This window comes from Nocardia sp. NPDC051900 (genome assembly GCF_044452545.1).
Lineage (GTDB): Bacteria > Actinomycetota > Actinomycetes > Mycobacteriales > Mycobacteriaceae > Nocardia > Nocardia sichangensis.
Map to the genome: position 1 here is coordinate 401,444 of NZ_JBITBU010000004.1, position 91,279 is coordinate 492,722.

At 68.7% G+C, this 91,279-nt stretch carries 49 protein-coding genes and 1 pseudogene (1 of these 50 only partly in view); 30 read left to right on the plus strand and 20 right to left on the minus strand.

What is annotated here, in order from left to right:
• The 3 genes and pseudogenes from ACIA5H_RS08950 to ACIA5H_RS08960 all read left to right on the plus strand — a co-directional run.
• Positions 1 to 730 carry the 3' portion of a hypothetical protein gene (locus ACIA5H_RS08950; protein ID WP_355075310.1) on the plus strand. 32 nt of this gene lie to the left of the window's left edge, so only the last 730 of its 762 coding nucleotides appear in the window; its start codon lies beyond the left edge, outside the window; it ends in the stop codon at positions 728 to 730.
• A gap of 72 nt (positions 731 to 802) precedes the next feature.
• Positions 803 to 2,419, plus strand: coding sequence for an FAD-dependent monooxygenase (locus tag ACIA5H_RS08955; protein ID WP_397074971.1), 1,617 nt, complete (start codon positions 803 to 805; stop codon positions 2,417 to 2,419).
• 86 nt (positions 2,420 to 2,505) lie between these two features.
• A pseudogene (locus ACIA5H_RS08960) lies at positions 2,506 to 3,177 on the plus strand (dienelactone hydrolase family protein); the annotation flags it as partial.
• On the opposite strand, the gene ACIA5H_RS08965 reads toward ACIA5H_RS08960, so the two are convergent.
• Both ACIA5H_RS08965 and ACIA5H_RS08970 read right to left on the minus strand, forming a co-directional pair.
• Positions 3,158 to 4,279: a CapA family protein gene (locus ACIA5H_RS08965; protein ID WP_379253763.1), complete on the minus strand. Its 1,122-nt coding sequence runs from the start codon at positions 4,277 to 4,279 to the stop codon at positions 3,158 to 3,160. The pseudogene ACIA5H_RS08960 and the gene ACIA5H_RS08965 sit on opposite strands and share 20 nt — an antisense overlap.
• A gap of 89 nt (positions 4,280 to 4,368) precedes the next feature.
• Positions 4,369 to 4,908 (minus strand): hypothetical protein, encoded by a 540-nt coding sequence (locus tag ACIA5H_RS08970; protein WP_355075316.1) that lies wholly within the window; start codon positions 4,906 to 4,908, stop codon positions 4,369 to 4,371.
• A 742-nt stretch (positions 4,909 to 5,650) separates the two neighbouring features.
• Here ACIA5H_RS08970 and ACIA5H_RS08975 point away from each other — a divergent pair.
• Positions 5,651 to 6,427, plus strand: a complete 777-nt coding sequence (locus ACIA5H_RS08975) for an MHYT domain-containing protein (RefSeq protein ID WP_379253762.1) — start codon at positions 5,651 to 5,653, stop codon at positions 6,425 to 6,427.
• A 166-nt stretch (positions 6,428 to 6,593) separates the two neighbouring features.
• Entirely contained in the window at positions 6,594 to 7,562 is a 969-nt protein-coding gene (locus tag ACIA5H_RS08980; RefSeq protein WP_379253761.1) for a TIGR03557 family F420-dependent LLM class oxidoreductase, read from the plus strand.
• Between the two features lie 177 nt (positions 7,563 to 7,739).
• Here the strand turns inward: ACIA5H_RS08980 and ACIA5H_RS08985 are convergent, their stop codons facing one another.
• The 3 genes from ACIA5H_RS08985 to ACIA5H_RS08995 form a co-directional block, all read right to left on the minus strand.
• Positions 7,740 to 8,351, minus strand: coding sequence for a TetR/AcrR family transcriptional regulator (locus ACIA5H_RS08985; RefSeq protein WP_355075322.1), 612 nt, complete (start codon positions 8,349 to 8,351; stop codon positions 7,740 to 7,742).
• Positions 8,348 to 9,979, minus strand: a complete 1,632-nt coding sequence (locus ACIA5H_RS08990) for an FAD-binding oxidoreductase (protein ID WP_397074976.1) — start codon at positions 9,977 to 9,979, stop codon at positions 8,348 to 8,350. The genes ACIA5H_RS08985 and ACIA5H_RS08990 overlap by 4 nt, the downstream gene beginning before the upstream one ends.
• 102 nt (positions 9,980 to 10,081) lie before the next feature.
• Positions 10,082 to 11,119, minus strand: a complete 1,038-nt coding sequence (locus ACIA5H_RS08995; RefSeq protein WP_355075326.1) for a cupin domain-containing protein — start codon at positions 11,117 to 11,119, stop codon at positions 10,082 to 10,084.
• A 363-nt stretch (positions 11,120 to 11,482) separates the two neighbouring features.
• Here ACIA5H_RS08995 and ACIA5H_RS09000 point away from each other — a divergent pair, with 363 nt between their 5' ends.
• Positions 11,483 to 20,590: an amino acid adenylation domain-containing protein gene (locus ACIA5H_RS09000; RefSeq protein WP_397074978.1), complete on the plus strand. Its 9,108-nt coding sequence runs from the start codon at positions 11,483 to 11,485 to the stop codon at positions 20,588 to 20,590.
• Here the strand turns inward: ACIA5H_RS09000 and ACIA5H_RS09005 are convergent.
• On the minus strand, positions 20,580 to 21,716 hold the full coding sequence (locus tag ACIA5H_RS09005; protein ID WP_397074980.1) for an NAD(P)/FAD-dependent oxidoreductase: 1,137 nt from the start codon (positions 21,714 to 21,716) through the stop codon (positions 20,580 to 20,582). The two genes, ACIA5H_RS09000 and ACIA5H_RS09005, sit on opposite strands and share 11 nt — an antisense overlap.
• Before the next feature lie 189 nt (positions 21,717 to 21,905).
• Between ACIA5H_RS09005 and ACIA5H_RS09010 the strand changes: the two genes are divergently transcribed.
• The 7 genes from ACIA5H_RS09010 (at position 21,906) to ACIA5H_RS09040 (ending at position 56,411) form a co-directional block, all read left to right on the plus strand.
• Positions 21,906 to 23,273 (plus strand): wax ester/triacylglycerol synthase family O-acyltransferase, encoded by a 1,368-nt coding sequence (locus ACIA5H_RS09010; protein ID WP_397074983.1) that lies wholly within the window; start codon positions 21,906 to 21,908, stop codon positions 23,271 to 23,273.
• A 187-nt stretch (positions 23,274 to 23,460) separates the two neighbouring features.
• Positions 23,461 to 23,913, plus strand: a complete 453-nt coding sequence (locus ACIA5H_RS09015) for a pyridoxamine 5'-phosphate oxidase family protein (RefSeq protein ID WP_397075057.1) — start codon at positions 23,461 to 23,463, stop codon at positions 23,911 to 23,913.
• A 314-nt stretch (positions 23,914 to 24,227) separates the two neighbouring features.
• Positions 24,228 to 25,868, plus strand: coding sequence for an MFS transporter (locus ACIA5H_RS09020; RefSeq protein ID WP_397074985.1), 1,641 nt, complete (start codon positions 24,228 to 24,230; stop codon positions 25,866 to 25,868).
• A gap of 156 nt (positions 25,869 to 26,024) precedes the next feature.
• On the plus strand, positions 26,025 to 26,927 hold the full coding sequence (locus ACIA5H_RS09025; protein WP_355075335.1) for a universal stress protein: 903 nt from the start codon (positions 26,025 to 26,027) through the stop codon (positions 26,925 to 26,927).
• Between the two features lie 213 nt (positions 26,928 to 27,140).
• The gene (locus tag ACIA5H_RS09030; RefSeq protein ID WP_397074988.1) at positions 27,141 to 29,957 is read left to right on the plus strand and encodes a cation-translocating P-type ATPase; all 2,817 of its coding nucleotides are present in this window, start codon (positions 27,141 to 27,143) and stop codon (positions 29,955 to 29,957) included.
• Between the two features lie 1,198 nt (positions 29,958 to 31,155).
• Positions 31,156 to 55,623, plus strand: coding sequence for a non-ribosomal peptide synthase/polyketide synthase (locus ACIA5H_RS09035; RefSeq protein WP_397074990.1), 24,468 nt, complete (start codon positions 31,156 to 31,158; stop codon positions 55,621 to 55,623).
• A complete protein-coding gene (locus tag ACIA5H_RS09040) occupies positions 55,617 to 56,411 on the plus strand; it encodes an FkbM family methyltransferase (protein ID WP_355075341.1) in 795 nt (264 codons plus the stop codon). The genes ACIA5H_RS09035 and ACIA5H_RS09040 overlap by 7 nt, the downstream gene beginning before the upstream one ends.
• 171 nt (positions 56,412 to 56,582) lie before the next feature.
• Here ACIA5H_RS09040 and ACIA5H_RS09045 read toward each other — a convergent pair whose 3' ends face one another.
• The 3 genes from ACIA5H_RS09045 to ACIA5H_RS09055 form a co-directional block, all read right to left on the minus strand.
• Positions 56,583 to 58,934, minus strand: a complete 2,352-nt coding sequence (locus ACIA5H_RS09045) for an arylsulfatase (RefSeq protein WP_397074993.1) — start codon at positions 58,932 to 58,934, stop codon at positions 56,583 to 56,585.
• Positions 58,935 to 59,246: 312 nt separating this feature from the next.
• Positions 59,247 to 61,082, minus strand: coding sequence for an acyl-CoA dehydrogenase (locus ACIA5H_RS09050; RefSeq protein WP_397074995.1), 1,836 nt, complete (start codon positions 61,080 to 61,082; stop codon positions 59,247 to 59,249).
• Positions 61,083 to 61,298: 216 nt separating this feature from the next.
• Positions 61,299 to 62,528, minus strand: coding sequence for a TetR/AcrR family transcriptional regulator (locus ACIA5H_RS09055; RefSeq protein WP_397074997.1), 1,230 nt, complete (start codon positions 62,526 to 62,528; stop codon positions 61,299 to 61,301).
• Positions 62,529 to 62,736: 208 nt separating this feature from the next.
• On the opposite strand from ACIA5H_RS09055, the gene ACIA5H_RS09060 reads away from it, so the two are divergent.
• On the plus strand, positions 62,737 to 63,249 hold the full coding sequence (locus tag ACIA5H_RS09060; protein ID WP_355075348.1) for a MarR family transcriptional regulator: 513 nt from the start codon (positions 62,737 to 62,739) through the stop codon (positions 63,247 to 63,249).
• Positions 63,250 to 63,448: 199 nt separating this feature from the next.
• On the opposite strand, the gene ACIA5H_RS09065 is transcribed toward ACIA5H_RS09060, so the two are convergent.
• Positions 63,449 to 63,667 (minus strand): TetR family transcriptional regulator, encoded by a 219-nt coding sequence (locus tag ACIA5H_RS09065; protein WP_397075059.1) that lies wholly within the window; start codon positions 63,665 to 63,667, stop codon positions 63,449 to 63,451.
• Positions 63,668 to 63,884: 217 nt separating this feature from the next.
• On the opposite strand from ACIA5H_RS09065, the gene gndA reads away from it, so the two are divergent.
• Positions 63,885 to 65,330 (plus strand): NADP-dependent phosphogluconate dehydrogenase, encoded by a 1,446-nt coding sequence (gndA, locus tag ACIA5H_RS09070; RefSeq protein WP_356965772.1) that lies wholly within the window; start codon positions 63,885 to 63,887, stop codon positions 65,328 to 65,330.
• A 55-nt stretch (positions 65,331 to 65,385) separates the two neighbouring features.
• Here gndA and ACIA5H_RS09075 read toward each other — a convergent pair whose 3' ends face one another.
• The gene (locus ACIA5H_RS09075) at positions 65,386 to 67,344 is read right to left on the minus strand and encodes a heavy metal translocating P-type ATPase (RefSeq protein ID WP_397075000.1); all 1,959 of its coding nucleotides are present in this window, start codon (positions 67,342 to 67,344) and stop codon (positions 65,386 to 65,388) included.
• 94 nt (positions 67,345 to 67,438) lie between these two features.
• Between ACIA5H_RS09075 and ACIA5H_RS09080 the strand changes: the two genes are divergently transcribed.
• Positions 67,439 to 67,801, plus strand: a complete 363-nt coding sequence (locus ACIA5H_RS09080) for a metalloregulator ArsR/SmtB family transcription factor (RefSeq protein ID WP_355075358.1) — start codon at positions 67,439 to 67,441, stop codon at positions 67,799 to 67,801.
• Between the two features lie 94 nt (positions 67,802 to 67,895).
• Positions 67,896 to 69,287, plus strand: coding sequence for a DUF1214 domain-containing protein (locus ACIA5H_RS09085; protein WP_397075003.1), 1,392 nt, complete (start codon positions 67,896 to 67,898; stop codon positions 69,285 to 69,287).
• 67 nt (positions 69,288 to 69,354) lie between these two features.
• On the opposite strand, the gene ACIA5H_RS09090 is transcribed toward ACIA5H_RS09085, so the two are convergent.
• Complete coding sequence (locus tag ACIA5H_RS09090) at positions 69,355 to 69,696, minus strand: ArsR/SmtB family transcription factor (RefSeq protein WP_379253747.1); 342 nt, start codon at positions 69,694 to 69,696, stop codon at positions 69,355 to 69,357.
• A gap of 61 nt (positions 69,697 to 69,757) precedes the next feature.
• Here ACIA5H_RS09090 and ACIA5H_RS09095 point away from each other — a divergent pair, with 61 nt between their 5' ends.
• Complete coding sequence (locus tag ACIA5H_RS09095) at positions 69,758 to 70,096, plus strand: putative quinol monooxygenase (RefSeq protein ID WP_397075006.1); 339 nt, start codon at positions 69,758 to 69,760, stop codon at positions 70,094 to 70,096.
• Positions 70,097 to 70,185: 89 nt separating this feature from the next.
• Positions 70,186 to 71,061, plus strand: a complete 876-nt coding sequence (locus ACIA5H_RS09100; protein ID WP_397075008.1) for an LLM class F420-dependent oxidoreductase — start codon at positions 70,186 to 70,188, stop codon at positions 71,059 to 71,061.
• 96 nt (positions 71,062 to 71,157) lie between these two features.
• Here the strand turns inward: ACIA5H_RS09100 and ACIA5H_RS09105 are convergent, their stop codons facing one another.
• The gene (locus ACIA5H_RS09105; protein WP_355075368.1) at positions 71,158 to 71,640 is read right to left on the minus strand and encodes an adenosine-specific kinase; all 483 of its coding nucleotides are present in this window, start codon (positions 71,638 to 71,640) and stop codon (positions 71,158 to 71,160) included.
• A 77-nt stretch (positions 71,641 to 71,717) separates the two neighbouring features.
• Positions 71,718 to 72,485 (minus strand): PP2C family protein-serine/threonine phosphatase, encoded by a 768-nt coding sequence (locus tag ACIA5H_RS09110; protein WP_397075011.1) that lies wholly within the window; start codon positions 72,483 to 72,485, stop codon positions 71,718 to 71,720.
• A gap of 647 nt (positions 72,486 to 73,132) precedes the next feature.
• Here ACIA5H_RS09110 and ACIA5H_RS09115 point away from each other — a divergent pair.
• A complete protein-coding gene (locus tag ACIA5H_RS09115; RefSeq protein WP_397075013.1) occupies positions 73,133 to 74,083 on the plus strand; it encodes an EamA family transporter in 951 nt (316 codons plus the stop codon).
• Between the two features lie 242 nt (positions 74,084 to 74,325).
• Positions 74,326 to 75,723 (plus strand): hypothetical protein, encoded by a 1,398-nt coding sequence (locus ACIA5H_RS09120; RefSeq protein WP_379253744.1) that lies wholly within the window; start codon positions 74,326 to 74,328, stop codon positions 75,721 to 75,723.
• Positions 75,724 to 75,742: 19 nt separating this feature from the next.
• Here ACIA5H_RS09120 and ACIA5H_RS09125 read toward each other — a convergent pair whose 3' ends face one another.
• Positions 75,743 to 76,081, minus strand: a complete 339-nt coding sequence (locus ACIA5H_RS09125) for an MmcQ/YjbR family DNA-binding protein (protein WP_379253743.1) — start codon at positions 76,079 to 76,081, stop codon at positions 75,743 to 75,745.
• Positions 76,082 to 76,296: 215 nt separating this feature from the next.
• Between ACIA5H_RS09125 and ACIA5H_RS09130 the strand changes: the two genes are divergently transcribed.
• The 5 genes from ACIA5H_RS09130 to ACIA5H_RS09150 all read left to right on the plus strand — a co-directional run bounded on the left by ACIA5H_RS09130 (position 76,297) and on the right by ACIA5H_RS09150 (position 81,818).
• Complete coding sequence (locus ACIA5H_RS09130; protein WP_355075377.1) at positions 76,297 to 77,847, plus strand: acyl-CoA carboxylase subunit beta; 1,551 nt, start codon at positions 76,297 to 76,299, stop codon at positions 77,845 to 77,847.
• Between the two features lie 75 nt (positions 77,848 to 77,922).
• Positions 77,923 to 79,380, plus strand: coding sequence for a lipase maturation factor family protein (locus tag ACIA5H_RS09135; RefSeq protein ID WP_397075016.1), 1,458 nt, complete (start codon positions 77,923 to 77,925; stop codon positions 79,378 to 79,380).
• Between the two features lie 159 nt (positions 79,381 to 79,539).
• The gene (locus ACIA5H_RS09140) at positions 79,540 to 79,686 is read left to right on the plus strand and encodes a hypothetical protein (RefSeq protein WP_355075381.1); all 147 of its coding nucleotides are present in this window, start codon (positions 79,540 to 79,542) and stop codon (positions 79,684 to 79,686) included.
• A 165-nt stretch (positions 79,687 to 79,851) separates the two neighbouring features.
• The gene (locus ACIA5H_RS09145) at positions 79,852 to 80,955 is read left to right on the plus strand and encodes a mechanosensitive ion channel family protein (RefSeq protein WP_397075019.1); all 1,104 of its coding nucleotides are present in this window, start codon (positions 79,852 to 79,854) and stop codon (positions 80,953 to 80,955) included.
• Between the two features lie 59 nt (positions 80,956 to 81,014).
• Positions 81,015 to 81,818 (plus strand): class I SAM-dependent methyltransferase, encoded by an 804-nt coding sequence (locus ACIA5H_RS09150; RefSeq protein WP_397075021.1) that lies wholly within the window; start codon positions 81,015 to 81,017, stop codon positions 81,816 to 81,818.
• A 52-nt stretch (positions 81,819 to 81,870) separates the two neighbouring features.
• On the opposite strand, the gene ACIA5H_RS09155 is transcribed toward ACIA5H_RS09150, so the two are convergent.
• A complete protein-coding gene (locus ACIA5H_RS09155) occupies positions 81,871 to 82,371 on the minus strand; it encodes a metallophosphoesterase family protein (RefSeq protein ID WP_397075023.1) in 501 nt (166 codons plus the stop codon).
• 208 nt (positions 82,372 to 82,579) lie between these two features.
• Here ACIA5H_RS09155 and ACIA5H_RS09160 point away from each other — a divergent pair, with 208 nt between their 5' ends.
• Positions 82,580 to 82,732, plus strand: coding sequence for a hypothetical protein (locus ACIA5H_RS09160; protein ID WP_355075386.1), 153 nt, complete (start codon positions 82,580 to 82,582; stop codon positions 82,730 to 82,732).
• Between the two features lie 38 nt (positions 82,733 to 82,770).
• On the opposite strand, the gene ACIA5H_RS09165 is transcribed toward ACIA5H_RS09160, so the two are convergent.
• The 4 genes from ACIA5H_RS09165 to ACIA5H_RS09180 all read right to left on the minus strand — a co-directional run bounded on the left by ACIA5H_RS09165 (position 82,771) and on the right by ACIA5H_RS09180 (position 86,265).
• On the minus strand, positions 82,771 to 83,127 hold the full coding sequence (locus ACIA5H_RS09165; protein WP_379253738.1) for a hypothetical protein: 357 nt from the start codon (positions 83,125 to 83,127) through the stop codon (positions 82,771 to 82,773).
• On the minus strand, positions 83,124 to 83,978 hold the full coding sequence (locus tag ACIA5H_RS09170; protein WP_397075061.1) for a DUF692 domain-containing protein: 855 nt from the start codon (positions 83,976 to 83,978) through the stop codon (positions 83,124 to 83,126). Before ACIA5H_RS09170 ends, ACIA5H_RS09165 begins: the two co-directional genes overlap by 4 nt.
• Positions 83,979 to 83,991: 13 nt before the next feature.
• Complete coding sequence (locus ACIA5H_RS09175; RefSeq protein ID WP_397075026.1) at positions 83,992 to 84,924, minus strand: TIGR04222 domain-containing membrane protein; 933 nt, start codon at positions 84,922 to 84,924, stop codon at positions 83,992 to 83,994.
• A gap of 114 nt (positions 84,925 to 85,038) precedes the next feature.
• Entirely contained in the window at positions 85,039 to 86,265 is a 1,227-nt protein-coding gene (locus tag ACIA5H_RS09180) for a PucR family transcriptional regulator (RefSeq protein ID WP_379253736.1), read from the minus strand.
• A gap of 170 nt (positions 86,266 to 86,435) precedes the next feature.
• On the opposite strand from ACIA5H_RS09180, the gene ACIA5H_RS09185 reads away from it, so the two are divergent.
• From ACIA5H_RS09185 to ACIA5H_RS09195, 3 genes are all read left to right on the plus strand, one after another.
• Complete coding sequence (locus tag ACIA5H_RS09185) at positions 86,436 to 87,905, plus strand: class I adenylate-forming enzyme family protein (RefSeq protein WP_397075029.1); 1,470 nt, start codon at positions 86,436 to 86,438, stop codon at positions 87,903 to 87,905.
• Positions 87,906 to 88,006: 101 nt separating this feature from the next.
• Positions 88,007 to 89,827, plus strand: coding sequence for a DUF3556 domain-containing protein (locus ACIA5H_RS09190; protein ID WP_397075031.1), 1,821 nt, complete (start codon positions 88,007 to 88,009; stop codon positions 89,825 to 89,827).
• Positions 89,828 to 89,855: 28 nt separating this feature from the next.
• Positions 89,856 to 91,142 (plus strand): phytoene desaturase family protein, encoded by a 1,287-nt coding sequence (locus ACIA5H_RS09195; RefSeq protein WP_397075033.1) that lies wholly within the window; start codon positions 89,856 to 89,858, stop codon positions 91,140 to 91,142.
• Positions 91,143 to 91,279: the final 137 nt, after the last annotated feature.

Sequence of the window (91,279 nt, forward strand, 5' to 3'; positions counted from 1 at the left end):
AACGCGAGACGACCGGTCCGCCCGGCAGGACCGGGCGGGAAGCGGCGCCGTCGTGCCGGCGAAGGCAATTCTGGCCGCGCTGCGCGGATATTGGGGCTATGTGTGGGCCGCGGTCGGAAGCCTGGTGACGCTCGTGCTGCTGTTCCAGCCATGGCTCACCGCCGCGGGCGCCGATGGCAAGGTCAGCACCAACGCGTTCGGCCGGATGGAGATCACCACGCGGTTCCTCAACGTCTGGTCGCGATCGGCGCCTCCCGGCGCCCGGATCACCGGCTTCTGGGCGTTGCTCGCCTGTGCCGCTATCGTCATCGCGCTTTTCGCGATCGTGGTGAACCTGCGCCTTCGTATCGAGGCGCTCAATCGGCTGGCGACGCTGGCCACGTTGGTCGCCGCATTGTTCGTGGTGTTCACGGTGCTCTACATCAACAGCAAGGGCCCCGAGCTGAAGGCGATGGTCGGACGCAAGACGGATCTGGGCGGGCAGATCGGATCGTTGATGAACTGGGCGTTCGGCAACGGCAAACTCGTCGTGCCCGGTATCGGGCAGGTCGCCTACACGTCCGCGACGCTCACGCCGTGGGCGCTGCTCGCGGGCGTGACTTCGCTGGGCTCGGCGGTCGCCGCCGTCACCCAGTGGGTCCGCAACCGATCGGGCAACCTGTTCCGCCTCCCGTTGCGGATCAACGTCGTCACGTCGAAGCCGTCCGCCGAATCCGAAGACGCGGACTGACCGTCAACCCCCGCGGGGCCGAGTAGACTCGCCCGAATCACTGTGTGAGTACGCAGTCCGAGGCGGTAACGCATGGTCGGCACAGAGGTACTCATTGCCGGTGCTGGGCCGGTCGGGTTGACCGCGGCAATCGAGTTGGCCCGGCGCGGTGTCGCCTGCCGAATCGTGGACGCGCTGCCCGAGCCGCCCCGATACGCGAAGGCCGTGGGCATCCAACCGCGAACGCTCGAGGTGTTCGAAGGGTTGGGTGTCCTGCGCCGGATGCTCGACGCATCCCTCCAGTTGCGTGGCCAGCTGGTGTACGTGAACGGCGCCGAGGTGGCCAGGACGGAACTCACGCTGCCCGCGGACGTCCCCTACGGGTTCATCGGGCTGCCGCAATACGTGACCGAGCGAATCCTGCGGGAGCGATTGGCCGAGACGGGCACCCGGATCGAACGCGCCACCTGGCTGACGACCTTCGAGCAGGACGACAGCGGCGTGCGCGCGGTGCTCGTCGACGCCGACGGCGAACACACCGTCGACGCGCAGTTCCTGATCGGCTGCGACGGAGCGCACAGCATCGTCCGCAAGCGGCTGGGCCTGTCCTTCGGGGGAGCGGCGTTCGCCGAGCAATACATGCTCGGCGATGTCGAACTCGACTGGTCGCTGCCCCGCGGCTACGTCATCCGCTCGACGCACCGCACCGAAGGCGTCACCGATGACGTGCTGGTGTGCATACCGTTGCCGGGACGCGGCCGGTACCGAGTGTCGATGCTGGTCCCCGACGAACTCACCACGGCGGAAACGCCCAACCCCGACCAACTCGTGCACGGATTCGAAGGCGGCCCCACGCCGCGGTTGCACCATATCCAAGCCGTCCTCGACCGCCTCGCTCCCGAGCCGGTCACCGCGTCGAAACTGCGATGGTCGTCGGTCTTCCGGATCAGTCACCGCATCGTCGATGCCTACGCGCGCGGACGGGTTTTCGTGGCAGGCGACGCAGCGCATATTCATCCGCCCACCGGCGCGCAGGGGATGAACACGGGCATTCAGGACGCGCACAATCTCGCGTGGAAGCTCGCGCTGGCGGTCAACGGCGACAGTGCACCGAAACTGCCTGTCAGCTACGACGCCGAGCGCAGGCCGGTCGGCGAAGAAGTGGTCGGACGCACCGTGCGCAGTGCGCGGGAGGGTATCGGGGCCGGGGAGTCGGACCTGGATTTCGTCATCCGGCGTGAGGCGCAACTGCTGATCGACTACCGCGACAGCCCGATCGTCGCGCGCGCGGCCCACCGCTGGCCGGGTCTGCGGGCGGGAGTGCGCGCTCCCGACGCCGCCGGGTTGGTCCGCGGCGCGGTCACCTTTCCGATCCGCCTGTTCGCGCTGTTCGGACGGACCGATCACACCCTCCTGCTCTACGCCGACGACAGCGCCGGGACCGAAATCGGGGCGCTGGCCGATCTTGCCGCAGCGGCGCGCCGCCGAGCGCACCGGCGCCTGGACGTGTACCTGCTCGCCGCACCCGGAGTGCGGGTCGGCGATACGCTGCTGCCGGTCGTCCGCGACCGTGACGCCGATTTCGCGAAGGCCTACGGCGCCACCGGCGCAGCCGCGTATGTCGTGCGTCCCGACGGATACCTCGGTTACGCGGGGTGGGCGTCCGCGATCGACGATCTGACCGAGTACCTCGGCGCGACGTTCCGCTGACGGCGCCACGCCCATTGTGCGGACGAAGGACCTTCCCCCCTTGCGTGCGACCGACTCGATCGGGTACCCCGGATAACAGGAGGTGTTCGATGCCGTCCGCACACCCGTCCCCGACGCGGACAGAAGAGGTCATCGTGCCGTCGGAGTCCACCCGACTGGCCGGGGTGCTGGCTGTGCCGCCGGAGCGCACCGCGCTGATCGCCTTCGCCCATGGCAGCGGCAGCGGCAGGCGCAGTCCGCGCAACCGGTTCGTCGCCGAGGTCCTCAACCAGGCGGGATTCGCGACGATGCTGGTGGATCTGCTGACCGTCGAGGAGGAAGGCGACCGCGCCCGCGTGTTCGACATCGAGTTGCTCGCTCACCGGCTGGTCGAGGTGACGCACTGGCTGCGGACGCGGCCGGAGCTCGGTGGCCTGCCGACCGGATATTTCGGGGCGAGCACCGGCGCGGGCGCGGCACTGTGGGCGGCGACCGAACCGGGCACCGAGATCGCGGCGGTCGTCTCCCGTGGCGGTCGTCCGGATCTGGCCGGTTCGCGGTTGGGCTCGGTCCGCGCACCGACACTGCTCATCGTGGGTGGCAACGATCGATGGGTGCTGGAGATGAATCGGGAGGCGCAGTTACGGATGCCGTGCCCGAGTGAGCTGGACATCGTTCCCGGCGCGACACACCTGTTCGAGGAACCCGGTGCGCTCGAACAAGTCGCCGACTCGGCGGTAGCGTGGTTCCTGCGCCATCTCACCGTCGTGCGCCACTGAACACCACGGGGAGGTCGTCGGTTCCGGGCGCGACGCGGGTGCCGAAACCGCGGCTGATGTCTTCGATTTTGGCGCAGAGCCAACGGGATTCGGTGCGCGGGGCCCATTCCAGGCGCATGTGCCGCACCTGCAGTGGAATCAGCCGGACCTCCGCCGAACCGTGGTCCACCGCCACGAGATACAGCGGATGCAGATCGGTGTGGTACCGCTCGTGGCCGCGGATGCCTTCGTAGTCGTCGATGACGTCGCCGCACCCGTAGAGGATCGGTTTGCCACGGTAGATCTCGATCGGACGCGGATGATGCGCGGAGTGCCCGTGCACCACGTCGACTCCGGCGTCGATCAATCGGTGTGCGAACTGTGTTTCGGTTCGCGTCACGTCGTAGCCCCAGTTCGGCCCCCAATGCACGGAAACGATGCCGATGTCGTTGTCCCGCTTGTGCGCCGCCACCTCGGCGGCGACATCATCGGCCGCCGTGGCGCCGGGGGAGTAGCCCACTCGCCACAGGCCCGGCCGGTCGCGCCGTGCCGACCAGGATTCCGGAACACCGCTGGATCCGGCGGCGACCGACACGATCACCACGCGGCGGCCGTCGGCGAGTTCCACCGTGGCGGGGGCACGCGCGCCCGCGAGGTCGGCCCCCGCGCCGGCGCGGTCGATATGCGCGGCGTCGAGCGCTTCGAGGGTGTCGGCGAGCCCGGGAATTCCGAAATCGAGCACGTGATTGTTGGCCAGCGCGCAGACCACCGGTGCGATCGCGGTCAACGCGGGCACGTTGTCCGGATGCATCCGGTAATGAATGCCCTTCGCGGGAGCGAACGCGCCGTCGGCGGTGATCGACGTCTCCAGGTTGAGCAACCGAACCTCGGGATCGAGCTGGGCGAGCAGCGGCAGCACATCACCCCACAAGTGCCGGTATCCGACCGGATGAGTGAACTCGCCGTGCGCGCGCTCGGCCAGCTCCACGTAGGTTCGTGCGTCGTTGACGTACCGTTCGCGCAGCCTCGGGTCGCCGGGATGCGGCAGGATCTGGTCGACACCCCGGCCCAGCATGACGTCGCCGCCGAGCAGCACCGTCGCCATGTCACCATTGTCGATCATCGCGGCCTCGATGTGAACGCGCCGCTAATCGCGTACCGCACCCGAGTACCGGGCGTGACCCGTACTCGCCGACCTCCTGGAGCGGTCGGCTACCGAGTCGCCTGCCGGGCCATCGAAAGCAGCTGCTGCGGGTCGTCGGCGTAGACGGTGGCGATGACGTTCGCTCGCGCGGCGAGATCACGGGCGAGATCGCGGATCTCCTCCGACGCGGCCGGGTCGGCGTCGATCCCGGTCAGCAGATCGCGGGTATGGATCGCGGTAGCCTGCGCGCAGCGTCGCAGGCGTGCTTTCGCAACGGTGTCGAGCGCGGCGGGACTGAGATAGCGCTGAATGTGCTCGCCGCGGTCGGTGACCTGGTTGACGATCGGTTCGGTCGCCGCGTCGGTGAGCCAGCGTTCGGCGTCGGCCGTGATCTCGAAGACGAGATCGTGGTCTCGGATGTCGGTCGGATTGGCGGAGGTGGTCAGCAGGGCCATGCTCGCCCGTCCGATCGCGAGGAACCCGCTCATCGCGTGGGCGAGCAGGATATGCGGGTTTGCTGTCGGCAACTGGTGTAGACGTTCCCCCACGACGGTGACCCAGCAGGCGAGGTGTTCGGCTCCGGTGTCGATCGACGTCGCTGTCGGCATAGCGCGACCATACGCTGTTACCCAGGTGAGATATACGGAGAAACGCTGAAAGTTCGCCAGAAGTCGCGATTGGGCGTGCTCGCCGACCGGCCTCGCTCCGTTGCGCCGCCGCGGCAGCGCCGGAATCGGCGTTCCCGATCGTCGTGTTCATGCTGGCCTCGCCACGACGATCCCAGGGGATACGAGGGCGTGGAAAGTCTCTGCCGGAGTGGGTCATCGGGGGACGGAGGCCGGCCGTCGCGTCCGGACTTGGGCGTTAACTGTGATTGTGCCCGTGCTCGGCTTCCGAAAGGTTCGGCCGCCGTGCCGAAATCGCATTCGCACGTGCATCCGACCAGGGGTCCGGTTGACCGATGCGGCACTTCGAAGTTCGGCTACCGCCCGGATGCCGGATGCCGGATGCCGGATGCCGGATGCCGGATGCCGGATGCCGGATGCCGGATGTCGGATGCCGGATGACCGGTACCGGCGGCCACGGGTCCGGTGAGTGGGATACGGGTCGTGCTGCCGTCACGTGGAAGCCAGATACTAGCTGTCGAGCGCCCTTACGCGCGGAGGTGGCGCTGTGGGCCGCAGCCCCTTCGCTTCGCTGGCCTACCAGCGCACTTCCCGCTATTTGGAACTCATCCTATGTTTATAAAGAGGATAGTAGTACTCTAAACTATCTACCTGCAGTTTCACTATGTGAGATCCGGGCTTCGCGTCGCCGATGGCTCGAATCTATCCAGCGAGGGAGTGTCGCGTGCTGGAAATCGACCACTTCAGTCACGGATGGCTTACGCCCATCGTCGCCTACGTCATGTCGTTCACCGGATCATTGCTGGGACTTCGATGCGTAGCCAGATCTCGTACCGGGTCCGCACGCGACGGCTGGCTGATCGCCGCGGCGGTCGCGATCGGCGGCACCGGCATCTGGGTCATGCACTTCATCGCGATGCTCGGCTTCGCCATCGAGGGGGCGACGATCCGGTACGACGTTCCGATCACCCTGCTCAGCGCCGTGATCGCCATGGCTGTGGTTTGGATAGGACTGCGCATCGCACACCAGCGAGCGCTGGGACCAGTGGGACTGCTGGCCGGCGGCGGGGTGACCGGTCTTGGCGTCGGCGCGATGCACTACGCGGGCATGTACGCCATGAAATCCGACGCGATGATCGGCTACGACGGACGGATCGTCGCGTTGTCCATGGTGATCGCCGTCGTCGCGGCGACCGCCGCGTTGTGGTTCACACTGCACACCCGCAGCACGCTCGTCACCGTCGGCGCGGCGGCGGTCATGGGTGTCGCGGTGTCCGGCATGCACTACACGGGCATGCTCGCGATGCACGTGCACGAAGCCGAGCACATGCACGCACCTTCCGGGGCCGGCGCGACGCAGTTGCTCACCCCGCTGATCGTGAGCATCAGCCTGGTGACGGTGCTGCTACTGCTGCACCTGGGTGTCACGGAAGTCGACGACGAGAACACCTATGTGCCGCAGGGCCGGCACGCTGCCAGCTACTGGCCGACTCGTGAGTGAACCGACCAGGTAGCGCTTTGTCGCCGGTCGGCCGAATGACGCGGTAGCCCGTTGCCCCGGCACCGCCCGGGGCGCGGCGACGTTTTCACCGCCGCGTGCCGGGTACGCGCGCCAAGAGCCGGTTCGCGCGGTGGCCGGACGCTCCCAGTCGAACCAGGAGGTGGCGATGCGCATCGGGTACAAACTGGCGGCCGAGGCATTCGGTCCGAACGAGCTTGTCCGGCAAGCCGTTCGGGCGGAAGAGGCGGGTTTCGACTTCGTCGAGATCAGTGACCACTTCCATCCTTGGCTGGACAACCAGGGGCACTCGCCGTTCGCCTGGACCGTGCTCGGAACCATCGCGGCGAAGACCGAGCGGATCGAGCTCGCGACCGGAGTGACCTGCCCCATTCTGCGATACCACCCCGCGATCGTCGCGCAGGCGGCAGCCACTCTGGCGATCTTGTCCGGCAACCGCTTCACCCTCGGTGTCGGTTCTGGTGAACGTCTCAACGAGCATGTCGTCGGCCGGGAATTCCCGCCCGTACGCATCCGGCATCGCATGCTGCGCGAGGCCATCGAGATCATCCGCTTGCTCTGGAGCGGCGGCTATCACTCCTACGACGGGGAATTCCTGAGCCTTTCCGACGCACGGGTCTTCGACCTGCCCGAGACCCTCCCGCCCATCGCCGTCGCCAGCGGTGGGCTGGAGGCGGCCGGCATCGCCGCGGAACTCGGCGACGGCCTGTTCGCGACCGAGCCCGAGTCCGAAATCGTCGAGCGCTACCGCGCGTCGGGCGGCGCGGGCCCCCGATACGCGGAAGTCGGCATGGCGTGGGCGCCCGATGAGGAAACGGCGGCGAAGGCGGTGCTCGATACGACCCGCTGGGCCCTGACGGGCTGGAAGGTGATGAGCGAGTTGCCGAACCCGGTCAATTTCGCCGCGGCGACCACCACCGTCCGGCTCGAAGACGTCCTCGACAACTTCGCCTGCGGTCCGGACCCGGCCCGCTATCTCGATGCCGCCCAGCAGTACACCGATGCGGGCTTCGACCATCTCGTGATGCAGAACGCCGGTCCCGACCCCGACGGCTTCCTGGACTTCTACCGCCGTGAACTCGACAAACCTCTCCGTGCACTGACCCCGAGCGTCTGAGCGCGAAACTTCCGTCACCGACGGGCGCGCGGTCGTCGTCGCTATCTTCCGTCGCGCCGTGCACGTCGCGGGTGGGCAGCCGCTCACGCCCGCCGGCGTGCGGCGCATGTCCGCTTGTTCCGCGCGTAACGCGTTGCCCGCGACGAGGTGTTGCATTGCAACGCAAGGCGACCGCGATCAGGTCCGTCGAGTGGTCGTTCCACGGACCGTGGTGAACAGGCGCAGGCAGCGCTGGGTCATGTCCTCGGGCGTGTGGTCGGGATGGTCGCTCCACCACGAGATGGTGGTGGACACGATGCTGAACCACAGCGCCAGCAGCAGCGAGTGATCGCCGGGATCGGAGATGCCGGCATCGGCCAGAATCTCCGATACCCCTGCCGAGCCCATGCCGTTCAAGGCATCCTGATAATGCCGGGCCACCGCGAAGGCCGCACCCGGACGTGGCAGTGTGGGGTCGTAGACGATCTTCCAGTTCTGGGTGCGTCCGTCCAGTGCGTGGAAGATCCCGGTCAGTGTCGCCAGCGCCCGGTCGTGCGCACCATGCGTGGACTGGGCCGCCGCGACCGCGTCGACCAGGCTCTTCCCGGCGCGGTGCACGCAAGCCGCGTGCAGTGCGTCGCGGGAGCCGAAGTAGGCGTACACGAGCGGCTTGGACACGCCTGCGGCCGAGGCGATTTCGGCGACCGAAGCCTTGGCGTAGCCGCGTTCGCCGAATTCGGTGGTGGCGATGTCGAGGATCTGCTCTTCCCGCCGCTCGCGGGGCACGCCCTTGGTGCCCGGCCTGCTCACCGGTCCTCCCCGGTGGCCCGGTGTACGACCGGGTCGATCAGCACACCGGGATTGAGGATGCCCGCGGGATCGAGTGCCGATTTGGCCGCGCGCAGCGCCGCGGCGAAAGGTTCGGGTCGCTGAAGGTCGTACCAGGGGCGGTGGTCGCGGCCGACGGCGTGATGGTGCGTGATGGTCGCGCCGTTGCGGTGCAGGGCCTCCGACACGGCCGTCTTGATCTCGTCCCATTGCTCGACGGTCCGTCCCCACCGGCCCGCGGCGTAGATGCCGAAGTACGGCGCGGGTCCGTCCGGATAGACATGGGTGAACCGGCAGGTCGAAACACCGGTCACGCCGGCGGATCGGAACGCGTCCGTGGTCGCTTCCTGCACCGCCGCTCGCAGGGCCTCGAAACGGTCCCAGGTGCAGGCTGTTTCGAAGGTCTCGACGATCATGGATTGGGCGGCGAGCGCGTCGCGCTGGTAGGGCATGCGGAGGAACGCCGAGCGCCACGCGTCGGCCGCGCCCGTGCGCGCCGAGTCTTCGGCGGAATCGGTGGTGCGGACCCCGTCCGGAATCGTGCCGCCGTGCTCGCGGCAGATCCGCACCGCACGACGCATCGGCTCGTCGACGGGATGGTCGGCGGACTCGAAGCCGAGGACGAGCACCCCGCCCGCCGCGCTGGTGCCCGCGTTGATGAACGCCTCCACCGGATCCAGCAGCCGGCAGTTCGCCGGATACAACGCGGACTGGGCGATGGCGCGCGTCGCGGCCACGGCCGCGCCGTAGTCGCCGAACACCACCGACGCCCCGGACCGCCAGCGCGGACGATCCTGCAAGCGCATCCACGCTTCGGTGATGACGCCGAGGATGCCCTCCGAGCCGAGGAACATCCGATCGGGTGACGGACCCGCGCCGGACCCGGGCAGCCTGCGGGATTCGCTGATCCCGGCCGGTGTGACCACCCGTAGCGATTCGACCATGTCGTCGATGTGGGTGTAGACGGTCGCGTAGTGCCCGCCCGCCCGGGTGGCCAGCCAGCCGCCGAGCGTGGAGAACTCGAACGACTGCGGAAAGTGCCGCAGCGTCAGACCATCCGGCCGCAATGCCGCTTCCAGCGCCGGGCCGAGTATGCCCGCTTGGATTCGTGCGGCTCGGCTGGTGCGGTCGAGTTCGACGATCCGACTCAGGCGGCCGGTGTCCAGCGACACCGACCCGGCGTAGGCGTCGGCGCCGCGGAGTTCGACACCACCCACCACCGACGTTCCGCCGCCGAACGGCACCACGGCGACGCCCGCGCTCGCGCACCAGTCCAGGATGTCGAGGACGTCCTGCTCGGTCCGCGGCCGCAACACCTGGTCGGGTACGTGGTCGACGCGGCCGAGCAGATTGCGCACCACATCGCGGAATGCCTGCCCATGGCCGTGTGCGACCCGGTCGCCGAGGTCTTCGGAGGCCAAGGGGGTCAACGCCTCCGGCACCCGGACGCGTGGCGGAGGCACGCTCAACGACGTCAGGTCCGGCGCCTCGTGCACGGTCAACTCGGCTTTCGGCAGCAGTGCCGCCACGCGTTCGGTCAGGACCTTCCGCTCGGTCCCGGTGACCGCGTCCTCCCGGTTGCCCCAACCCCACCACGATTTCGTCGCCATCGCTGCGCTCCGTCCGCTGAATTGACTCGATGGTAAATTACCTGACGATCAATTGGCGGGCGAATGCTCGATGTCGCGGGCGGGTCGACGCCGCGCCGCGACTTACCGGACGAGTGCGTTGTTCCGCGTGACGATCAACGGATCGCTCGGCGTGAAGGGCAGGTCGGGAAGTGCGTCCAGGGCGACGCCGAACGTCGCGGCCAGCACTTTCCTGGAATAGGCGCTCATCGAGGCGCGGTAGCCGATGTCCGCGGGCGTGGGTTGGTCGAAGAAGATCAGCAAGTGGATCTCGGGGGAGTCGACGACTTCGATGTGGTGCGGGTAGGCGCGCGGGACGAAGTACACCTCGCCTTCGCGCACGATGTAGGTGTCCAAGGTGCCGTCCGGATCCATGATCGTCATTCGCGCCGAGCCGCGATGGACGTAGCCCATTTCGGCGGTCACCGGATGCCAGTGCGGTTCACGCATGCCGTCTTCGCGCACCCGCAGCGAGTACATCGAGATGTCACGCAATGCGGGCCAGAACTGGGCGCGGGCGGTGCGCGCCGAACCGACCGGCGAGTCCACCGGGGCGGGCATCGCCTCGATCGCGAAGTGGTGCGGATCGCCGTAGCGGGCGGTGCACGGGATGTCGGGCTCGCCCTCGCGTCGCACGACGAGTTTCGCTGTGGTGTCGCGCCGGATCTTCGCGAAGTCCTCGGCGGGCAGGTCGTAGGTGTTGCCGAGCACCGAATCGGTCATCGCGCCGAGGCTCGCGCTGAATCCGAAGTCCTCCGGTCGTTCGTGGCGGAAGGCGAGGATGAACTCGGCCTCGGTATCGCCGACGTTCTCCACGTGATGCAGCGCGCCGGAGTCGATGTGGAACATCTCGCCCGCGCTCACCAGGAACGAGGAGAATCTGCTGCCGTCGTCCAAGACCGAGACCAGGGCCCGGCCCGCGGTGCAATAGGTGAGTTCGGTGGCGTTGGCGTGCCAGTGCGGTTCGCGGATCGCGCCGGGGGCGAGCGTCAGGCGTTTGATCGAGAGCCCGCTGAGGATCGGGAAGCTGTCGGCGGTGAGCCGGGTGAGCGAGCCGAGTTCGCTGCGGTGGATCTGCTCACCCTTCCGTAGGGAGGCCACATGGATCGATGGTGTCTGCACGGTTGCTCCTCGCTCGCGGTCGAAGGATCGGTGTTGCGCGCTCGCGCCGGTATCGGCGCATGGCAGCTCGGGGAGACCGCGCCCCATGCGTCATAGCCGAAAGCCTTGCATAGTGATTTGCGGCACAATGAATAGTGCTGATGGGTGGTGCCCAAACGAATGTTTTTCACATCACATCATGTCATAGCCCAATGCGGGTGCGGGTAATCCTAGGACCTTTACCAACCTCGGCGCGCCGATCCGATCGGTGTTCGCTAAGGTCCGTTCTGCACGCTCGGGTCATGGTTCACGCATTTGAGGCACCGCTTCTGGCTCCATAGCCGGAGCGGACGATGATCGACCAGAGAGTGAACTCGCCGCCGCATGACCCCGACACGCCGTTCCGCACGTCGCACCCAGCATTCACGAGCACGCAATCTTCTGTTCCCGCAACTGCTCACGGCCGCGGTCGACACGGCGTTCGACTCGGCGGCCCTCCGGTACAATCCGACCGGCGATCCCGCGGACCAGCGTGAGCTCAGCTACCGGGAATTGGACGAGATGTCGTCGCGATGGGCCCGCTACCTGATCGGGTTCGGCGTAGGGCCGGGAGACTTCGTCGCGGTGGCCGTCACCCGCTCGATCGAGTCGGTGCTCGCGGTGTGGGCGGTCGCGAAGACCGGCGCCACCTACGTGCCCGTCGATCCCTCCTATCCGGCGGATCGGATCGCGCACATGATCGCCGACTGCGGCGCCGTCGTCGGCCTCACCACCTCTGCGCATCGCGCGGCACTCGGCGCGCCCGGCATGACGTGGATCGAACTCGATTCCGAAGCGCACCGGCAGAAGGTCGCCGCCGCGCCCGGCCATTCGATCTGCTACCTGGACCGGCTTCGTCCCCTCACCGAACAGCACCTCGCCTACCTGATCTACACCTCCGGCTCGACGGGCAAGCCGAAAGGCGTCGCGGTCACCCATGCCGGTCTCGCGGGCCTGGTCGAGCACGAGATCGCCGCCCGGGCGGTGAGCCGGGCATCACGCGTCTCGCATCTGTGCACGCCGAGCTTCGACTTCTCGGTGATCGAGATGCTGCTCGCCTTCTCGGCGGGCGCGACGCTGGTCGTGGCGCCGCCCACGGTGTTCGGCGGCGCCGAACTGGCCGATCTGCTGCGGCGCGAGCGGGTCACGCATCTGTGCATCACCCCGGGAGCCCTGGAATCCATCGAGCCGGCCGGGCTCGACGACCTCAGGGCCATCCTGTGCGGCGGGGAGCGTGTGGGCCCCGAGCTGGCCGCACGGTGGGCGACCGGCGCCCGGTCCTTCTATATCGTCTACGGCCCCACCGAGACCACCATCTTCGCCACCGGCACCGAGGCGCTGTGTGCGGGCGGCGCGACCCATATCGGCACTCCGGTCCCGGGGCTGGGCGTCCACGTGCTGGACGCGCGGCTGCGGATGGTGCCCACCGGCGTGATCGGCGAGCTGTATCTGTCCGGACCGGCGCTGGCGCAGGGATACCTCGGACGCCCCGGGCTGACCGCGGACCGATTCGTCGCCAATCCGTTCGCTGCGGCACCCGGCTCCCGCATGTATCGCACCGGCGATCTGGTGCGGCGCGACTGGGCGGGACACCTCGAACACCACGGACGGGTGGACTTCCAGGTCAAGATCCGAGGGCTGCGGATCGAGCTCGGCGAGATCGACAACGCGCTGACCGCCCACCCCGACGTCGACTACGCCGCGACACTCGGCACGACACTGCCGTCCGGCGCCACCGCGCTGGTCTCCTACGTGCTGCCACGAGCGGCGACCGGCCCGGACGGCAGCGTCCGGGTGGCGCTCGACACCGTCGAATTGGCCGATCTCCTGGCGAAAACCCTTCCGGCATACATGATTCCGGCCGCGATCACAGTGCTCGACGAACTCCCGCTGACACCGGTCGGCAAGCTGGATCGCGCCGCGCTGCCGGAGCCGGTGCTCAACACCAGGCAGTTCCGTGCGCCCGCCACGCCGACCGAGCAGGTGGTCGCCGACGTCTTCGCCGCGCTGCTCCTCCCGCCGGGCGACTCCGAAACCGCCCGGGTCGGTGCCAACGACGACTTCTTCGAACTGGGCGGCAATTCGCTGATCGCGACGCAGGCCGCGGCGCGGCTCGGTACCACGCTGGGCGTCCGCGTTCCGGTCGCGCTGTTGTTCGAGGCCTCGGTGGTGGCGAAACTGGCCGAACGCCTGAACGAACTGGCTCGAGTCACCCACCCGGCGCCGCGACCGATGGCGCGACCGGACCGGGTGCCGCTGTCGTACGCACAGCGCCGGATGTGGTTCCTCAATCGGTTCGACCCGGCCGCGGCGAGCAACAACATCCCACTGGCGGTGCGGTTGAGCGGACAGCTGGACGTGGACGCGCTGCGGGCGGCGATCCGGGATCTGGTCGAGCGGCACGAGGTGCTGCGGACCAGCTATCCGGAGCGCGACGGGACGGGCAGCCAGCGGGTGCACGCGCTGTCGGAGCCGGGCGCGGTGCCCGAGCTGCCGGTGCTCGACGTCGCCGAAGCCGAGGTCCTCGAGCACACGGTGGCCGCGGTGGTCGAGGGCTTCGATGTCACGGCCGCGCCGCCGCTCCGGTTGCGTCTGCTGCGTTCGAGCGAGTCCGAGCACGTGCTGGTCGGCGTGATCCACCACATCGCCGCCGACGGCTCCTCGATGGGACCGCTGACCGCCGATCTGATGAGCGCGTACTCGGCCAGGACCGAGGGCCACGCTCCCGCTTGGCAGCCGTTGCCCTTGCAGTACGCGGACTACACGTTGTGGCAGCGCGAGATGCTCGGCGCCGAGAGCGATCCGGACTCGACGCTCGCCCGCCAGCTCGGTTTCTGGCGGCAGCGGCTGGCGGACCTGCCGGAACGGCTGGACCTACCCGCCGACCGGCCGCGCCCCGCGGTGTTCTCCGGTCGCGGCGCCACCCACGAATTCAAGATCGACGCGGCGGTGCACGCCGCACTGGACCGGCTGGCACACCGCCACGACGCGACGTTGTTCATGGTCGCGCACGCCGCGTACACGGTCTTGCTGGCCCGGCTGTCGAACACCCGCGACATCACCGTCGGCGCGCCGGTGGCCGGTCGTGGCGAGGCCACGGTGGACGGCCTGATCGGCATGTTCGTCAACACCCTCGCGCTGCGTACCGAGATCGACCCCGGCCACAGCTTCACCGAGCTGCTCGAGCAGGTGCGCAGGCGGGACATCGAGGCCTTCGGCCACGCCGACGTGCCGTTCGAACGCCTGGTGGAGGAGCTCGACCCGGTGCGGTCGAGCGCGCATCACCCGCTGTTCCAGACCATGCTGACCTTCCAGAACTTCGCGCCGACGACACTGGAACTGCCCGGGCTGCGGGTTTCCGCGGTGGACTTCGCGCTGCCGCTGGCGAAATTCGATCTTGAGCTGACCATGGTGCCGCACGAGGACGAGCGGACGCCGCTGGGCATCTCGGCCGCGTTCACCTATTCCACCGACCTGTTCGACGAGGCCACGGTGGCGGGATTCGCCCGGCGGCTGTGCGTGATCCTCGCGGCCGTCGCGGATTCGGCGGATCGGGCGGTCGGGGAGATCGACTTGCTCGATTCCGCGGAGCGCGCCGCGATCCTGGCCGGGTGGAACGACACCCGGCACCCGGTCGCGGCGGGGCTGGTGCTCGACGGGTACCGGCGTGCGGTAGCCCGGCACCCGGACGAGATAGCGGTGGTCCACGCGGATACGCAGTTGACCTACCGCGAGTTCGACGAGCGGGTCAACCGGCTCGCCCGGGTACTCGCCGATCACGGCGTCGGCGCGGAAACCCTTGTGGCGCTCGCGGTCCGGCGGTCGGTGGATCTCGTGGTCGGCATGTACGCGATCCTCACCGCCGGTGGCGCGTACGTACCGCTCGACCCCGATCACCCCGCCGAGCGGATCGCGCACGTGCTCGAGGTCGCGAAACCGGTCTGCGTGCTCACCACTTCCGCCGACGCGATCCCGGTACCCGATCATGTCGCCGTCCTGTCCCTGGACGCCCTCGGCGCGGACCAGCGCTCGGGAGCTGCGATTCGTTCCGACGAACTGAGGCGGGCGGTGCTGCCGCAGCACCCCGCCTATGTGATCTTCACGTCCGGTTCGACCGGGCGTCCGAAGGGTGTGGCGGTCTCGCACGCCGCGATCGACAACCAGATCGAGTGGATGCTCGCCCAGTACCCCATGGGCCCGCAGGACGTATACCTGCAGAAGACAGCGGCGACCTTCGACGTCTCTCTGTGGGGCTACCTGATGCCGTTGCGCGCGGGCGCGAAACTCGTGCTCGCCGACCACGACGGGCATCGTGACGCCGCCTACCTCGCCGCGGCCGTAGCCGCGCACCGTGTGACGGTCACCGATTTCGTGCCCTCCATGTTGACCGAGTTCGCCGCCCATGCGACGGCGGAAAGTCTCGCGACACTGCGGGATCTGTTCGTCATCGGGGAAGCTCTGCCGCCGGAGACCGTGCGCGTGGTCCGCGCGGTCTCCGGCGCACAGGTGCACAACCTGTACGGACCCACCGAGGCGGCGGTCTCGGTGACGTACCGGCCCGCCGGAACGGGCGACGGTGTGACGGTGCCGATCGGGCAGCCGCAGTGGAATACTCAGGTATACGTGCTGGATTCGCGCCTGCGACCCGTTCCGGCCGGGGTACCGGGCGAACTGTACCTGGCCGGCGAACAGCTGGCCCGTGGATACGTGCGGCAAGCGGCGCTGACCGCGGACCGTTTCGTCGCCAACCCGTTCGACCGCGGAACCAGGATGTACCGCACCGGCGACCTGGCGGTCTGGCGTGCGCCTCGCGCGGACGAGCCGCAACGCCTGGAATACCTCGGGCGCACCGACTTCCAGGTGAAATTCCGCGGCCAGCGCATCGAACTCGGTGAGATCGAGACGGCGCTGCTCGCGCAGCCGTCGGTGAGCCAAGCGGTCGCGGCGGTGGTGGCATCGCCGTCGGGAGATCGGCTGGCGGCCTATGTCGTCGCGCGTCCGGGGCAGGTCATCGATCGTGGCGAACTCGTTGCCGGGATGTCGGCGGTCCTTCCCGCGTACATGATCCCGTCCGCGCTGGTGGAGCTGGCGGCGTTGCCGCTGAACGCGAGCGGGAAACTCGATCGCAAAGCGCTGCCCGAGCCCGCCACCGAGACCACGGCGTTCCGAGCGCCGCGCAACCCCGCCGAACAGGCCGTCGCGCAGGTGTTCGCCGAACTGCTCGGCGTCGAGCGAGCGGGCATCGACGACGACTTCTTCGCGCTCGGCGGCAATTCGCTGCTCGCCACCCGGGCCGTCGCACGGGTTAACGAGGCGCTCGGATCGCGGGTCACCGTGCGGGATCTGTTCGAGGCGCCCGCGGTGTGGGCACTCGCCGCGCGGGTGGTCGCCGGTGGGACGGGCGTGGCTCGCGCGCCCTTGGCGCGAGTGCGACGACCGGATCGCATCCCGCTGTCGCCTGCGCAGCAGCGGATGTGGTTGCTCAACCGCATCGAGCCGGACTCGCCCGCCTACAACATGCCCTTCGCCGTCCGGCTGACCGGCACTCTCGATCTGCCCGCGCTGCGCCACGCGCTCGCCGACGTGATCGAACGGCACGAGGTGCTGCGCACCCGCTACCCGGTCGACGCCGACGGGCAGCCGTATCAGGAGATCCTTCCGACCGATGCGGTCCTTCCCGACGGCATCGTGATCGAGCACGGTGTCACGGATGCCGCGGCCATGGTGGACGCGCTGATGTCCGCGGGCTTCGACGTGACCGCGGACGCGCCCGTGCGCCTGCGGCTGTTCACCTCGGGCCCAGATCATCTGCTCGTCATCGTGACCCACCACATCTCGGCGGACGGTTCGTCGCTCGCGCCGCTGGCCCGCGACCTGGTGACCGCCTACGTGGCCAGGCTCGGCGGCGGCGCGCCGGACTGGTCGCCGCTGCCGGTGCAGTACGCCGATTACGCGATCTGGCAGCACGGCACGATCGGATCCGAGGACGACGAGTATTCCGTTGCGGCGCAACAGCTGTCGTATTGGCGCGGGCAGCTGTCCGGGCTCACCGGACCGCTGGAACTGCCAGCCGATCGCCCGCGCTCGTCGACAGCCTCGACGCGCGGTGCGTCGACCGGCTGCACGATCCCGGCGCGGGTACACGAGCGGCTGACCGGAATCGCGCGCGAGCACAACGCGACGCTGTTCATGGTGGTGCACGCGGCCCTCGCCACGCTGATCGGACGCCTCTGCGGCGCCACGGACGTCGTCATCGGGACCCCGGTGGCCGGGCGGGGCGAACATGCGCTGGACGACTTGGTCGGGATGTTCGTCAACACGCTGGCGTTGCGCGTCGACGTCGACCCCGACGTGCGGTTCCACGATCTCGTCGAGCGCTCTCGTGAAGTCGCCGTCTCGGCCTTCGCCAACGCGGACGTTCCTTTCGAGCGAGTGGTCGAGGAGACCGATCCCGCGCGCACCGGAGCGCGCACCTCGCTGTTCCCGGTGATGCTGTCGTTCCAGAACCTCGAGCAGCCCACCCTGGAGTTGCCGGATCTGACGGTCACCGCCGTCGACAACGGCGAGATCACGGCCAAATTCGATGTGCAAGTGGTCGTCGAGCCGCGGGCGTGCGGCGACGGCCGGACGGAATCGGCGGTGACCTTCACCTACGCCACGGACCTGTTCGACGAATCGACCGTCCGCGCCTTCGCGCGCCGGTTCGAGCGCATCGTGTCCGCGGTCGCCGAAGATCCCTCGGCGCGGGTGTGGGACATCGACATCCTCGACGAGAGCGAACACTGCCCGGCGGTCGCGCACGAGGCGCGGGCCGGGACCCAAACGGTGGCGACCCTGCCCGAGCTGATCGGCGAGCAAGCACGGCGCAGGCCGGAGGCGGAGGCCGTCCGGTTCGGTGCCGCCACACTGAGTTTCGGCGCGTTGTACAAGCGCGCGAATCGAATCGCCCGCGCGCTGATCGCCGCCGGAGCGGGCCCGGAAACCCTGGTCGCCGTGGCGGTCCCGCGCACCGAGGATCTACCGGTCGCGTTGCTCGGAGTGCTGGCCGCCGGTGCCGCGTACCTGCCGATCGACCTCGGCTATCCGGCGCAGCGGCTGGCGTTCGTGCTCGCCGACGCGGCACCGGTGTGCGTGCTGACCACCGCCGCCGAGCGCTCCGCCATCCCGGACACCGACCTGCCCACCGTGTTGCTGGAGCAGACGGCGGAGTTCGCCGACGATCCGATCACCGACGCCGACCGGGCGTCGCCGCTGCTGCCGGACAATCTCGCCTACGTCATCTACACGTCGGGTTCGACGGGCGTGCCGAAGGGTGTCGGCGTGACGCATCGCAATGCGGTGCGACTGTTCACCGAGGCGCGGCCGCTGTTCGAATTCGGCGAGCACGACGTCTGGACGTTGTTCCACTCCTTCGCGTTCGACTTCTCGGTGTGGGAGCTGTGGTGCGCGCTCGTGACCGGCGGCACCGTCGTCGTGGTCGACTACGCGACCTCGCGCTCACCGGAACTGTTCCGCGAGTTGCTGATTCGCGAGCAGGTGACGGTGCTGAACCAGACGCCGTCGGCATTCTGTCAACTGGTCGAAGCCGATCGGGACGCCTCGGCCGCGTCCGGCGAATTCGCGCTGCGGTATGTGATCTTCGGCGGTGAGGCCCTGGATCTGCGGCACCTGCGACGCTGGCGTGAGCGTCGTCCGGGGGAATCGCCGCGACTGGTCAACATGTACGGCATCACGGAGACCACCGTGCACGTCTCCTTCCTGGACGTCGGCGCGGAGCTGATGGAAAGCCCGGCCAGCCTGATCGGGCGAGCGTTGCCCGGGCTGGACACGCACGTGCTGGACATTCGTCTGCGACCGGCGCCGGTCGGTACGCCCGGTGAGATCTATGTCGCGGGCGGTCAGCTCTCCCGCGGCTACGTGGGGCGGCCCGGGCTCACCGCGACGCGGTTCGTCGCGAATCCCTTGGGGCCGCCGGGATCGCGGATGTACCGCTCGGGTGACCTCGCGCGCTGGAACCGGTTCGGCGGCGACGCCGGCCTCGCCTATTCCGGTCGCGGCGACCAGCAGGTGCAGTTGCGCGGGTTCCGGATCGAACTCGGGGAGATCGAATCGGCGCTGGTGCGGTGTTCCGGCGTGCGTCAGGCCGTCGCGCTGGTTCGGACCGATCCGACGCTCGGTGACCAGCTCGTGGGCTATGTCCTGCCCGAACCGGGGGCGCGGCCGGACCCGGCCGAGTTGCGCGAACAGGTGGCCGAACACCTGACCGGCTACATGGTGCCCGCCGCGATCGTGGTGATCGACGCCATCCCGTTGACCCCCAACGGCAAGCTCGACAAGCGGGCGTTGCCCGCGCCGGCGTTCCGCGCGCGCGAGTTCCGCGCTGCTGTCACTCCCGTGGAGGCGACCGTCGCGGCCGCCTTCGCCGCGGTGCTCGGCGCCGAGCGCTTCGGCATGGACGACAACTTCTTCGAGCACGGCGGCAACTCACTGCTCGCCGCGAAGCTGACTCTGCGGCTGTCGTCCGCGCTGGGCGCCCGGATTCCGGTGATGCGGGTGTTCACCGCGCCCACACCCGCGGAACTGGTCGCCGACCTGGCCCGCCGGGCGAGCGGCGAAGTCCGGACCGAGGCGGCCTTCGACATGCTGCTGCCGCTGCGTCCCGGCGGTTCGGCCGCGCCGCTGTTCTGTGTGCATCCCGTGTCGGGCATCTCCTGGTCGTATGCGGGCCTCGCCGCCTACCTCGACCCGGAACGGCCGCTCTACGGCCTGCAAACGCCCGTGCTGGCCGGCGATGAGGTGATGCCGGATTCGATCGAGGAATGGGCCCGCCGCTACCTCGAGCTGATCCGCACGAAACAACCGACCGGTCCTTACCATCTGCTCGGCTGGTCCTTCGGCGGCGTCATCGCGCACGAGATGGCGGTCCAGCTGCAACGCGAAGGCGAGCGAGTCGCGCTGCTCGCGGTGATGGACAGCTACATGGCGGATCCGCCCGGCACGCCGCCGGGTGACGCGGGCCAGGTCCCGGTGGCCGAGTTGATCGGCGGCCTGCTGGGTGAGCAGGCGGGCGACCTCGGCAACGTCGCGGAGGTGGACTGGGCCGCGCTGCCGCAGAAGATGACCGAACTTCCGGAGCCGTTCGCGTCGTTCGGCTCCGACCGCGTCACCCGGATCCTGGACGCGGCGGTGCACTCGGTCGCGCTCCGCGGCGCCTACGTCCCGCCGGTGTACCGGGGCGATGTCCTCTATTTCACCGCCGCGCTCGACGATCCGACCGGCTGTGTCGGCGCGTCGATCTGGAGCGAGGTCGTCGACGGCCGCGTGCACAACCATCCCGTGTCGACGACGCACTGGCGAATGACCGTCGCGTCCGGCCTGGCCGAGATCGCCGCGGTGCTGACCCGCGCGTGGCGAGCGGGCGAGCCGGGCGGTGAGGACTCGGTCAGCCGGTGAACCAGCGGTGCAGCCGGGCATCGGCGGCGGCGGCCTTCTCCCGGGCGAGTTCCACCGAGGGCACGCTGAACGGTGCGACCGGCGCGGGACCGGAGAGGAAATCGGCCTCGACCTTGCCGACCAGCCCGCCGCCGAACTCGATATGGCAGGTGCCCCGCCCGCGATACTGTTCCTGCGGCGCCGAGCCGCCGAATCCGGCCTCGATGCCAGCGGCGACCGTACGAGCGGCGTCCTCGGCGAACACGCCCGCCCGCGGGACCGGCGCGTCGGCGCAGTCGCCGAGGGCGTAGACGCCAGGAAACGGCGTCTCGAGGGTGTGCGGGTCCACGGCGATCCAGCCGTCGTTCCCGCCCTCGGTGAGCCCCGACGCCTCGACGACCGCGGGAACCCGGTGCTTCGGGATTCCGATGAACAGGTCGTAGGGCACCTCGCCGGTCCTGGTGACCGCGATGTGGCGGTCCGGGTCGAGCGCGTGCACCCGGCGCCCCGGCGAATAGGCGATGCCACGCCGCGACAGCGCTTCGACGATGGCGGCGGAGGTTTGCGCGGACACCGGAATCGGTGCGTCCATGGGGGTGAAGAACTGCATGTGGGTGCGGTTCCGGATCCCGCGCCTGGTGAGCGCTTCGTGCAGGAGCATCGCGCCTTCGTAGGGCGCGGGCGGGCACTTGAACGGGATGCTCAGCACCGCGAGGACGACGGCCCCGCCGTCGAAGCCCGCCAGGCGTTCGCGCAATCGGCGGGCGCCGTCGATCGAGTAGTACTCGTAGCCGTCCTCGACGAAGCCGGGGGTGGCGCCGGGATCGTAGTCGGCGCCCAGCGCGACGACGAGGACGTCGGGGTCGTACACCGCCTGGTCGGTGCGGACGCGGCGTGCTCTCGGGTCGATCTCGGTGACCTCCTCCTGCCGGAATTCGACGCGCGGATGGCTGAAGCGGGAATACGGCACCCGCGCTGTCTCCGGGGGCAGGTCACGGAACAGAATGTCCAGTTTGGCGAAGCCGAAGGTGAAGGAGTCGTTTCGGTCGATGATGACGACACGGAGTTCGTCGGCCGGCGAACCCGACAGACGGGTGGCCAGCTCCAGCCCTCCGAACCCCGCACCGAGAATGAGTACGGTTCGCATACGCCGATTCTTCCCCTGGTGACGCCGCCGAGTCGAGGGTTGCTTCCAAGCCTGCCGACGGCCGAGTCCCGGTCCGGCGACGGGGCGCGCCGTGGCCGGAGTGCCCTGCGTTCGGTGACCTTCGGCCATCATCTGAACCGACGCTTCGCGCGATGCTGGAGAGACGAAGCGACTCGAATGAGCATCCCCATGACAGAACTACGACCCCTCGATTCCGGCTTCATGGAACTGGAGGACTCCGACCGGCATATCAGTCTCGGCATCGGCGCGGTGGCGATCATCTCCGGTGCCCCACCGAGCAGGTCCGAGCTGAGCGGCGTAGTCGCCAAGGGCGTGCGGCGGAACGCGCGCTTGCGCCAGAAGGTGCGGCGGGCGCCGCTCGACCTGGCCACGCCGGTGTGGGAGGACGACCCCAATTTCGATCTCGCACACCATATTCGGTGGACCGCACTGCCCGCGCCGGGTGACGAGGCCGCGTTGTGCGAATTGGTGGCGACGGAACTCGAGGAGCGACTCGATCGCGACCATCCGCTGTGGCAGTGCGTCGTCGTCGAACACCTCGCGGCGGACCGCTGGGCACTGCTGGTCAAAGCGCATCACAGTCTGGTGGACGGCGTATCCGGCATCTCGGTGTTCCGAAGTTTCTGCGATGCCGTGGCCGAGGAGCCGAACGATCCGGTGACCGAGCCACCGAGCCGTACCGAGGTGCGCCGGCCGGATCTGGTTCGAGAACTGTCGCGGCTACCTGTCGTCGTGCCGCGGTCGGTGGTCGCCATGACGCGCGGTCTGGCGCCGCTGCTGTCCGCCGTCGTGTCGCCGGCCACCGAGTGCTCGCTGAACGGTCCCATCGGACGCCAGCGCCGGTATGTCGTGGCCCGGGCCGCCCTGTCGGATGTCCATGAGATCGGCGCGGTGTTCGGCGTCACGGTCAACGATGTCGTCCTGGCCGCGGTCGCCGCCGCTTATCGTGAACTGTTGGTCGGCCGCGACGAACGGCCGTCTCCGGACAAACTGCGTATTCTCGTCCCGATCTCCATGCGCTCCGAACAAGCGAAATACACACTGGACAACCGAGTTTCGGCGGTGCTGCCGTTCCTGCCGATCGAGGTCGCCGACCCGGTGGAGCGGCTGAGGGCGATCCGGGAACGGATGAACCGGCACAAGTCGGGAGGCGAAGCGCAGGCGGAGAAATCGGTGCTCGCGCTGGCGGGCCTGGTGCCGTTCGCGCCCCTGGCATGGAGTCTTCGTCTGCTGGCACGGTTTCCGCAACGAACCGTGGGGGCGCTGGTGACGAATGTGCCCGGCCCGCGTGAACAGCTGACCGTGCGCGGGCGTGTGGTGTCGGAACTTCTGCCTGCCATGCCGATCGCCATGCGGTTGCGCACGGCGGTCGCGGTCCTCAGTTACGCGGGCCACCTGACCTTCGGCATCACCGGAGACTATGACACCGCTCCCGATATCGCCGTGCTCGCCGAAGGCATCGAGCGGGAGATCCGGCGGCTGCGGGAGCGGGCCGGGATCCGGCGACCGTCCCGGCCCGAGGAGATCCGACCGTGACGCGCCTTCACGGCGGTGCGGCCCGAGCCGCCGGGACCGGCTGCGCGAAGAGGACGGATCGGGGACTTTCTGCCCTGTCCGGCAGTAGGACTCGGTGATGATATGGGAGGCCGTGGTGTCGAGTGAAGACCGGAGAGCGAGGTTGTTGCCAGGTGGATGCACGCGCGATGTGCCCCGGCCCGAGATCATGATCGCCTCGAACGGCCGTGTCGCGGACCACGGCGTAGCGGGCCGCACGATGGTCGAGATCGACCGCGAGGAGGCGCTGCGGCTGCTGGCCGGCGTCGCCTACGGACGCGTGGTGTTCACTCGCGACGCACTGCCCGCGATTCGCCCGGTCAACCATTTCGTCGACGGCGGTGTGGTCATCGTGCGTACCCGGGTCACCTCACGGCTCACCGACACCGTCCGTGCCGATCCGTCCGTCGTCGTGGCGTACGAGGCCGACGACATCGACGCGGTGAGCCATGTGGGCTGGTCGGTCGTCGTGACCGGTCTCGCGCGTACGGTCACCGACCCCGAACGGATCGCGCGCTATACGGGGCTGCTGCGCCCGTGGGCCGATGGGCTCATGGACACCGTCATCGCTATCGAACCCACGATCGTGACGGGTGTCAGACTGCTCGGCGAGCAGGGATAGGTCGCCGTAGCGAAGCGCAACGGGTCGGTGACCCGAAGCCGGTCACCGCGAGCAATTGCGGGTCCGCGGTGGACGTCTGTGATCAAATGAGGTGGATGTTGCGGCGTTCCCTTCCGACCGTCGGCGGTCGTCCGACGGCGGGGGCGCGTGGCCGATTCGGCCACCGGACCAGAAAACCAGGCAGGTGGCCCGGCAAGTCGCCCGCCGACAGATCGCCGACGCCAGGGCGCTGCTCGGTTCCGGCACGGCGACCGCCGCCGTAGCCGAGTGGCTCGGGCCCCGGCTCTCGGCCGAGACCGGGACGGAACCGAGACATGAGCATCGAGAGTTCTTCGGTATCGCAGGCCAGGCCGAATTCCGTTCTGGTACTGGGTGTACTGGCCGCGGGCCAATTCCTGATGACGCTCGACAGCTCGGTGATGAACGTGTCGATGGCGACCGTGGCCCAGGACGTCGGTACGACGATCACCGGAATCCAAACCGCGATCACCCTCTACACGTTGGTGATGGCGACGCTGATGCTGACCGGCGGGAAGGTGGGCTCCATCGTGGGCCGTCGCCGGGCGTTCGGCCTCGGGCTGGTGATCTACGGCGCCGGTTCCTGCACCACCGGCCTGGCGCCGAATCTGCCGGTTCTGCTGTTGGGTTGGTCGCTGCTCGAGGGGATCGGAGCGGCTCTGATCATGCCCGCGATCGTGTCCCTGGTCGCTGCGAACTTCGCCCCGGAACGCCGCGCGGCGGCCTATGGATTGGTGGCGGCGGCCGGCGCGATGGCGGTCGCGGTGGGGCCGCTGCTCGGCGGCGCGGTGACGACATACGCGTCCTGGCGGTACGTGTTCTTCGGCGAGGTCGTCATCGTCGTACTGATCCTGCTGGTGCTCCGCAGGATCGAGGACGCCCCCGCGGAGCAGGTACGGCTCGATCTGGTGGGCTCGCTGCTATCGGTGGCCGGGCTCGGCATGGTCGTCTTCGGCGTCCTGCGGTCGAGCACGTGGGGCTGGGTGCGGGTGAAGCCGGGCGCTCCCGCCGTGCTCGGGCTCTCCCCGGTCATCTGGCTGCTGATCGCCGGACTGCTGGTCTCGTACCTGTTCCTGCGGTGGCAGACCCATCTGGTCGACACGGGCCGGGAGCCGCTGGTGGATCCGGGATTGCTGCGTAATCGGCAGCTCACCGGCGGCCTGAGCATGTTCTTCGCTCAGTTCACGGTGCAGGCGGGGGTGTTCTTCGCGGTTCCGCTGTTCCTGTCGGTGGTGCTCGAACTCAGCGCCGTGGAAACGGGCGTGCGGATCCTGCCGCTGTCGGTGGCGCTGGTTCTGGCGGCGACGGCGATTCCGAAGTTCCGGCCGCGGGCGAACCCGCGACGGGTGGTACGGCTGGGGCTGGGCTCGATGATCACCGGCATCCTGATTCTGGTCGCCGGTATGGACCCCGCAGCGAACGCCGGGGTGGTCTCGATTCCGATGCTGCTGATGGGACTCGGACTGGGCGCTCTGGCCTCGCAGTTGGGGGCGGTCACCGTCTCGTCGGTGCCCGATGCGCAGAGCGGCGCGGTCGGCGGGCTGCAGAACACCGTGACCAATCTCGGCGCATCGCTCGGCACCGCCTTGATCGGCTCGGTGCTGATCGCGACCCTGACCTCGTCGGTCGTCGCGGGCATCGAAAACGATCCCGCGGTTCCCGCGTCGGTGCAGCAGCGGGCGACCACCGAACTCGCGGGCGGCGTGCCGTTCCTGTCCAACACCCAACTCGAGGATGCCCTCCATGCCGCCGGAGTGCAGCAGTCCACCGCGGACGCCGTCATATCCGTCAACTCCGAGGCGCGGCTGGAAGCCTTGCGGGTGGCGTTGGCCGTGACTGCCCTGCTCGCCATCGCGCCGCTGTTCGCCACCGGCAGGTTGCCACGGCGACCGGCCGCGCGGAGCCGGGATGACCCGGCCGAGACCGACGAATCGTAAAAGCAGCCTCCGGCAGAGGTCCGACGGCCCGCCCGGAGAATGACCTTCGTCTCTGCCGACTTCGTGGGGGACGCGAGATGCTCGATGCCGATGGCAGCGGCGGCGTGGACGGCCGATGGGACGCCTGCGGCGCCGCTCTCGACGGAGGGAATCTTCATGACTACCGAAAGCGCCTCGCGCGAAACGAATCTCGACTTTCCTGTCTTGGCGGCCGTCGACGGCTCGGCCAGCTCGTACCAGGCGGTCGCTTGGGCGGCGGTCGAAGCCGCGCTGCATCACCGCTCGCTGCACATCGTCACTTCGATGGCGATCCAGACCGGTTTCGGCCCCGAGATGTCGCTCGGAGAAGCCGATCTGGAGTGGTTGCGCGACGACGGCGAGCGCATCCTCACGGAGGCGGCGCGGGTGGCGCGCACGGCAGTGCCGGGCGCCGAACCCGCCATCACCACCGAGGTGACTTTCGAACTGATCATTCCCATGCTCATCGAAAGGTCCGCGCGAGCGTGGATGCTGGTGGTGGGCAGTCGCGGGATGGGTGCGTTCCAGCGGGGGCTGCTCGGCTCGGTGAGCACCGCGGCCACCCATCACGCGCGGTGCCCGGTCGCGGTGATCCATGGCATCGCGGCGATCGACGCCGTGTCGGCCCGGCAGCCCGTGCTGGTGGGCGTCGATGGGACCGACAACAGTGTGGCCGCCGTCGAACTGGCGTTCGAGGAGGCGTCGCGCCGAAAGGTCGACGTGGTCGCGCTGCACGCGTGGAGCGACACCAGCGGTCCGGACGCGCCGGTCCGCGGCTGGGACGGCGCGCGCGAGTCGGCGGAGGCGGTGCTGGCCGAGAGTCTGGCCGGTTGGGCCGATCGCTACCCGGACGTCGCGGTACGTCGCGTCGTCACGGCGGGCCGGCCGGGACGATCGTTGCTGGACGAGTCGGCGAACGCACAGTTGGTTGTGGTCGGCAGTCACGGCAGAGGAGGGTTCGCCAGCATGCTGCTGGGCTCGACGAGCAACACCCTGCTGCACTCGGTGGAGGTGCCTTTGATCGTCGTTCGAACGCGGTGAAGGTCGTTTGCGAGCCGCGATGAACAGCACTGACCGCCCGTCGGTCGCGGTGCTGTCTCTGTTGGGTCAATCCGGTGTGCCCATCGCTTGCCCGTGGTTGTCTGGATATCTCACTGCGACATCATGGCGATCGGGGCCTCGTGCCCGCTCACGTCCGGATCGGGCGCTGGAGAACCTGCCATGCGGTCCCAGCCGAGAAAGGACCAGCGGGACATGGCAACGACGGAATCAGCGCGGGACCGCGTACGTCAGGCCGACTCGGAGAGGCGACCGGTCTGGTACGCGCAGGACGCGGACGCGGTGCTGGCGGCTCTCGGCTCGGACCGGCAGTCCGGCCTGACCGCACTCGACGTCGAGGAACGGCGAAAGCGATACGGGCCCAACGAGCTCGCCGCGGAACCCGCGCCGTCGGTCTGGGCGATGGCGTTGCTGCAGTCGAAGGATCCGATGAACCTGATGCTGCTGGTGGTCACGGTGGTCAGTGTGATCATCGGCGAGATTCCGACGGCGATCGTGGTCGGGGTGCTGGTCGGGCTCAATGTCGTGCTGGGTACCCAGCAGGAGGTCAAGGCGCGGGCCAGCGTCGACGCGCTGGCGAGGATGCAGACGCCGCAGGCGCGGGTTGTGCGCGACGGGTCGCTGACGCGCTGTGCCGCGACCGAGCTCGTGCCGGGCGACATCGTCGAACTGGAGGCAGGCGACATCGTCCCCGCGGACGGCAGGCTGTTGAAATCCACCACCCTCGAGACCCAGGAAGCGGCGCTGACGGGGGAGAGCGCGCCCGTCGCCAAGGACGCCCACACGCTCGGCGCCGCCGACGTCGCCCTGGGCGACCGGGCCGACATGGTCTTCCAGAACACGTCGGTGACGCGCGGCACCGCCGCCATGGTGGTCACCGAGACCGGCTCGGACACCGAGATGGGCCGGATCGCGTCGATGCTCTCGGCGGTCGCCCCGAGCAAGTCGCCGTTGCAACGGGAGCTGGATGCGCTGACGAAGGTGCTGGGCGCGGTCGCCTGGACGGCGGTGGCGATCATCGTGATCATCGGGGCGATTCGCGGACAGAGCATCACGGCGGTGCTGTTGCTCGGGATCTCGATGGGCGTGTCGGCGATCCCGACCGGCTTGCCCACATTCGTGCAGGCGATGCTGGCCTACGGGGCGCGCCGGCTGGCCGAGGCCAAGGCCGTCGTCAAGAACCTCACCGATGTCGAGACACTCGGCGCGACGAGCGCCATCAACTCCGACAAGACCGGCACGCTGACGATGAACCAGATGACGGTGCGGTCGCTGTACTTCCACGGCCGGTGGTACACCGTCGAGGGCCAGGGGTACGACAAGTCCGGGGCGATCACCCACGCCGCCGGGCAGGCGGCGCCGGACTTCACCCTGCTGGCCTACGGGCTGTGCCTGGACAGCGACGCCACCGTCGCCGACAGCGGGGAGGTCGTGGGCGATCCGACCGAGGCGGCGCTGGTGGTGCTGGCGGCCAAGCTCGGCGTCGACGCACCCCTGACCCGCCGAACCTACCCCCGGGTCGCCGAAGTGCCGTTCGATTCGGCCTACAAATTCATGGCGACGTTCCACCACCTGGAAGTCGACGGGAGCACCCGGTTCGTCGAATTGGTCAAAGGCGGGCCCGACGTCGTCCTGGACCGGTGCGCGACCGCGTACCGTCCGGGCAGGCGAGCCGTGCCGATCGACGACATGCGGCACGAGATCGCGGCCGCGAATCGCGCCATGTCGGAGAAGGGGTTGCGCGTGCTGGCCTTCGCCGCACGCTTGCTCGACGAGCAGGAGGAAGCCGCCGTTGCCGACCCGATGTCGTTCGTCGGGGAACTCACCTTCGTCGGCATGGTCGGGATCATCGATCCGCTGCGGCGCGAGGCGATCGAGGCGGTGCGCACCGCGCGTGCGGCCGGCATCGAGGTCCGCATGATCACCGGAGATCACGCGATCACCGCGTCCGCGATCGGCGCCGAACTCGGCCTCGGGCCCGGTGCGATCGGCGGCGGCGAACTCCAGGCGATGACCGACGAGCAGTTGTCGGCGGCCCTGCCGAATCTGCACGTGTTCGGCAGGGTCACCCCGCAGGACAAACTGCGGCTGGCCGACCTGATGCAGCGCGGCGGTGACGTGGTGGCCATGACCGGCGACGCGGTCAACGACGCCGCCGCCCTGAAGAAGGCCGATATCGGCGTGGCGATGGGATCGGGCAGCGAAGTCACCAAGCAGGCGGGCAAGATGGTGCTCACCGACGACAACTTCGGGACCCTGATCACCGCGATCCGGCTGGGGCGCGGCATCTACGACAAGATCGTGTCCTATATCCGCTATCAGATGTCCAAGCTGTTCGCGCTGGTGGCGCTGTTCCTCGTCGCCAGCGTCTTCGACATCAACGACGGGGTCGCGCTGACCCCGCTCATGGTGCTGTTCCAGCACTTCTTCATCACCCTGTTCCCGGTCGCCGTGATCATGCTCGATCCGCCGCCGCCGGACCTGATGAACAAGCCGCCCCGCGACCCGGCGAAGCCGATCGCGAACCGGAATTCGTTCGTGCAGTGGCTGGCCTACGGTGCTGTGCAACTGGCCGTGACGCTCGCCGCGATGCTCCTCGCGCCGGGGGAGATGAGCACGACTACGGCGAGTGTCCCGATGACCATGGCGTTCGTGGTGCTGTCGTTCGGTTCCATCCTGAGCGGCCTGGTCATGCGCCGCGACCCGGAGTCCGGCGTCACCGCACCGGTTCTCGGCGCGGTGAAGATCCTGTCGATTCCGGTCGTGGTCACCGTGTTCGCGGTCGAGATCGGGTTCCTGCAGGATCTGCTGATGACGAGGTCGCTGACGGGTGGTCAGTGGCTGGCCTGCCTGGGCTGGTCGCTCGTGGTCCCGATCGTCATCGAAGCAGAGAAGGCGGTGCGACGTCGGCGCCGATCCGGCGCGCCCGCGCCGATCCCCACAATAACGGCGGTCGGTCCGGGACGGGCGAGTGAGCGAGCGGTGCTGCCGGACGTCGCGTCGTCCCGGTGATTGTCCATACGCCGGGTCCTGGCGTGCGGCAGGGGACACCACGCCGATTTGCCGAACTCTCCTACCAAGAATTTTTCGGCCGCATCCGGTGGACCAGCACACGGCTGCGGCGCCGCCCCGATTCCCTTGCGGGCAAAATGTCTTCAGCGTTGTGCCGGTGTGCGTCCGGCGCGGCGGTCGTGCCGATTGCCCCGGCATGGTCGCCGGTCGCCGGTGCCTGCCCGGCCTGCTATCGGCCGTTCGAATCCGGGGCCTGACCGGGACGATGTCCGTCGTGAGCGCTGATCGACCGCCGTCCGGCCGTGCGTGAAAGCGTGGTGGACGCTGGACTTCTCTCGGGAACCACCCCTTTCCGGCAGCGATCTTCGGCGCACACGGAAGCGTGGAAACAATTCATCGCCTGATATGAGCGCCCTGCCGAACGGAAGTATGTGCTGCGAGACGGTACCCGATGCAGATTGTTTCGGCGTCGATGAATGGGCACTCGTATGGAATTGTCGGGACGCTGCGACGATTGATGGAAGTGGTGTCTATTGGTAGAAAGAACTGTGGTTGCCAGTTTATTGCTATAACTGTCGACCGGTAATTCATTGTCGATCGAAGGTGTGGGCGGGGAGGTCCTGCGGCCCCTCGCTCGGCCGTCTGGCCGGTCGCGGACGTACCGGCTTGATTCCGCCCCTGACCCGGCATGTACGATGCCCGATCGCAGGTGTCTCTCCTCGGTTACTTGCCTCGGAACCAGGATCTTCTCCGGGGATGCGCGATCGGAGTAGCGGCGCCGTGCGAGATGTGCCACGGGTCCGCGGCGCTGGAATCGGGATCCGAAACACCGGCTTCCGTGCGGGGCCGAGAGGTTTGTTACGACTAGACTCAGCCAGGCTGCTGTCAGATAGCTTGTCCCACCAGAGTGTCGATGCTCCACCGCAGATTCAAAAGTTCTGTTTTCAGATTTTGAGACGACTGGAAATGCCGACAAACAGGAGGTGTGGGAGCCGCCGTAGCGGCCACAATGGTGTCCGATTCGGATGCCGGGAACCGGCTGATCGAGCTACACGCGAAACCTGAACGGCGCGGCGAACAGCAGGGGTACGCCGCTTCTCAGCAGACCAAGTGCATATATAAGCCAGATTTCGGACGCGGTGAGCTGCGTGGTTCCGCCATGCCTTCGCGCGTCCGGGTAGGAATAAGGGGTCATGCGATGCATCTGAAGTCAGACGGAACCGCCGATGGCGAACCGGGATTGATTCCGCTCTCGAGCGCGCAGTACGGCATGTGGCTCGCGGATCATGTGCCCGGTGGACCGGCTGTCAACATCGCACACTACGTCGAGATCGATGGCCCGGTGGACCACGACGCGTTCACCCGCGCGGTGAACGACGGCGGGCACGAAACCGAGTCCCTCGTGGTGCGGGTGATCGAATCTGACGGACGCCCTTATCAATTCGTGGACCGCGGCATCATCTACGACGAGCCGGTGCTGGATTTCAGCGATGCGGAGGATCCGATCGCGGCGGCGATGGAGTGGATGCGCCGCGACTACAACACGAAGGCGGTCGATCTCAGTCGCGACCGGCTCACCCGGACCAGGCTGATCCGGGTCGGCGAGGACCACTACTTCTGGTACGGCCGCGCGCATCATCTGGTGGTCGACGGGTACGGCGCCTTCAACAGTCTCACCCGAATGGCCGAGCACTACAACGCGCAGCTGGAAGGCAGGCCACCGACGCGGCTGGACGCGGCGAGTCTGCACGACATCGTCGAAGCGGAGCGCGTCTATCGCGCCGGCTCGCGGTACCAGGCGGACAAAAAATATTGGCTGGACAAGGTTTCCGATCTGCCGACACCGGTGAGCCTGTCCGGCCGAACGGCACGTTCCGGCAAGGTGGACCGCGTCGCAGGCCTGCAGCTCCCGGCGCACCTGTCCGACCGGCTCGACCGCTTCGCCGATGAGGTGAACGCATCCGCCGCGCAGGTGGTGATCGCGGCGTTCGCGGCGTTTCTCGCCCGGATGACCGGCACCGAGGATGTCGCGCTGTCGCTTCCGGTGACCGCCCGGGTGACCAAGCGCCTGCGCAACTCCGCCGCGATGTTGGCCAACATGGTGCCGATTCGTTTCGCCGTGCGCCATTCGACCACCGTGGAGGAGCTGGTCGGCGCCTCGGTGTCGGAGCTCGTCTCGGCCATGCGCCACCAGCTGTACCGGTTCGAGGATCTGCGCCGCGACTCGGCCGCGATCGATTCGTCGGCGAACTCGTTCGGCCCGATCGTGAACATCTTGTTCTTCGACTCGGAGATTCGCCTCGGCTCGGCCGTCGGCCGCTACCGCGCGCTGACCTCGGGCGCGCTCGACGATCTGCAGCTCAACCTGTACCGCTCGGGCGCGGACGCGCCGCTGCTCATCGAATTGCACGGCAATCCGAACCTCTACGGGCAGGACGAACTCGAGTCGCACGCCGACCGGTTCCTGGATTTCCTGCAGCGGATGATGGACTCGTCCCTGGACACCCGCATCGGTGACATCCAGCTGGTCGGCCCCGCCGAGGAATTGCGCATCGTCGAGGAACTCGCCGGTCGCGACGGTGAATCCCCTTCGGCCACACTGGTGGATCTGCTGACCCGGCAAGCGGCGGCGACTCCGTCCGCGGTGGCCGTGACGTCCGAGGCGACCAGTCTCACCTACCGCGAGCTCGACGAACGATCCACCCGGTTCGCCCGCGGGCTCATCGCACTCGGCGCGGGACCGGAAGCACTGGTGGCCATCGCGATGCCGCGCGACGCCGACCTGATCGTCGCCGTGCTCGGCGTGCTGAAATCGGGCGCGGGGTACCTTCCGCTGGACACCGCCCATCCGGCCGAGCGGCTCGAATACGTACTGGACGACGCGAACCCGATCGCCGTGGTGACCACGCGGGGCATGCGCGAGCACGTGCCGGGCGATCCCGGCCGCGTCGTGCTGTTCGACGACGTTCTCGCCGCGGAGCAGGCCGCCGACCCGATCACCGATGCCGATCGGACCGGCCCGTTGCGTCCCGATCACCTCGCCTATGTCATCTACACGTCCGGGTCGACCGGCCGGCCGAAGGGCGTATCGATCACGCACCGTGCCGTGTCCACCTACCTGGTGAACTCGTGCGCGGAGATCGGGATTCGATCCGACGACGTCTGGACGCTGTTCCACTCCTTCGCCTTCGACTACTCGGTCTGGGAGATCTTCGGAGCGCTGGTCACCGGCGGCCGGATCGTGGTCGTGGACAGCCTCACCACCCGTTCGCCGGACGACGTGGTGCGCCTGGCGGCGCGGGAGAAGGTCACCGTCTTCAGCCAGACGCCGTCGGCGTTCTATCAGTTCGCGGCCGCGCGCCAGCGGTACGCGCACGCGGGAGAGCCGGAAGGCGAACTGTCGCTGCGGCTGGTCGTCTTGTCCGGCGAAGCTCTCGATCCCGCCGGGCTGGCCGACTGGTACGAGCACAACCCGGACCTGCCGGTGCTGGCCAACAGTTACGGCATCACCGAGACCACCGTCTTCGTCACCTACATCGCCCTCACGCCGGACGTCGCCGTCCCGGGCGCGCCGAGTACGGTCGGCCCGGCATTGCCGGGCCTGCGAACCTATGTCCTGGACGAGCGGTTGCGTCCGTGCCCGCTCGGCGCGTGGGGCGAGATCTACGTCGCGGGAACGCAGCTGGCTCGCGGCTATCTCAACCGACCGGCGTTGAGCGCGGGACGTTTCGTCGCCGACCCCTTCGGCGGTGCGGGCAGGCGTCTCTACCGCAGCGGCGACGTGGCGCGCTGGAATCACCGGGGCGAACTGGAGTATCGCGGCCGCGCCGACCAGCAGGTGCAGTTGCGCGGGTTCCGGATCGAGCTGGACGAGATCCGCAACGCCCTGCTGGCCCACGACAGCGTCGCCGCGGCGGTCGTCGTGGTGCATCTGCCCGGCACGGAGGCGGCACGGCTGGTGGGATACGTCGTACCCGCCGTCGGCGCCACCTGCGAGCCGGACGATTTGCGCACCCACGTCGGCGGGATGCTGCCGGAGTACATGGTGCCGTCGAGCGTCGTCGTGATCGACGCGGTGCCGCTGACCGTGAACGGCAAAGTGGATCACCGGGCACTGCCCGAGCCGGTGTTCGATTCGGCCGCGGCCTACGTCGCTCCCCGCACGGTCGTCGAGGAGTCGATCGCGGACGTCTTCGCCGAGGTGCTCGGCACCGACCGGGTGGGCGTGTTCGACAGCTTCTTCGACCTCGGCGGCAACTCGATCACCGCGACCAGCGCGGCGGTGCGCATCGCGGAAGCGACCCGGTGCGATGTGTCGGTGCGCGACCTGTTCGTCAAACAGACCATCGCGGAACTCGCCGCGCACATCGAGGACGGACACCGTTCCGGCAGGCCCGCGCTGCGGGCGGCGGGCAGACCCGATCCCATTCCGCTCGCGCCGGCGCAGAACAGGATGTGGCTGGTCAACCAGACCGACCCGACCTCGGCCGCCTACAACATCCCCCTGATCGTCCAGCTCACCGGACGTCTCGACGTGGCGGCGCTGCGTGCCGCGCTGACCGACGTGATCGATCGGCACGAATCGCTGCGCACCGTCTACCCCGCGGTGAACGGCGAAGGGACACAAGTGATTCTGCCTGCCGACGAGGTTGTCGCTGGGCTCGACCTGACGCCGCGGCCGACCGACCCGGACGAGATCGAGGGCCGAATCCGCGACCTGGCTTCGGTCGGGACCGATCTGCGCGAACGCGCTCCGATCCGGGCGGCGCTGCTCGCGACCGCCGACCGCACGCGGCATGTCCTGGCCGTGGTCCTGCACCACATCTGCTGCGACGGATCGTCGCTGCGGCCCCTCGCGGCGGATGTCGCCGTCGCCTACGAGGCGAGGGCGCAGAAGAAGATCCCGGACTGGGAACCGCTGAGCGTCCAGTACGCCGACTACAGCGTCTGGCATCGCAGCCTGCTCGGCGACCCGGACGACCCGGATTCCCGGGCGGCCCGCCAATTGCGGTACTGGTCGCAGCGTTTGGCGGGGATGCCGCCGGTCTTGGAGCTGCCGGCCGACCGGCCGCGTCCGGCCCGCCGGACCATGCGCGGCGACGTCGCGGACACGGTGATCCCCGCGGAGACCTTCGCCGGAATCGAGCGGCTGGCGCGCGCGGCCAACGTCACGACGTTCATGGTCGTCCACGCCGCCCTGGCCGTGCTGCTGGCGCGGATGTCGGGCTCGGCGGACATCACCATCGGCACGCCGGTCGCCGGTCGCGGCGAACGCGCGCTCGAGCCGCTCATCGGCATGTTCGTCAACACCGTGCCATTGCGTACCGAGGTGTCCGCCGAGGAGTCGTTCACCGAGTTCCTCGCACGCGTCAAGGGCATCGACGTCGACGCCTTCGCCAACAGCGACCTGCCCTACGAACGTGTCGTGGACGAACTGCATCCGAAGCGGTCCCCGGCGTACGCGCCGCTGTGCCAGGTGTATCTCGCGTTCGAGAACATGGACCGGGCGAACTTGGAGCTGTCCGAGCTCACCGTCGAGCTGCTGGACCCCGGCGCCGAACCGGCGAAGGTGGACATCATCGTCACCGTCGCCGAGAACACCGCCGCGGGCGGCGATGTCGCGCTGCGCGTCAACTACGCGACAGACCTGTTCGATCGGGAGACCGTCGAAGAGCTCGCCGAACGACTGAATCGGGTGCTCGACGCGTTCGTGGCGAATCCACGGGCCCGAGTCGGCGACGTGGATTTGTTGTCGGGAGTCGAGCGTCTGGGATTGGTCCCTGCCTCCGGTGGTCGTGCCGAGCCGCCCCGGGTGCTGGCGGATGTGTTGCTGGTGGGTGAACGCACCGCGCCTGCCGTGGTGGCGGGGGATCGCGTGCTCTCCTACGGGGAGTTGGACGACTGGTCGAATCGTCTCGCGCGGGTGCTGATCGACTGGGGGGTGGGGCCGGGGGATCAGGTCGCGCTGGCCATGGGGCGGTCGGTGGAGTTCGTGGTCGGTGTGTGGGCGGTGGCGCGGGCAGGCGCCGCGTTCGTGCCGGTCGATCCGCGCTATCCGAGCGAGCGGGTCGCGCACCTGGTCGCGGACGCGAATATCGAGGTCGGGCTCACCGTCGAGGCGTCGTGCGGCATGCTTCCCGGTCACGTGCGGCAGTTGGTTCTCGACCATCCTGGCACCGAGGCGTTCCTCGCGGCGCAGTCCCCGGCCGTGGTGACCGACGCGGAACGGGTGCGGGCCTGCCGTGTGGCCGACGCGGCCTACGTGGTGTACACCTCGGGCTCGACCGGCAGGCCGAAAGGCGTGGCGGTCACCCACGAGGGCTTGGCGAACTTCGCGATCGAGCAGCGCGAGCGGTATCGGGTGGATCGCAGGTCACGCGTGTTGCAGGTGGCGGCGCCCGGCTTCGACGCAGTGATGCTCGAGTTGCTCATGGCGCACGCCAACGGCGCGGTGCTGGTCGTCTCGCCGCCGGAGGTGTTCGCCGGGGCGCAGCTGGCGGAATTGATTCGCGCACAAGAGGTCTCGCACGCGTTCGTGACGCCCAGCGTGCTGGCGACGATGTCGCCCGCCGGACTCGATTCGCTGCGGGTGCTGGTGGCGGGCGGAGAAGCGGTATCGGCCGAGACGGTTTCGGTATGGGCGCCGGGGCGTCGGCTGCACAACGGGTACGGGCCGACCGAGACCACGATCATGGTGGCGATCAGCGATCCGCTGTGCGTCGGCGACCCGGTGACCATCGGCGGCCCGATCCGCGGCGTCGACGCGGTGGTTCTCGACGACCGGTTGCGGCCCGTCCCGGTCGGGGTGGCCGGACAGCTGTACGTCTCGGGCGTGCAGCTGTCGCGCGGGTACCTCAATCGTCCCGCCTCGACTGCCGCCACGTTCGTCGCCAACCCGTACGGTCCCGCGGGCACCCGCATGTACGGCACCGGTGACCTGGCGCGCTGGACCGCCGACCACACCTTGGAGTATCTGGGGCGCACCGACTTCCAGGTCAAGATCCGCGGACAGCGCATCGAACCGGGCGAGATCGAAGCCGTCCTCGCCGGGCACCCCACCGTCGCGGCAGCCGTCGTGGTGGGCGTGCACGCCGAGACCGGGTCACGCCTGGCGGCGTACGTGGTGCCCGCCGACGGCGTGGTCGATACCGCGGAACTGACCAGGTATGCGGCGCAACGCCTGCCGTCGCACATGGTGCCGGACACGGTCATGGTGCTCGACACGCTCCCACTGTCGGCGGTGGGCAAAGTCGATCGCGCCGCCCTGCCGGAACCGGAATTCGCCCCCGCCGTGGAGTTCGTCGCGCCGCGCAACGCCACGGAGCAGATCGTGGCCGACATCTGCGCGGGCGTGCTGGGCGTCGAACGCGTCGGCGTGCTCGACGGTTTCTTCGATCTCGGCGGCAACTCGCTGTCGGCCACCCGCGCGGCCGCGCAGCTCAGCGGTGCGTTCGGCGTCGAGGTGCCGCTGCGCGCGATCTTCGAGACGCCGACCATCGGGGCGCTGGCGGAGCGCCTGCGCAGTGCCGACGCGGCGACCAGGGCGCCGCTGGTGCCGCAGGAGCGCCCGGACCGGATCCCGCTCTCACCCGCCCAGGCCAGGATGTGGTTTCTCAATCAGTTCGACACGAGCTCACCGGTGTACAACATCCCGCTGGTCGTGCGGATGTCGGGAGACCTCGACGTGGCCGCGATGCACGCGGCGATCGCGGATGTGCTCGAACGGCACGAGGCGCTGCGCACGGTGTACCCGGACAGCGACAGCGGGCCGCATCAGATGATCGTGTCGGTGCCGACGGCGCTGCCGCCGCTGACGCCGGTGGCGGTCACGGCCGGTGCGGTCGAGGCGCGCGTCGCCGCCGAGGTCGCTGTGGGCTTCGACGTCACCACCGAGGTTCCGTTCCGGGTCGCGTTGTTGCGCAGCGCGGCCGACGAGCATGCCTTGGTGCTCGTGGTCCATCACATCAGCTTCGACGGGTCCTCACTCGCGCCGCTGGCCGCGGACCTGATGGCCGCTTACCGTGCCCGGGTCGGGAACGAAGCGCCGCAGTGGGCCCCGTTGCCGGTGCAGTACGCGGATTACGCGTTGTGGCAACGGAAGCTGCTCGGCAGCGAGGACGATCCGCACAGTCCGACCGTCGCCCAGACCCGGTACTGGATCGCGGCTCTCGCCGATCTGCCCGAGGTACTGGATCTGCCCACCGACCGTACGCGGCCCGCGAAGCAGTCGTTCCGGGGCGCGACGGTCTCGGCCACCCTTCCCGCGGATCTGCACCGCGAGGTGATCGCGCTGGCCCGCAGCCACGACGCGACGGTCTTCATGGTGATGCACGCCGCCTACGCGGCGCTGCTGGCGCGGTTGTCCGGTACCGGGGACGTCGCGGTCGGCACACCGATCGCCGGTCGTGGCGAGCCGGGGTTGGACGGCCTGGTCGGGATGTTCGTCAACACGCTGGTGTTGCGGACGTACATCGAACCCGGCGCGTCCTTCGTCCGGATCCTGGACCAGGTCCGGGCCACCGACCTGGCCGCCTTCGAGAACGCCGACATCCCGTTCGAGCGTCTGGTCGAGGTGCTGAATCCGCCGCGCTCGACGGCACACGCGCCGTTGACGCAGGTGGGCTTCTCGTTCCAGAACATCGAGATCCCCACGGTGCGGTTCGAGGGCCTGACGGTCTCGGCGCGGATGGCCGATCCCAGCGTGGCGAAGTACGACCTGCACCTGAATCTGGTCGACGCCTTGGCGGCGGATGGCGAGCCGGGGGACATGGCGGTCGAATTCGGCTACGCGACGGATCTGTTCGACGAGTCGACGGTCGAGTCGATGTTCGACCGCTATCTGCTGTTGCTGCGCGCGATCGTCGGTGACCCCACCCGCGCCATCGGCGACATGGATCTGCTGACCGCCGAAGAGGCGCACCGGATCGCGGCCCGGTCGAGCGGCGTACGGACGCAGGCTCCGTCAGCGACGATCGCGGACCTGTTCGCCGCACAGGTGGCCGCGACGCCGGAACACCCGGCGGTGCTCGACGCCGCCGGTGGTGCCCGGCTCGACTACCGGGAATTCGGCGCACGGGTGAATTCGCTGGCCCGCGCGCTGATCCGGCGCGGCATCGGACCGGAGACCATTGTGGCGGTGGCGATGCGCCGCTCGGTGGACCTGCTGGCCACGCTGTACGCCCTCCACGCGGCGGGCGCGGCCTACTTGCCACTGGACCCGGACCATCCGGCCGACCGGGTGAGTTCCGTCCTCTCCGCCGCGCGTCCCGCCGCGATTCTCACCCGTACGGCCGACCGGGCGAGTCTGCCCGGCGGCGTGCCGGTCTGGACGCTCGGCGAGCTGGAGGCCGAGCGCCTGGACGCGTCGGCGCTGACCGATGCCGATCGGATCCGGCCGCTGCGCCCGGACGATCTGGCCTACGTCATCTACACCTCCGGTTCGACGGGTGTGCCCAAGGGCGTGGCGGTTCCGCACGCCGCGGTGGTGAACCAGCTGCGCTGGATGCGCGATCACTATCGGCTCGGTGGCGACGACGTCATGCTGCTGCGCACCCCGGTGACGTTCGACCTCTCCGTCTGGGAACTGTTCTCCGCGCCGACCTGCGGCGCTGCCTTGGTGGTCGCCGGTCCCGACGCGCACGGCGATCCGCGCGAGATCGCCCGGCTGATGGCCGAGTATCACGTGACCACGGTGGATTTCGTCCCGTCGCTGCTCGCGGCGTTCCTCGAGGTGGCAACTCCGGATCAGTTCCCGGACCTGCGGCGCGTACTGTGCATCGGTGAGGCGTTGTCCGCAGAGATCGCGCGCCGCTTCCGGGATTTCAGCGACGCCCGCATCGACAACCTGTACGGCCCGACGGAAGCGGCGGTCAGTGTCACCGCGCACCGGATCGACGTGGTCGAAGGCGCGACCGTGCCGATCGGCGTGCCCGAGGCGAATGTCACGGTGCACGTGCTGGACTCGCGGCTGCATCCCGTGCCGGTCGGCGTCACCGGCGAGCTGTACCTGGGCGGCGTGCAGCTTGCCCGCGGATACCACGAACGCCCGGACCTGACGGCCGCGACGTTCGTCGCCGATCCCTCCGGCGCCGCGGACGGCGCGCGTCTCTACCGCACCGGTGACCTCGTGCGCTGGGACGGCGACGGCAACCTGCGCTATATCGGCCGCGCCGACACCCAGGTGAAGGTGCGCGGCCTGCGGATCGAACTCGGCGACATCGAAGCGGCGCTGCTCGCGCACGAGCAGGTGCGCGCGGCCGTCGCGCAGGTACGCGGCGACGGCGGTGAGCAGCGGCTGGTGGCCTACGTCGTCGCGGATGGCGCGCTCGACGCCCGGCAGGTCCGGAATTCTCTGCTGGACCGGCTGCCCGCCTATATGGTGCCGTCGTCGGTGACCCGGATCGACTCGATCCCCCTCAATGCCAACGGCAAGGTGGAGTATCGAGCGTTGCCCGAGCCGGACCCGAGCGCCCAGGACACCGAGTTCCGGGCGCCGCGAGGTCTGATCGAACAGGCGATCGCCGCGGTTTTCGCGGAACTGTTCGACCGCCCCGAAATCGGCGCGGACGACGATTTCTTCGAGTTGGGCGGCAACTCGCTGGTCGCGACGCGCGCGCTGAGCCGGATCGGGGACGTCGTGGACGTGACCATTCCGGTGCGCGCGATCTTCGAGGCACCGACCGTGTCGGGGCTGGCCGAGCGCATCACCCAGTTGCGCGCGGTCCCGAGTCTGCCCGCGCCGACGCGGGTCACGCGGCCGGACCGTATCCCGCTGTCGCACGCGCAGACCCGGATGTGGTTCCTCAACCAGTACGACCCCGCCGCGCCCGGATATGTCGTGCCACTGGCGATCCGGCTGGAAGGCGCGCTCGATCCGGCCGCGTTGACGGCCGCTGTCGGCGATGTGCTCGAGCGGCACGAGAGCTTGCGCACCATGTATCCCGCGGTCGACGGCACGCCCACCCAGGTCGTGCTGAACGCCGAAGACGTGCTCGCGACCTGCGATCTCACCCCGCAGGCCGTCGGTGAGCGGGAACTGCCGCACCGGCTGGCCGAATTCTGCGGCACCGGATTCGACGTGGCCGAGGGTGTGCCGCTGCGGGTGGCGCTGTACCAATTGTCCGACGAGGCGTGGACGCTCGCGCTGGCCGCGCACCACATCAGTTGTGACGGCTTCTCGGTGGCCCCGCTGGCGGCCGACCTGGTGACGGCGTACCGGGCGCGCTCCGGCGGTACCGCGCCGGATTGGGCGCCGCTGCCGGTGCAGTTCGCCGACTACGCCTTGTGGCAGCGAGCGGTCCTCGGTTCCGCGGACGACCAGGACTCGCCGGTGGCCCGCGACATCGCCTACTGGCGAACGCAACTCGCGGGCGTACCGGAGCTGCTCGAATTGCCGACCGACCGGCCGAGGCCGATCGAGCAATCCCAGCGCGGGGCGGTGATCCAGGTCGCCATACCCGGTGAACTGCAAGGCCGGGTGGAATCGCTGGCACGGCGCTCCGGTGCCACCACGTTCATGGTGGTGCACGCGGCCCTGGCGGTGTTGCTGTCGAGGCTGTCCGGCAGCGACGACGTCACCGTCGGTGTGCCGCACGCGGGCCGGGGCGACCGGTCGCTGGACCACTTGGTCGGCATGTTCGTCAACACCTTGGTGCTGCGGTCGCGGGTCACGCTCGACCAGACGTTCGCGAGTCTGCTGGACCAGGTGCGGCGCACCGACATCGAGGCGTTCGATCACGCCACCGTGCCGTTCGAGCAACTGGTGGACGCGCTGAACCCGGTGCGATCGACCGCGCATACGCCGTTGTTCCAAGTGCTGCTGGCCTACCAGAACATGACCCGGGCTCGCGTCGAACTGCCGGGACTCACCGTGGAGAACGTGGACCCCTGCGACAGCGCGGCGATCTATGACCTGTTGCTGATGGTCAGCGAAGGCCACGGCACGCACAACGAGCCGACCGGCATGACGTTGCGCCTGACCTACGCCACGGATCTGTTCGACGAGGACACGGTGCGCGGCTTCGCCGACCGGTTCGTCCAGGTCCTCGATACCGCGGCCCGCGATGCCGAGGCCACCGTCGGGGAGATCGGCCTGCTCGACGAGGCGGAGCGGTCCCGAGTGCTGGAGCGGTGGAACGACACCGGTGGCTCGGCCGCACCGGGCCGGACGCTCGTCGACGTCTTCGACGAACAGGTCGCGCGCACCCCGGACGCCACGGCGCTGCGGCTTCCGGACGGAAGTACGTCGACCTACCGGGATTTCGACGCACGCGTCAACCGGCTGGCTCGCTGGCTCATCGGGCGCGGTGCCGGGCCGGAGACGATCGTGGCGGTGGCGGTCCGCCGATCGGCCGAGCTGGTCACGGCACTGTACGCGGTCGTGAAGGCGGGCGCCGCGTTCCTGCCCATCGACCCGGATCACCCGAGCGCGCGGATCGCGCACGTCCTCGGCGCGGCCGATCCTCTGCTGGTGCTCACGACCGCGGACGACGGCCAGGGCCTGCCCGACGGATTCGAGTACGCGCGGATCGACCGGCTGGACGTGACCGGTCTGTCCGGCGCTCGGATCACGGACGCGCAGCGCCGCACACCGCTGCGGCCGAACCATCTGGCTTATGTGCTGTTCACCTCCGGGTCCACCGGGGTGCCCAAGGGCGTGGCGCTGACCCATGCCGCCACCGTGAGCCAGCTGGCGTGGGCCCAGCAGCGGTGGCCGCACGGAACGTCCGACGCGGTGCTGCACAAGACGCCGATCACGTTCGACATCGCCGTGTGGGAGTTGTTCTGGCCGTTGCAGACCGGCGCGCACATCGTCGTGGCCGAACCGGGCGGACATCGCGATCCCGTTCACCTGGCGAAGGTCATCGCACGGCACGAGATCACCACCGTGCACTTCGTCCCGTCGATGCTCGATGTCCTGCTGGAATCGGCCGGGGTCGCGGAACTGCCCTCGATCCGGCGGGTGTTCGTCGCGGGTGAGGCGCTGGCGCAGCGCACGGTCGACGCCGCGGCGCACGTCTTCACGCACGCGGAGCTGGTGAACTGGTACGGGCCCGCGGAGGCGGAGGTGGTCACCGCGCAGCGGTGCGCGCCGGGTGCGTCGGCCGTCGCGGCGGTGCCGATCGGAGCGCCCGCCGGCGGCATGAAGGTCTACGTGCTGGATTCGCGGTTGCGGCCGGTGCCGGTCGGGGTCGTCGGGGAGCTGTACGTCTCGGGTGTCCAATTGGCGCGCGGATACCACGCGCGCGCCGATCTCACCTGCGGCGCCTTCGTCGCCAACCCATTCGGCGTTGCGGGACAGCGGCTGTACCGGACCGGTGACCTGGTCCGGTGGCGCAAGACCGGCGAGCTGGAATACCTGGGGCGCGGCGACTTCCAGGTGAAGGTGCGCGGTCAGCGGGTGGAGCCCGGTGACATCGAAGCCGCGCTGCGCGCCTGCGGGCAGGTAGCGCGTGCCGTGGCCATCGTGACGACGGAGCGCATCGTCGGTTACGTGACGTTGGCGCCGGGCGCGGTCATCGACGGCCGCGCGATCCGCGAAGAGCTGACCCGGACGCTGCCGTCCTACTTGGTTCCGGACGTCGTGCAGGTGCTCGACGCGATGCCGCTCACCGCGAACGGCAAGCTCGACCGGTCGGCGCTGCCGCGGCCGGTGTTCGACGACGGGGCGGACTTCGTCTCGCCGCGCACCGACGGCGAGGTGGTGCTGGCGCGTCTGGTCGCCGAACTCACCGGCGCGGAACGGGTGAGCGTGACCGCGAATCTCTTCGAGATCGGTGTCAACTCGCTGTCGGCCGCTCAGCTCGCGGCGCGGGCACAGGCGGTCGTCGGTGTCGATGTCGGCATCAAGGACGTCTTCGATGCGGCGACCATCGCCGCGCTGGCGGAGCGGATCTCGGCACGGACCAGATCCACCGCTGTTGCGCTGACCGCGCGGCCACGCACCGGCGCGATCCCGTTGGCGACGGCGCAACGGCGGATCTGGTTCCTCAACCAGTTCGACACCTCCTCGGCGGCCTACAACATCTGCTTCGCGGCCCGCCTGACCGGGCCGCTGGACACGGAGGCACTGCGTGCCGCGTTCCTCGACGTGGTGACCAGGCACGAGCCCTTGCGGACGGTGTATCCGCTCGTCGACGGCGAGCCCTGCCAGGTGGTGCGGGAGGTCGCGACGATCGCCGCGGACATGGCTTTCGAACCGGAGCCGGTCGTCGGCGAGACGGAACTCGCCGACCGCATGCGGAACGCGGTCGAGGCGGGATTCGACATCGCGGAATCGGTACCAGTGCGTGCGCGGTTGTATCGCACCGCGACGCGGGAACATGTGCTGGTGGTGGTGGTCCATCACATCGCCGCCGACGGAGCGTCGATGGCTCCGCTCGGCCGCGACGTGTTCGCCGCGTACCGGGCGCGGGCGGGCGGCCATGCGCCCCGGTGGGAGTCGCCGGTGGTCCAGTACGCCGACTACGCGATGTGGCAGCAGGAGCTGCTCGGCTCCGAGGACGATCCGGCGTCGCTGATCGCGCGGCAGATCGATTACTGGACGGACGCTCTTGACGGTTCCCCGGAGCTGCTCGCCCTGCCGACGGACCGGCCACGCCCCGCCACCCTCTCGACCGACGGCGGCAACGTCCGGTTCGAGCTGCCCGCGCGGCTGCACGACGACATCGTGCGGCTGGCCCAGCGCGAGGGTGTCACGGTGTTCGTCGTCCTGCACGCGGCCCTGTCGATCCTGCTGGCGCGCACCGCGCACAGCGACGACATCTCGGTCGGCACGCCGGTCGCCGGTCGCGGCAGGCCGGAACTCGACGATCTGGTCGGCATGTTCGTGAACACCGTGGTGCTGCGGACCCGCATCGACGAAGATCGCTCGTTCCGGGAGCTTCTCGCCGTAGTGCGCGATGTCGACCTCGAAGCGCTCGCCCACGCCGACCTGCCCTACGAGCGGCTCGTCGACGTCATCGGCCGTCCGCGTTCGACGGCGTATTCGCCGCTGTTCCAAGTGATGTTCGGGTTGCAGAACACCGGAGCGGCCCGATTCGAGCTGCCCGGAATCGACGTCGAGATCATGGACCCCGGCATCGCGCAGGCCAAAGCCGACCTCACCGTGCTGGTGACCGAGCGGCGCGAAGGCGATCGGCCCGCCGGAATCGACGGCGAGATCATCTACGCCACCGATCTTTTCGTCCAGTCGACCGCGCATGCTCTGGCGGAGAGGTTCATCCGCGTTCTCGAGGCGGTCACCGCCCATCCCGCGCGGGCGATCGGCCACATCGATCTGTTGAGCGCCGCCGACACCGAACGCTTGGTGCCCGCGCGGGGCGGCGACGACGCGCGGCCTTGCTTGCTGCCGGATCTGCTGGCGACGGCCGTGGCATCGGCTCCGGCGGCGGTGGCCCTGATCGGGGACGGCGAAGCCCTCACGTACGCGGAGCTGGACGTCAGGGCCAACCGGCTCGCTCGTCACCTGCTCGCCCAGGGAGTCGGGCCGGGAGTGTTCGTGGCGCTTGCCGTGCCACGCTCGATCGAGTATCACGTCGCCATGTGGGCGATCGCGAAGACCGGCGCCACGTTCGTCCCGGTCGACCTGCGCTACCCCGCCGAGCGGATCGCGCACATGGTGAGCGATTCCGGCGTCCGCGTCGGGCTCACGCTCGCGACCGCACGCGGGGAGCTGCCGGACGCGATGCTCTGGCTGATGCTCGACGATCCGCGCACGGCGCAGGAGATCACGGCGCGGTCCGGCGCGGCGGTGACCGATGCGGAACGCGGACGTGTGCTGCGGATCGAGGACGCCGCCTACCTGATCTACACGTCCGGTTCGACCGGAACGCCCAAGGGTGTCGTGGTCACCCATGCCGGGTTGGCGAACTTCGCGGCCGAGCAAACCGAACGCTACCGGGTCGACGGCACGTCCCGGGTGCTGCAAGTGGCGGCGCCCGCGTTCGACGCGGTGCTGCTCGAAGCGCTGATGGCGCATGCGGCGTGCGCGGCGTTGGTCGTGTCGCCACCGGAGGTGTTCGGCGGGCCGGATCTGGCCGCGCTGATCCGGACGCATCGGGTGTCGCACGCGTTCCTGACGCCGAGCGTGCTGGCGACCATGGCGCCCGCGGGTCTCGAGTCGGTGCGGATGCTCGCGGTCGGCGGCGAGATGGTGCCCGCGGAGCTGATCGCCACCTGGGCGCCGGGTCGCCGGTTGCACAACATCTACGGCCCGACCGAGACGACGATCGTGATCACGATGAGCGATCCGGTGCGGCCGGGCGATCCGATCGCGATCGGCGGCCCGATTCGCGGCGCGGAGGCCTTGGTGCTGGACGCGCGCTTGCGCCCGGTGCCGGTCGGAGTCGCGGGGGAGCTGTACCTGTCGGGTGCGCAGCTGGCGCGCGGCTACCTCAACCGGCGTTCGGTCACGGCCGGTGCGTTCGTCGCGAATCCGTACGGTAGGCCGGGCGGGCGGATGTACCGCACCGGGGACATCGTCCGCTGGACGACGCGGCGCACGCTCGAATACGTCGGCCGCAGCGACTTCCAGATCAAGATCCGTGGCCAGCGCATCGAACTCGGTGAGATCGACGCGGCGCTGCTCACGCATCCGGCGGTGGCCGCCGCGGTGACCGTCAGCCGCACGGGGCCGGGCGGGCACCCGGTGCTGGCCGCGTACATCGTGACCGAGGCCGCGACGGTCGCCGACCCGGAGACCGTGCTCGAACATGTCGCGTCGGTATTGCCCGCGCACATGGTGCCGTCGGTGCTCACCGTGCTCGATCGCATGCCGATCACCTCGACCGGCAAGGTGGATCGGAAAGCGTTGCCGGAGCCGGTCTTCCGCGCCGACGGAGATGACGCGGAGGCGGCGTCCACGGATCTGGAACGCACCGTCGCGGCCGCGTTCGCGGATGTTCTCGGCGTCGCGTCGGTCGGTGTCTCCACCTCGTTCTTCGCCCTCGGCGGCGATTCGATCCTGTCGATCCAGCTGGCTTCCCGGTTGAAGTCGGCAGGTGTCATGGTGACGGCGCGGGACATCTTCGAGCAGAAGACCGTCCGTGGCCTGGCGCGGGTCGCCGCGGCCGCCGAACGTACTTCGCTCGCGGAGTTGCCTGGTGGCGGCGTGGGCGAGATCCCGTTCACCCCGGTGGTTTCCTGGTTCACCGAGCGTCTCGGCGCCGCTCCCCGGTTCGCTCAGTCGATGCTGGTGCGCTTGCCGCGCGACGCGCGAGTCGAGGACGTGACCGCGACGGTGCGGGCGGTGCTGCGACAGCACGACATGCTGCGCGCGCGGCTGCGCGAACAGTGCTTGGAGGTGCCGCGGCCCGAGGCCGCGGATGCCGCGGACGTGGTGCTGACCCGCACCTTCCGCGCGCACGAGACCCCGGGCAGTGACGGTTTCACCGCGGTGGTGGAAGCGGCGCTGGCCGAGGCGTCGGACCGCCTCGACCCGGCGGCGGGCCGGATGGCGCAGGTCGTGTGCCTGCTGCCCGAACCGGGCCTCGACGCCGAGGCGCGGGCGCTCGTGGTCGTCCATCACCTCGTGGTCGACGGTGTGTCCTGGCGAATCCTGATTCCCGACTTCGCGACAGCCTGGCAGCAGGTCACGCGGGGACGAACGGTGGAATTGCCCGCGCAAGGGACATCCATGCGCCGATGGGCGCACGCGCTGGCCGATGCCGCCGCGGCCCGTGCCGGGGAGTTCGACCTGTGGCATCGGATGGGTGCGGCGCCGGATCCGCTGCTCGGCAGCGGGGTGCTCGATCCCGCCGTCGACACCCAGTCGACCGTGCGGCATCTGACGGTGTCGCTCCCGGTGGACGTCACTTCGGCATTGCTCGACGCGGTGCCGAAGGCCGCGCACGGCAGCGTCGACGACGCGTTGCTGGCCGGCCTGGCCGTGGCGGCGACGCGCTGGCGCCACCGGCGCGGTATCGCGCACGCGGGTGTGAAAGTCCTCTTGGAGGGGCACGGCCGCGCGGAACAGATCGCCGAGGGAGCGGATGTCTCCCGCACGGTGGGCTGGTTCACCAACACCTACCCCGTGGCGCTCGACCTGAGCGGGGTGAATGCGGATGATCCGCGTGCCGCGGTGAAATCCGTGAAAGACCAGTTGCGCGTGATCCCGGACAAGGGGATCGGCTACGGCCTGTTGCGTTACCTCCACGCCGACACCCGCGACCGGCTCGCGGCGCTGCCGGAGCCGCAGATCGGTTTCAACAATCTCGGCCGCGTCGGCGTCGACCTCACGACGCTGTCGGACCTCGCGTGGATTCCGACCGACGAGCCGTTCGACCGGTGGTCGGCCTTCGATCCCGACATGCCCGTGGCGGCGGCCGTCACGATCGACGTGAACATCGTGGACACCGAAGCGGGACCGCGCCTGTCGGCGCGGATCGGCTACGCGTCCCGGCTGTTCGAGCGCGACGACGTGGCCGAACTCGCCGACGAATGGACCGGCGCGGTGACCGGGATCGCGACCGCGGCCCTCACGAACGAGGACTGGGGCTTCTCACCCGCCGACGTTCCACTCGTCGAGGTCACACAATCCGACCTGGACGGGTTCGCCGACCGCTACGGAGCGCTCGGCGATGTCTGGTCGCTGGCGCCGCTGCAGGCGGGACTGCTGTTCCATGCCGAACTCGCCGCGGGTGATCTCGACGTCTACACCGCGCAATCGACGCTCGCCCTCGCCGGTGTGATCGATGCGGATCGGCTGGAGCGCTCCGCCGCGGCCTTGCTGGAGCGTCATCCGAATCTGCGAGCCGCCTTCGTGCGCACGGCCGATGGCACTCCGGCGCAGGTGATTCCGGCGGCCGCCGCCGTGCGCTGGCGGCGGGTCGATCTGCGCGACGGCACGACGACCCCCGAGGAGCTGATCGCGGCCGAGCGGGCGGTCCCGTTCGATCCCGCCGATCCTCCGCTGCTGCGGTTCCTGCTGATCGCCGTGGCGCCACAGGACTTCCGGCTGGTGCTGACGGCGCACCACCTGCTGTTGGACGGCTGGTCGTTGCCGTTGCTGTGGCGCGAGTTGATCGGCCTCTACGCGGTGAGTGCGCGGGCCGAGCTGCTGCCCGCCGCGGCGTCGTACCGCGGCTACCTGGAATGGCTGGATCGGCGCGAGCCGTCGACCGGCATCGAGGTGTGGCGGGAGGTCCTGCGCGATTTCACCGAACCGACGGTGATCGCCGACGCGCGCACGCACACGACGGTCGGCATCCCGGTCGACCTGGCGGTGGTGCTGGATCGTGCCGTCACCGCGGAACTGGTGGAATTCGCTCGGGCACGGGCGGTGACCATGTCGACGATCGTGCAGTTCGCCTGGGCGGTGGTCCTGGGGAACCTGCTCGGCACCGAGCGTGTGGTGTTCGGCAGCACGGTGTCGGGACGTCCCGCCGACCTGCCCGGCGTGGAATCGATGATCGGCTTGTTCATCAACACGATTCCAGTGGCCGTGCACCTCCCGCGAACCTGGACGGTCGAGGACGCGCTGCGGCGGTTGCAGGCCGACAACACCCGCCTGCTCGATCACCACGACGTCGAACTGTCCCGGATCCTGGCGGACACGGGCGCTGCCCAGCTGTTCGACACGCTGGTCGTCTTCGAGTCGTATCCGGTCGACAGCAGCGGCCTGGGCGACGCGGACATCGACGGCATGCGGGTGGTCGCGGCCGACGGAAGCGACGCAGCGCACTATCCGATCACGGTGCAGGCGCACCAGACCGATCAGCTGCACGTCATGATCCGCTACCAGCGGGCCCGCGTGGACGACTCGACGGCCGCCGGTCTGGCCGCCCGGCTGGAGACCGTGCTGCGCGCCATCACGACCGATCCGGGCGCGCTGCTGGGCGCGGTCGACCTGCTGACCGCGGCCGAGCGCCGTGACCTGGTACCCGCCACCGGCGGACCCGCCGCAGCGCCCCGGGTCCTCGCTGAGCTGTTGGCCGCCGGTGTCGCGGTGGATCCCGAAGCAGCAGCGATCGTTTCGGACGGGCACACGATGTCGTACGCCGAGTTGGACGCCTGGTCGAACCGTGTCGCGCGCGAGCTGATCGACTGGGGTGTCGGCCCCGGCGACCAGGTGGCGTTGGCGATGGCCCGATCGGTGGAACTCGTGGTCGGCATGTGGGCGGTCACCAAGACCGGCGCCGCGTTCCTGCCCGTGGATCCGCGCAACCCCGCCGAACGCGTCGGGCACATGGTCGCAGACTCGCAGGTGCGGGTCGCGGTCACGGTCGAGGCGTGGCGAGAGCTGGTTTCCGGCCCCGTCCGGCGGCTGGTACTCGACGATCCGGAAACCCGCAAAGCGATCGAGGCGCGGTCCTCGGACGCGGTGACCGACACGGATCGAACACGGACGCCGCATGTTCGCGACACCGCGTACGTGCTGTACACCTCGGGCTCGACCGGGACGCCTAAGGGCGTCGCGGTCACCCACGAGGGGCTGGCCAATTTCGCGGCCGTGGAACGTGACCGTTTCGGCGCGGACAGCCGGTCGCGAGTACTGCACGCGTCCGCTCCCGGTTTCGACGTCGTGGTCCTCGAGTTGCTGCTGGCCCACACCAACGGCGCGGTACTCGTGGTCGCGCCGCCGGAAGTGTTCGGCGGCCCCGAACTGGCGGAATTCATTCGGCAGCAGCACGTCTCGCACTGCTTCCTGACGCCGAGCGTGCTGTCGACGATGCCACCGGAGGGGTTGGATCGCCTGCGGGTGCTGATGGCCGGTGGCGAGGCCGTGACGCCGGAGATCGTCACGCAGTGGTCGCCGGGCCGGCGACTGCTGAACGGGTACGGCCCGACCGAAACGACGATCCTGGCCGGAATCGGTGGCCCGCTGCATCCCGGTGCGGCCGTCACGATCGGTGGTCCGATCAGCGGCGTCGAGGCCGTCGTGCTGGACGCCTGGCTGCGGCCGGTGCCGGTGGGCGTGGTCGGCGAGTTGTATCTCGCCGGTGTGCAACTGGCCCGCGGATACGTGAACCGCCCGGTGGCGACGTCGAACGCGTTCGTCGCGAACCCGTTCGGTGCGCCGGGATCCCGCATGTACCGCACCGGCGACCTGGCTCGCTGGACGCCGGAGCACACCGTGGAGTACCTCGGTCGTCGCGACTTCCAAGTCAAGATTCGCGGTCAACGGATCGAGCTCGGTGAGATCGAGGCCGTGCTGGCCGCGCAACCCGGCGTGGAACACGCGGTCGTCGTGCTGCGCGAAGACGAGCGCGGCGTCGGCAGACTCGTCGGCTACCTGGTCGGCGCCGAGAACCTGGACCCGGAGGAGATCAGGGCGGCCGCGCGGCTGCGGCTGCCCGCGCACATGGTGCCCGACATCTGCGCGGTGCTCACCGAATTCCCCCTCACCAGAACCGGAAAGCTCGACCGCCTGGCACTGCCCGCGCCGCGGTTCTCGGCGGCACGGGCCTGGACCGCACCGGGTACGGAGACCGAACGGCAAGTCGCGGAAGTCTTCGGAAGCGTCCTCGGCATCGACCGGGTGGGGGCGGGCGACAGCTTCTTCGACCTCGGCGGCAACTCGTTGTCGGCGACGCGGGTGACCGCTCAGTTGGGTACCGCGCTCGGAGTGAGCGTGGGCGTTCGCGACCTGTTCGAAGCGCCCACGGTCGCCGGACTCGCCGCCCGTCTGGACGCCTCCGAGCGCACGGTCCGCGCGCCACTGGTGCCGCGCACCCGCTCCGGGCTGGTGCCGTTGTCGCCGGCGCAACAGCGGATGTGGTTCCTCAACCAGCTCGACACCTCCGTCGGCGCGTACAACATCCCGCTGGTGATCCGGTTGACGGGCGAACTCGACATCGACGCGTTGCGGTGCGCGTGCGAGCTGGTCCTCGATCGGCACGAGTCATTGCGAACCAGATTCCCGATGACCGACGGGACGCCACATCAGGTCGCGGTCCCCGTCGAAGAGGTCACGATCGGGCTGACCGCCGTACCGGTCGAGGCGGATCGGCTGATGGAGCGAGTGCTCGCCACCGTCTCGGCGAGCTTCGATGTCACACAGGCGCCTCCGCTGCGCATGGCGTTGTTCCGGCTCGGAGCCACCGAGCACGTCTTGGTCATCGCCGTGCACCACATCTGTGCCGACGGGCAGTCCATGATGCCGCTCGCGCGAGACGTGGCGGTGGCCTACCAGGCGAGCAGACAAGGGACACAACCGATCTGGCCCGCTCTCGCGGTCCAGTACGCGGACTACACGCTCTGGCAGCGCGATGTACTCGGCGACGAGCGCGACCCGGGCTCGGTCATGTCCCGGCAGTTGCGCTTCTGGAAGGACACCCTCGCCGGGCTGCCCGAACTGCTCGAACTGCCCACCGACCTGCCGCGTCCGCCGGTGGCGTCGATGCGTGGCCGGACCGTGGATTTCGAGATCTCCGCCGCGTTGCGGGAACGAATCGGCGCGCTGGCGCGCGCGGCGAACGCGACTGTCTTCATGGTCGTGCACGCCGCGCTGGCCGTCCTGCTGTCGCGGTCGGCCGGTGTCGGCGATGTCGCGGTGGGTGCTCCGGTGGCCGGACGCGGGGAGCGCGAACTCGATGATCTGATCGGCATGTTCGTCAACACCCTCGTGCTGCGGTCACGGGTGTCGTCGCGTCAGTCGTTCGCCGAGCTGCTCGCGGCGACGCGGGAAACGGATCTGGCGGCGTTCGCCCATGCCGACGTGCCGTTCGAGCAGGTGGTGGAGGCGATCAATCCACCGAGGTCCACGGCCCATCTGCCGCTGTACCAGGTGACGCTCGATGTGCAGAACCTGAGCAAGGCCGCGTTGGAACTGCCGGGCCTCACCGTCGAGCCGGTCGAGAACGGCTTCGAACCGGCGCAGGCCGACCTGAACCTGAATCTTGTCGAAGGCCCCGGCGCCGGTGGGCAGGCGGAGGGCATCCGAGGTCGCCTGACCTACGCCACCGATCTCTTCGTCGAGGAGACGATGACCCGGTTCGCGGCGGCCTTCGTGCGGATCCTGGAGCAGGTGACCGCCGATCCGGAGGTCGCCGTCGGTGACATCGACCTCGTGGGCCCACAGCAGCGTCGCGAGCTGCTCGGCGCGGCCGGTGTCGCCGGGGTCGCCGTGCCGGACACGACCCTCGCGGAACTGTTCACCATCCAGGCCGTCGCGCGACCGGACGCGGTCGCGGTGACCGACGGCGAGTCGCGGCTGACCTACGCGGAGCTGGATCGGCGCTCCGCCGCGGTGGCCGCTCGGCTGGCGGAGCGGGGAGTGGGTCCGGAATCGCTGGTGGCCGTGGCGTTGCCGCGGTCGGCGGACCTGGTCGTCGGCCTGCTCGGCGTCGTGCGCGCGGGTGCGGGATATCTGCCGCTGGATGTGGCGTATCCGCCTGAGCGATTGCGTTTCATGCTCGACGATGCTCGTCCGGCCGCGGTTCTGACCTCGGCGGACCTGTCCGCCGCGGTGCCGGAGTGCACCGCGCCGGTACTGCTCATCGAGGAGTGCGCGAACGACGACGCTGCGGCCTCCGATTCGGTGGTGTCGCCTGCGCGGCCGGGCAACGTCGCCTACGTGATCTACACGTCGGGATCGACGGGCCGCCCGAAGGGCGTGACTGTCGGCCACCGGGAAGCGGTCACCCTGTTCACCAACGCGGCCGAGAGATTCGACCTCGGACCCGACGACGTGTGGACGATGTTCCATTCCTACGCCTTCGATTTCGCGGTGTGGGAGATCTGGGGCGCTCTGCTGTCCGGCGGCAAGGTGGTCGTGGTCGACTACGACACCTCCCGGTCGCCGGAGGCGTTCGTGGACGTCGTGGCGCGGGAGGGCGTGACCGTGTTGAGCCAGACGCCGTCGGCGTTCTACGGATTCGTCGACGCGGAGCGCCGCTATCGGGAATCCGGCTGCCCCGCAGGAGATCTCGCCTTGCGTTATGTCGTCTTCGGTGGCGAGGCGCTGGACGCGTCGCGGTTGGACGACTGGTTCGCCGCGCACGCGCCTGGCATGCCACGGCTGATCAACATGTACGGCATCACCGAGACGACCGTGCACGTCACGTTCTCCGAAGTGACGCGGGCGAGCTCGGGCGGCATCGGTGTGCCGCTGCCCGGGCTGCGGGCGTACGTTCTCGACGACCGGCTGCGTCCGGTGCCGATCGGTGTTGCCGGAGAGATCTATGTGGCTGGTGGGCAGCTTTCCCGGGGATATCTGGGGGCCGCCGCACTGACCGCGGGCCGATTCGTGGCGAATCCCTTCGATCCCGACGGCGCCCGGCTCTATCGATCCGGGGATGTCGGTCGCTGGCGGAAGTCCGCGAGCGGGCTGGAGTTGGCGTACGCGGGCCGGGCCGACGCGCAGGTGCAGTTGCGTGGTTTCCGCATCGAACTCGGCGAGGTGGAGTCGGCGCTGTTGCGCCATCCGCTCGTCACCCAGGCCGCGGTCACGGTGCACCGGCACGATCGCGGTGTCGATCAGCTGATCGGCTACGTCGTCGGCGTCGACGGCGAGCGGATCGATCCGGCGGAGGTCCGCGAGGCCGCCGCCCAGGTGCTGACCGGCTACATGGTGCCCGCGACGATCATGGTGTTGCCCGCCCTGCCGTTGACGGTCAACGGCAAGCTCGACCGAAAAGCACTGCCCGACCCCGAGTTCGACGAGTCGACGATCGCGTTCGTGGCTCCGAGGACCCACACGGAGAAGGTGATCGGCGACGTCTACGCGCAGGTCCTCGGCGTCCAGCGGGTCGGGGCATCGGACGGCTTCTTCGATCTCGGCGGCAACTCGCTGCTGGCCACCATGGTGGTGACCGAGTTGCGCGGCCGCGGCGTGACGATCCAGTTGCCGTGGATGTTCGACGACGCGACGCCGCGAGCCCTGGCGGCACGGGCCGACGGCACGGCGGGCGGTTCGGGGCTGCAAGTATTGCTGCCGCTGCGCGCGCACGGCCCGAAGCCCGCGGTGTTCGCGGTGCACCCCGCGGGCGGACTGGCGTGGTTCTACGGCGGAATGGTCGAACATCTGGACAAGGACCGGCCGGTCTACGGCTTGCAGGATCCCCATGTCGTGGCGGGCGAACCCGGTGCGCGTTCCGTCGACGAACTCGCGGAACGCTATGTCGCCGAGATCCGCCGAGTGCAGCCGAGCGGGCCGTACCACCTGCTGGGGTGGTCGCTGGGCGGTGCGATCGCGCATGCCGTCGCGGTCCGGCTCCAGCGGGAAGGACAGCAGGTCGGCATGCTGGCCATGATGGACAGCGCGGTCGGCGACTCCGAGGCGCTGGCCGCGGCGATGAGCGGCACCGCGGACGAGCCCGCGCCGAGCGAACTGATGGCCGATCTGCTCGGTGGCTGGCGTGAGCTGTTCGACCTCGGCGCCGAGGTGACCGCGCAGACCCACGAGCAGGCCTGGGCGGTGATCCGCGATCAGGTGACCGCCACCGGGATGTTCACCGCCGAACAGGTCGACCGGGTGATGGAGAGCTTCCGGACCGCGAGCGATATCGCCCGGGAGCACCGGCCTGGTGTCTTCGACGGCGATCTGATCTTCTTCACCGCAGGAAAAGACCGCGCGGACCACGACGCCGTCGTGCGGACGTGGCGGCCGTTCATCACCGGCGATCTGCACAACACGGTCGTCGACGCACGACATCTCGAGTTGACCCATCCGCACGCACTGGCCGTCATCGGCCCGATCCTCGAAAGGTTCGCGAACGCATGCTGAAGACTCTCGATCAACTCCAGCAACTCCGGCTCGAGGACGGCAGGACGGTCGCCTGTACCAGTCCGGCCGAGGCGCGGATGTTGTGGGGCGAGATGTCGACCGACGGCTTCTATCGGCTAGCGGCCGCGCTGCTGCGTCCCGGGGACATCGCACTGGACATCGGCGCGAACATCGGGCTGAGCGCGATGATGTTCGCCGAGACCTGCCCCGGCGTCCGGGTGATCGCCGCCGAGCCGGCCCCGGCGACCTTCGACTGTCTGCAGCGCAATATGGCCGCTCATGTGCCGGACGGCGTGCCGTTGCAAGTCGCGGTCGGCGCGGCGCCCGGCAGCGCGCCGTTCACCTGGTACCCACGGGCGTCGGCCAATTCGGGTCTCTACGCCGACCGCGCGGCCGACGACCGGGCCACCGAGATCTACCTGCGCAACAGCGGCCTGAACGATGAGGCGATCGCTCTCATCACCGCCGGGCTGCACGAAGGCGAGCGAATGGAGGTCGAAGTCACCACCGTTTCGGCGATACTCGACGAGCACGGCGGGAACGCGGAGGTCGGCTTGCTCAAGGTCGACGTCGAGCGAGCGGAGCTCGATGTCCTGCGCGGCATAGCCGCCGCGGACTGGCCGCGTATCCGTGCCGTCGTCGCCGAGGTGCACGATCGGGACGACCGCTTGGCCCAGTGCCGCGAATTGTTGAGCGGACACGGTCTGTACGCGCGAACGCGCCAAGACCCGAGCCTGGCCGGAACCGAACTGCACGAGATCTACGCCGTCAGACCGGAGAGCGTCTGACGGTCCCGCGCCGTCTTGCTCCATCTCGGCACGGGTCCAGCCTACGGATACTCTCCCAGGCTGTTCCCGTGCCGGATCGCCGCCTTCCCGCGCGCTCTCCAGAACAGCCGGATCCCACTGTCGCGGGTGTGGCGACGACCCGGGTACTAGAGAGCGCGGCGGGCGTATCGGTTACTGCCGAGCCATGTGCATGCGCATCTCGCTCTTGGCGTCCGTTGTCAGTTCTCCGGACAGATCCACGACGACCGTGCGCAACGTGCCGGTGAACCGGAAGGGCGGCCGGTAGTCGGGTACCACCGCGGAGCCCGGGTTGGCGCCGCAGGTCATCCCACCGGGGTTGAACGCGACCGGCGTGATGAACGGGAAATCGGCTTCGCCTGCCGGGCTGCGGTCGACGTAGAGCCGGGCGGTGCCAGGGGTGCCCTTGCCATTGCCGAAATCCGGTGCGCCGGTGGGTTCGAACTCGAAGCGCAATTCGTGGCAGCCTTCCGGGATGGTTCGTGTCGAGGCGACGCGGTGCACGGTGCGCCGCACGTAGTTGTGGGCGTAGTGCAAGTGGCCGTCTGCGACGAAGAAGGTCCAGCCTCCGGCATTGGTGCCCTGGCACAGCAAGACGCCCTCGGCGCCGCCGGACGGGATCTCCACTTCGGCGGTGACGCTGTGCGGGCGGTTCAGCACCCGCGGCGAGACGGCCGCAGGCAGCGTCTCGGTGTCCGGGCGCAGGGTGTATCGGGTCTGCGCGGGCGTGATCTGCGGACGCTCGGCGAGCAGGCGTTGCAATCCGCTGCCGTCGATCGGCAGCACGTCGTAGCGGCCTGCTTCCACATACCACAGGGCGATCATCTCGTTGAGCTTGTCTCGACGTTCAGCGGCGAGGTCACGGGTCTCGGCGAAGTCCTCGGCGACGTGGTAGAGCTCCCAATCGTCGGCGTCGAGCCGGCCGAGGTCATCGGCCGTGATCGGCGTGCCGAACGGCCGGTCCGCTTCGGCGAAGGACGGGCCCGGCCAGGGGCACACGGCCCGCCAGCCGTTGTGGTCGATGGCTCGGTGGCCGAGCATTTCGAAGTACTGCGTGTGGTGCCGGGTGGCGGCGGTGGAATCGTCGAAAGTGTGGGCGAAACCGACACCGTGCAAGGGGGACTGGGATACGCCCTTGATGGTGTCCGGCGGTTCGAGGCCGAAAGCGTCGAGAACGGTGGGAACGACGTCGATCAGGTGCGCGTACTGGGTTCGGATCTCGCCCTGTGCGGTGATGCCCCGAGGCCAGTGGACCAGGAAGGGATCGCTGACGCCGCCGCGGTAGGTTTCGCGTTTCCACCGCCGGAAGGGAGTATTGCCCGCCCAGGTCCAACCCCAGGGATAGTGGTTGAACGTGGTCGGACCGCCCAGCTCGTCGATGGCGCGCAGGCTGTCCTCGATCGGTTCCGGGGCGTTGTTGAAGAACTGCAGTTCGTTCGTGGTTCCGGTGACCCCGCCCTCCGGGCTGGCGCCGTTGTCGGACACGAGCATGAGCAGGGTGTTGTCCAGCTCGCCGAGCTGGTCGAGGAAGTCGAGCAGTCGTCCGATGTGGTGGTCGGTGTGGGTGAGGAATCCGGCGTAGACCTCCATCATTCGTGCCGCCAGGCGGCGTGCGTCGGCGGACAGCGCGGCCCATTCGGGCACATCCGGATCACGGCGGGAAAGCCGCGCGTCCGGTGGTACGAGACCGAGCTCGCGCTGCCGGTCGAACGTGTATTCGCGATAGGCGTCCCAGCCGCCGTCGAATCGGCCGCGGTAACGGTCCGCCCACTCCCTCGGCACGTGGTGCGGCGCATGTGTGGCGCCGGTGCAGAAGTTCAAGAAGAACGGCTTGTCCGGGGCGACCTGTTTGGCCCCGGCGATGAAGGAGATCGCCTTGTCCACCAGATCGGCGGTCAGGTGGTAGCCGTCTTCCGGGGTGGCGGGCGGCTCGACCTGATGGTTGTCGTAGACCAGATCCGGATACCACTGGCTGGTGTCGCCGCCGAGGAAGCCGTAGAACCGCTCGAAGCCCCGCCCGAGCGGCCAACGATCGTAGGGGCCTGCGGCGGATTCCTGCTCCGACGGCACCAGATGCCATTTGCCGACCATGTAGGTGTTGTAGCCGTGCTGCAACAGCATCTCCGAGAGGAATCCGTTCTCGAATGGGATATTGCCGTTGTAGCCCGGATACCCGGTGGCGATCTCCGTGATGCCCGCCATGGCGTTGGCGTGATGGTTACGCCCGGTGATGAGACAGGAACGCGACGGTGAGCACAGCGCGGTCGTGTGCATATTGTTGTACAGCAGTCCGCCCGCGGCCAACGCGTCGAAATGCGGCGTGGAAATGGGACTGCCGTAACACCCGAGCTGTCCGAATCCGGTGTCGTCGAGCACGATGAACACCAAGTTCGGTGCGCCGGGCGCCGCCCGTACCGGTTGTGGCCATGCGGGATTCGACACATCCGTCGTTCGCCCGATGATTCCGGGAAAAGCCGTTCCCCGTTTGTATTCTTCCAGTGACATCTACCCGCCCTCCGTCCTGCGGATGGACTGGACACCGCCAGCCTGGTTGTCCGAATGAACGCGTGCGATGCCACTGCGTCGACGAGCGGTGCCGCGGTGGCACTGCGCGATCAAGTACTGCCGCGGAGCCGGGTGGGTCCTCATCGTCGGAAATCGACGCCACCGGAGCGTCCGATATCGGTTCCTCGCCCATCCGCTATCGCGACGTGAGTCAAATGCTAGACGACGCGGGCGCGACTGTCAGTGGCGGAAGCCGACCGGCCGCCGCATCGTCGGATGCGGCGGCCGGTGCGACCCTGATCGCCGAGGGTGTCAGAATGCGGCTTCGTCGAGATCCATGACGCTGATGTCGACGTCGGAGATGACCGACCATTCCGCGCTGAGGTGCGGCAGGACGGTTTTGGCGAAGAACGACGCGACGGCGATCTTGCCCTCATAGAAAGCGCGGTCTCCGCCGCCCGGCTCGGCATCCAAGGCCGCGGCGGCGATCTCGGCGGCGACGATCAGACGCCAGGCGATGAGGAGATCGCCGACGGCGAGCAGGAACCGGACGGAATTCAGTCCGATCTTGTACAACTCGGTGGGTTGCTGCTGGGCGGCGATCAGGTGCTGGGTGAATCGGCCCGCCATGTCCTGGACGTCCTCCAGCGCGGTGGCCAGCAGCACCTTCTCGGTCTTGAGCCTGCCGTTGCCCACGCCGGATTGCGCCGTGTCCCGGATCTTGCCCGCGATGTGTGCGAGCGCGACGCCGCGATCGCGGGCGATCTTGCGGAAGAAGAAGTCCTGCGCCTGGATCGCGGTGGTGCCCTCGTAGAGCGAGTCGATCTTCGCGTCGCGGATGTACTGCTCGATCGGGTAGTCCTGCAGGAAGCCCGAACCGCCCAGGGTCTGCAGCGACTCGGTCAGGTACTGGTAGGCCCGCTCCGAGCCGACGCCCTTGACGATCGGCAGCAGCAGGTCGTTGACCCGCGCGGCCAGCTCGGCATCCGCCCCCGAGATGTGCTGCGCGACAACGTCGTTCTGGTGACCGGCGATGTACAGGTATACCGCGCGCAGGCCTTCGGCGTAGGCCTTCTGCATCATCAGCGACCGGCGCACGTCGGGGTGCCGGGTGATGGTCACCTTCGGTGCGGACTTGTCCGCCATCTGGGTCAGATCGCTGCCCTGCACCCGGTTCTTCGCGTATTCGAGGGCATTGAGGTAGCCGGTCGACAAGGTGGCGATTGCCTTGGTGCCCACCATCATCCGAGCTTCCTCGATGACGTGGAACATCTGCGCGATGCCGTTGTGCACCTCGCCGACCAGCCAGCCCTTGGCCGGGACGCCGTGGCCGCCGAAGGTGAGCTCACAGGTGGCGGACGCTTTCAGGCCCATCTTGTGCTCGACGTTGGTGACGAAGACGCCGTTGCGGTCGCCCAGCTCACCGGTCTCGTGGTCGAAGTGGAACTTCGGTACGAAGAACAGCGACAGGCCCTTGGTGCCCGGTCCCGCGCCCTCGGGGCGAGCCAGCACCAGGTGGGCGATGTTGCCGAACAAGTCGTCGGCGTCGGCGGAGGTGATGAACCGCTTCACGCCCTCGATGTGCCAGGTGCCGTCTTCCTGCTCGATCGCCTTGGTGCGACCGGCGCCGACGTCGGAACCGGCGTCGGGCTCGGTCAGCACCATGGTGGCGCCCCAGTTGAGTTCGGTGATGAATCGCGCCCAGCGCCGCTGCTGCTCGGTGCCGATGCCGTCGACGATGTGGGCCATCATCGGCCCGGTCAGATACATGTAGGCCGCGGGCTGCGCCCCGAGCACGAATTCGCTGATGGCCCAGCTGACCATCGAGGGGGCGGGCACTCCGCCGACCGCCTCGGACTTGCCGACGCGCCACCATTCGGCGTCGTACCAGGCGCGCACCGCCTTCTTGAACGACTCCGGCAGGCTGACCGAGTGGGTGGCCGGATCGAAAACCGGCGGGTTGCGGTCGGTTTCGGCATACGGTTCGGCGACCGGCCCTTCGGCCAGGCGCGCGGCCTCCGCCAGCATCGATCGCACGGTGTCGCCGTCCAGGTCCCCGAACGCTCCGGTCCGCAGGATGTCGTCGAGTCCGTACACCTCGAACAAATTGAACTCGAGGTCACGCACGTTGCTCTTGTAATGGCTCACGAGCCAGGGCCTTTCGAGAAACGGCCGGTGTACCGGCGAGGGATTCGGCGGGCGCACGGATAGGTGCTCACCCACGGCACACTGTGCGGCACCGATGACCCGAAAGCAATCTTATGTTAATAACCACTAAGTAGATGGTCGGATGTCCAACGGCATTCAATCCGCTGCTAGCACGTAATTGGCGCAGCTAAGTTAATGCTCGCTAAGTGGTGTAAATCACTGCGAGGGGGTGCGGCCGGGATTTCCCGCCGTTTCGATCCGCTCCCCGATGGCTACGAGGACGTCGACGAGATCGGCGCGCCGCCGGAAGCGGGGATTGCGTACGGCATCGATGACGACGGTGACGATCGCGCGGCTGAGCACCCGCGCGACGGGCGCGGATAGATCCGGCCGCACCGCCTGCAGCATGCGGGCCCACTGGGCGATGCCGTCGAGGCGCACCCTCCGGTAGCGCTGCACCCCGTCGCCAGGAAGATGCCGGGTCTCGCTGACCGTGATCGCCAGGAGGTCGGGTTCGTCGACGCCCAATTGCGCGAAGCTGCGCATGAGCGAGCGCAGGGACTCCTCGGCGCTGCGGCCCTCGGCGATCGCCCGGGCGAGCAGCAGTCGCAGCCACTCGTCCTGGCGCCGGACGATCTGGTCCAGCAACTCCGCCTTGCTGGAGAAATGGTGATACAGGGCGGGTCCGGTGACGCCGACGGCCGCACCGATGTCCTCGATGCCCACCGCGGCGTAACCGCGGGTGCTGAACAGCCGCGCCGCCTCGGCGAGCATTCGCTCCGAGCGCAGCGCTCGGTCCAGTGCGGTGTTGCCGATCTCGGTGCGCGGTGGCCGGCTCGGCGCGTGGCCGTTCGGGTGTTCGGGCATCCGGGTCGTGATCACCGCCGCGACGGCGGCGTCGAGCACCTGCGCGGCGGCCGGCGCGGGCAACTCGGCGCGGTGATAGGAGGGGCTGACCGCGATCGACAGCACGCACCAGCTCAGCAATTCGACATCGGCCGTGCTCAGTTCGGGTCGGCGTAAGTGGATCGTGTGTCGTAGGTAGCGGGTGAGCCGCGCGACGCGGACGAGCACCGCGGTCTTGTCGGCGGCGGTCAGATTGCGGAACTCCAGTTGCCACAGCCGCGGCAGGCCGCGCAACTCCAGCGCGACCCGGACCAACTCGGCCGTTACCGCGCCGCCGGAGTCATCGGCGCGATATGCGGCGTCCAGCCGGTTCAAGGTGTCGTCGAGGCCAACCAGCAGGCATTGGCCCAGAAGTTGCTGTTTGTTGCGGAAGTGTCGATACAACGCCGTCGCGGAGATGCCCACCGCAGCCGCGATGTCGGCCATCGTCGTGCCGTAATAGCCGCCGTGCGTGAAGGCGTCGACCGCGGCGGCCAGGATCATCTCGCGTCGATGCGGTGGTCTCCGCCGTGGTTGTCCGCCGTTCGCCTGTGTGCCCATCGCGGTCAGTGTCGCGCATCGGGCGGTCCGCACCAGCTATCGGGCCGCCTCCCGATAGCTGGTGGGCCGTGGCGATCTGTCGCGGCCACCGGTCCGTATGACGATTTCGTCACGGGCCACGCCGATGTCCTACTGTCGAGTAGGCTTCCCGCAGCTATCACCAGCCCGGGGATCGTTGTCCCACCAGGTAAGCAGAGGGAGCCCGCCCGTGAGCGCTGACACCGCGGACGCCACAGCACTGTCCACCATCGCGGCCCGGCTGCGCATTGCGACGACCGTCATCCTGCGGCGCGCCCGGAGAGATCCCGACGAACGGCGGCTGTCCGCGACGCAGTGGGCGGTCTTAGGACGGCTGCACCGATACGGCGCCATGGCCGCGGTCGACTTGGCGCGGCTGGAGATGCTGCGGCCGCAGACGATGCGCAACGTGGTCGACGGCTTGCGCGACCAGGGTCTGATCATCGGTGTGCGTGACCCGAACGACGGACGCCGGGTGAATCTGACTCTCACCGACGAAGGCCGCGCGTGGGTGTGCGGACATCAGGCGTCCGCGAACGACGCGCTGGCGCAAGCGTTGTCGGAGAGTTTGCGGACGGGTGAGTTGCACAAGGTCGGCGAGGCGCTGGATCTGCTCGAGCGCATCGCTTACGGTGACCGGGGAGCGGATGCGCTGATCGCGGGCGGTCTCGGCGCCGGGTCACTGGTGGCCGATTCGCGATGACTCGGCGGCCGCCCGGCCGGGGTCGGCGGGCGGCGTGAGCCCGGGTCGCCGCCGCCGACCTCGAGGCGGCGCAGATGGAATTCCACTTCGTCGGCGAGGACCCGTTCGAGTTGTCGGAGGCGTTCGACACTCGCGGCGGTGCGGGGGGCCTGATCGAAGAGCAGCCGGTGCATATCCGGTTGAGCCGTGTGCAACCGCGTCACGGCGACGACCAGCTGCCGGAGGGTGTCGACCAGAGGCGGCTGTTCGGCACGCAGGTGCCCGGCCGTTTCCAGCAGCGCCTGGGAAGCGTGCCGCAGGTGCCAGTGAGTAGAGCAGTGCGTCCTTGTCGGGGACATAGTGATAAGAGGGTGCCGATGGAGACGCCGGCGAGTTCGGCGATCTTGTTGGTCGTCGTCGCGGCGTAACCGTCCTCGATGACCTACGCCGGAGCTGGGATTCTCGGCCACAGTCGAGCACCTGGTCGTGGCGCGGCCACCAAGTCCACATCGAGCGGGTGAGCGGCTCGTGATGCGCTCCGAGCCCGCACCGGCGGAGTGGGTAAGGTCTGAAGCGTCGTGGAACGGACGCCACGATGCCGCCGCCGAACAGCTTCGCGCGGACGCGCCGCCCTGTCGAACGAAGAGAGCTGATTGATGCCGACCTCTACAGCGCGCGCACAGATCGGGGTCACCGGTCTGGCGGTCATGGGTAGCAACATCGCACGGAACTTCGCCAGGAACGGCTATACCGTTGCGCTGCACAACCGCAGCATCGCCAAGACCGACGCACTGCTCGAGGCCCACGGCGACGACGGCGACTTCGTGCGGACCGAAACGATCGAGGAGTTCGTCGCCGCGCTGGAGAAGCCGCGCCGGGTGCTCATCATGGTGAAGGCAGGCGCCGCGACCGACGCGGTCATCGAGGAACTCGCGGACGCGATGGAGCCGGGCGACATCATCATCGATGGTGGAAACGCCCTCTACACCGACACCATTCGGCGGGAAGCCGCGATGCGCGAGCGCGGGCTGAACTTCGTCGGAGCGGGCATCTCCGGGGGCGAGGAGGGCGCCCTCAACGGCCCCGCGATCATGCCCGGCGGCCCCAAGGAGTCCTACGACTCGCTCGGGCCGCTGCTGGAATCCATCGCGGCGAAGGTCGACGGAACGCCCTGCTGCACCCACATCGGCCCGGACGGCTCCGGACATTTCGTCAAGATGGTGCACAACGGCATCGAGTACGCCGACATGCAGTTGATCGGTGAGGCCTACCACCTGTTCCGCGACGCGCTCGGTTTCGACGCCAAACAGATCGCGGACGTGTTCACCCAGTGGAACTCCGGCGACCTGGAGAGCTACCTGGTCGAGATCACCGCCGAGGTGCTGAACCAGGTCGACGCGAAGACGGGCAAGCCGCTGGTCGACGTGATCGTCGACGCGGCGGAGCAGAAGGGCACCGGGCGCTGGACGGTGAAGTCCGCGCTCGACCTCGGCGTGCCGGTGACCGGAATCGCCGAAGCGGTGTTCGCGCGGGCGCTGTCCGGTTCGCGCGAGCAGCGCAAGGCCGCGCGGGGTCTGGCTTCCGGGCGGCTGGCCGACAAGCCCACCGACGTGGAGCGGTTCACCGAGGACATCCGGCAGGCGCTCTACGCCTCGAAGGTGGTCGCCTACGCGCAGGGCTTCGACCAGATCGCGGCGGGCAGCGCCGAATACGACTGGAACTTGCGGCCGGGTGATCTCGCGACGATCTGGCGTGGCGGCTGCATCATCCGCGCCCGGTTCCTCAACCGGATCAAGGACGCCTACGACGAGAACCCGGCGCTGCCGAGCTTGATTCTCGCACCGTACTTCCGTGAGGCGATCGAGACGGCCATCGACAGCTGGCGCCGCGTCGTGGCCACCGCGACACTGCTCGGCATTCCGGTGCCCGCGTTCGCTTCGTCGCTGTCTTACTACGACGCCCTGCGCGCCGAGCGTCTCCCGGCCGCGCTCACCCAGGGGCAGCGTGATTTCTTCGGTGCGCACACCTACGAGCGGGTGGACGCCGAAGGCAAGTTCCACACGCTGTGGAGCGGGGACCGCGGCGAGGTTCGCGCCGACTAGCCGGACGCGCTGTCGCAGTGCGGGATTCGTTTCCGCACTGCGACGGAGGTCGCTGTCACTCCCGTGATCCGGCAGCTCGCTCCCACGCACCCCGGCGGAGCAGGCGTAGCCCGTTGAGCCCGACGAGGACGGTGGATCCCTCGTGCCCGGCGACGCCGAGGGGGAGCGGCAGGGTCCCGGCGAGGTCCCAGACGACCAGCACGCCGATGCAGGTGGCGGCGATGGCCAAGTTGGCGGTCACCACCCGTCGCGCCTGCCGGGACAACGCGATCACCGCCGGGATCGTGGTCAGGTCGTCGCGCACGACGACGGCGTCCGCGGTCCGCAGGGTCAGGTCGGATCCGGCGCCGCCCATGGCGATGCCGACCTCGGCCGCGGCGAGCGCCGGGGCATCGTTGATGCCGTCGCCGACCACGGTCAGTTTCCGCCGGTCGGCTTGCAACTCGCGCACCGCGATCATCTTGTCGTCGGGCAGCAGTTCCGCCCGGACGTCGGTGATGCCGACACACGCGGCGAGCCGATCGGCGGTGGCGGTGTTGTCGCCGGTCAGCAGTATCGGCGCGTTGCCGGTCAGCGCGGTCGTCGCGCGCACGGCCGCCACCGCTTCGGGCCGGAGCTGGTCGGTCAGTGCGAGCACTCCGATCGGTTCGTGCTCGCAGGTCACGACCACGGCGGTGTAGCCGCTCGCGTGGAAGGCGTCGACAGTTGTGTGGCCGTCGTGGGTGGGTTCCCACGCGGCGGGGGAGCCGACGCCGATGAGACGGTCACCGACACGGGCGGTCACGCCGCGACCTGGGTGGGCCGTGAATTCGGTGACCTCGGGCAGCCGCAGCTCTCGGGTGCGGGCCGCGCGCACGATCGCCGCCGCGAGGGGGTGCTCGCTCGGGTGCTCGGCCGCGGCGGCGAGCCGAAGCACCTCGGCGTCGGTGAATCGCTGGTCCAGGCAGCGGATCTCGGCGAGTTCCGGGATGCCGCGGGTCAGGGTGCCGGTCTTGTCGAAGGCGACGTGCGTGGTGGCGCCGAGCTTTTCCATGACCACCGCGGATTTGACCAGGACACCGTGACGCCCCGCGTTGGCGACGGCCGCCAGCAGGGGCGGCATAGTGGCCAGCACCACCGCGCAGGGGGAGGCGACGATCATGAACGTCATCGCTCGCAGCAGCGCTCGCCGCACGTTGTCACCGAGCAGCAGCGGGATGGCGAACACCGCAAGGGTGACCGCGACCATGCCGACGGAGTAGCGCTGTTCCACCTTCTCGATGAAGAGCTGAGTGCGCGCTTTGGTTCGGGCCGCCTGCTCGACCAGGGCCGCGATGCGCGCTACCACGGAGTCCTGCGCGCGGCGCACGACGCGGATGCGCAGGGCCCCCGTGCCGTTGAGGGTGCCCGCGTACACCTCGTCGCCCTGGTTTTTGTTCACCGGCAACGGTTCGCCGGTGATGGTGGCCTGATCGACCTCACTGCCGCCGGAGAGGACGGTCGCGTCCGCGGCGATCCGCTCGCCGGGCCGCACCACGAGGACGTCTCCGATGCGCAGTTCGGTAGCGTGGACCGTCTCTTCCTCGCCGTCGCCCGCGACCCGGGTCGCGGTGTCGGGTGTGAGGTCGAGCAGTCCGCGCACCGAGTCCTCGGTCCGGGCGGTGGCGAGCGCTTCCAGGGCGCCGGAGGTCGCGAAGATGACGATCAGCAACGCGCCGTCGGTGATCTGGCCGATGGCCGCCGCTCCGATCGCCGCGGCGACCATGAGCAGGTCGACGTCGAGCGTCTTGTCGCGGAGAGCCTGTAAGCCGGCCCACCCGGGTTCCCAGCCGCCTGCGGCGTAGCAGGCCAGGTACAGGCCCCAGCGCAGCCACTGGGGGCCATCGGTCAGCTGCACCGCCAGCCCGGCGCAGAAGAAGACCACGGCCACTGCGGCCCAACGGGCTTCGGGAAGGGTGAACAGCCGGGTCCGGCGCACGGGTACGCGACCGGATGGCGGAGTCGGACGAGTCGGCGCGAGCGTCGGCGCGGCCACGGGTCACCTCCAGAACAGCAACGGACAGACGGCCCGAACCATACCAGAACACATGAACATGTCTTCATTTGTTCCTAGAGTATGCTGTTCAGTCATGGGACACGGCGTCGAAGGCAGGGACCGCCCTGCCGTGCGCTTGGATCCCGAATCGGCCACCCATGTGGCGACCACGTTGCAGGCGCTGGCCACACCGAGCCGCTTGATGATCCTCACCGAACTGCGCCAAGGGCCGCTGCCGGTGAGCGCGCTGGCCGATGCCATCGGCATGGAACAGTCCGCCGTCTCCCACCAGCTTCGGCTGCTGCGCAATCTGGGTCTGGTCACGGGCACTCGCACCGGCCGCAGCATCGTCTACAGCCTCTACGACAACCACGTCGCCCAACTGCTGGACGAGGCGATCTACCACAGCGAACACCTGCGCCTCGGCTTGTCCGACCGTCCTGAGGCCGCGGTCTGACCGCCTCTGCGGCACTGGCGATCCGGCTGCTCGGCAAGTCTTTCACCCGCTTCGGGTGATGTCGGCCCGGTACGGCGGTGGCACCGTCCAGGAAATGACGGCCCCGGCGATGGTGGACAACCGGTACGAGTTCGCGAATGGCTATCCGATCGAGTCTTCCGCGACTCGGGCATGGGACGACAGCGTGTTCCAGCGCGCCGTGGTCGCGTACCGGTTCTGGTATCCGACCGTGTCGATGGAAGGAATTTTCAACGGAAACAGGGAGATCGGACTGAACGACAACCGCGCGGTCGGAATCGCCTCGACCGGGCCGCGGCATGTCGGGTTCACTCTGAATTCCGATACCCCGTATGGCGCCGCGGTGCTGGATCTGTCGGCGGGGCCGATGGTGGTCGAGCTTCCGCCGGGACCGTACATCGGCCTGGTCGACGATCATCATCAACGGTGGATCACCGATCTCGGCATTCCCGGGCCCGACCGAGGGCAGGGCGGCACTTACGTCATCGTTCCTCCCGGCTACGCGGGGGCGTTGCCGGATCGGGCGCACGTCGGGCGATCCGCGTCCTTCAAAGTGCTGCTCGCCGTGCGCGCGCTGCCGATCGGTGGCGACCTGGCCGAGGCGATGGATGCGCTGCGGGCGGTCCGGGTGCATCCGCTCGAGGAGGCGGGCGCGGTGCTGGACATCATCGACACCACCGAGGTGGCCATGGACTCCACCTGTTTGTGCTGGGAAGCCGACATCTCCTACTGGCGGGTGCTGCACGGGATTCTCGAGACGGAACCGGTGGTGCCGGAGTTCTTGCCGATGTACGGGCTGCTCGGGGCGATCGGTCTCGAGCGAGGCGTTCGGTTCGCGCCCGACCGCCGGTCCGCGGCGCTGTTGACGGCCGCGGCGCGGACCGGGCGCGGTCAATTGCTCGTCTCGGCGTTCGCCAGTGGCCGGCCGGACCGCATGGCCTGGCCGGACCGTCGCTGGGAATGGGTGGGACTGGTCGCCGACAACGGCGACTTCCGGACCGCCTCCGGTCTCGACCTCGAAGCGCGCGACCGGTGGTTCGCCCAAGCGATCATCGCCTCACCGGCCATGTTCCGGCGGCAGGTGGGCGGCGGATCGCTGTATTGGCTCGCCATGCGGGACGGGCGAGGGGATTACTTGGACGGTAGTGCCACTTATACCCTCGATATACCGCGGCCGGTGCCGGCCGGGCTGTTCTGGTCCGTGACGGTCTACGACGCGCAGACCCGCTCGCAGATCCAGGCCGACCAGGGCAAGGCCGCCCTCCGGTCGCTGTTCGAGTTGCGCGACCTCCCGCCCGACGGCCCCGTGCGGCTGCACTTCGGCCCCATTCCTCCTGACGGCGTCGAGACCCGCTGGCTGCAAACCGTCCCCGGCCGCGGATGGTTCGCCTATCTGCGCATCTACGGACCCGAGGAAGCGGCGTTCGACCAGACTTGGCGGCCCGGCGATTTCGAGCGCGCGAGCTGATCGAGTGTGGCGACGGCCCTCGCGGCTCGGCCTATGGGGCGGGTTGACAGCGCTTGCGTCTCATCGATCAGGCCGATGTCTCCGGCGAAGATCGTCGGTCCGGGATTTCCGCGCGGAGCAACTCGATCAAGCCGGGGAATCGGTGCTGGAGTTCGGCTCTGCGTAGTTGGGCCATATTGCTGTTGCCGCGATCGACCTGACGGATCAGCCCGGCCTGGCGAAGAACCCGAAAGTGGTGTGTGAGTGTCGCTTTCGATACCGGGAGGCCGAACGAACTGCAATGGCGCTCGGTGCCGTCGGGCTCGGCGAGGAGCGTGAGGATCACCTGGCGGCGATGCCGATCGGCGAGCGCGGCGAACACCGAACCGAGTTCCATCTCCTCCGGTGCGGGCTGATCGCTGCCGGGCACGGCGAACCTCCTCCGTAGGTACGTCTTGCATCGTACCTCAGTGGCCGCTAGCGTCCGAGGTATGAAAAAACTCGTACCTAATCACGCGCCCTACGTCCTCGTCGGTTTCGCCCACCCCAAACCGGAGCGCGCGGCGGAACTGCGTGAGTTGCTGTTGTCCTTCGTCGAGCCCACGCGCGCCGAAGAAGGTTCGTTGGAGTATCACTTCCACGAGGACAAGGACCGGCCGGGCACGTTCGTCTTCTACGAGGTATGGCGGTCCGAGGAAGATCTCGATCGTCATTTGGCCCTGCCGCACATGCGGGCGTTCTGGGACAAGCGCATGGACTACCTCGAACGGGATCTCGACATCCGCTGGCTGTCGATGCACAGCCCGTATCCGCGCCCGGTCGCAGGCTGACCACCTGATCGATCCACTGCTTGACCTGGAGCGCACTCCAGCGCTTAGGGTGCGCTCATACAGGGTTGTCCAGCAGAAGGGATCACTTCATGGAGCTCGGTTTTCACATACCAATCTTCGATATCGACGGTGGCGCCACCGCCATCGCCGGTGAGCTGGCAAGGGTGGGCGCGGCGGCGGAAGAATCCGGCGCGACGTGGCTGTCGTTCATGGACCACTACTTCCAGATCGAGCCGACCGGCCTGCCCGCGGAGGCGAACATGCTGGAGGGGTACACGACCCTCGGCTATCTGGCCGCGCACACTTCGCGCATCGACCTCGGACTGCTCGTCACCGGCGTGACCTACCGTCACCCCGGTCTGCTCGCCAAGATCGTCACCACCCTCGACGTCCTGTCGGGCGGCCGGGCGGTCCTCGGGATCGGCGCCGCGTGGTTCGAGCGCGAGCACCGCGGGCTCGGTGTGCCGTACCCGCCGACCGCCGAACGGTTCGAGCGGCTGGAGGAGACGCTGCGCATCTGCCGCCAGATGTGGGACCCGCAGGACAACGGGCCGTTCGACGGGAAGTACTACCAGCTGGCCGAGACGCTGTGCTCGCCGCAGCCCATCAACCGGCCGAAGGTGCTCGTCGGCGGCGGGGGAGAGCGCAAGACGCTGCGGTTGGTCGCGCAGTACGGCGATGCCTGCAACCTGTTCGGCTCCTCGCCCGGGGACGTCGAGCACAAACTCGACGTGCTGCGCAGGCATTGTGACGACGTCGGCCGCGACTATGACGAGATCCGTAAGACGATCATCGCCAACAACCCGCGGCCGAGCCCGGAAAACCGCGACGAATTCGTCCGGCAGATGGCCGACTACGCCGAACTCGGCATCGAGACGGCCATCGTCACTCCGACCACCGGCTCACCGGCGGCATGGATAGACGGCATGGCGCCTGCCGTCCCGCAACTGGCGGAACTCGGCTGAGGTATCCGGCGCGGGCCCGGATCGCTTGCGGGATTCCGGGCCCAGCCGGTGCGCCGACCATCGGTGCGCGCCGTACGAATCGGCGGGGCAGCGGTCCTACAGTTTGTAGCCGATCTGACGCAACAGCTGCTTCCGGGCCGCCTGGTCGTCGGCATCTTCCACGCCGAGCGGCGGCGAACCGTCGATCACGCCGATGATTCCTCTGCCGAGTTCGGTTTCCGCGATCAGAACCTCGACGGGATTGGCTGTGGCGCAGTAGATTCCGCAGACCTCCGGGACCTGCTGCACGGCGTTGAGCACGTTGACGGGGTAGCCCTCGCGGAGAAAGACGATGAACGAGTGTCCCGCACCGATGTCGACCGCGTTCTTGGTGGCGAGCTCGACGAGTGCGTCGTCGTTGCCGGAGCGGCGGACCAGGCGCGGTCCGGAGGCCTCGCAGAACGCCAGCCCGAAGCGCAGGTGCGGACCGACTCCGACCAGCGCCTCGTGCAGGTCTTCCACGGTCTTGATGAAATGGGACTGTCCGATGACGACGTTGAGATCATCCGGTTTGTCGATGCGCACGGCTGTCAGCTCCACAGCGACATCCTGCGCCCCGACGACGTCGATTCATAGCATTTCGACATTTGTTCCGCGCGTCGCGAACGGTCCCGGAATCACCCGCCGTGGGTGCCCCCCGGTCGGAAAGGCAGGTCCACGACCAGTGCGGTGGCGTTGTCCCTTCCACCGGCCAGGAGGGCGGCATCCACCAAAGTGTTCGCGATCGTGGGAGCCGCGTCGCCCTGCGCGAGGATGGCTTTGACCGCGGCTATGCCGAGTGGCTTGTGTACGCCGTCGGTGCTCAGCAGCAGTCTGCCCGTGCTCGAGCCGGTGGCGGCGTATCCGATCGCGTCCGGCCGCACGGTGCGCGCCGAGGTGGTGACCAGATGATCCATTCGCGGGGTGGAGGCGAGCCCGCGGGTGCGGTACAGCTCGGCGACGGTGTGGTCGGTCGTGATCTGGTGCAACACCCGCCCGTTCCAGCGATACGCGCGACAGTCGCCGACCCACGCCACCTCGCAGGGGCCATCGGGTTGATCGGCGGCCGGAAGCACCGCGACCACGAGCACGCTGTCGGCCGAAGGCTCCGGGACCTCGCGCAGGAGTTCCTCCTGGGCCGCGAGAATTCCCGCGCGCGCTCCGTCGGCGGCGGCGGAGCGCGCCGCCGCGGCGGCGACCGTGCGTGCCGCGCGGGCTCCGAGCAGATGATCTCCGACGCCGTCGGCGACGACGTACGCCGTCGCTCCGGTCACGGCGTCGGTCTCGATCGCCACCGCGTCGGCGTTGATCGACCGTGACGCGCGCCGACTGGCCGAAGCGCCGGTCGGTCCGCCCAGCCGCGGTGTCTGGATCCGCGGCATGCTCGCGGTGGTACCGGTAAACACGAACTGGTCTCCTCGTAGCTGGGCTCTGAGTGCTGCCGACCAGCACCCTTCAAGGACACCGCATCAGTATTTGGACTTGGCGAGAGTCCGTTGTGTGAACGCTGAGAATTCGCTTTCGATCAGGTCACGACGGGCGTCCCGGCCGGTGGCGCCGCCCGCCTTCCGGCCGGAGCAGACGCTGTCGCGTGCTGCCGCCGGCGGGCGGACGAAGGGCGCATTGATCGATCACCGCTGTACCTTGTGCCGCAGTCCACAGCGCGGGACGCATTTCGCAACATTGTTTCTGGATTCCGGCAATCGATCGGCTCACTGTTCGTTGCTCGGCGCATTTACGTTCTCCGCTGTGAAGCAGGGGTGCACGCAGCGCACAAATCACCGAAGCCGGTCACTTTTGTCCGATTTGTTCGGCTCTCGCCGCACAATTCGACGGATATCTGCGGCGACCGCAAATTCGGAGCCGTCGGCTCGTTACGTCCCAGCGCGGGTGCAGGATCGGTGCGTGTCCACGTCTGTTCGGCGCTGACGCGGCCGACAACCTCTCTGCCGCAGATCAATCGACGCGCCGAGTCGGGCCGTGCAGCGGATCCGCCGGCGTCCGACAACGCGCGCCGCCCCGGGTGCAGGCGTGTTCAGGAACGGAGTACTACGTGGTCATCAGTCCCGCCGATGACGCCTCCCTACGATTCGCGCCGCAGCTGATCCCGCCGCGCGGAGGTGTGCCCACTCCGGTGCTCGTGGTCGCCGCGATGGTCAGCATCCAGCTCGGCGCGGTCATCGCCAAGCACCTGTTCACACTCGCGTCGCCGGTAACGGTCGCGTGCGGCCGGATCGTCCTCGCGGGCGTGTTCGCCGTGCTGCTGTGGCGGCCGTCGCCGCGGCTCGAGCGCAGGGCGCTGCTGCCGGTCGCCGGGCTCGGCGTGGCCATCGCGGGCATGAACCTGTGCTTCTATGCGGCCCTGGACCGCATCCCGCTGGGCATGGCGGTGACGATCGACTTCATCGGTCCGCTCGCCGTCGCCCTGATCGGGTCGCGGCGCACCCGCGACGCGCTGTGGGTGACGCTCGCCGGAGCGGGCGTTCTGCTGTTGGTCGACAGCGAAGGGCCGGTCTCGTGGAGCGGGGTGCTGTTCGCGGCGGCTGCCGGTGCGGGATGGGGCGCTTACATCACGTGCAGCGCCGTGGTGGGCAGGCACACCGCCGGACACGACGGACTGGCGTTGGCGATGGGCCTCGGCGGACTGCTCGCCGTGCCGATGGTGGTCGCGAATGACGCTGTGGCGCTGAGAGATCCGGTCTTCCTGGCGGCCGCGGCGGCGTTGGCCGTGCTCTCGTCGCTGCTGCCGCATGCCATCGAGATGGCGGCCTTGCGCCGGATCACGCCCGCGGTGTTCGGCGTCATGATGAGTTTGGAGCCCGTGGTGGCCGCGGGCGTCGGGCTGCTGTTGCTCGGCGAGCAGATGCGGGCGGCGCAGTGGTCGGGTATCGGCCTGGTGGTCGTGGCGTGCGCGGGAGTGGCGCGCGGTTCCCGTGCCGACGCCGTCGGCGATCGGGCGTATGCCGAAATGGCGGTGTCCAGCGCTGTAGACAAAACCACCTAGGTTTTCCGGATGTCGGCATCGCTCACGTATTTCCGTCGCGGCTGCCGACAGACATGATGACTAGGCAGAACGCATTCGGCGCGCGACGTTTTCGCTACAGCGAGAAGTTGTCGGTGACGTAGACAACATCCGAAACTCGGTCGAATTCCCCGCCTTACCGGCGGGTACGTGATCGAATGCTCTGCAACTGATGTCGCGAACCCGTGTGATGCACCGGTTCAGTAATCCGGGAGGTTGTGGCTGTGGCCGACGCAAGCGTGCCCACGCTGCGTCCGTCCGAGCTGGAGAGGTTGGCTCAGCTCGACGAACACAACGAACTCTCCGCCGACCAGGTGCGATCGAGCTCGCAGCGGATGGGCGTGCCGGAGGAGGACCTGTGGCGGTGGCTGGAGGACCGCCGCAGTGCGTCCGCGCCCACCAGACGCATCGATGTCCCCGAGCGGCCGACCGCCCACGTCGAGGTTCCCGACGCGCCGACCGTCCACGTCGAGGTTCCCGACCCGCCCACCACACGCGTCGACGTCCCCGACCCGCCGACCACGCGCATAGATGTCCCTGATCCGCCGACCACCCGGATCGATGGCCCTGAGCCACCGACCAGGCACGTGGGGTATGGGGAGATCAACCACCGGCAGTCCCGCATCATCACGCTTCCCGAAGCGGCCGGAGGCGGGCTGCTGCCGCAGATCTCCGACGGGGACGTCACCACTTTCCGGGCCGATGCCTACCGGAGCCTGCCACCGGAAGAATTCGCGCGCATCGACGCCGTCTACGCCGACGGGATCCAGCTGGCCTGCCGGTGGCTGGCCGAACACACCGGGCGACCGTGCAGGCACGACCTGAACCAGAACGGCGTCGGCAGCTGGCTGGGGCCGCGCGGAGCCGGCCTGGCCGAATACATGCTCTCGGTGCTGCAACCTCGCCTCAGCGTGCCGGACCGCTTCCAGCAGGGCGCCGGTTTGGTGGACGAGTGGAACGACATTCTGAGCCTGTACCGATTCCTCGGCGGCCTCGTCGCCGACAGCCCCAGCCGCGGGCACACGATCACGCGCCTGCGCGGCGCCCAAGCGGCGTTCCTGCTACACGGGATGCGCCTGGATCTGCCGCCGGACCTGGCCTACTCGGTCGGGCCGGGGCTGACGACGGTCCCGATCGACGACGACCTGGTGGCCCGGGTCCGGGCCAGGACCGCCGATCCGGTGGACGCGGCGGCGATCGTCACCGCGCTCTTCACCGGCGCCACCGCGATGGAACTCAACGCGATCCCCTGCGTCGCGCTCGCCGCGGACGCGCTGATCTTCAACGGCCCGATCGGTTACACCCACGCTCCGGACCTGTACGTGTGGGTCATTCCGCCGTCGGCGCGCCCTCTGCTGTACGAAGCCCGCGTCCACCAGGAATCACGCCCCACACCGAACACCAAGCTGTTCGCCGGCGCCATCGGCGGAGCGGGTTTCCGCCTCCGCAGGCTCGCCGCGGCGTGCGAGGTGACGCTGCCGGATCTGTACCACTGGCATCACAGCTGGATCCGCGAAGCGGGACTGCTCCGGAAGTCCGAACAATCGACACCGGTCCGCAATACCGATCTGCTCTTCGGTTTGAAACTCGCGCCACGGCCACGCCGCCGCCGCGCCCGCTGACGCCGGGGCGTCGAGCAGGTCACCCGGCGTCGTCGAGCAGATGCCGTGGTGCGGCCTGCCGCCACGAGTCCTGCACGATGGCTTCGAGTTCCTCCCGGTCGTCGAGGGCGGTCAGCCGCGCACGGACCCAGGCGTTGCCTGCTTCGTGCGCGGCGATCCAGAACTTGTCCGGTTCGGCGACGACGAGTTCGTCGCGGTCGGCGACGGGACAGCGGACCGCCATCGAGGTCTCGGACTCAGGAAGGGTGAGGAACAGCTTGCCCGCGACCCGGAAGGTCGGCATACCCCAGGTGAATTGTTCGGATGTCTCCGGTAGCGACAGCGCGAAGGCCCGGACATCGTCCCCGGTGAAACTCATGCACCGAATCCTGCCAGCTCGCAAGGGAAGTCTCGGACCCGGTCGGATCACGGCGGAGATCGCCCACGCGATGCCGGGCCGATCCATAGGGCACCGTGCCAACGCGGCCGTCCGCGCGTTGTGAGCTTCCCAGTAATCGACTCGGCGCCACGGTGTTCGCCGTCCAGCCCCCTATCGTCTGCGCAACAGCCAGTGAGGTCGAGAGGCAGTTTCGGATGGTCGGCACGCGCGAGAAGTTGGAGCAGTTGCGGGGCACCCTCGCGATCGCCGAGGAACCTGCCGGTGCGTCCGGCATCGCGAAACGACAGAACAAAGGCATCCCCAGCGCCCGCGAGCGGGTGCGATCGCTGCTCGACCCGGGAACGTTCGTCGAGATCGGCGCACTCGCGCGCACGCCGGGAGCGCCGGACGCGAAGTACGGCGACGGAGTGGTCACCGGGCATGGTCGCATCGACGGGCGGCCGGTCGTGGTCATCGCGCACGACCAGACGGTCTACGGCGGCTCGGTCGGCGAGATGTTCGGCCGGAAGGTCGCCCACATCCTGAAGTTCGCCTTCGAGAAGGCGTGCCCGGTGGTGGCGATCAACGATTCCGGTGGCGCCCGGATCCAGGACGCGGTGACTTCGCTGGCCTGGTTCGCGCACATGAGCCGACGCCAGGAACGGCTGTCCGGGTTCGTTCCGCAGGTCTCCATCATGCTCGGCAAGTGCGCCGCCGGTTCGGTGTACGGCCCGGTGAACACCGACGTGCTCGTCGCGACCGAGAACTCCTACATGTTCGTCACCGGACCCGAGGTGATCAAGACGGTGACCGGCGAGGACGTGACCGCGGAGGAGTTGGGCGGCGCCCACGTGCAGGCGCGCAACGGCACGATCCATCACGTGACCGCCACCGAGCAGGAGGCGTTCGACTGGGCCCGCAAATACCTGAGTTACCTGCCGTCGAGCTGCCTGGAGCAGGCTCCGATCGTGAATCCGGGTCTGGAACCCGAGATCACCGCCACCGACCTCGAGCTCGAGTCGATCATCCCGGACTCCGACCGCGAGGGATACGACATGCACGAGATCCTGCTGCGCATCTTCGACGACGGCGATTTCCACGAGATCCGTTCGGCCACCGCGGCGAATCTGATCACCGGCTTCACGCGCGTGGACGGCCGCAGCGTGGGTGTCGTCGCCAACCAGCCGCTGGTTCTCGGCGGCGCGGTCGACGCGAAATGCTCCGACAAGGCAACGCATTTCATCAGGCTGTGCAATGCCTTCGGCATTCCCCTGGTGTTCGTGGTCGACACTCCCGGCGTGCTCCCCGGCGTGGAGGAGGAGCGCAACGGTGTCATCGTCCGCGGCGGTCGCGTGTTCCGCGCGATCATCGAGGCGACCGTGCCCATCATCAACGTGGTGGTGCGCAAGTCCTACGGCGGCGCGTACGGCTTCATGGCGTGCAAGCAACTCGGCGCCGACATCAGCCTCGCCTGGCCCACCGCCCGCATCGCGGTGATCGGTGCGGAGAGCGCGGTCGACATCGCGGGCAGGCGTCAGCTGTCACAGGTGCCGGAGGAGCAGCGCGCGGCCGTACGAGAGTTCATGATCGACCAGTACAACGCTACCGTGGCGACGCCGTGGATCGCGGCGGAACGCGGATACATCGACGCCGTCATCGAACCTTCCCGGACCCGGCTGGAAATACGGCACGCGCTGCAGCTCCTGCGGGACAAAGAGGCGGCTGCCGAACACAACCCGCGCAAGCACAGCCTGTACCCGATGTAGTAGCGGTTTCCCTGCCGCCGGGCCGGGTATGCGCCCGGATGGGAACGAAGGTCCGCGGTCGGAGGAGTTGCGGGCATGGACTGGTTCACCGCATCCGAATATTGGTTGAGCAGGCAGCTGCTGACTCGTGGTGTCGCAGCCGTCTATCTGATCGGCTTCGTGGTCGCCGCCCGCCAATTCCGGGCGCTGATCGGGGAGCACGGCATGCTGCCCGTGCCGCGCTGGCTGGCCCGGCGCTCCTTCCGGCGCACGCCGAGCATTTTCCATGTCCACTACTCTGACCGGTTCTTCGCCGTCGTGTCCTGGTTCGGTGCGGCGTTGGCCGCGGCGATGGTGGCCGGCGCCGCCGATCTGGTGCCGCTATGGGCAGCGATGCTGATGTGGGCGCTGTTGTGGGCGCTCTACCTGTCGATCGTCAACGTGGGGCAGGACTGGTACGCGTTCGGATGGGAGTCACTACTGCTGGAATGCGGGTTCCTGGTGATCTTCCTCGGCAACGACCGCACCGCGCCGCCGGTGCTGGTGCTGTGGCTCGCCCGCTGGTTGCTGTTCCGGGTGGAGTTCGGCGCCGGACTGATCAAACTGCGCGGTGACCGATGCTGGCGCGATCTGACCTGCCTGTATTACCACCACGAGACGCAGCCGATGCCGGGGCCGCTGAGCTGGTTCTTCCACCATTTGCCCAAGCCGCTGCACCGGGCGGAGGTACTGGGCAACCACTTCGCGCAGCTCGTCGTGCCCTTCGGGTTGTTCGCGCCGCAGCCGGTGGCGAGTATCGCCGCGGCCGTCGTCGTCATCACCCAGCTGTGGCTGGTGCTGTCGGGCAATTTCGCCTGGCTGAACTGGCTGACGATCGTTCTCGCGTGCAGCGCCGTGAGCGGGTCCGCGGCCTCGGCGGTGCTCCCGGTGCCCGCAGCGCCGTCGCTGCCGGGACCGCCGGCGTGGTTCACCGGCCTGGTCATCGCGTTCGCCGCGTCGGTGGTCTTCCTGAGTTACCGTCCCGCCCGCAATCTGATCTCGAGTCATCAGGCCATGAACCGGTCTTTCGACCCCTATCACTTGGTCAACACCTACGGAGCGTTCGGCAGTATCGGCCGCACCCGTTACGAGGTGGTCGTGGAAGGCACCGACGAGCCGGCCGTCACCGACCGGACGCGGTGGAAGGAATACGAGTTCAAGGGCAAGCCCGGTGATCCGCGCCGGCTCCCGCGCCAATGGGCCCCGTACCATCTGCGGCTGGACTGGCTCATGTGGTTCGCCGCCGCCTCACCGCGTTACGCGCAGTCGTGGCTGGGCCCCTTCCTGATACGACTGCTGGAAAACGACGCGGCCACGCTGCGACTGCTACGGAACAATCCGTTCCCGCAGGCCGCACCGCGCTTCGTCCGGGCGCAACTGTATCTCTACCGCTTCACCACACCTCGCGAATTGGCTCGCACCCGAGCGTGGTGGGACCGCACGCTGGTGACCCGATACGTTCCGCCCCTCTCACTGGACGACCTGCATTACCGCAGCCGTTCCGGTCGGCAATGACGCCTTGGTCGGCTCCACCGCGGGCCGAGAATCCGTGCCGGACAACGGCTTGCGCTCGAAGCGCACGCCGGGGTGGCATTCGCCACAACGGGCGTGGCGACGATCGACGGAGAAACCGGGTATGCGCCCGAATGACGCAATCGACCGAAGGAGGATGTCATGTCCATCTCGGCCTCGCGCTCGCAGTATCGCGCCGCCCGACGCGGCGGCAGCGGCTATCCCGGCACGGAGCTGCCCGTCGAATGGACCATCGCGGCATGGGTTTTGGTGTTGACGGTGCTGAGCCTCGCGCTGGCGCTCCTGTAGGAACGCCACCCGGCGAAGAGCGGGGACCAGCTGAAGGCCCGCTTCGCTGGAGCAGGAAGCTCAGCATTGCACTCACCTACGCGGGAGCTGAGCGGCATCGTGCGCTCGAGAATACTGGCGGTGCGCTACCGATGCGGCGAAAAGTTCTGCACCGCGGCAGGGTGAGTGGACGAGGAGAAGGAGTTCGATCCGTTGGAGGAAATACTACGGCCGCTCATCGTGCTTCTCGGTACGGTGGCCATCACCGTGACGGCCGGTCTGCTGTTCGATCGCTTACTGCGTTACAGCGCCCGTAGACGCCCGGGCAACCAACTTCCCACTCTGTTGCGCCGGGTGCAATTGCCTGTGCAGGTGTTGCTCGGCGCGATGGCCTTGCACGCCACCTACCCGTTGGCCCACCTGGATTTGCGCCAGGACGCGATGATCAGGACCGTCCTGGCGACGGCGGCGATCATGGCAGCGGCATGGGGCGTCATCCGTGCCGCCGACGCGGTCGCGGAGAACACGCTGCGCTCGTATGCCCGCCGCACCCAGGACATCATGCGGGTTCGGCAACTGCGCACCCAGCTCGGCCTGGTGCGCCGGATCGTCACCTCGGTCCTGGTGGTCACGACCGCCGCCGTCGTGATCCTGCTGCTCGTGCCGAGCCTGCGGACCCTGGGCACCTCGCTGCTGGCCTCGGCGGGGGTGATCGGCATCATCGCCGGTGTCGCCGCCCAGTCGACACTGAGCAACCTGATCGCCGGATTGCAGATCGCGTTCGGGGACTCGGTCAAGATCGGGGACACAGTTGTGGTGGAGGGAGAGTGGGGCATCGTGGAGGAGATCACCCTCGCATTCCTCACCGTCCGGATCTGGGACGACCGCAGACTGACCATGCCGGTCTCCTACTTCAACAACAAGCCGTACGAGAACTGGTCCCGTGGCGGGCCGCAGATCACCGGTACGGTTTTCCTGTACCTGGACCACAGCACACCGGTGCCGCTTTTGCGTGAGCACTTGCAGGAGTATCTGCGAACGCGCGCGGATTGGGACGGTCGCGACTGGGGTCTGCAGGTCACCGACAGCACGCCGACGAACATCGTGGTGCGCGCGACGATGTCGGCCGCCGACGCCGACGACGTGTGGAACCTGCGCTGCGCGGTCCGTGAGGAAATGCTCGACTGGCTCGGCCGCAACCACCCCTACGCCCTGCCCAAGATCTCCACCGCGATCACCGAGACCGCCACCGATCGTCATCTGGCGCTGGCGGGCGACGGCGGCGACTGAGGTTACTATCGAGTCTCCGTGTCGGTCCCGGACGAGTTCCGGGACGAAGGGGGCTGATCATGACCGAAGCAGCCGACGGGATCACAGACGACCTCTTCGCCGGAACCGCTTGGCACTACGCGCGCTACCGGCCGGACTATCCGCGGAGGTTCTTCGATGAGCTCGTCCGGCGCCTGCGTCTCGACGGCGCCGGACGCCTCCTCGATCTGGGCTGTGGCACAGGCCAACTCACCGTCCCGCTCGCGCGGCACATGGCCGACGCGGTGGGCATGGATCCCGAACCCACGATGCTCGTCGAAGCCGCCCGTCGTGCGGAAGCCGCCGGGGTTGCGAACGTCGCGTGGATGCAAGGCGGTTCGGCGGATCTACCAGCTGGGCTCGGTCGCTTCCGGCTGGTGACCATGGGCCGGTCGTTCCATTGGATGGACCGTGCGGAAGTCTTGGCGGCCCTGTCCGGCATGGTCGAGGAGAACGGCGCGATCGTGCTCGCCAACGACAGCTGTCTCGTACGCCCGACTACCACGTGGCAGCGAGCCATCGAAGAGGTTCAGTGCCGTTTCCTGCCGCCGGAACAGTGGTCGGGTAGGACGACGCCCGCCGAGGGCCAGGAGTCGCATGAAGACATCCTGGCTCGATCGTCCTTCCCGCGTGTGCACCGGGTGGTCCACGAATTCCAGCGTTCGTGGACGATCGAGCAGGCGATCGGGTACCTCTACTCCACCTCGTTGCCGCTGTACCGGCTTCTCGGTGACCGGCGGGCCGCTTTCGAACAGCTGGTCACCGACACATTGCTGGCGATCGACCCGGGCGGATGTTTCATCGAACCGGTGACCCTGGAAGTGCTGACCGCGACCAGGCGCTGAGGCGAGTGCGCACCGTGGGAAGCCGGCGTTCGGAGTGCGGTGCGCCGAGAGGTCAGCGGTTCGGAACGGTGTGCAGCGTTACCCCGCTCAGCCGCCCGGACTGTATCCGCGCGGTGAGATAGGTGTGTTCCGGTTGGCGGCGGCGGTCGGTGGGCGAGCCGGGATTGAGCAAGCGCAACCCGCTGTCCGCGACGCTGTCCCACGGAATGTGGCTGTGGCCGAAGACGAGTACGTCGGTATCCGGGAAGTCCCGGGCGCAGCGTTCCTCCCGGCCCTTCGCGGGTCCGGTTTCGTGCACCACCGCCAGCCGGAGTCCGTCGAGTTCGGCGCGGGCGACCTCGGGCAGCCGCGCACGCAGCTGCGGACCGTCATTGTTGCCGTAGACACCGACGAGGCGCGCGCTACGTGCCTCCAGGCGGTCCAGCAAGGCGGCCTCCACCCAGTCGCCCGCGTGCACGACCACGTCGGCGGCGTCGACCTCGCGCCAGAGCAACTCCGGCAGATCTCGCGCACGCTTGGGCACGTGCGTATCGGAGATGATGAGCAACCGCATGGTGACCGGTCTACCACGGTTGCGGCGGAGCGCCGATTGTCCCGGTCGTCCGGCTGACGACGTGGCAGATTGCTTGTGTGATATCTATCACACCACCTCGGGCCGTCCGGTCGAGATTGGACCTCCGGTCGTGGGTATGCCGGGCGTGACGGTGACGCAGTACAGCGCACCGGTGCGACAGTTTCCATCGCGTTGTCCGGGAGGGCTTGTGTCTTCGATGCTTTCGTTTCTCATGCTCATGCTGATGCTGCCGGGGATGGCGACCGTCGCTGCGTATGTGACGGTGGCGATCAGTGTGTGGCTCGAGGAGCGTCGCGACGCCGCCGACCCCGCGGTCCGGGTGGAAGCGCGCCGCTCGTAGACCGGGGCCGGTTCGAACTCAGGGCAGGTCTATCCGCGTCACCGGCGCAACCAGCGCGTTATCGCCCGGCGGCGAGGTGTGGCCTTCCAGTCGACACCGGTGGCGGTCGCGAAGGCGGCGGCGTCGGCGTAGGTGGTCGTCTTCGGATGATTCCGTGCCCATGTCGTGAAAAGGGCGGTGAAGTCACCCTCGCACGCGTGCACCAGCAGCGGAAAACGGCGTGCCACCTCGCCGGCGCGCTTGCGCAACAGTGCCTCCGCCGCGGCGCCGACGGCCTCGGCATCGAATCCGGGCGGCACCGTGGCTCCCGCGACGAGCGCACGCACCAGCGCTGCTTGCCGCTGGGCCAGCGTCGCGTGGTCAGGCGGCCGCGCCGCTCGGGACGCGGCGCTCACGCCAGTACCGCCCTGGCGCCCGCGGTGATCGGCGGGCGGTCGACGGCGGCCGCGATGGCGTCCAGTTCATCGAGCAATTCGGTCGCGAGCGGATAGTTGCCGTCGCGCTCCAGCATGATCGGCGCCGGACGATGCGCGGTGTATTCCGCCACGAGCGCGAGAACTTCGCCGGGAACCGGGTCGGTGTGGGTGTCGTGATAGCGGCCGCCGGATTCGTGACCGCCCGCGACGTGGCAATACGCCACGTGTTCGGCGGGCAGGCGAAGGAGCTCGGCGAGCGGGTCGCGACCGCGGTTGCGGGCGTTCGCGTAGACGTTCGCGAGATCGAGCAGCAGCCATACCCCGGTGCGTTCGACGAGTTCGGACAGGAATTCCGCTTCGGTGTATTCATCGTCGGGCCAGTCGAACAGCGTCGCGATGTTCTCCACCGCGAGCGGGACGTCGAGCGCCGCCTCGGTCCGGGCGATATTGCGGGTGAGTGCGTCCAGCGCTTCCCGGGTCCGCGGTACCGGTAGCAGGTGACCTGCCTCCAGGCCGCCCGCGCGTACGAAAGCGACGTGCTCGCTCACCAGCGGAGCCGCCACCGCCGCCGCGCAGGCCGCCAAATGCTCGACGCGATGGCCCGCGACCGGCTCCGCGCCGCCGAGCGACAGCGAGATGCCGTGCGGCACCACGGCGACGCCGCGCGCCCGCAGAGCGGCCAGTTCCTCGGGGACGGCGAGCTGCCCGGCGTGGCGGGGGTCCCGGGGTAACGACTCCGCGATGACCTCGCAGAATCCGAGCCCCGCCAAGGCGGCTATCACCCCGCAGATCTCGGGTCGCCAGCCGATACCGAGCGCGTCCGGTGGCAGCGGGCCGGGGCGCTCATCCACCGCAACCGCCGCAGCCGCCGCCACAGCCGCCGCCACATCCGCCTCCGTCCCCGCCACTGTCCCCGCCACTGTCCCCGCCGCTGTCGCCCCCGCCGTCCCCACCGCCCGACGCGCTCGGCGGCGCGACTGCCTGGGCAAGTCCGGGATCGAGCGCGACGAGCGCACCGATGCCGAAAACAGCTGCCGCGAGTGCCGCGCTCTCGGCGCCATAGGTCGCGTAGGAAGGCGAATTGCTCGGCCGCAGATACCGATTGTGCTCCGACGCGGCGTCCCGGGCACGCACACCCAGCGCGGTGAGCCGGGGCTTGCGCACCACCAACCAATAGCCGAGCGCCTGCGCGATCACCAGCACCACCAGCACCCCGACCGGGTTCCCGTGCGAGGCGCCCGCGATGATCCGCACCACGCCGAGCGCGCCGGTGACGAGAAGCGGCATGCCCGCGTCACGCAGACCGTGGCGCATGTCGGGCCCGGGGAAGTACCCGAGGTCGACCATCCTGGTGCGCAGCGCGTCGAGCGACCCGCCGACGATCGCGCCGACGGTCTTGCGCTGCCCCGCCGCCAGCCGGTCGTACACCGACACGGTGAACGGATCCAGCTGCCCACGCTCCTGCGCGGTGAGTGCGCGAACCGGCGCGGCGCCCGAATCGATCGCGTCGACGCCGCGCAACCGCGCCATCGCCGCGAGTACGGCGTTCTGGTCGCCGTACAGCATTCCCAGCTCGGGCGAAGTCAATTCCGCGCCCGGCGCGGCGATCGCGTCGGTTTCCGGATCCGCGCCCGTCGCCCGTGATCGCAGCCAGATCCCCACGAACAGGGCCACCAGCGCGAGCGGTATATAGACGGCGAGGAACTGCGGCCCGGAAATACCCCAGGTATCACCGGCCGCGACAAGTCCGTCCGAGCCCACCCCGATCACTTTCATCTCCCACCTCGGAATCGGTCCAACCTTGTCCAAGTATCGGGCCGCCGCGGCTCACACGCCACAGCGAATCGCCGTGGCGCGCATCGGCGGCGGTCGTGACCCCGACGGCCCGGCTCACTTCACGCGGCCGAGGCCGAGTTGCTCGGAGAGCATCAGGGCGATCTCGGTCTCCAGCCGATTCACCGTCAACGGATGACCGAGCACCTCTTCGGCCCTGCGTATCCGGTAGTGGACGGTGTTCTTGTGGACGTGCATGCGCGCCGCGGCGTCGGTGAGGCTGCCGCGAGCCTCCAGATACGTCTGCACCGTCTCGCGCAGACGAGCGGTGGTCTCGTCGTCGCGCATGAGATCGCCGAGCACCCGATGGACCCACGCTCTCGTGTCGGGCAGATGGTCGATCAGCAGGCTCGCCAGCGCCACCCGGGAGTGCACGGTCAGCGGACGACCGGGGTCGGCGAGCAACGCGAGGCCACGAGCGCGCTGGGCATCGCGGAAGGTTTGCCGGAATCCGGCCAGTCCGGGGCCTGGGTCGCCGATCGCGACGCGAATTCCCGGGCGGCGGCGCAGTTCTCGCTCGAGCAGGTCGGCATCCAGTGACGGTTTGCCGACCGACGATATCCACGCCCAGCAGTTCTGCTCGTCGACCAGGACCGTCAGCGGGTGTTTGCCGGTCGCGGTGGCGAGCATGGAGGTCCCGGCGCGCAGCAGTTCGATCGATGCCGCGCCGGGTTCGGGCACCCAGAGGACGGCGGCCATATGCCACCCCCGCAGCGAGGCGGACAACATCTCCTCCGCGGAGGCCACGTCGAGGTTCTCGGTGTCGAGCACCGCGCGGATCTGGGCCGCGCGGGTGGTGTCCGAGCGTGCGTCCCAGCGGCGTCGTTCGCTCTCGTAGATGTCGATGACACCTTCGATGACCTGGTCGATGTAGCTGTTGACCAGCACGGCGACCCGGCTGGTGGTCGCCAGGGCGAGATCGGCGGGTGTCTCGGCACGCCGCAGCGCGGCGATGGTCTGCTGCATGAACATGTGTTCGCCGAGGCGGTACGCGCGCAGCAGGGCCTCCAGGGACATCCCGTGCTGGGCGAACCGGCGAGCGTACTCGGCGGCGGCGGGCGGCACGGTGATGTCGTCGCGCGAGATGCTCAGCATGAGCATGTCGAGGATCGCGGTGAGGTTGGACGCGGTGCTGGCGATCATCAGCCGGCGCACTTCGTCGTCGTGGCGGAATTCCGGGATCACCTCGGCAAACATCGCGGTCATCTCGGCGGTCAGCCGGTCCAGATCGGCTTTGACGCGTCCGGCGACATCGCGGATGGTCGTGTCCACGTCAACGCTCATGCCGGGACCGTACCGGAACTGGTGCGGCGGCTCCGACGCATTCCGCTTTCTTTTGTGCCATCGGCACAAAGCCCGTCGAAAACTCTGGGATGCGGGCCCGTAGCCGGGTTCTCGCACCCGATCTAACTTGGATTGTAATCCCCGTCACCCCGAAGTAGGTGAGGACATAAGTGCAGCACGTTGTGGAAATTCCGGAGGTCAGGGCGACCTGGAATCCGTCCGGCCCCTGTATTGCGGACGACCGCGAGCAACTCGACAATCAGACTTTCGTGAAACGGGTACGTACGGCCGCAGCCGTCCTGTACGCGAATGGCGTTCGTGAAGGCGACGTCGTCGCGGTCGTATTGTCGAATCGACTCGAATTCGTCGTCATTCTTTTCGCGGCATGGCGGCTGGGTGCCGCGGTCAGCCCCGTGAAGCCGGATTCGACTATCGAGGAGGTGCGTTATCAGGTCGAGGACTGCCGGGCGAAGGTGGTCGTGACCGAAGGCGGACGCGAAGGTGCGACGCTGGATGTGACCGAGGTGGCCGGACCGGGCACCGAGGTCGCCGGGCCCGAATCGGCGCCGGTGGATCCGAGCGCCGCGGCGCTGATCATCTACACCAGTGGCACCACCGGGCAGCCGAAGGGCGTCGTGCTCGACCACGCCAATATCGCCGCCATGTGCGAGATGCTGGTCGGGGCACTGGCATTGAACGACACCGACCACAGTCTGCTGATCCTGCCGCTGTTCCACGTCAACGGGATCGTGGTGAGCGTCCTGTCGCCGCTGCTCGCCGGTGGCCGCGCCACGATCGCGGGCCGATTCTCGGCTTCGGCGTTCTTCGGCATCGTGGAACGTGTTCGCCCGACCTATTTTTCGGGCGTTCCCGCGATCTACGCGATGCTCGTCGCGCAGCCGGAGAGTTCGGCGCCGGACACGTCGTCGTTGCGCCGTGCGATCTGTGGAGCCGCGCCGATGCCCGCGGAACTGATCGCGCGGTTCGAAACGCGTTTCGGTGTTCCGATCGTCGAAGGCTACGGACTGTCCGAGGGTACCTGCGCGTCGACGCTGAATCCGCCCGGCGGGCCGCGGAAGCCGGGCACGGTCGGGCGGCCACTGCCAGGGCAGACCGTGGCGATCATGGATGCCGACGGTCGGGTCGTGCCCGCCGGGACGAGCGGGGAAGTGGTCATCCGGGGTGCGAACGTGATGCGAGGCTATCTCGGCCGACCCGAGGCGACCGCGCACACGGTGGTCGACGGCTGGCTGCATACCGGTGACGTCGGCTATTTCGACCCGGACGGATACCTGGTGCTGGTCGACCGGATCAAGGACATGATCATCCGGGGTGGCGAGAACATCTATCCCAAGGAGATCGAGAACGTCCTGCACGCCCATCCCGCCGTCCTGGAAGCCGCGGTGGTGGGGGCGCCCGATCCGGTCCTCGGCGAGGTACCGGTCGCGCATGTGGTGACGATGCCCGGCGCGCGGGTCGACGCCGCGGATCTCGTCGAGCACTGCCGGAGAACTCTTGCCCGCGCGAAGGTTCCGGTGTCGATCGAACTCGCCGAAGCGCTGCCCCGGAATCCGGTCGGCAAAATCGACAAACGAAAGCTCCGCGCGCTGGTCGTCGACGCGATCGCCACCACCACATAGAGAAAATCCGCTCGGCGGTGAGCGGAAACTCCCGTGATCCGAACCGCATTCGGCCGGGTCCTCGCATGCGCTTTATTCATCGGATAAGAAAGGTCCGAACAATGGGATTCAAAACAGCGGATTTCCCGCCCGTCGACGTGACGACGTTCCTCGATCAGCCGTTGCGGGAGCGGATGAGAACTTTGGCCCTGCATTGGGTCGAATTCGGTTTCGGCTCGCCGAGGATGATTCACACGATCTATCTGCTCAAGGTTCTGCTGGTCTCGGCGCTGGGCGGCGTCGCCGTGGCGACCTGGAGTTCCGGCGTCGGTCCGTTCTGGGATGTCGCGGCCTGGTGGAACGAGCCGATCGTCTACCAGAAGCTGGTGCTGTGGACCGTCTTGATCGAGGCGCTCGGCATCGCCGGGTCGTGGGGGCCGCTCGCGGGCAAGTTCAAGCCGATGACCGGCGGAATCATGTTCTACGCCCGCCCCGGCTCGATTCGCCTGCGGCCGTGGCGACGGGTGCCGTTCACCGGCGGTGACACCCGCACGGTGGCGGATGTGCTGCTGTACCTGGCGTTCCTCGGGACGCTCCTGGCGGCGATCGTGCTGCCCGGCGTGCCGAGCGCCTCGCTCAGCGCGGCGCTGCCGGACAACACCTCCGGCCTGGTGAATCCCGCGCTGCTCGTCGCTCCGATCGTGCTGTACGTGCTGTGCGGCTTGCGGGACAAGACGATCTTCTTGACCGCGCGTGGCGAGCAGTACCTGCCCGCACTGGTGTTCTTCGCGGTGCTGCCGTTCGTCGACATGATCATCGCCGCCAAGTTGCTGATCTGCGCGGTCTGGATCGGAGCGGGCGTGTCCAAGTTCGGGCAGCACTTCACCAACGTGGTACCGCCGATGATCTCCAACAGCCCGGGCGTGCCCGCGAAGTGGGTCAAGCGGCTGCACTACCGTGACTTCCCCAGGGACATCCGGCCGTCGAAGGTCGCCTCGTTCATGGCCCATGTCGGAGGCACGACCGTCGAGATCGTCACGCCGCTGGTGTTGCTGTTCTCCACCAACCACTGGCTGACCCTGGCCGGAGTGGTGCTGATGGTGGTCTTCCACGCGTTCATCACCTCGACGTTCCCGCTGGCGGTGCCGTTGGAGTGGAACGTCCTGTTCGCCTACCTGAGCATCTTCCTGTTCCTGGGCTTCCCCAACGGGGGCGGCTACGGTCTGGCCGACATCTCCTCGCCGTGGCTGGCCGTGGCGATCGTCGCGGCACTGGTGTTCTTCCCGATCCTCGGTAATCTGCGCCCCGATCTGGTGTCGTTCCTGCCGTCGATGCGCCAGTACGCGGGCAACTGGGCCTCGGCCCTGTGGGCCTTCGCGCCCGGTGCGGAGGAGAAGCTGAACACCATCGCGCACCGGCCCACCGTGAACCAGATCGACCAGCTGCGTGCGATGGGTTACCCGCCCGAGGTCGCGGAGATCACCATGCAACAGACCATCGCATGGCGCTCGATGCACAGCCAAGGCCGCGGCCTGTTCTCCCTGCTGTACACCCACATTCCCGATATCGATCGCTGGACCGTGCGGGAAGCGGAATTCGGCTGCAACTCGCTGATCGGGTTCAACTTCGGCGATGGTCACCTGCACAATCTGGACCTGATCGAGGCCGTGCAGTCCCGAGTGGGATTCGCTCCGGGAGAATGGATCGTGGTGTGGGTGGAATCGCAGCCGATCCACCGCGGCGTCCAGGAGTATCAGGTCATCGACGCGGCGCTCGGCGTCGTCGAACGCGGCACCTGGCGAGTGCGCGACGCGGTCGAGGCGCAGCCGTGGCTGCCCGACGGCCCGATCCCGCACGAGGTGACGTGGCGGCGCGCGGGCTACACCGTGCCGACGCCGCTGGAGGAATCGACTCGGGTGCTCGCGCCGCAGACGGTCGGCTGACGGTCGGCCACGAGGGATGGAGAGCGACATGAGCAGCGCAGTCGTGGTCGGCGGCGGCCCCAACGGTTTGGCCGCGGCCATCACCTTGGCCCGAGCCGGCCGGGACGTCACCGTGCTGGAGGCCGCCGACGAGATCGGGGGCGGCACTCGCACCGGTGAGGCGATCGTGCCGGGTCTGCTGCACGACCACTGCTCGGCCATCCACCCGATGGCGGTCGGCTCTCCTTTCCTGCGCGGTCTCGACCTGGAGCGCTACGGATTGACCTGGGCCTGGCCGGAGATCGACTGCGCCCATCCGCTCGACGACGGCACCGCGGGCGTGCTGCTGCGCTCGGTCGCGGAGACCGCGGCGGGGCTCGGCGGTGACGGCCGAGTGTGGCGACTGCTGTTCGAGCGGACGGCGGCGGGCTACGACCGGATGAGCTCCGACATCATGCGGCCACTGCTGCGCGTGCCGCGCCACCCGGTGCGGCTGGCGCGTTTCGGGATTCCCGCCCTGGTCCCGGCCACGCTGCTCGCCGGACTGTTCCGCACCGAGCAGGCGAGGGGGTTGTTCGGCGGCGTCGCCGCGCACGCCTTCCATCCGCTGCACCGGCCGCTCAGCGCGAGCATCGGCCTCGGCATCCTCACCGCGGGCCACGCCTACGGTTGGGCGGTCGCCGCGGGTGGATCGCAACGGATCACCGACGCCATGGCGGCGGCCCTCGGCGACCTCGGCGGAAAGATCGAAACGGGCGTGCGGGTGCGGTCGGTGTCCGATCTGCCGCCGGCGGAACTGACCATGTGGGACCTGTCGCCGACCGCGGTCGCGGAGATCCTCGGCGACCGCCTGCCGCCTCGAATCCGGAAGTCGTACCAAAAGTTTCGTTACGGCCCGGGTGCCTGCAAAGTCGACTTCGCGGTGCACGGCGGCGTGCCGTGGACGGCGGAGGCGGCGCGCCGGGCGGGGACGGTGCACCTCGGCGGCACGTTCGCCGAGATCGCCGCCACCGAACGCGAGATCCATCGCGGTCGCATGCCCGAACGGCCTTTCGTACTGGTCGGGCAGCAATATCTCGCCGATCCGCAACGTTCGGCGGGCGACATCCATCCGATCTGGGCATACGCCCATGTCCCGCACGGCTATCCCGGCGACGCCACGGCGGAGATCACCGCCCAGATCGAACGCTTCGCCCCCGGTTTTCGCGACCGCATAGTCGGAACCAGCGTGCGCAGCGCGGTGGAATTCGCCGAATACAACCCCAACTATGTGGGCGGCAACATCATGACCGGCGCGAAGGACATCACACAGCGGGACTGCCCTCGGTTTGGTTGACTCCTGACCTGTGAGGATTGCTCCTCGCTGGAAGGATGTCCCCCATGCCGAAGCCGTATCCCGAAGAGTTCCGCCGCGATGTCGTCGCGGTCGCCCGCAAGGGCGAGATCTCGTTGACGCAGGTCGCGAGAGACTTC

Bases quoted from the DNA above. Each gene is read 5' to 3' on its own strand.
- ACIA5H_RS08955 (WP_397074971.1), top strand. From the start codon at position 803: ATGGTCGGCACAGAGGTACTCATTGCCGGTGCTGGGCCGGTCGGGTTG.
- ACIA5H_RS08965 (WP_379253763.1), bottom strand. From the start codon at position 4,279: ATGATCGACAATGGTGACATGGCGACGGTGCTGCTCGGCGGCGACGTC.
- ACIA5H_RS08970 (WP_355075316.1), bottom strand. From the start codon at position 4,908: ATGCCGACAGCGACGTCGATCGACACCGGAGCCGAACACCTCGCCTGC.
- ACIA5H_RS08980 (WP_379253761.1), top strand. From the start codon at position 6,594: ATGCGCATCGGGTACAAACTGGCGGCCGAGGCATTCGGTCCGAACGAG.
- ACIA5H_RS08990 (WP_397074976.1), bottom strand. From the start codon at position 9,979: ATGGCGACGAAATCGTGGTGGGGTTGGGGCAACCGGGAGGACGCGGTC.
- ACIA5H_RS09000 (WP_397074978.1), top strand. From the start codon at position 11,483: ATGACCCCGACACGCCGTTCCGCACGTCGCACCCAGCATTCACGAGCA.
- ACIA5H_RS09005 (WP_397074980.1), bottom strand. From the start codon at position 21,716: ATGCGAACCGTACTCATTCTCGGTGCGGGGTTCGGAGGGCTGGAGCTG.
- ACIA5H_RS09010 (WP_397074983.1), top strand. From the start codon at position 21,906: ATGACAGAACTACGACCCCTCGATTCCGGCTTCATGGAACTGGAGGAC.
- ACIA5H_RS09015 (WP_397075057.1), top strand. From the start codon at position 23,461: ATGATCGCCTCGAACGGCCGTGTCGCGGACCACGGCGTAGCGGGCCGC.
- ACIA5H_RS09020 (WP_397074985.1), top strand. From the start codon at position 24,228: ATGAGCATCGAGAGTTCTTCGGTATCGCAGGCCAGGCCGAATTCCGTT.
- ACIA5H_RS09025 (WP_355075335.1), top strand. From the start codon at position 26,025: ATGACTACCGAAAGCGCCTCGCGCGAAACGAATCTCGACTTTCCTGTC.
- ACIA5H_RS09030 (WP_397074988.1), top strand. From the start codon at position 27,141: ATGGCAACGACGGAATCAGCGCGGGACCGCGTACGTCAGGCCGACTCG.
- ACIA5H_RS09035 (WP_397074990.1), top strand. From the start codon at position 31,156: ATGCATCTGAAGTCAGACGGAACCGCCGATGGCGAACCGGGATTGATT.
- ACIA5H_RS09040 (WP_355075341.1), top strand. From the start codon at position 55,617: ATGCTGAAGACTCTCGATCAACTCCAGCAACTCCGGCTCGAGGACGGC.
- ACIA5H_RS09045 (WP_397074993.1), bottom strand. From the start codon at position 58,934: ATGTCACTGGAAGAATACAAACGGGGAACGGCTTTTCCCGGAATCATC.
- ACIA5H_RS09055 (WP_397074997.1), bottom strand. From the start codon at position 62,528: ATGGGCACACAGGCGAACGGCGGACAACCACGGCGGAGACCACCGCAT.
- gndA (WP_356965772.1), top strand. From the start codon at position 63,885: ATGCCGACCTCTACAGCGCGCGCACAGATCGGGGTCACCGGTCTGGCG.
- ACIA5H_RS09080 (WP_355075358.1), top strand. From the start codon at position 67,439: ATGGGACACGGCGTCGAAGGCAGGGACCGCCCTGCCGTGCGCTTGGAT.
- ACIA5H_RS09085 (WP_397075003.1), top strand. From the start codon at position 67,896: ATGACGGCCCCGGCGATGGTGGACAACCGGTACGAGTTCGCGAATGGC.
- ACIA5H_RS09095 (WP_397075006.1), top strand. From the start codon at position 69,758: ATGAAAAAACTCGTACCTAATCACGCGCCCTACGTCCTCGTCGGTTTC.
- ACIA5H_RS09100 (WP_397075008.1), top strand. From the start codon at position 70,186: ATGGAGCTCGGTTTTCACATACCAATCTTCGATATCGACGGTGGCGCC.
- ACIA5H_RS09125 (WP_379253743.1), bottom strand. From the start codon at position 76,081: ATGAGTTTCACCGGGGACGATGTCCGGGCCTTCGCGCTGTCGCTACCG.
- ACIA5H_RS09130 (WP_355075377.1), top strand. From the start codon at position 76,297: ATGGTCGGCACGCGCGAGAAGTTGGAGCAGTTGCGGGGCACCCTCGCG.
- ACIA5H_RS09135 (WP_397075016.1), top strand. From the start codon at position 77,923: ATGGACTGGTTCACCGCATCCGAATATTGGTTGAGCAGGCAGCTGCTG.
- ACIA5H_RS09140 (WP_355075381.1), top strand. From the start codon at position 79,540: ATGTCCATCTCGGCCTCGCGCTCGCAGTATCGCGCCGCCCGACGCGGC.
- ACIA5H_RS09150 (WP_397075021.1), top strand. From the start codon at position 81,015: ATGACCGAAGCAGCCGACGGGATCACAGACGACCTCTTCGCCGGAACC.
- ACIA5H_RS09155 (WP_397075023.1), bottom strand. From the start codon at position 82,371: ATGCGGTTGCTCATCATCTCCGATACGCACGTGCCCAAGCGTGCGCGA.
- ACIA5H_RS09175 (WP_397075026.1), bottom strand. From the start codon at position 84,924: ATGAAAGTGATCGGGGTGGGCTCGGACGGACTTGTCGCGGCCGGTGAT.
- ACIA5H_RS09180 (WP_379253736.1), bottom strand. From the start codon at position 86,265: ATGAGCGTTGACGTGGACACGACCATCCGCGATGTCGCCGGACGCGTC.
- ACIA5H_RS09190 (WP_397075031.1), top strand. From the start codon at position 88,007: ATGGGATTCAAAACAGCGGATTTCCCGCCCGTCGACGTGACGACGTTC.
- ACIA5H_RS09195 (WP_397075033.1), top strand. From the start codon at position 89,856: ATGAGCAGCGCAGTCGTGGTCGGCGGCGGCCCCAACGGTTTGGCCGCG.